The sequence below is a fragment of the Cupriavidus sp. GW821-FHT02F09 genome (genome assembly GCF_059421605.1).
This window is the reverse complement of record NZ_JBWKVH010000010.1, coordinates 1-113,105: the sequence shown is the minus strand read 5'-3', so window position 1 is coordinate 113,105 and position 113,105 is coordinate 1. Positions and strand designations below refer to the sequence as shown.

Here is a 113,105-nt window from a genome sequence, read left to right as displayed (position 1 = left end):
AGCCTGCTGGAACTGACCCGTAACGGCGCCGAGCCCTTGACGCTGGCGGACGGCAGCAAGCGCGGTTTCCTGGAAGATGGCGACGAAGTGGTCATGGCCGGCTGGTGCCAGGGCGACGGCTATCGCGTCGGCTTTGGCGAGGTGGCAGGGAAGATCCTGCCCGCGCTGTAAGCCGCATCACGCTCGTTTTGCCACGGGCCCCCGCCGCGCTACGCCGGGCGGGGGATAACCCGCTCACACTCCCTCCCGCTCTCATCCCCCCGTTTCCCTCCCGGCCTTGACAGGCATGGCTACGCCACCGCATGGCCGGCAGGCGCGCGCCGTTACAATTGACAACCTTCTTAACCTTCTTGCATCCCCTGTTGCCGCGCCTTTGTGCGAGAATTCGGCCCTGACAAAAAGGGCGAGTCAAAGTTCGGCATTCCTGCCAAAAATGATGTTTTGATTGTCCCGCGGCTGATGCCGATGGGTCGCCTGGGGTCAGTTTTGCGGGTTTTCGGTCGTTAACACCTATTTAACACCGATTTAATACCGACTCGCTGACGGGCAACGTCATTTGCCAGCAGGCAGCCATGTCCGCCACGGCAGCGGCCCCGGAGTCAGTGCAAAAAAAGTATTCAAGTAGCAATCGAGCGGAAAATCAGGGCAAACAGGCGGTATCTGCCCACAAAATTCGGCAACGGGCGTGATTCGTGATGTGTGCGAAACGCCTGCGTGTCTGCTGGCGCCGGCGTGCATCACCCGCGGGCCGGCAGCGACCCGCCTTTTCATCCACCCTACGCGAACGGCACGGCAATGGAATTTGGTATTCGCGCATGGGCGGCATGTGCAGCACAACTAGAAACGCAGCAAGCCTGGCAGGCCTGGAGCCGCGCGCCCTGGCTGCCCAAAGGCGACGCATTGCCCACGCTGGCCGCCATGGCCCCGATGCTGCGCCGCAGGATCACCGCGCTGGGCCGCGCTGCCTTGCATCCCGCCTATGCCTGCCAGCCGGGCGTGGACGGCATTCCCGTCATCTTTGCATCGCGCCACGGTGACACCCTGCGCCCGCTGCAAATGCTTGGCGACCTTGCCGACGGCGAGCCCTTGTCGCCCACAGCCTTCGGCCTGTCCGTGCATAACGCCATCGGCGCGCTGTATTCGATCGACCGGGGCGATCCGGGCAACCTGCAAGCCCTGGCCGCGGGCCGCGATACGGTGGAAGCGGCGGTGGTGGAAGCGTGCGGTTTGCTGGCCGACGGCGCCCCGGAAGTCTTGCTGGTGCATTACGAGGCGCCGCTGCCCGAGGCCTATGCCGTCTTCGCGGACGAACCGGAGTGCCTGTTCGGGTGGGCGTGGCGGGTCGGCATGCCGCAGGCGGGGCAACCGGTGCTCAGCCTTGAGGTGGTGGGGGAGACCCTGCCGGCCGGCGCCGGCGTGACGCTGCCGCATGGGCTGGAGGTGCTGCGCTTCATGCTCTCCGGCGACGCCGAGTTGCGCCACGCCGGCGAGCGTGCCGGCTGGAGGTGGCAACGACATGGTTGAGCGCCTGGACCGGGCCTGGCGCGTCTGCGCGACCGGGCTGTGCTTTTCCAGCTTCGGCGTCGGCGGGCTCGTGCTGCGGGTGCTGGTGTTCCCGTTGCTTGCCGTCTTGCTGTGGTCTTCGGCGCGCCGGCAGCGGGTCTGCAAGAACGTGGTGCATTACGCATTCCGGCTTTTCCTGTGGCTGATGCGCTCGGTCGGGGTGATCCGCTACGAGGTGCTGCATCCTGAGCGGCTGCGCCGCCAGGGCTTGCTGATCGTGGCCAACCATCCGTCGCTGATCGATGTCGTCTTTCTGATCGCGCTGACGCGCCAGGCCGATTGCGTGGTGCGCTCCGGCCTGGCCCGCAACCCGTTTACCCGTGGCCCGGTGCGCGCCACCGGTTACGTCTGCAATGACTCCGGCGCGGGCATGGTGGATGACTGCATTGCCTCGCTGCGCACGGGCAATAATCTCGTCATCTTCCCCGAGGGCACGCGCACGCCGTTGCATGGCCCGCTGCGCCTGCAACGGGGTGCGGCCAATGTCGCGGTGCGCGGCGGCTTTGCGCTGACGCCTGTGGTGATCCGGTGCGAGCCGCCCACGCTCACCAAGGGTGAGAAGTGGTACCGCGTGCCGGCCCGCAGGCCTCGTTACATCATTGACGTGCGAGAGGATGTCAGTGTCGCCCAGATGGTGCCGTCCGGACTGGACGACGCGCTGGCGGTACGGCACCTGACCCAATCGCTATCCGAGTTTTTTTCCAGGGAGGTCCGCCGTGAAGGCGCTTGAGCAAGAAATCAAGGAACTGATCATTTCATCGTTGTCGCTGGAGGATATCGGCGTGGACGATATCGACGCCGACGCACCGTTGTTCATCGAAGGGCTGGGCCTGGATTCGATCGATGCGCTCGAACTCGGGCTGGCGCTGCAAAAGCGCTACGGCGTGACCATGAACGGCGACAAGGAAGACATGCGTGCGCGCTTTGCCAGCGTGACAGCGCTGGCCACGTTCGTCGCATCTCAGCGTGCTGGCCAGGCTTCTGCCTGAACCCGCCCACGACACACCAAGGATCCACATACCACTTGCCAGGCCGGCAACCACGGCCGGTCATAGCCGAACAGGGGGAAGCCCATCATGACCCATGACGAAATCTTTGCGCGGGTGGCCGCGGTGCTCGAGGAAACCTTCGAGATCGACCCGGCCCGCATTCGTCCCGAAGCCCGTCTCTACGACGACCTGGACATCGACAGCATCGACGCGGTCGACCTGCTGGTGAAGCTCAAGCCGATGCTGAACAAGCCGATCAAGCCGGAGCAGTTCAAGGCCGTGCGCACCGTGCAGGACGTGGTGCAGGCGCTGGCCTTGCTGATCGACTCGCCCGCCACGGCCTGAGCGCGCATGCCCGTGCGCAAATTGCTGCTCGGCGTGTTGACGCTGTGCTATCCGGTGGCGATCTACTTTGGCCTGCAGCATTGGTCGCCGCGCGTGATGGCGCTGGCGCTGGTGGCACTGGCGCTGCTGCGCGCCCTGACCAGCCGCCAGGCCGGCTGGCGCCTGCTTGCCGTGGCCGCCGCCGTGCTGGCCGCGATCGTGGCCGCGTCCAATCACGCGCTGCCCCTCAAGCTGTATCCCGTGCTGGTCAATGCCGCGATGCTGGGCTTGTTCGGCTGGAGCCTGCGGCACCCGCCCAGCCTGGTGGAGCGGCTGGCGCGGCTGCGCGAGCCGGACTTGCCGCCGTCGGGCGTTGCGTACACGCGCCGCGTGACGCAAGCCTGGTGCGTGTTCTTCGTGTGCAACGGCACGGTAGCCGCACTGACCGCCGTGCTGGCCAGCGACCGCATCTGGGCGCTTTACAACGGCGGCATCGCCTACGGATTGATCGGCGCCATGTTCGCCGGCGAATGGCTGGTGCGCCAGCGTGTGATGGCAAGGGGGCGGCATGGCTGAGTGGCTGGGCGTAAGCGGGTTGATGGCGGCGCTGGCGCAGCGCTCGCACGTGGTCGCGCATGGCGCGGCCGGCGCGACCACTGCACCGGAGTTCGTGCGGCGCGTGGCCGCCTGGCGGCAAGCGTTTACCGCCGCGCCGGGGAAGTCCTGGGCGCTCTACATCGAATCGACCTCCGAGTTCGCGGCGGCGCTGTTCGGCGCCTGGCACGCGGGCAAGCACGTGGTGCTGCCCGGCGACACGCGCGCCGAAACGCTGGCGGCATTGCGCGAGCGCGCCGATCGCTGCGCCGGCGAGTTGCCCGATGGCCTGTGGCCGCAAGCATCGATCGAGCCGGCCAACGGCAGCATGGACTGGCCTGCGCTGGCGCCAAGCGACACGCTGGTGACGATGTTCACCTCGGGTTCCACCGGCGTGCCCGGCGCCATCGTCAAGCACCTGTCGCAGCTCGACGCGGAAGTGCAGGCGCTGCAGGCCGCGTTCGGCGCGGAGCTGCCGGCGCAGGTGAGGGTGCTGGCAACGGTGTCGCACCAGCATATCTACGGCCTGCTGTTCTGCGTGTTGTGGCCGCTCGCGGCGGCGCGCGCCATGCCGGCGGATCGTCTCGCGTTCCATGAGGAAATCGTGCGCGCTTGCGGTGATGCCCCGGCGCTGCTGGTCACCAGCCCGGCGCACCTGCGGCGCATGCCGCAAGCGCTCGACTGGTCTGCCGCCCGCGGCGTGCTGCGCGCCGTGTTCTCGTCCGGCGGGCCTTTGCCGCCGGAGGCCGCGACCGATGCGTTGCGCCATCTGGGACAAGCGCCCATCGAAGTGTTCGGGAGCTCGGAAACCGGCGGCATCGCCTGGCGGCAGCGTGCCCGCCACGAAGACCGCTGGACTCCGCTGCCGGGCGTGCAATGGCGCTTGCAGGATGGCTTCCTGGCGGTGCGCTCCGCGCACCTTCCGGACGACGGCTGGTTTCTGTGCGCGGACCATGTGCTGCCCGCCGCGGATGGCGGCTTCACCCTGGCGGGCCGCGCCGACCGCATCGTCAAGATCGAGGAAAAGCGCGTATCGCTGACCCAGGTCGAGCAGGCGCTGGCCGCGTCGCCGCTGGTGCGCGAGGCGCGCGTGGTGTTGCTGGAGCTGGATGTCGGCACGCGCCTTGGCGCCGTGGTGGTGCCCAGCGAGAGCGGCGCGGCCATGCTGGCCGGGCAGGGCCGCGCGGCCCTGCTTGCCGCGCTGCGCGCCCGCCTTGCGGATGCCGTGGACGCGGTGGCCTTGCCACGGCGCTGGAGCTTTGCCGAGGCGCTGCCCTGCAACGCGCAGGGCAAGACCACGCAAGCCATGCTGCGCGACGTGTTCCGCCGCGTGCTGCCGGCCGTGCGCTGGCAGGCCGCGGAGGATGCGCTGTCGGCCGCCGCCGAGCTGGAGGTCAGCGAGGACCTGGCCGTGTTCGACGGGCATTTCCCGGGCAGCCCCATCGTGCCGGGCGTGGCGCAGGTCGACTGGGTGATGGCGCTGGCGCCCGAGCGCCTGCCGGTGCCGCCGCGCGCGCGTTTTCGCCGGATGGAGATTCTGAAGTTCCAGGCCGTGATCACGCCCGGCACCCTGGTGCAAATGACGCTGGCGTGGCAGCCCGAGCGCGGCGCGCTGGCCTTTCGCCTGAGCTCGGCGCGCGGCCCGCACGCCAGCGGGCGCATCATCTTTGGAGAGGCGGATGTTTAAGCCCGTGGCGCTCGTCCCGGTCTACAACCACGAACGTGCCATCGGCGCGATGGTGCAGGCCATTCTCGCGCATCCGTTGCCGTGCCTGCTGGTGGACGACGGCAGCAGCCCGGCCTGCGAGCGTGTGCTGCGCGAGCTTGCCGCAAGCCATGCCGACCGGGTCCAGCTGATCCGCCTGGCGCAGAACCAGGGCAAGGGCGGGGCCATCATGGCGGGCTTCGAGGAGGCCGCGCGCATGGGATTTACGCATGCGCTGCAGATCGATGCCGACGGGCAGCATGATGCCGGCTGCATCCCCCAGTTCCTGGCGCTGGCGCAGGCCAGCCAGCACGCCATGATCTGCGGCTGCCCGGTCTACGACGAATCGGTGCCGCGCGTGCGGCTGCTGGCGCGCTACCTGACCCACGTCTGGGTCTGGATCAACACGCTGTCGTTCGCCGTGCGCGATTCGATGTGCGGCCTGCGCGTCTATCCTCTCGCACACGTGCTCCCGCTGGTGCGCCAGGTCAAGCTGGGCCGGCGCATGCAGTTCGATACCGAGGTGCTGGTGCACCTGGTCTGGCGCGGCGTGCGCATCGTCAACGTACCCACGCGCGTGACGTATCCCACCGACGGCGTTTCCCATTTCCAGGTCTGGCGCGACAACGTGCTGATCTCTTCCATGCATACACGGCTCTTCTTCGGCATGCTCAAGCGCTTGCCGGTACTGCTGTGGCGCAAGGTGCGGCCGGCATGAGCACGCCCCAAGCCACCCAAGGCACCCAAGCGACGCAACCCGGACGCATGGCCCGTCACTGGAGCCAGATCCGCGAATCCACTTGCGTATGGGGCGTGTGGAGCCTGTACTGGCTGTATCGCCTGTGCGGCCGCGTGCTGTTCCGCGCGGTGCTGTACCCGGTGGTGACCTACTACTGGCTTGCCAAGCCGCTGGCGCGCCATGCGTCGCTCGACTATCTGCGCCGCATCCAGGCCGCCACGGGCGCGGTCGGCCCGGCGGGCATGATGCCGGGGCTGCGCCATAGCCTGCGCCACCTGTTCTCGTTTGCCGACACGCTGCTGGACAAGCTGCTTGCCATCGGCGGCGGCTACCGCTACGGCGCGGTGCGGCGCGAAGGCGCCGAGGTGATGCTGGCGCAGATCGCCAGCGGGCAGGGCGGCATCATCGTGACCGCCCACATGGGCTGCCTGGAGCTGTGCCGGGTGCTGGCCAACCAGCGCGCCGGCCTGCGCCTGACGGTGCTGGTGCATACCGCGCACGCGGCGCAGTTCAACCGCATCCTGTCGCGGCTGGACCCGCGCTCCGGGCTGCAGCTGTTCCAGGTCGACGATATTTCGCCGGCCACCGCCTTGCTGCTGGCCGAGAAGGTCCGCGCGGGCGAGTTCGTGGCGATTGCGGGCGACCGGGTTCCGGTGCATGGCGGCCGCGCCGTGACGGTGCCGTTCCTGGGCGCGCCCGCGCGCTTTCCCGTGGGGCCTTATGTGCTGGCGGCGTTGCTGGAATGCCCGCTGTTCGCCATGGGCTGCGTGCGTTCGGGCAAGGGCCACCTGCTGCGTTTTACCGAACTGGCCCGCGAAGTGCACCTGCCGCGCGCGCGGCGCGACGCGATCCTGACCGAGCATGCGGCCGGCTATGCGCAATGGCTTTCGCAACTGCTGGTGGAGTCGCCCTACGACTGGTTCAACTTTTACGATTTCTGGGGGCAGGGCGGCGCCGTGCCGGACGCGGCGCGCGCCAGCGCAGCGCCCATTGAAAGCTGACCTGAATCCGGATATCGCGATACCCAACCTTATGCCCCAAGCCTCCCAGGACTTCAGCTTTGAGATCACGCTCAGCGCGGCCTTCCACGACCTCGACCCGATGAACGTGGTCTGGCACGGCAACTACGTGCGATATTTCGAGCAGGCGCGCTGCGCGCTGCTGGCGCGCTACCACTACGACTACCCCGCCATGCGAGACTCGGGCTATGCGTGGCCGGTGGTGGACATGCGCGTCAAGTATGTCGGGCCGCTTACCTATGGCCAGTCGTTCATCGTCCGCGCCACCATCGTCGAGTGGGAGAACCGGCTCAAGATCGAGTACGTGGTCCGCGATGCCGCCAGCGGCCGGCGCCTGACCAAGGGCTACACCATCCAGGTGGCGGTGGACATGGCCAATGGCGAGATGCAGTATGTCTGCCCGCCGGTCCTGCTGGCGTGCCTTGGCGTGCAAGACGGGGCGCAGCCGGAGCGCCAGGCATGATGCGCCGCCGCCTGTTGCGGGCGCTGTGCTGCGCCGTGCTGGCTGGCCCGGGCCTTGCCGCCGCGGCCGCGCCGGATTTGCTGGCCTCGGTGGCTGCGCGCTTGTCCGATGCCCCGGTCATCCACGGACGCTTCGAGCAGATCCGCCGCCTGTCCGGCTTTGCCAATCCGCTGGTCTCACGCGGCGACTTCGTGCTCGCGCGCGAGCGTGGCGTGGTGTGGAGCACGCGTGAGCCGTTTGCGTCCAGCCTGCTGGTCACGCCGGACCGGCTGGTCATGCGCGGTGCCGATGGCCGCGTGCAGCAACAGTTGCAGGCAGACGCCCAGCCCGCCATGCGGGTCGTGGGCGAATCGGTGATTGCCGTGCTGCGCGGCGACCTGCGCGCGTTGTCCACACGTTTCGAGGTGGCCGGCGAGCTGGTTGGCAAGAGCGGCTGGACGCTGACGCTGACGCCGACCGATGCCGGCATGCGGCGCGTATTCACCCGCATCGAGCTGGCCGGGGATCGCTTTGTGCGCAACGTGCGCCTGGAAGAAGGCAGCGGCGACAGCACCACCGTCAAGATGATCGACCCGAGTGCGGCCGCCAAACTCGGTGCGGATGAGGAGAAGCGCTTTGAGTAAGGCGGCAAAGGTGGCTAAGGCCGCCCCGGCCACTGGCAAGCCCGCGCACGGGCTCAGCACCCTGGAGCGGGTGCTGGCCGTGGCGTGGCTGTTGCTGGTGATCGCGCTGACGGCGCACCAGTTGCAGTTCTGGCGCGCCTCGCGGCTCGACACCGATGTGATGGCCTTGCTGCCCACCAGCCAGCGCACCGCCACCGCCGACCGCGTGCTGCGCCGGCTGGCCGACGGCGTCTCGCGCGAGATCGTGGTGCTGGTCGGCGCGCCCGACTGGGCCCGCGCCCGTGCCGCCGCCGATCGCTTCAGCACGGCCGCGAAACCGCAGGCGAGCTTGCTGCAGCCAGTGGACCGCATCGCCAGTTTCGACCTCGACGCCGCGCTGGCCTTCTACCGGCCTTACCGCGACCGCCTGCTTACCGACAGCCAGCGCGCCATGCTGCGCCAGGCGGATCCCGATGTACTGTCCCAGCAGGCGCTGACCCGGCTCTACCAGCTTTCCACCGGCCCGCGCCTGACCGACTGGGCGGCTGACCCGATCGGGCTCTGGCAGGACTGGTGGCTGTCGCGCGCGGCCATCACGCGCGTGCATGAGCGTGATGGCCGCGCGGCGCTCAGCGCCGAGGGCAAGGAGTGGGTGCTGCTGACGTATCGCATCACCAAGCCTGCGTTCTCGGTAAGCGGCAATACGGACTACGGCGATGTGCTGCGGCTGGGCGAGCGCGCCGCCGCGCAGGGCGACGACGGCGTGCACGTGGTGGCCGCCGGCATTCCCTTGCACGCGGAAGCCGCCGCATCCCAGGCCAACCTGGAGATGAACGTGATCGGCTGGGGCTCGCTGGCGGCGGTCTTGCTGCTGGTCTGGCTGGCCTTCCGTTCGCTGCGCCCGATCATCTTGGTGGGGCTGTCGCTGCTGATCGGCACGGCTGCCGCGGTGTCCGCCACCGCGCTGGTGTTTGACCGCGTCCACCTGATCACCCTGGTGTTCGGGGCCAGCCTGGTGGGCGTGGCCGAGGACTTCGGCATTCACTATTTCGTGTCGCGGCAGGCCAGCCCTGGCCTGTCGCCGCCGCAGGTGATGCGCAGGCTGCTGCCGGGCATGGCGCTGGCGCTGTCGACCAGCGTGGTGGCCTACCTGGCGCTGGGCATCGCGCCGTTCCCGGGGCTGCGGCAAATGGCGCTGTTCTCGGCCGTGGGGCTGGTGGCGGCTTTTCTGACCGTGGTGTTCTGGTTCCCGCTGCTCGATCGCGGCCAGCTGCGCCAGACGCGCCTGTCGAGTTGGCTGACCGCCAGCCTGGCCCGCTGGCCGCGCGTGGGCATGGATCGCGCTTCGATGCTGCTGCTGGGCGCCCTGGCCTTGTTCATCGTGCCGGGGCTATGGCAGGTCAAGGTGGCGGATGACGTGCGCCAGCTGCAAAGCTCGCCGCCGGCGCTGATCGAGGCGCAGCGCACCGCCGGGCGCTTGCTGGGCACACCTAGCCCCGCCCAGTTCCTGCTGGTGCGCGGCGACTCGCCGGACCAGGTGCTGGCGCGCGAGGAAGCGGTCAAGGCGGCGCTGGCGGGCGTGGTGGCGCGCGGCGAGCTGGAGGGCTTCCTGGCCATCTCCGATTGGGTGCCATCGGCGTCCCGCCAGCATGCCGATGCCACGCTGACGGACGGCCTGGAGGCCGCCGTGCGCGAGCGCGTGGCGCGCGCGGTGGGCGGCACCGTGGGCACGCCCAATGCCGCTGCGCCTGACCGCGTGCTGACGTTGCCGGCGTGGCTGGCGAGCCCGGTTTCCGAGACGTTGCGTCACCTCTGGCTGGATCGCGAGGGCCAGGGCTACGCCAGCGTCATGCTGCTGCGCGGGCTGGACAAGCCCACCACCATTGCGCTGATCGAGGCGGCGGCGGCCATGGTGCCGGGCGTCGAGTGGGTGGACCGCGTGGCCGACCTGTCCTCGCTGCTCAAGCATTACCGCGTGCTGATGACCTGGCTGCTGGGCGCCGGCGCGCTGGGCGTGGCGCTGTTGCTGGCATGGCGCTATGGCAGGGCCTCGTGGCGGGCGCTGGTGCCGACCTTGCTGGCGGGGGTATTCAGCGTGGCGCTGCTGGGCTGGCTGCATGTGCCGCTGCAGCTGTTCTCCGTGCTTGCGCTGGCGTTGCTGCTTGGCGTGGGCGTGGACTACGGCATCTTCCTGCTGGAGCATCCCGGCGATGGCGAGTCATGGACGGCGATCGTGCTTGGCGCGGCCAGCACGCTGCTGGCCTTTGGCCTGCTGGCGCTGTCGTCCACGCCGGCGCTGCATGCCTTTGGCATGACCATGCTGTCCGGCGTGGGGGCGGTATGGGTGCTGTCGCCATGGTTCCGGCCCCACGCGCCGCATGGGCATGCGCACTAGCTTCATGTTGAAGTCGCAGCAAGACAAATAGCAAGACAAATAAAACCAACAAGATCAACGAGTCAAACAGGGTTGCAAATGAATACCGAACAGGTGGATGTCCTTATCATCGGCGCCGGCCCGGCGGGCTCCGTGGCGGCGGGCCTTTTACGCAAGCGCGGCATTGATGTGCTGGTGATCGAGAAAGAGACCTTTCCGCGCTTCTCGATCGGGGAAAGCCTGCTGCCGCAGAGCATGGCCTACATCGAAGAGGCGGGCATGCTGCAGGCGGTGGTCGAAGCCGGCTTCCAGTACAAGAACGGCGCTGCCTTCGTGCGTGGCGACCGCTATACGGATTTCGATTTCCGCGACAAGTTCTCCGCCGGCTGGGGTACCACCTACCAGGTCCAGCGCGCGCGCTTCGACGACGTGCTGATCCGCGAGGCGCAGAAGCAGGGCGCCGAGGTCCGTTTCAAGCACCAGGTGAGCGCCGTCGACCTGGAGGGCGAGCAGCCTTGCGTCACCGTGCGCGACCCGGATGGCAAGGCGTACCAGGTGCGGGCGCGTTTCCTGCTGGATGCCTCGGGTTTCGGCCGCGTACTGCCGCGCCTGCTGGACCTGGAGTCGCCGTCGCACTTCCCCGTGCGCAGCGCCATCTTCACCCACGTGGAAGACCGCATCCCGCTGGGCACCTTCGATCGCAACAAGATCCGCGTCAGCGTGCATCCGGAGCATGTCGATGTCTGGTACTGGACCATTCCGTTCTCGGACGGCCGCTGCTCGCAGGGCGTGGTGGCGGAAAAGCGCTTCCTCGACCAGTACAAAGGGACCGAGACCGAGCGGCTGCAGGCGCTGGTGGGCGAGGAGCCCGGCCTTGCCAAGCTGTTGGCCAACGCCGGCTGGGACACCCCGGCCCGACAGATCGTCGGCTACTCGGCCAACGTGAAATCGCTGTGGGGCAAGGGCTATGCGTTGCTGGGCAATGCGGGCGAATTCCTCGACCCGGTGTTCTCGTCTGGCGTCACCATTGCCTTCAAGTCCGCCAGCCTGGCCACGGCCTGCCTGGCGCGCCAGTTGAATGGCGAGACGGTGGACTGGCAGGCCGACTACGGCCGCCCGCTCAAGGACGGCGTGGATTGCTTCCGCACCTTTGTGGAAGCGTGGTACGAAGGCCGCTTCCAGAAGCTGATTTTCCATCCCGATGCCACGCCGGAAATCCGCCGCATGATTTCGGCCATCCTGGCGGGCTATGCCTGGGACCGCACCAACCCGTTCGTCACCGAGTCGCGGCGCCGCCTTGGCGTGCTGGAGCAGCTTTGCGAAGCCTGATCGCCAGGCATCCCTCCATTGGCGCCGTGCCGGCGCGGATGCTGCTGGGTGTTGCCGCGTGTGCCTTGCTGTTAGCGGGCTGCGCCGGCCCGGGAGCGGGGGCAGGTTCCGCTTCGCCGCCTGCCTCGCCCACCCTGCCCGCCGAGCAGCAGCCCGTGCCGTTGCTGCGCCTGCCGCCGGCATCGCTGGGCCGCGAGCTGGCGCTGCAGCAGCAGATCACCGTGGTGTACCGCACCCCGCGCGGGGAGGAGCGCCGCGAGATCCAGGCCTTGCTGGAAGCCGATGCCACCCACACGCGGCTGGCCGCGCTGGCCGGCGGGCAGGTGCTGGCGCGGCTCGACTGGGATGGGCAGGACCTGCGCGTGGTGCGCTCGCCCTGGGCGCCGGCCGAGCTGGTGCCGGAGCGTATCCTGAGTGAAATGCAGTTGTCGTTGTGGCCGGTCGAGGCGATTGCCGCGGCCTTGCCGGCGGGCTGGCGCCTGGAGGTCGAGGCCGGCCGGCGCGTGCTGCGCGCGGGTGGCGAGGTGGTGGCGCAGGTGCGCTATCCGGACCCGCAAACGATCGAGTTCGAGCAATACCGCGATGGCTATCGGCTGACCATCCGCACCCTGCCGCCGGCAGGGCAAGGAGGGACGAAATGAATGTCTTTATTAATGCACTGGGCATGACCTGCGCGCTGGGCGACGGCGCGGATGCGGTGCGCGCGGCGCTCTGGCGCGGCGACGCCCCGCAGGGCGGCGAGGTGACCGAGCTTTACAGCCCGGGCCGCCCGCTGCAGCTCGGCACGGTCAACGCCGCGCTCAGCCTGCCGGACGACACGCCACAGGTGCACCGTACCCGCAACAATGCGCTGCTGTATCACGCCGCGCTCCAGTTCATTGCGCAGGCGCAGGCCGCCATTGCCCGGGTTGGCCCGGCGCGGGTGGCGGTGGTGCTGGGCACCAGTACCTCCGGCATTGCCGAGGGCGGCGTGGCCGTGCGCGCGCGCGCTGCCACCGGCGCGTGGCCGGAGGGTTTCCACTACGGGCAGCAGGAGCTGGGTTCGCCGGCGCAGTTCCTGGCCGGCGTGCTGGGCGTGACTGGCGTGGCCTACACGCTGTCCACCGCCTGCTCGTCGAGCGCCAAGGCGCTAGGGGCTGCCGCGCGCCTGCTGCGCAGCGGCATGGCGGACGTGGTGATCGCGGGCGGCGCGGACACCCTGTGCTCCTTCACCGTCGCCGGCTTCAGTGCACTGGATTCCGTCTCGGCGTCACGCTGCAACCCGCTGTCGGCCAACCGTTGCGGCATCAACCTGGGCGAAGGCGCCGGCTTGTTCCTGCTGTCCGCCGAGCCGGGGCCGGTGCGCCTGGCCGGCTGCGGCGAGACCTCCGACGCGCATCACATGTCGGCGCCGGACCCCAGCGGCGCCGGTGCCCGGGCCGCCATGCTGCAGGCGCTGGAGCGCGCCGGGCTTGCGCCTGCGGACATCGATTACCTTAACCTGCACGGCACCGCCACGCCGCAGAACGACGCCATGGAAGCGCTGGCATGCGCCGCGGTGTTCGGCGCCGATCTGCCGCTCAGCTCGACCAAGCCGATGACCGGGCACGCGCTCGGCGCGGCCGGTGCCATCGAGGCCGCGCTGATGTGGCTGACGCTGGTCGACAATCCGGACGGCCGCCTGCCCCCGCACTGGTGGGATGGCGTGCCCGATCCGGCCTTGCCGGCGCTGCGCGTGGTGGCCCCCGGCGAAACGCTGGGCCGCGCGCCGCGCTACGTGATGAGCAATTCCTTCGCTTTCGGCGGTAGCAACAGCGCCGTGATACTGGGAGCCGGCTGACCATGACCACGACGTCCCTTGCCGCGTTGCCGGCAATCGCCGAGGTGCTGCCGCACGCCGGCGGGATGCGCTTGCTGGATGAACTGTTGCGCGCCGATGAGGAACACGCGGCAGCGCGCACCACGGTGCGCGCCACCCAGCTGTTTGTCGATGAGTCCGGCATGCCGGGCTGGGTCGGCATCGAGTACATGGCGCAGACCATCGCCGCCTGGGCCGGCGCGCAGGACTGGCGCGCCGGGCGGGCGCCTGGCATCGGCTTCCTGCTCGGCTCACGGCGCTACGAATGCGATGTGCCGGCGTTCCCGGTGGGCAGCGTGCTGACCATACAAGTGCGCGCCGAGCTGGTCGGCGACAACGGGCTCGGCATGTTTGCCTGCTCGCTGTCGCTGGGCGAGCACGAAGTGGCGCGCGCCAACGTTTCCGTTTTCCAGCCTGCCGACGCGCAGGCTTTCTTGCAAGGACAACAACCATGACGAACCGAACCGTGCTCGTCACAGGGTCTTCGCGCGGCATTGGCCGCGCCATCGCGCTGCGCATGGCGCGCGAGGGCTACGATGTGGTGGTGCATTGCCGTGCCCGGCGCGATGAAGCCGAATCGGTGGCCGATGCGATCCGTGCCCTGGGCCGCACCGCGCGCGTGCTTTGTTTCGACGTCAGCCAGCGGGAACAGGCCGCGGCCGCGCTGCTGGCCGATATCGAAGCCCACGGTTGCTACTACGGCGTGGTCTGCAACGCGGGCATCGCGCGCGATGCGGCGTTCCCGGCCATGACCGGGGCAGAGTGGGACGAGGTGATCCACACCAACCTGGACGCCTTCTACAACGTGCTCAACCCGGTGGTGATGCCCATGGTGCAGCGGCGCAAGCCGGGCCGCATCGTCACGCTGTCCTCGGTGTCGGGGCTGGTGGGTAACCGGGGCCAGACCAACTACAGCGCGGCCAAGGCCGGCGTGATCGGCGCGACCAAGGCGCTGGCCATCGAGCTGGCCAAGCGCGCCATTACCGTCAATTGCGTGGCCCCTGGCCTGATCGATACGGAGATGGTGGAGGAACACGTGCTGGAGGAAGCCTTGCGCATGATCCCGGCACGCCGCACGGGTACCCCGGACGAGGTGGCCGCCACCGTGGCGTTCCTGATGTCCGCCGATGCGGGCTATATCACCCGGCAGGTGATTTCGGTCAACGGGGGGATGTTCGGATGAAGCGAGTCGTCATTACCGGAGCCGGCGCAGTCTGCTCGCTGGGCAACGACTGGGCGAGCGTGCGCGAGCGCCTGGCCAGCGGCCGCAACGCGGTCGTGCAGATGCCGGAGTGGGCCGTCTACAAGGGCCTCAACACGCAGCTTGCGGCACCTGTGCCGCCGTTCACGCTGCCGGCGCATTACACCCGCAAGGTCACGCGCGCCATGGGCCGCGTGGCGGTGATGTCGGTGCTGGCCAGCGAGGCCGCCTTGCGCGATGCGGGGCTGCTTGGCGATCCGCTGGTCGCGAGCGGCAAGCTTGGCATAGCCTATGGCTCGTCCACCGGCACGCCGTCGGCCGTGGCCGATTTTGGCCGCATGATGATGGATCGCACCACCGAGGACGTCAGCGCTACCACCTACATCCGCATGATGCCGCATACCACGGCGGTGAACATCGGCGTGTTCTTCGGCATTACCGGGCGCATCCTCACCACCTCCAGTGCCTGCACCTCGGGCAGCCAGGGCATCGGCTACGCTTACGAAACCATCCGCAGCGGCCGGCAGGTGGCCATGCTGGCGGGCGGCGCCGAGGAACTGGATCCCACCGAGGCCGCCGTGTTCGATACCCTGTTCGCCACCAGCACCTGCAACGATGCGCCGCATGGCACGCCGCGCCCGTTCGACAGCGAGCGCGACGGCCTGGTGCTGGGCGAGGGTGCCGGCACACTGGTGCTGGAGGAGCTGGAGCACGCGCTGGCGCGCGGCGCGCGCATCCTGGCCGAGATTGTCGGCTTTGGCACCAACAGCGACGGCGCCCACGTGACCCAGCCCAAGGCGGACACGATGGCGCAGGCCATGCGCCTGGCGCTGGAGGATGCCGGCCTGCCGGCCTCGGCGATCGGCTACGTCAATGCCCACGGCACTGCCACGGACCAGGGCGATATCGCCGAGTCCCATGCCACCCGCGAGGTGCTGGGTGACGCGGTGCCGGTGAGTTCGCTGAAAAGCTATATGGGCCATACGCTAGGCGCCTGCGGCGCGCTCGAGGCATGGATGACGGTCGAGATGATGCGCGACGGCTGGTTTGCGCCCACCATCAACCTGTCCAACCCAGACCCGCGCTGTGCCTGCCTTGACTACATCATGGGCGAGGGCAGGCGGCTCGACATCGATCATGCGATGAGCAACAATTTTGCCTTTGGCGGCATCAACACGTCGCTGGTGTTCCGCCGCTGGCGTTGATCTGCCAGTACTACCGCGCATTTTCCTCATCAATAAAATCAACAACACCAACAACACCAAGAAAGGAAGGTCAATGAAGCACGCTCTCTCCATCCTGGCCGCTACCGCCTCGGCCGCCATGCTGTTGTCCACGCCCGCCGCGGCGCGCGATACCAAGTACATGCTGCCGTTCCAGGAAGTGCTGGATATGTCGGAAGCCCAGGAAAAGCTCGATGGCTCGGTCAAGTTCTTCCTGGCGGGGCAGAAGAAGCCCAAGGTCCTTGAGACCAAGGAGAGCGATGTGTCCAACCGCAAGACCAACAGCTTCGGCAAGAGCGATGAAGACGCCTGCCGCTGGGCCGCGCTGTCCGCGCTGATCGCGTTCCAGGACAAGGCCAAGACGCTCGGCGCCAATGCCGTGGTCGACGTGGTGAGCTACTACAAGAAGGACTCGGTCGCCAGCCCGACCGAGTACGAATGCCATGCCGGCGCGGTGGTGGCCGGTGTGGCGCTCAAGGGCACGTACGCCAAGGTGGCGGGCAAGTAAGGCCGCGCGCCACGCCATGCCGGCCTCCCCGATCCACGTTCGCGTTGCGTCGGTAGCTGGCCTGGCGGGACAGGTTCCGCCCGCCAGGCAATGGCTGGGCGCGGACGAAGCGCGGCGCCTGGACGCCCTGCAGGCCGGCCAGCGCGCCGCCCAGTTCGTGGCTGGGCGCTGGATTGCGCGCCAATTGCTGGCGCAAGCTTACGGCGGCGGCTGGCAGGACTGGACGCTGAGCGCCGCGCCGGACAGCCCGCCGCAGGCCATTGGGCCTGTGTCCGCTTTTCTCTCCCTCTCCCATTCCGGCGACTACGCTGCCTGTGCCGTCGGGCTGGAACCGCTCGGCCTGGACATCGAGCGCGTGCTGCCGCGCAAGGGGCTGGACGCGCTGGTGCTCGCAGTCAGCAGCGAAGCCGAACGCGCCGCCTTGCCGGCATTGCGCCCGGGCGGCGATCCGGCGGCGCAACGCGAGGCCTTCTTCCAGCTCTGGACCTTGAAGGAAGCCTGGCTCAAGCGTGGCGGCGGGGGCTTGTTCCAGACCATGCTCGGGCAGGCGGTGGCGGTGTCGCCGGCGGCCAGCCTGGCCACCGCCAATGCTTGCAGCTGGCGCCACGGCGACGCTGTGCTGGCGATCCACGCCGCGCCCGCTATCTCGTTGTCGGATACCGTGCCTGCGGGCCTGCGCTACTGGTGCCTGGCGCCAGCGGCGGATGCGCCCTGAGCATCACGTCATCGAGGGCGCTATCCACGCCACTACCGGTACGTTCGGCCTGTGTCGGGGTAAGCCCGGATACCCGTCATTACCCCGCGGCGGGCAACACATCTCTTGGCAAGCCTTCGGTTAGACTTAGCCCTTGGTTTCGTCCTCCCGCCCATGCAGTCGGCTAATCGAGATACCAGTCTTGCAAGGAGAAGTCCCCCATGCATGCAGTTCCGTTGCTAGATAGCAGTGCCAACGATAGCGATAGCCCTACCGAAGTCCCGCTGCGCGACCTGCGCCGCGTCACCATTCATCCCGATCACTGGTATCCCCTGGCCTGGTCGCGCGAGGTCAAGCGCGGCAAGGCGCATGGCGTGCGCTTTGCCGGAGAGCCGATCGTGCTGGTGCGCACGGCGTCCGGCGCGGTGTTCGCGCTCGAGGATCGTTGCGCGCACCGGCAGGTGCCGCTGCACGCGGGCGTGGTCGAGGGCGAATCGATCCGTTGCTGCTATCACGGCTGGACCTATGATTGCACCGGCCGCTGCATCGACGTGCCTTACCTGGGCCGCGAGCGCTTGCCCAACGGCGTGCGCTCCTACCCCTGCCGCGAGGTGGAAGGGCTGATCTTCGTGTTCCCCGGCAGCGCGGTGCTGGCCGACGAAACCCCGTTGCCCAGCCTGGGCTCGGTGGCCAACAAGGCGTACAAGACGCGGCGTTTTGGCCGCGAGGTCAAATGCCATTACTCGTTCATGCACGAGAACCTGATGGACATGAACCATCAGTTCCTGCACCGGCGGCAGATGGGGCAGATGCGCGCCAGCTCGCTGGGCCGCCGGCGCGGCGACGGATGGGTCGAGGTGGACTACACCTTCGCTCGCGAGCAAGGCAAGCAGCCGGTGGGCGAAGCGCTGGTGTTCGGCGGCGGCAACAAGGGCAGCAAGGGCGGGCAAGGCGGCAAGGACGTGATGACGGTCCGCACCCTGTATCCCTACCAGACCCTGCAGATCCGCACTTCGGATGCCACGCTGGTGATGGACCTGTGGATCGTCTACGTGCCGCTCGACGCCGAGCAGCGCACCAACCGCACGTTCGGGCTGCTGTCGATCAAGAAGCCCGGCATTCCCGGCATACTGGATCTGGCCTGGCCGCTGCTGGTGTGGTTTACGGAGCGGATCTTCAAGGAGGACCGCTGGATTGTCGAGAGTGAGCAGGCGGCGCACGACGAGCAGGGCGCCGACTGGAACCAGGAGGTGTTCCCGGTCATCAACGAACTGCGCGACCTGCTGCGCGAATGCGGCATGCCGGAAGCGTCGGCCGGGAGTTGAGGGCGGTTTGGCGGCGAATTGACGACGAGCAGGCAGATGGCTATTGCGCGAACCGGCTGCGCTCGTCGCGCTCGAGCGCGGAGCAGGCCGTCCTGAGGATGGCCGAGAACCGCGTCAGCGCGGGCTCGATGCGGTACGCCGGCCCGGCAATGGAAATGCCGTAGCATTCTCCCGACAGCCGCACCGGCCAGGCCAGCGCGCCAACGTCGGGCAGCGACTCGCCCAGGTTGATGAAGCAGCCTTGCTCGGCGGACTTCTTCAGCTCGGCTTCCAGCTGCGCCGCGTTGGCTACCGTGCGTGGCGTGAAGCGCTCGAAGCTGAGCTGCGCGATCAGCGCGCTGCGCTCGTCCTCGGGCATGACGGACAGCAAGGCCTTGCCGATCGAGTTCGCATGGAGTTCTCGCCGCTCGCCTGCGGTGGCGATATAGCGGATCGCATGCGGGGATTCGAGCACGTCCAGGTACACCACCCACCGGCCTTCATGCAGCTTGCCGATCACCACGGTCTCGCCGGTGGCCGCACGCAGCTCGTTCATGGTGCCGTGCACCCGGTCCAGCACCGGGTCGTGCCGCGCGATCTGCTGCGCCATGGCCAGCAGGCGGCCCGTGGGGTAATAGCCTTGGCGGCGGCCGGTCTCGTACAGGTAACCCAGCGAAGTCAGGGTGCGGATCAGCGCCAGGCAGCTCGATGCCGGCACCGCCAGCAACCGGGCCAGCTCCGATAGCGACAGCGCGCGCCGCTCGCGCGCGAAGGTTTCGATGATCTCGAGCACGCGCAACGCCGTCTTCACGTTCATCGGCGGCGCTTTGTTGTCGTTGGCGGTCATGAGTGGGGCAGGCCCGGATTGGTCGGAAGAGAAGCACTTATCTTAGTCGATCGTTCCTGCCGAACACCCATTCCGGCGCACTAGAATATTTCTCAAGAAATATTTTGTTTAAATATTTATCTGTAGATTGTGTTTATGACGGTATACCGGAGCATCGTGGTACGGAATCCGTTACAGGGTATGGCTCTGCTGGACATGGTTATTTTCATGGGGATAAAATAACTTTCACAAACATGAAAAACAGCCGGGTATCACAGCCGCCCTCATGGGGTCGCGGCGTAGCCGGCATGGAGACTGCAATGACCCCCTCGTCGTCCTCACCGATCTACTTTGTCCGTGCCGAAGACGTGCCCGGCTACCACCCGGCCAATCACGTCGGCACGCTGAACCGCCGCATCATCGGCCGCGAGAACGTCGGCGCCACCCAGCTAGAAGTCATTCACGGCACCATCGAGCGCGGCAAAGGTGCCTTGCCGCACGCGCATCCCGGCATCGAGCAGGTCTGCTATGTGCTGGAGGGCAGGGCGCGCGCCGAGGTGAACGGGCAATCGCGCGAGCTTGGCCCCGGCGATTGCTGCTTCTTCCCGGCCGAGGCCATGCATGTGTTCACGGTAATCAGCGACGAGCCCGTGAAACTGCTGGTGATCTACGCCCCGCCTTACGAGGAATCCCCGGAGCGCGTGATCCGTCCCGCCTGAGGACTGCTGCCGAGTTCTGCTGAACGCCGCAGAACGCTGCCATTTCGCCTGGGTGCCCGCACCCGATACCCGATACGACGTTTGTTGTTCAAGCCTGGTAGGAGATTCCGATGACACTGTCTTCCCGACGCCGTTTGCTCGTTTGCGCCGCCATCTGGAGCGCCATGCCCGCATTGGCGTGGAGCAGCACCTATCCCACCAAGCCGATCCGCATGGTGGTGCCTTTTGCGCCGGGCGGCGCCTCCGACGTGGTGGCGCGGCTGGTGTCGCAGAAGCTGGCGGAGGCCTTGAAGCAGCCGGTGGTGGTTGAGAACCGCCCCGGCGCCAATGGCATCATCGGCACCGATATGGTCGCGCGTGCCGCCCCCGACGGCTATACGCTGCTGCTCAACACCGCTGGCGCGCAGACGCTCAGCCCCGTGCTGTACAAGGCAGGTTACGAGCCACTGAAGAGCTTTGCGCCGATCAGCCTGATCAGCAGCATCGGCTTTGTGATGGTGGTCCACCCGTCGGTGCCGGCCAAGACCGTGCAGGAGTTCGTCGGGCTGGCCCGCGCCAAGAGCCGTCCGCTGAGCTTGTCGGCCGGCAGCAGCATGATCGAGCTGATCGGGGAGACATTCAAATCCACCGCCGGCACCCCGGACGTGGTCAGTGTGTCGTACCGGGGCACCGGCCCGCAGATGCAGGCCGTGGTGGCGGGCGAGGTCGACATGACCATCGATCCCTTCAACTCGATGGCGATGATCCGGGCCGGCAGGCTGCGCCCGCTGGCCGTGCTGTCGCCCAAGCGCTCGCCGGCCCTGCCCGATGTGCCGACCATGCAGGAGGCCGGGATCCAGGGCATGAACTTCAATTCCTGGGCCGGGCTGCTGGCGCCGGCAGGCACGCCGAAGGAAATCGTCACGCGTCTGAACCAGGAAATCGTGCGGATCGTCGCGATGCCGGATATCAGGGAACGCCTTGCCGCCATCGACTATGAAGCCGTCGGCAGCACGCCCGAGCAGTTTGCCACCATCATTGCCGACGACGCTGCGCGCTGGGCCAAGCTCGTCAAGGACACGAACTACAAAGAGAAGACCGCGCGGTGAGGCGGCATGGTGCCCGCGGGCATCGCAACGACAAAGCTGACAAAGCTGACAAGGCTAATCCACGACAACGAGATAGCTAGCCAAAAAACAGGAGACAAGACTATGCCAAGCCTCATCACGCTGCTGCGCGCCGCGCTGCCATTGCTGAGCCTCGCCGCGGCGCCGTTCGTGGCGGCGGCCGACGCTTATCCCAGCAAGCCGATCCGCATGGTGGTGCCGTTCGCCGCCGGCAGCGGCACCGACGCGGTGGCCCGCATCACCGCCAAGGAACTCGGCGACGCGCTCAAGACCAATGTGGTGGTGGACAACCGCCCCGGTGCAAATGGCGCGATTGCCGCCGAGATCGTCGCGCAGGCCGCACCGGACGGCTACACGCTGTTCATGACCACCAACACGACCCATTCGGCCAATCCTTCGCTGATGAAGAAGCTGCCGTATGACCCGATCCGCGACTTCACGCCGGTGGCGCGCATGGGCAACCTGCCGTTCATGCTGGTGGTCAACCCGAAATTGCCGGTCAAGACCGTGGCGGACCTGATCGCCTACGCGCGCACGCATCCGGGCATGTCTTACGCCAGCGGCAACAGCACCGGCATCGTGTCGGGCGCCACGCTCGGGCGCATGGCCGGGCTGGACCTGCTGCACGTGCCGTACAAGAGCACGCCGCCGGCCATGACCGATGTGATCGCGGGGCAGGTGCCGATGATGTTTGTCGACGTGGCGGCCGGCATTGCCAACGTGAAGGCGGGCAAGCTGCGGGCACTGGCGGTGACCACCGCGCAGCGCAGCCGGCTGCTGCCGGAGCTGCCGCCCCTGGCCGACACGCCTGAGCTCAAAGGCTTCGATATTACGTCCTGGAATGGCGTGTTCGCGCCAGCGAAGGCGCCCGCGGAGGTGGTCGAGCGGCTCAACCGCGAGCTGTCGCGCATCGCCGCGAGCAAGGAAGTCGCCCCGCGCTTCGAGGCGCTGGGCTTTGAGGCATTCGGGCAATCGCCCAAGCAGTTCTCCGGCTTCGTGGCCGGCGAGCTGGTCAAGTGGACCAAGCTGGTCAAGGACGCAGGCATCCAGCCGGAATGAGGTAGGCATGAACTTTGAAAGAACCCCCGAGCAGCGCGCCATCGTCGAAGCGGTGACGCAGCTATGCAGTGACTTCGGCGCCGACTACTGGTCGGGGCTGGACGACGAAGGCAAGTTTCCCCATGCCTTCCACCAGGCCATGGCGCAGGCGGGCTGGCTCGGCATCGCGATGCCGGAAGCGTACGGTGGCGCCGGCCTGGGCATTACCGAGGCGGCGCTGATCATGCAGACGGTGTCGGCGTCCGGCGCGGGTTTTTCCGGCGCGTCGGCCATCCATATGAATGTGTTTGGACTCAACCCGGTGGTGGTGTTCGGCAACGACCGGCAGAAGGAGGCGGCGCTGGCGCCGCTGATCGCCGGGACCGAGAAGGCCTGCTTCGCCGTGACGGAACCCGACGCCGGGCTGGACACCACCCATCTCAAGACCCAGGCCGTGCTGTCGGCGGATGGCGCCAGCTATCGCGTGGACGGCCGCAAGATCTGGATCTCCACCGCGCAGGTGGCCGACCGCATGCTGCTGCTGGCCCGCACCACGCCGCTGGACAAGGTGGCCAAGCCGACGCAGGGCCTGAGCCTGTTCTACACGGCGCTGGACCGCAAGCACATCGAGGTGCGCGAGATCCACAAGATGGGGCGCGCCGCGGTGGACTCGAACATGCTCTTTATCGACGGGCTGACGGTGCCGGTGGCCGACCGCATCGGGGAAGAAGGGCGCGGGTTCGAGTACATCCTGCATGGCCTCAACCCCGAGCGCATCCTGATTGCCGCCGAAGCCGTCGGCCTTGGCCGTGTCGCACTGGAAGCGGCAACGCGCTATGCCAAGGAGCGCACCGTGTTCGGGCGCCCGATTGGCCAGAACCAGGGCATCCAGCATCCGCTGGCGCAAGCGTGGATGGCGCTGGAGGCCGCCGACATGATGGTGTGGAAGGCGGCCTGGCTGTACGACAACGGCAAGCCCTGCGGGGCCGAGGCCAATACCGCCAAGTACCTCGCGGCGGAGGCCGCGCACCAGGCCTGCCAGACCGCGGTCCTGACGTTGGGCGGCATGGGCTATGCGCGTGAGTACCAGGTGGAGCGTTACCTGCGCGAGTCGTATATCCCGCGCATTGCCCCGGTCAGCGCGCAGCTCATCATGTGCCATATCGCCGAGCGCGTGCTGGGTTTGCCGAAGTCGTATTGAACTCGCTCTTGATGCATTGCCCGCCAATCCGTGCGGCGGCGCTGCCATTCTTTCAGCGATGAAAATAATAAAAAACACGCGCCGCATGAAGATGCGGCGCGTTTTTTTTATCTTAGGAAGTCAGCTTGCGCTACAGCCGGCCCATGACCACCAGGATCACGACGATCAGCACGACCAGGCCTAGGCCGCCGCTGGGGTAGTAGCCCCATCCCGTGCTGTACGGCCACGTGGGCAGTGCGCCGACCAGCAGCAGGATAAGAAGGATAAGCAGGATCGTACCGATGGCCATGATTGGCTCCTTGACGGGTGGATCAGCGCGAGGCGCGCGCTATCTCGTTCGTGTTTTGGTTCGCATTCTGGGTCGTCGCTGATCTCGTTGTTAACTGTTGTTAACTGTTGTTTACTTGCCCAGTTCGTGACCGATGACGCCGCCTGCCACCGCACCGCCGATGGTGCCCGCGGTGCTGCCGTGCGACAGTTCATGACCCGCCACACCGCCAGCCACGGCGCCGGTAGCGGTACAACCGTTCAATCCGAACAGAAGCGCTGCGCTCGCGATGAGCGCGCTTGCCAGTCTCAACATAGTGGTCTCCTACGTGAATGATGCTGCTGACGGCGCTAACGGGCGCGCCTGCCATGCTTACAAGATAGCCGGGCACGCAGTCCGGCCCAGCGGGATGGCCTCTGATACGGATGTAGGAATTGGATGACGCCGCGAGCGCGGCGTCAGGAAAGGGGGTAACTGGGAAAAGGGCGGCAGAACGGCCGGCGGCGCGGGCAGCACACGTGCCCGGCAGCCATTCGGTCAGCGCAGGATCAACGCAGGCGCTTGATCAGCGAGGAGGTATCGGCACGGCCGCAGCCGTCTTGCTGCAGGTCGGCGTAGAACTGGTCTACCACGGCGGTGACCGGCAGGCTGGCGCCGTTGCGGCGCGCCTCGTCCAGGCACAGGCCCAGATCCTTGCGCATCCAGTCCACCGCGAAGCCGAAATCGAACTTGTCTTCGATCATGGTGGGGCCGCGGTTTTCCAGCTGCCAGGAGCCGGCGGCGCCCTTGCTGATCACATCCAGCACTACCTTCATGTCCAGTCCCGCGCGCTCGCCAAAGGCGATGGCTTCGGACAGGCCCTGCAGCAGGCCGGCGATGCAGATCTGGTTGACCATCTTGGCCAGCTGGCCCGCGCCGGAGCCACCAATGCGGGTGACGGCGCGCCCATAGGCGCCCAGCACTGCCTCGACGCGACCGAACACGGCCTCGTCGGCGCCGCACATGATGGTCAGGATGCCCTTTTGCGCGCCGACTTCGCCGCCCGAGACGGGCGCGTCGACAAAGTGCAGGCCCTGCTCATTAGCCGCGGCATACAATTCGCGCGCCACATTGGCGCTGGCGGTGGTGTGGTCCACGAACACGCAGCCTGCCGGTGCGTTGCTGTAGGCGCCGTCCTTGCCAGTGAGGACCGAGCGCAGGTCATCGTCGTTGCCCACGCAGGAGCAGACCACTTCGGCGTCTTGCGCGGCCAGCGCCGGCGTGGCGGCCGACTTGCCGCCGAACGCGGCGACCCACTGCTCGGCTTTGGCAGCCGTGCGGTTGTAGACGGTGACCTGATGGCCCTTGGCGGCCAGATGGCCCGCTATGTGATAGCCCATGACACCCAGGCCGATAAATGCAACGCGCATGACTTGAATACTCCGAAGCCCGCGTTGGCGGCGGGCGAGTGGTTGGGCAGGTGGGCAGCCCACCGAAGCCGGGAATGCTGCCATTCTTGCACTGCAACGTCAACAAGCGTTGCCGCGGGAAATTGTTGCGCGCACGCGCATGTCGAGGGCGGCGAGGCGCTCAACAAGCCTCAGCGCACGCTGCGCTCGCTCACCGCTGCGCTTGCCCGGCCCACCGCCCGCCTGCCCGGCACGGCTGCCAGCAAGGCCTGCGTGTACGGATGGCGGGGCGCGCCGAACAGCGTGGCGGTATCCGCTTCTTCCACCACGCGCCCGTCCTTCATGACCGCCACCCGGTCGCAGACCTGGGCCGCCACGCGCAAATCGTGCGTGATCAGGATCAGCGACAAGCCGGTGCGCGCGCGCAGTTCGTCAAGCAGCGCCAGCACCTGTGCCTGCACGGAGACATCCAGCGCGGACACCGGCTCGTCCGCCACCAGCACGTCGGGCGACAGGGCCAGCGCCCGGGCCAGGCCGATGCGCTGGCGCTGGCCGCCGGAGAACTCGTGCGGATAACGGTCGAGCGCGCTGGGATCCAGCCCTACCAGTTCGAACAGCTCGGCGGCGCGAAGGCGTGCCCGCAGCGGATGTTCTCCGTGGATCAGCGGCCCCTGCGCGACCAGCTCGCCCACGCGGCGGCGCGGGTTGAGCGATCCAAACGGGTCCTGGAACACCATCTGGATGCGCCGGGCGCGCTGCCGGCGCTGGCCCGAGCCGCTGGCCAGCAGATCGGCGCCATCGAGCCGCAGGCTGCCGCGATCCGGGTCGAGCAGGCCCACGAGGCAACGCGCAAGCGTGCTCTTGCCGGAGCCGCTCTCGCCCACGATGCCAAGCGCGCCGCCGCGCGGCAGCGCGAGCGATACCTGGTCGAGCGCCTGCACCTGGCGCCGTCCCCGGCCGAGCCAGCCGCCGCCGCGGTAGGTTTTGCCGATGCCGTCGATGGCGAGCAGCGTGTCACCCGTCTGCACGCGCGGCGGCGGTGGCTCCAGCGCGGGCACGGCGGCCAGAAGCGCTTGGGTGTAGGGATGTTGCGGCCGCGCCAGGATCTCGGCGGCCGGCCCGGTCTCCACCACCTCGCCTTGGCGCATGACCGCGATGCGGTCGGCAATCTCCGCCACCACGCCGAAGTCGTGTGTGATGAACAGCACCGCCGTGCCCTTGCGTTGCTGCAATTCGCGGATCAGCCGCAGGATCTGGGCCTGGGTGGTGACGTCGAGCGCGGTGGTGGGCTCATCGGCAATCAGCAAGCTGGGCTCGAGCGCCAGCGCCATGGCAATCATGGCGCGCTGGCGCTGCCCGCCGGACAGCTCATGCGGATAGGCGCCAGCGGCGGCAAGCGGCTGCGGGATCTGCACGTCTTCCAGCAGGCTGCGCACCTTGCGCGCGACTTCCGCCTTGGGCAACCGGGTGTGGGTGCGGAACACCTCGCCGATCTGGTCGCCGATGGTGCGTAGCGGATTGAGCGCCGTCATCGGTTCCTGGAAGATCATGCCGATGCGGGCGCCGCGTATGCGCCGCAGATCCGCCTCGGACAGCGTCGTCAGCTCGCGGCCTTCAAACAGGATGCGCCCGGCGCTGCGGCGCACGCCATCGGGCAGCAGCCCAAGCACGGCGCCGGCGGTCATGGACTTGCCGGAGCCGCTTTCGCCAACCACGCACAGGATTTCGCCCGGCGCCAGCGCCAGCGAGACGCCATCCAGCGCGAGCGGGCGGTCGGCGCCGGCGGGCAAGGCGACGCTGAGCGCGTCGATACTGAGAAGGAAGGGCAACGGTCCGCTCATGCGCGTTTCAGCCTGGGGTTGAGTGCGTCGTTCAGGCCCTGTCCCACCAGCGATACAGCCAGCACGGTGAGCAGGATGGCGACGCCGGGAATGGCCGAGACATACCACTGCGAACGCAGCACGCTGCGCCCGCCTCCGATCAGGTTGCCCCATGAGGCCACGTTCGGGTCCGACAGGTTGAGAAAGGCCAGCGCGCTTTCCAGCAGGATGGCCAGCGCCATCACCACGCTGGCGTACACCACCACCGGCGGCAGCGCGTTAGGCAGGATCTCGCGAAAGATGATCTGCAGGTCGCGCACGCCCAGCGCGCGGCAGGAGTGGACGAAGTCGCGGTTGCGCAGGGTCAGGAACTCGGCGCGCGTCAGCCGCGCGGTGGCAGGCCAGGACACCACCCCGATGGCCAGCGTCACAGTGGTGATGCCGGAGCCGAACACCGACACCAGCACCAGCAGCAGCAAGAAGCTGGGCAGCGTCTGGAAGCCTTCGGTCAGCCGCATCAGCAGGTTGTCGGCCCAGCCGCCGTAGTAGCCCGCGAACGCGCCGGTCAGGATGCCGATGGACACAGCAATCATCGTGGCCACGAAGCCGATCAGCAACGAGACGCGCGCGCCGTGAAAGATCTGGGCGGCGATGTCGCGCCCGGTCTGGTCGGTGCCTAGCCAGAAATGCGGATCCTCCAGCGGCCATTGCAACGGGCGGCCGGCAAGGGAAAGGGGATCGGCGGGAAACACGGCCGAGGCGCAGGCCGCCATGGCAATGACCGCCAGCAACACCAGCAGGCCGAAGGCCGCAGCCGGGTTGCGCAGGTAACGTCGGAGCAGCTTCATGCCTTGCGTTCGTGAAGGATGCGGGGGTCGAGCAGCGCATACAGCATGTCGACGATGAAATTGATGGCGATCACCAGCAGCGCGCTGACGAAGACGATGCCGAGCAGGGTGTTCAGGTCGCGCTGGACCACCGAGTCATAGGCCAGCCGGCCCAGCCCCGGCAGCGCGAACACGCTTTCGATCACCACCGAGCCCCCCAGCATGGTGCCGAACTGCAGCCCGGCCAGCGTGAGCAGCGGCAGCAGCGCGTTGCGCAGCACATGGCGCACCAGCACGGCATACTCGGACAGGCCCTTGGCGCGCGCGCTGCGCACGAAGTCCAGCGTGAGCACCTCCAGCATCGACGCGCGCATGATGCGCAGGTAGATAGCCAGGTAGATCAGCGCCAGGGTCACGGTGGGCAGTACCAGGTGCCAGGCGATGTCGGCCAGGCGTGCCAGGCCCGTGTAACCCGCGGCGACGTCCTGGTAGCCACCGGGCGGCAGCCACCCCAGGTGGATGGCGAGCACCACGATGCCCATCAGCCCGAACCAGAACGACGGCGTGGCATAGAACACCAGCCCGAGCATGGACACCAGCGTATCCGGCCAGCGATCCACCCGATGCGCCGCAGCCACGCCCAGCGCAATGCCGCACACGGCGGCCAGCACCTGCGCGCAGCCCATCAGCAGCAGCGTGACGGGCAGGCGCTCCAGGATGACGGTGGCCACCGGTTTGCCATAGATGGCGGAGTAGCCCAGGTCCAGATGCACCAGACGCCACAGGTAGCGGCCAAGCTGCACCGTGGTGGAGGCGTCGAGCCCGTAGAACTGCCGCAGCTGGCCGATGACGGCGGCATCCGCTCCCCCCATTTCGGCGACCAGGGCATCGACGGTGTCTCCCGGGGCGAATTGCAGCAGCAGGAACAGGCCGCACAGGATCAGCAGCAGCGAGGGCAGGCTGGCTGCCAGCCTGCGCAGGGCAAGTGACAAGATGCGCATGGCCGGCTCAGGCCGACAGCCAGGTGTCGTACCAGCTGCTGGACGGCCAGCGCGGCGTGTTGTGGTCGTTGTGCACGCGCTTGCTGGTGATCGAGTAGAACTCGCGCTCGGTCACCATCCAGACCGGCAGCTCGTCGTTGACCTCCTTGACCCACTCGGCATAGAGCGCCTTGCGCTTGGCCGGGTTGATCTCCGAGCCGGCGTCGTCGATCAGCTTGTCGACCTTGGCGGACTGCCAGCCGTACTGGTTGGTCCAGGGCGCGCCCTTGGGGCTGCCGGAGCGGTACCAGACGGTAGTCGAGACAGCGGGGTCGCCGCGGTACTGGTGCCAGCCGGTGGCAAGGTCGAAATTCCAGTCGCGGTACACGGTCGACAACGCACCGGCGATGTCGAGTTGCTGCACGGTGACCTTGATGCCCACCTGCGCCAGCGACTGCTGCACGTAAGTGGCGAACAGTGGCACGTCCTCGCCGTTCTGGATCGGCACCAGCTTGAGCGTGAAGCGGTTGCCGTCGGCGCCACGCTTGAAGCCGGCTTCGTCGAGCAGGGCTTCGGCGCGCTTGCGGTCGAACGGGTAGGGCTGCTTGCCACCCGGATAGAACGACGAGGTCGAGGGAATCGGGCCGGTGGCCGGCTTGGCGGTGCCGTACAGGAAGTTCTTGATGAAGAAGTCGACATCGATAGCGTGCGCGATGGCGCGGCGCACGCGCACGTCCGACAGCTCCTTGCGGCGCACGTTGAACTCCAGCGTGTTGTTGTAGGAGTTGGCCTCCAGCCCCTTGGTGGACACCTTGAAGCGCCCATCCTTCTTGAATCGCTCAAGATCCGCCAGGCCGACATGCGAATAGGTGGTCAGCTGCGCCTCGCCGGTTTCGAGCGCGGCAGCCGCGGCGGACTTGTCGGTGATGATGCGCCACACCACGCGGTCCAGGTACGGCGCGGTCTTGCGCCAATATGCGGCATTGCGCTCGGCGATCACGAACTGGCCCCGTTCGTACTGGGTGAAGCGAAACGGCCCCGTGCCAATCGGCGCGGTGTTGGCGGGGTTCTCCAGCACGTTGGTGCCTTCGAACTTGTGGCGCGGCACCACGTAGCCAAGGTCGCACAGCGCGCGCAGCAGCAGCTCGATCGGCATCGGGCGCGAATAGCGGAATACCGCGGTCTGTGCGTTGGGCGTATCGACGGCATCGAGGTACAGGTGCAGCGCGGTGCCGTAGTTCAGGTGCTTCTTCCACAGCGCCATCGCGTTGTACTGCACGTCGGCCGAGGTGAAGGGCTTGCCGTCATGCCAGGTCACGCCCTCGCGCAGCTTGAAGGTGATGGTCTTACCGTCCGGTGAGCTGCTCCAACTGGTGGCCAGCACGGGAGCGGGCTTGCCGCTGGCGTCCAAGTCCACCAGCGACTCGATGATCTTGCTGGACACCACGTAGACGCCAGTGGACGCGCGCAGCGCGGGGTTGAGGATGCGCTGCTCGCCGCCCAGCAGGACCGTCAGCACGCCGCCCTTGCGCGGCGTGTCGGCAGCCTGTGCCAGCAGCGTGCCCGGGAGGGAGGCGCCAGCGGCAAGGGCACCGGATTGAATCAGGAAGTCGCGTCGCGTCAGGGACATGGCAGGGGTTCCACAATAACCGAAGGAATGCAGGAAGCAGGGAGCACGAAGGCTGGACAGCCAGCGAGTGTAGGGGGCGCCGCTGCGCGAGGGAAACGCGCTTTTCGTCTATGCAAAGACGTTGGCTGCGCGGCGCGCTGCGCAGCCGGCGGGCGCGCGCGGCGCGCATATGCAAAGACGAAACGCGCAGTTGGGGATCGCGCCGTGCTCGCGTACGCTCGCCCATCGCTCGGTTATTCCAACGGAACCCCTCTCATGCCAAACCTGATCCCGCTGCTCGACCATGTCGTCGTCAATGTCCACGAAGGCCTGGACGACGCCGCCAGCCGCTATCGCCGCCTGGGTTTCCAACTGACGCCGCGCGGCCATCATTCGCTCGGGTCCAGCAACCACCTCGCGATTTTCGATACGGATTACCTGGAGCTGCTCGGCTTCGAAGCAGGCAAGGCGGTGACCGGCCGCGCGGACTTGCTGGCCGAGCCGGCTGGCCTGACCGGGCTCGTCTTCAAGAGCGCCGACTCCACCGGCCTGCACCGGGAGATCCTGGCGCGCGGGCTGGAAGTGGAAGGGCCGCCGCGTGAGTTCACGCGCCCGGTCGAGCTGCCCGGCGCCACCGGCGAAGCGCGCTTTCGCACGGTGCGGCTGGCCGCGCACCTGGTGCCAAACGGGCGCCTCTACTTCTGCCACCACTTCACGCCGGAACTGGTCTGGCGCGGGCACTGGCAGGCCCATCCCAACGGCGTGACCGGCGTGGCGCAATACGTGATCGCGGCCGCGGACCCGGCGCGCACCATCGGCCTGCTGTCGCGCTTGTTCGGCGCCGAGCACGTGGGCAGGGGTGCGCACGGCGAGCTGCTGCGCGCCGGCGGTGCGTCGGTGGTGGTGCTGACGCCGGAGGCGGCGGCGCGGCGCTTCGGCGCGAGCGTGCCACCGCTGATTGATGGCCGCGACCGCATGGTGGCGCTGGTGCTGCGCACCACAGCGCTGGCAACAGCGCGCGCCGCACTGGCGGCAGGCGAGATCCGCGGCGTCGAGGAGATTGACGGCCTGCTGGTGGTGCCGCCTGCCGAGGCGGCGGGCGTCACCCTTGCCTTTACTGAATAAGCGCGGACGGTATCCCGATGGATTTCACGGATTTCTACGCGCTGGACTACACCGGCGCCCGCGACAAGTTCCGCGCGGCGGCCGATGCCGTGGGCGCTGCGCTCAGCGTCTACCCGCACCCCCATGCAACCGGCCCGGCCGGCGAGCCGCTGGCCATTGACGTCGCGCACCTTGGCGACGCGCGCGCGCCGCGCCAGCTGGTGCTGATCAGCGGCACCCACGGGCAGGAAGGCTACGCCGGCTCGGCGGCCCAGGTAGCGTGGCTGGCGAGCGGGCCGGCCAGCCGGTTGCCGGCAGGCCTGGGCGTGCTGCTGGTGCACGGGCTGAACCCCTACGGTTTTGCGCATGGCACCCGCACCACCGAGAACAATGTCGACCTGAACCGCAACTTTGCCGCTCACTTGTTCGATGCGACGCAGCCGGTGCCGGCCAACCCCGGCTATGCGGAACTGCACGCCGACCTGATCCCGCAGGCATGGAGCTGGGATAGCATTGCCGCCGCGGATGCAGCGGCGCGCGCCTACGGGGCCACGCACGGTGCCGATGCCCTGTTCGACACGCGCGCTCGTGGGCAGTACAGCCATCCGGATGGCCTGGTGTTTGGTGGCCACCACCGGGAGTGGTCAAACCTGACGCTGGAGGCGATTGTGCGGGAGCACCTGGCGAGCGCCGAGCGGATCGGGCTGATCGACTGGCATACCGGCATCGGCGAGTACGGCGAGCCGTTCTTCCTGTGCTTCAACCCGGACGGCAGCGAGCAGCAGGCCCGCGCGGCCAGCTGGTGGGGCGAGCAACGCGTGCTTGGCGTGCGTCCGCATGGCCTGGCGCGTCCCGCTTACACCGGCCTGGTGTTTCACGGCATCGAGCGCTTCCTTGGTGGGCGGCCGCTGGTGGGGGCGGTGGTCGAGTTCGGTACCCGGGGCGCCAATATGGGCCATGCCCTGCGGCTGGACCAGTGGCTGCGGTTCAAGGCCGAGCGTGGCACGGCGCGTTATGCGCACTTGCGTGCCGACATGCTCGACGCCTTCATCCCGGTGGCCCAGCCGTGGCGCGACGCCACGGTACGGCATGGCGTTGCGATCACCCAGCAGGCGGTGGACGGGCTGGCCGCCTGGTAGGTCCGGCGCGGCTGGCTATTCGAAAGATACCTGGCCGGAACCGGTCCGGCTGACGGCGCGCTGGTGCGGCTTGCCGGCAACGATGATGTCGCCGGAGCCCGTCAGCGCCACGCTGGCCGCATCCGACGCGTAGCCGAGGATGCGGCCCGAGCCGCTGACCTGCGCGTCAAGCCTCTGCGCGCGCAAGGCGCTGGCATCCACCTCGCCGGAGCCGGAGATCGCGGCGCGCACGCTGCCCACGGTACCCTCGGCAACGATTGAGCCGGAACCGGACAGGCGCAGGTCGATGGATGCTTCGTGCAGGCCGGACGCACGCAGGGTGCCGGCGCCGGGAATGCTGACCGCCTGGAGCGAGGGCCCGGTAATGGCCACCTTGAGCGGTGCCGCGAGCACGACTGGCGCGCTCAGGCCGATCGTCAGCCTGCCGTTGTCCAGGCTGGTGAGCACCAGCGGCAGGATGTCCGCGGGCCCGGTGATGGAAACGGAGTACGCGAGCGCAACCGAGAACACCACATCGGCCGGGGCATTGAGCTGCACGCTGGAGAACGCGCCAACCATGCGCTGCTCGGTCTTCTCGGGGCCGCCTCCCTTAATGGCGTCATGGGAAGCCACTACCTGGCCATTGACGATGACGACACTGCTCCCGGACGTGCCCGAGGCAGAAATGCCGCTCTGGTTGATAACCACGGTGCTTGACTGAGCCAGCGCCGTGCCGGCAAGGCAGGCGGATGCCAGCCAGGCAGCGCAAAGCAGGTTGATATGGGTCATGGCGATCCTTCGGGCTGACGGGGCTCCTGGTGGAACGTGTACTTGTCCTTGCCGGCTCTCTTTGAATCATAGAGCGCTTCATCGGCTTTGATGAGCGCCTTGGTGAGCGTGTCGCCGCTGACCATGCGGGTGACGCCAATGCTGATGGTCACAGGGGGCTCCGATGGCGCATCCCGGATGCTGCGGCACAGCATGCCGATGCGGATTTCCGCCTCGGCGCGCGTCATCCCCTTGAGATAAATGCCGAATTCCTCTCCGCCCAGGCGCGCATACTGGCAGTCCCCCATCACCAGCTTGATCCCCGCGGCCACGTGCTTGAGCACTGCGTCGCCAATGTCGTGGCCGTAGCGGTCATTGACCGTCTTGAAGTCGTCGATGTCCACCATCGCCAGGTAGTGGTCTTGCTCCGCGGTGGCGCGCGGCACCAGGCTGCCAACGTTGAGCATGAAGGCCCGGCGGTTGGGAATCTCAGTCAGCGCGTCCACATAAGCCTGCTGCAGCAGGGTCTTCGCCATGACAAAGTTCTGCAGCTTCGCGCGCCGCAGCGTGATGAATGTGTACACCGTGATGCCGGTGAAATAGAGCGCGTAGCAGACGGCCAGGATGCCCTTGAGTTCCAGCAGGTCCTGCGCCGCCATCATGGGAAAGAGCAGGACCCAGGCCAGCGCGATGACGCCGAAAAACGCCCTGGGGCTCAGTGGCAGCGTGGAGGCGCAGAACAGCACGCTGGCCGCCACCAGCATGGACCAGATCGGACGGGTGTCGTCCGGCGTGCCGTCCAGCACCAGGCGGGCACCCACGCAGAAGGCCAGCACAAAGGCAAAGTTGAGGATCTGGAATTGTTGCGCGCGCCGCACGAAGGGCACGGCCGTGGTCAGCGCCGACAACAGGGCAAGGTGGAGGATCGAGTTGATCGTGAAACCCTGGCCTCCCTTGAAGCTGACCAGCAGATCGAACACGAGCCAGATCCCCACGCTGGCCGCGAAGGTCATGAGGCAAAAGCGCTGCAGCCTCTCGAATTCATGCTGGGCAAACTCCGCTTGCACCGGCGCCGGCACCGGCTTGTTCAGCAACTCTGACTCAACGGTGCGAAACATCATTCGACTTGCCTCTGGAAGGGTCGGATGGTGTGGGGCAGGGTAGTGCAATGAATCCAGCGGCAATCATACAAGGACTTGAAGTGTGCGGGCGCAGGTCGCAAGCGGGTTCACACGGGCGTTTGCACGCCCTGGCCGGGCACGGCGCGCAGCGCTCTTTTGTCGTCGCCGCCCTTGGTGGTGCGGCGCTCACACGCTTGCATGGCGGGGTTCCCTGTGTCGGGTCCCGATGCCTATGCTAGAGGTGGCGGTGGATCGCTTCGGCTGACGTGGCGGTTGACGCCGGAGTCGGGTATCCCGTGCAAAACAGCGCGGTGCCTGGCGCTCGCCAGTGCCGGAACATACGATCCGGCGCGGGCGGTTCGTACGATTCGAGCTGGCAGTCGAGTAGGAGGAAACATGAGAACGCTGGGCTTGCTGTTCGCCACCACGTTGGCGATGGCTTCGCCGCTGCACGCATACGCAGCGGGTTGCCAATACGACATGCAGTGCAAAGGGGAGCGGATCTGCCAGAAGGGCCAGTGCGTGTCTCCAGATGACGACGAACAGAGCGTCGACCAGCCCGCCAAGCCGCCAGTCTCTCGTATTGCTCCCGCGCCGACCCCCGCCGCCAGTCAGGTGCCTGCGTCCTCCCGCATGGCGAAGAGCGCGCCGCCGGCAACGCCCGTCCCGGGCGAGCCGCGCTTTTGCTGCACGGTAGCGGGCAGGCTCAAGCCATATAACAACGCCGCCTTCGATTCCGACACCATTGTCGGCGACGCCTGCCAGGGCATGACCAATTCGGGCAAGCCTGTGCCCGGCACCGCCTGCCAATGACCTAGCCAAGCGCGCTGTGCAAGCGCTGATTCAGACGCATCGGATCAGCGCTTTCTTGCTACGCGCGTAGGACGACGCAGCCGGGGAATCCCACTTCAGGCCGGTTGCCATTGAAACTTCGCCACACCAGTTCGCGCCACCCGCTCAAGGCGGGCACCGCAGTTGCTACTGGCGGACGTGACCGGCAAGGGTCACCTGAGCCGGGTTTATTCGGCTGGCTTGGCCGGCTCCACGACTGGCTCCACAATCGGCTCCGCGACCGCCTCCACCACGTCGGCCGGTGCCGCCAGCAGCGCAGTCTTGCGCGGCGCGTTTTCGACGGTTGCTTCCGGCAGCAGCTTGCCGCCTGGCAGGTAGGCCGCGACCCATCCCGTCATCGCCGCGCCCATGGTGGGCAGCCCGCTGCCGTACTCCGGCAGGAAATCCCGGCCCATCAGGCACCATTGAAACGGATCCTGGCCGCCGATCGTAGCGAAATGGCGTTGGACGTTGTCGGAAAAATCGGCGTTCGCGCCAAACACGATCTCGATCAGGCTGTGGGTGTAGGCGGCAATGTGCTGCGCCATCACGTCGGCCAGCTCGGGCCGGAACGTGGTGAAGCTGAACGGTTGCGCGGCCGCCTCGCGCAAGTAGTCGGTGCCTTCGGCAATCAGCGTCTTTGCCGTTTGCAGGTTCAGCGCGCCGATCTTCTGCGCCACCTGCGCCCAGGGGCTTGCCAGGCCAAAATCGATGACGGGGTAAGGCAGAGGCGCCTCGACGTGTTCAGCGTGAGATAGGGTAGCCATGAGCGTCTCCGATAGATCATGACGAGGCAACGCGTCCGAAGGGATTTCGCCGGTGGCAATCGTCACTTGCTGCGCCGCAGCATTGCGCTAGTCATCATAGGCGCAATCGTCAGGGTGTCAAGGCGCGCGACGGCAGGCGCCCACCCCGTCACATCAGGGCGGGGCGGGCAACCTGCGTTCCGGGATCCGGCTGCGGGGCGGCTTACTCTGGCTTGACGCCCGCTTCCCGGATCACCGCGGTCCACTTCGCCAGCTCGGACTTGATGCGGGCCTGGGTCTGCGCTGGCGTGGTCCAGGTGGCGATGGCGCCCTGCTTGAGCAGGGAGGCCTTCACGTCGGGCTCGGCCAGGATCTTCTTGAGCTCGGCGTTGAGCCGGTCCACCACTGGTGCCGGGGTGCCGGCCGGGGCCACGATGCCGAACATGGAGTTGACCTCGAAGTCCTTCAGGCCCGCTTCATTGGCAGTTGGCACGTCGGGCAGCGCCGCTACGCGCTCGCTGGTGGTAACGGCCAGCGCGCGGATCTTGCCACCCTTCACGTAGGACTGCGCCGCCGGCACGGTCTCGACCATGCTGAGCACCTGCCCGCCGATCAGGTCGGTCATGGCGGGGCCGCTGCCTTTGTAAGGCACGTGCAGCATGTCCACGCCGGCCATGCGCTTGAACATCTCGCCGGCCAGATGCTGGGGCGAGCCGTTGCCGGCGGAGGCAAAGGTGATCGCGCCAGGGGTGGTTTTTGCCAGCGCGATCAACTGCGGCAGGCTGTTGGCCTTGACGCTGGGATTGACCACGAACACAAGCGGCACGGTACCCACGATGGCCACCGGCGCAAAGCTCTTCTCGATGTCGTAGGAGACGCGGTTCTTGTACAGCGCCGCGTTGATCGCGTGGCTGGTTAAAGCACCCATCAGCAGGGTATAGCCGTCGGCCGGCGACTTGGCGACCAGCTCCGCGCCGATATTGCCGGCGGCGCCGGCCCGGTTGTCGACCACGACCTGCTGGCCCAACGCGGTGGACAGGTGCTGCGCCAGGGTGCGGCCGATGACGTCGGTGGCGCCACCCGGCGGGTAGGGCACGACCAGGCGGATCGGCTTGGTGGGATAGTCGGCGGCAGCGGCCAGGCCAGGCAAGGCGGCTGTGCCTGCCAGCATGGCGCCCGCTAGCGCGCAGAGAATCAGATGGCGCCTGGGCGCGGAAACGCGCGTTCGCGCGTGGCGTCGAATGCCGGTCATAGGGGAATCTCCTGCGCCGGGTTGGTATGGATGGGAAGGCACAGCAAGGCTGTGCGGCGCGGGACGCCCGGCTCGTCGCTACGGCAGAGTGTAGGGGGCGTCGCTTGATAGAAGAATCAGAAGTTTTCTATCGACTGATCTGAATCTTCAATTAAAGGTGCAGGGCTGAATTTTCCATTGCGGCTGAGTGGCAAGGCCAGATATGATGCCTGCCTCGATTATCAATAATATTATTGGAGATGTGCATGGCCGGCTCCCACGATTCCCGCAAGGACCCTTCCGCTTCGGCACAGGCCGGCCAGGACCCCTTCGAGCCAGCGCAAGACGCCGAGAGCGGCTTGGGCAAGGGCCTGACCAACTATGGCGACAAAGGCTTCTCGCTGTTCCTGCGCAAGGCCTTTATCAAGGGCGCGGGCTATACCGACGACGCGTTGTCGCGCCCGGTGATCGGTATCGTCAACACCAACAGCAGCTACAACCCCTGCCACGGCAACGCGCCGCAACTGGTGGAAGCCGTCAAGCGCGGCGTCATGCTGGCGGGCGGCCTGCCGGTGGACTTTCCCACCATCTCCGTGCATGAGAGCTTCTCGGCGCCTACCAGCATGTACCTGCGCAACCTCATGTCGATGGACACCGAGGAAATGATCCGCGCGCAGCCCATGGACGCCGTGGTGCTGATCGGAGGCTGCGACAAGACCGTGCCCGCGCAGTTGATGGGCGCGGCCTCGGCCGGCGTGCCGGCGATCCAGCTGGTCACCGGCTCCATGCTCACCGGCTCGCATCGCGGCGAGCGCGTGGGCGCCTGCACCGATTGCCGCCGCTACTGGGGCCGCTACCGCGCCGAGGAGATCGATGCGCCCGAGATTGCTGACGTGAATAACCAACTGGTTGCCAGCGTGGGCACCTGCTCGGTGATGGGCACGGCCAGCACCATGGCCTGCCTGACCGAAGCGCTCGGCATGATGGTGGCCGGCGGTGCGTCGGCCCCGGCGGTCACCGCCGACCGCGTGCGGGTGGCCGAGCGCACTGGCACCACTGCCGTGGCCATGGCCCGCTGCGGCCTGACGCCGGACCGCATCCTCACCGGCCGCGCGATCGAGAACGCCATCCGCGTGTTGCTGGCTATCGGTGGCTCCACCAACGGCATCGTGCACCTGACCGCCATCGCCGGGCGCCTGGGCATCGACATTGACCTGGCCGGGCTGGACCGCATGAGCCGCGAGACCCCCGTGCTGGTGGACCTGAAGCCCTCCGGCCAGCACTACATGGAAGACTTCCACGCGGCAGGCGGCATGCCCGCGCTGCTGCGCGAGCTGCGCCCGCTGCTGCACCTGGACACGCTGACGGTGTCGGGCCGCACGCTGGGCGAGGAGCTCGACGCCGCGCCCGCGCCGTTCGCGCAGGAGGTGATTCGCCCGTTCGACGCGCCGATCTATCCGGTGGGTGGCCTGGCCGTGCTGCGCGGCAACCTGGCTCCGGGCGGCGCCATCATCAAGCAATCCGCCGCCGATCCTGTGCTGATGGAGCATGAAGGACGCGCCGTGGTGTTCGAAGATGCCGAGGACATGGCGCTGCGCATCGACGACGACGCGCTGGACGTGAAAGCCGACGATATCCTGGTGCTCAAGCGCATCGGGCCGACCGGCGCGCCCGGCATGCCCGAGGCCGGCTATATGCCGATTCCCAGGAAGCTGGCGCGTGCCGGCGTGAAGGACATGGTGCGCATCTCGGACGGCCGGATGAGCGGGACCGCGGCTGGCACCATCGTGTTGCACGTGACGCCGGAAGCCGCCATCGGCGGCCCGCTGGCGCACGTGCGCAACGGCGACCGCATCCGCCTGTCGGTGGCGCGGCGCGAAATTTCCCTGCTGATCGACGACGCGGAACTGGCCCGCCGCGCGGCCGAACACGAAGTGGTGCGGCCTACCGCCGAGCGCGGCTATCGCAAGCTGTTCCTGGCCACGGTGACGCAGGCCGACCAGGGCGTGGACTTCGATTTCCTGCGTGCCGCGCGGACCAGCGAAACCGTGCCGCGCAAGTCCTGAGAGTCCTGTCATGGATCGACCAACCCGTGCAGGAACGCGCGCACAAGCGGCGCATAGCATGCAGGACGATACCGCCGGCGGTGCCCAAGCCATGCTGGCCGCCGCCGCGATCCTTGAGGAAGACATCGTCTTTGGCTTGCTAAGTCCGCGCGAGCGGCTGGTCGAAGACGACCTGATGGCGCGTTTCAACCTGAAGCGCCATGTGGTGCGCCAGCTGCTCGTCACGCTGGAAGGCATGGGCGTGGTCGAGCGCAAGCGCAACGTTGGCGCAGTGGTGCGCGCCTTTCCGGCGCGCGAGGTGATGGAGCTGTACGCACTGCGCGACGTGCTGGAAACGCACGCCGCCGGCCTGATCGCGCTGCCGGTGCCCGCGGTGCGGTTGCAGGCGCTGGTGGCCGTGCAGCAGGAGCACGACGTTGCGGTGGCCGCGGGCGATGCGCGTGCGGTGTTCCGCATCAACCAGCGCTTTCACCGGGAGTTGTTCGCCCTGGTCGACAATGCGGTGCTGCGGCAGGCCATCGAGGAATACGCGCGCCGCGCCCATCCGATCCGCTTTGGGTCGCTGGCTGCAGCGGGCTATCGCGAGCGTGCCAGACAGGAACACTGGGCCATGATCGAGGCCCTGCGCGAGGGCCGGCGCGAGGATCTTGTCGCGCTATGCCGTAGCCATCTGCTGCCCTCGCGCGACGCTTACCTCGCAGCAGAACGAGAGCGTGCCGGAGGGCCTGCTTAGTACATTAACATTACATTATTTGTCTCCCGGGCATGGTTAATGGAAATATTGGGGAAAATCAATACGCCAGTCGAGGGGAAACTTGAAATCCCTTTCCCAATCTTAACCGCGAGGGCTGGCATTTGCGCGTTGTGGCAGGAATATTAGCCAGCGGACCGTGCTAAAATCGGTCCCTTCTGAAGATTCTGAAGATTGTCGGCCTGCAAAAGAGATGTCAGCGCAACCGTGTAAGCCGCTTCCGGAGCGCTCGCCCAAAATAGGGCTAGGTGGTCTGATCCTGCTCCTGGCCCTGGGATCGGTCCTGCTGACCATGGCCAATGCGCTGTACTCCAGTTACCGCGTGCAGCGCGACCTGCTGATCCGGAATACGCTGGAAGCCAACCGTGTCTATGCGGCCAAGCTGGCTGAGTCCACGGGAGCCCATCTTGAAAGCACCATGCAGCAACTGGCATACAGCGCCAGTTTGCTAGCTGCGGCCATGGACAATCCGGCCCGTGTGAACGAGGAGGCCGAGCGCTTGCGCTTGCAGACCAGGAGCCTGAACTCGGTGGCCATCGTCCGCCAGGACGGCATGGTGCTATCCGTGTCGCCAGCGGCCTTGCGCCGGGCCGGACAGAGCGTGAGGTCCGATTGGGGGCACACGCTCCTGACCACCCGCACCCCGGCGATCAGCGAGCCCTTTACAACTTCCAGCGGGCGGCTGATTATCTTTATTTCCCATCCCATCATTAATGCGGAGGGGCGGCTGCTTGGTTATGTCGGGGGTACGATTTATCTGAATGCCAAGAACCTGCTGCATGAGATTCTCGATAGCCATTATTATCGGGATAGCTCTTATGTCTATGTGGTGGACCGTAAGGGCACCGTGATTTTTCACCCGGACGACACCCATGTTGGCAAGTCGATCTTCAAGAATTCGGTCGTGCTGGCGGTAACCAGCGGCGCAGCGGGCGCGCAGCAGATAATGAACCAGTACGGTGTCGAGATGCTTGCAGGCTATGCGCCGGTCGCGTCCACCGGGTGGGGCATCGTGGCGCAAAGATCCACGCAAGCCACGCTAGCCGATCTGAATGACCTGGTGCTGGTGACATTCGGCAACAGCATTCCCATCCTGCTTCTGTCGCTGGTCTTTATCTTGTGGTTTTCCCGCTGGATCTCGCGGCCGCTGGGGCAATTGGCCGATGATGCCCGGATGGGGACCACGCCCGACGGGATGGAGCGGATCGAGCGGATCCAGGCCAGGTATGTCGAAGCGGATCGTCTCAAGAAGGCGCTGCTGCGGGGCATGAGCCTGACCAGCAGCAAGCTGGACCGGCTCAACCATGAATCCATCACCGACGCACTGACGGGGCTGCGCAATCGGCGCGGGCTGGGCAATGCGCTCAGCCTGTACGCGCTTGGCGGGCAGTCCTTTGCCGTCATCACGCTCGACGTGGACCACTTCAAGTCGATCAATGACCGCTACGGGCACGATGTCGGTGACGAGGTGCTGGCGCATATCGCTAGCCTGATGCGGGCCGGCTCCCGGGGCGGCGACATGACATGCCGCAACGGCGGGGAGGAGTTCGTTATCTTGCTGCCCGGCACGACCGCGGACAATGCGTTCCTGATTGCGGAGCGTTTGCGCGAGGCTGTGGAAAAGACGCCTAACCCCACCGGTGGGGTCGTGACGGTTTCGCTTGGCGTCGCGCATTTTCCTTCTTCGGCGGAGGAGGTTGGCGAGGTGCTGAAAAAGTCGGATATCGCGCTCTATCAGGCCAAGCGCAACGGACGCAACAACACGGTCCGGTACCAGCCGGAACCGGCCGTCCAGGCGGATTCACCCTGATCGCGCTGGCAGCGCCGCCTGGCGCGATAACTTGCGCGAAGCACGGTGCCCCTCATTCGCGGGACGCAGACTCCGGAGCTGGCATCGGTTGCGCGGACAGCGCGCTGCGCAGTGGCGGACGCGCCAGGTTGGCCCGCCACGCGCGCTGGATCACTCGCGCTATCTGGTTGTAGGCTTGGCTGGAAATGACCTTCTCCTCGCGCATGGCCTCCAGCGAACGCTGGCCCTTGCGCAGGGCAAACAGCATCAGCAGGCGCTTCTCCAGCGCCACCGTGTAGCCGCCGAATTGCGCGCGCATCTCATCCAGGCCACCTCCGGCCGATTTGACGCGCTCCTCCAGCACGCCGTCCAGCAAGGTCGCCATGCGCGCGCCGAACACCGGCGTGAGCAGCGAGCGGTTGTACTGGCGCAGCCGCTCCAGCACCGTCTGGCGGCAGACCAGCAGCTCGAAGCGGTCGGCCAGCGCGTGGGCCAGCGGCCGGTCGATCGACAGGCGCTGGTGCAGGAAGAGCGCCACGCGGTAGCCGCGCTGGTAATCCAGGATATGCCGGGCGGCGCGGTTGTAGCCCAGGCGGCCATGCTCGCGCGCGGCGTCGATCATCAGCGTGGTGTTGCGCATCATGGCGTCGAGGTTGGCTACCGAGATCACACCGTCGCCGTACTCCGGGATCAGTTCGCGCTCGCGCGTGGCCAGCGTGACCAGGCCAATGGTGACGCGGTCGCGCTCGGATAGCGCGGCGTCGAAATCGAACTCCAGCGCGCCCAGCTCGATGTCGCGCCGGTAGCGCTGCGCCACCTCGCGCGCCGCCGCGGGAGGCAGGTCGAAGGTCTGCGCGATGTGGTTGAGCGTGGTTTCGACCTCCTCGGTGGAGAGCTGGATGGCCTGCTGCTGCAATGCCCGGTCCTGGGCGGTGAGCTGGTCCAGCCCGAGCCGGTGGATGAGCCCGCGCAGGGTGGTGCCGTTGAGCAGCAGGCTGACCAGCACGAATCCGGTGGCCAGGATGGCGATGAAGTGCCGTGCCTCGTACGGCAGCGCCTCGTTCTCCGCGATGCCCAGCGCCAGCACCAGCGTCACCGCGCCGCGCAGGCCGCCCCACGCAATGGCCAGCTTGTAGGCATTGCTGATCGGCGCGCTGACCTTCAGCCAGGAGAGCAGTGGCAGCAAGCCGAACAGCGTGAGCAGGCGCGCTCCCAGCGCGGCCACTACGAGTGCCAGCAGCAGCAAGCCGTGATGCACGGTCACCCCGGCCAGCAAGGACGGCACGCGCACCGCCGCCAGCAAGAACACGACGGCCCCCGTGATGCCGGCGTACTGCTCCCAGATCATGCGCATGTGGTTCCAGTTGCGCGGGCTCAGCCGGGTGGGCCCGAGCGCGCTCACCATCAGGCCGGCGCATACCACGGCCACCACCCCGGACACGCCGAGCAACTGGTCGGCGAGCAGGTAGAGCGGATAGGGCAGCGCCAGCGTCAGCGCGCCCTCGGCCATGGCCAGCCCGGCCAGGCGCGGCAGCAGGTCGGCCAGCAGGCGTCCGGCGATCGCGCCGCACACCACGCCGCCCACGAATGACCAGGCCAGTTCCCGCGCGCCAGCGGCCAGCGTGGCCTCGGCGCCATGGCCGGTCAGCATGGCCACCAGCACGCCGGCAATGGCAATGGCGGCGGCGTCGTTGAGCAGGCTCTCGCCTTCCACCAGCCGGATCAGCCGGCCGGGCGCGCCGACATCGCGGAAGATGGCGATCACGGCGGCCGGGTCGGTGGTGGCTACCACCGCGCCCAGCAGCAGGCACACCACCAGGCTGGCGCCGCTGACCAGCGTGGTGACCAGCCCGATCACGCCCGTGGCCACGATCACCGCGACGATGGCCAGCAGCAGGATCGGCGCGGCGTCCGGCAACATGCTGCGCACATCGGCGGTCAGCGCGGCGTGGAACAGCAAAGGCGGGAGGAAGATCCACAGATAGGCCTCGGGCGGGAGCGCCGGGTCGATCAGGGGATGGAGGAAATGCAAGGCGAACTGCGGGTAGGCGGCGTCGACGGCTACATAGCCCGCGCCGATAGCGATGCCGATGGCCGAGAGCAGCGTGGACTCAGGCAGTGCCAGCTTGGCGGCGGCGACCTGCACCACCGCCACGATGGCCAGCAGCGCGCCCGCCAGGATGAGCACGTCGACGACGATATTCAAGCGCGCCTCCGTTGCCGGGCGCGGGAGGGCCCGGGTTGTATTGTGTGTACTGTGGGCGACGACTGTGTCACTAAGGGATCCTTGCGCTTAGGTGGCTGCCGGCTCCGAACATACCGCGATATCGCGCGCGCTTTCAAGCCTTGTGCGCTTTGCCCACCGCTTTGCCCACCGCTTTTCGCGATCCCGTCCCCGCTCGCTCATGCCGGATCGGCAACACCGCCGTCGGCTTGGGCCAGGTGGGCGCGCAGCACGCCGACCAGCGCCGCCGCCGCGGGCGACAGGCTGCGGTTGCGTGCCGTCACCAGCCCGATCGAGCGCTCCGTCACCGGCGCGGTGAGCAAGCGCTCGACAATGCCGGCCTGGCGCACCGTGCCGGCCGCAATCTCAGGCAGCGCCGCCACGCCGAAGCCGCATTCGACCATGGCCGCGATGGTGGCCAGGTGCTCGGCCTCGAACACCGGCTGGAAGCGGATACGGTTCTGCAGGAAGGCCCATTCGGCGTACTGGCGCACGCTGCTGGGGTGCGTCATGGAAACATGGCCGGCGTCCACCGTATCGGCCCAGCGCACCGGCCCCTTGCCGTGGGCCAGCGGGTGCTCGCTGGGAATCAGCAACACGAAGCGGTCGGACATCATGGGGTCGTAGTGCAGGTCCGCCTGCTGCGGGTCGGCCGCGGTCAGCGCGAAATCCACCTCGCCCGCACGCACCAGGTCGAAGGCCGGGCCGGAGAGCGTATCGAAGACCTTGAGCGTGACCTTGGGATGCTCCCGCCGGTAGGCCATCAGCACGCGCGGCAGCAGGCGGGCGGCCAGCGAGGGCAGGGCGGCCACCGCAACATGGCCGCGCTCGGCGCTGGCAATGCCGCTCACGGCGTCGATGGCGTCCCGGAAGGCGGCCTGCAGGATCGCAGCCTGCTGCATGAAGACTTCGCCTGCCGCGGTCAGCCGCACGGTGCGGGTGGTGCGATCGAACAGCCGCACGCCGAGGGATTCCTCGATGCGCAGGATCTGGGTGGACAGCGCCGATTGTGACAGGTGCAACTGCCCCGCTGCCTGGCGGAAGTTCAGGGTGCGGCCAAGCACCAGGGTGGTCTCGACATCGCGCATCGACAGGTTGATTTTCACGGCATGGACGGCGGATTGATCTTGATTGTCGATCATTCTATCCAGAAAATCTGATTCATCAATCAAAGCGGCTTGTCTACACTCATGGTCAATCCCGCTGAACCCGGGCCATGACGTGGCGCAGGCGATGTTTTCGCCATATTTTCATGGCAAACACGGGTTCAGCCGCCCAACGACAACACCAGACAGTTCAAAGGAACGCCATGCCCGACGCCGCCCACTTTTCGCTAGCCGCACCTGGCACCGCACACGCCGTGGTGGTAGGCGGCGGCACCATGGGCGCCGACGTGGCCGTGGTGCTCACCCGTGCGCACTGCCGCACCACCGTCGTGGAGCCGGATGCGCCGCGCGCGCAGGCAGTCGCCGCAAGGGTAGCCGCCAATCTCGCCGCGATTGGCCCTGCGGCCGAGGTTGGCCTGGCGGGATTGACGGTAGCCGCAGGGCTCGACACGGTCGACTGGAGCACGGTCGACCTGGTGATCGAGTGCATCCCCGAGCGGCTCGACATCAAGCGTGCGCTGTTCGCCGACCTGGCCCAGCGTGCGCGCCCGGATGCCATCCTCGCCAGCAATAGCTCGAGTTTCCCGATCAGCGCCATCGGCGCGGGCCTGCCCACCCGCGAGCGCATGCTCGGCCTGCATTTCTTCATGCCCGCGCACCTGGTGCCGCTGGTGGAGGTGGTGCTGGGCGAGGGCAGCGCCGAGGCCGGCGCCGACGCCTTGATCGCTTTCATGCGGCGTTGCGGCATGGTGCCGGTCAAGGTGAAGAAGGACTTGCCGGGTTTCCTCGCCAACCGCCTGCAGCACGCGCTGTCGCGCGAAGCCTTCGACCTGATCGACCGCGGCATCGCCTCGCCCGAGGATGTGGATGCGGCGGTCCGCTTTGGCTTCGGCTTTCGTTTCCTGGCCGCCGGGCCGGTCATGCAGCGCGACCACGCTGGCATCGACGTGCACGCGGCGGCCGGGGCTACCATGTATCCCACGTTCAACAACGCGGCGGAGCCGGCCAGGTGTCTGACCGAGCGCGCGGCGGACGGCCGCCACGGCATGAAGAGCGGTGAAGGCTTTTACCAGTGGACGCCGCAGACCATCGCCGCGGAACGTGAGCGCTATGATCGGCTGCTGCGCGCGGGGCTCGACCTGATCGCGCCCGAGCTGCCCAAGATCGAACCCTGAACCTCGCCAGATCCACCAGATTTACTAAATCGATTAGATCGACCAGGTCGACCAGAGCGCACTATGAGTGAACACACCTTGCTGGCGGATTCGCCGCTGATCATTACCGTCGCGCCCAACGGCGCCTACAAGACCGCCAAGGACCACCAGGCCGTGCCGCTGACCGCGGCGGCACTGGCGGCGGACGCGCGGGCCTGCCTGGAAGCCGGCGCGGCCATGATGCACATGCACGTGCGCCAGCCCGACGGCCGTCATTCGCTGGATCCACAGATTTATCGCGAAGCGCTTGCCGTGGTGAAGAAAGAAGTGGGCGATGCCTTGCTGGTCCAGGTGACCAGCGAAGCCGCCGGCATCTACCGCGCGGCCGAGCAGATCGCCATGGTGCGCGAGCTGCGCCCGGAGGCAGTTTCCATCGGGCTGCGCGAGATCGCCGTGCCGGACATTGCCGAGGCCGAGCTGGCCGATTTCCTGGCCTGGCTGGCACGCGAGCGGGTGTTGACGCAGATCATCCTGTACGACGCAGCCGACGTGGCGCGCTGGCAAGCGCTGCGCGCGCGCGGGCTGGTGCCGCCGGGTGCGTGGTCGGTGCTGTTTGTGCTGGGCCGGTATTCGGCGGGGCAGGTATCGTCGCCGCGCGACCTGCTGCCGTTCCTGCAGGTCTATGACGGCGCGCTGCCGTGGGCAATCTGCGCCTTCGGGCGCGAGGAGAATGCCTGCGTGACCACGGCCGCTGCGTTTGGCGGGCACGTGCGGGTGGGCTTCGAGAACAACCTGAAGCTGCGCGACGGCAGCACCGCGCCAGGCAACGCGGCACTTGTCGGGCAGGCGGCCGAAGGCGCGCGCACGCTTGGGCGCCCGCTAGCTTCGGCCAACGAAGCCAGGCAAATCTACAGCGAGATCCGCTGATCGGCGGCGCTCGGCGCCGATGCTTATGCGCCGTCGCTGAACGAGTCGCGGGTGCCGTTGCGCGCGCCGTCGGTGAACGGGTCCCGCGTGCCGCTGCGTGCGCCGTCGGTGAACGGGTCGCGCGGGCCGAGCTTGTTGGCGCCCTGGGTGTAAATGTCTCGCGCCTGGCCGGTGGCCGCGCCATCGAGATACGGGTCCACGCTGCGCGGGGCGGCGCTGGCGAGGCTGGCGACACCGCCAAGGGTGGCGGCCAGCGCAGTGGCGAGCAGGGCTTGCTTGAGTGTACGCATTGTTTTTCTCCGAGGATTCGAGGGGCGGGCAATCTCTTTCGATCGACCGTGCTGGCAGTCTAAGAAACAGGCACCCACGACAACATGACCGGCACATGACAATGCTGTCATGCGGCGGGCGTTGCCTCGGCGGCACTCCTTGTCCGCCGCCACGTGATATCCACAAGTTCCAACGCCTTCGAAGTTCGCGCAATTTCTCCCCGTTGCGCCCCAACTTTTGCCAACTGGCGTGACTCGCTAATCCTGGCGGGTAGCAACTTGGCTCGGCACACCCAAACTGTGTCGAAAATGTGCCAAAAATCTCATAAGTTCTTAGTGATTGGCGAAAACGCGCAATCAAGCTATGCTTGCCCGATTGTCGGGCGTGCAGCACACCATCCGCGCGTCAAAGGCGGCTGCAGGGAGGCTGGGCAACGGGTCCGGCATGGCCAGTGGCCGCGGGCGCGGATACCATGGCCGAAAATGACGACCGAAGATGACATTAGGCCTGAAAAGGTCGTGAAACATGACGCTTTACCAGATCAAACCGAAGTTCCAGGCCCTTCTGCGGCCATTGGTGAAGCGCCTCGCCGCGCGCGGCGTCACCGCCAACCAGGTCACGCTGGCGGCGGCTGGCGGGTCACTGGTGGTGGGGGCGCTGGTGGCCGCGCTGGCCTGGCTGCCGGGCGTCTTCCTGCTGATGCCGCTATGGCTGTTCGTGCGCATGGCGCTCAACGCCATCGACGGCATGCTGGCCCGCGAGCACGGGCAGCAGAGCTTGCTGGGCGCCTATCTCAACGAACTTGGGGACATCGTCTCCGATATTGCGCTGATCCTGCCGTTCGCCCTCGTTGCGCCGTTTGGCGCTGGCGAGATCATGGTGTTCGCGCTGCTGGCCGTCATCGTCGAGTGCGCTGGCCTGATCGGGCCGCTGGCCGGTGCCAGCCGCCGCTACGACGGCCCCCTGGGCAAGAGCGATCGGGCCCTGGTACTTGGCGCGCTGGGCTTATGGGCCGGCCTCGGGCTGAGCCTGGCGCATGCCGCCCACTGGCTGTGGGTGCTGTTGTCGCTGCTGTCGTTGCTGACCATCGCCAACCGGGTGCGCCGCGGCATGGCCGAGGGCGAGCAGGCACGCCAGGCCCGTGCCCAGGCAGCCCCGCACGCCAAATCGTCTTCCCAACCCGTGGAGTGATACTACGTGGATAGTCAAACCGGCCGTACCGCTATTGAGTCACAGTTCGAAACCCACGATGGCCAGTCGCTGTTCTATCGCCACTGGCCTGCGGCGCCTGCCACAGGCCAGGCGCCGCAGGGCGCCGTAGTGCTGTTTCACCGCGGGCACGAGCATTCGGGCCGCATCGCCCACCTGGTGGACGAACTGGGCTTGCCCGGCCACGCCTTCTTCGCCTGGGACGCGCGCGGCCATGGCCGTTCGCCGGGCGAGCGCGGCTATAGCCCCAGCCTGGCCACGTCGGTGCGCGATATCCAGACGTTCATCGACCACATCGCCACCGAGCACGGCATTCCGGTAGAGCGCATTGCCGTGGTCGCGCAGAGCGTTGGCGCTGTCCTGGCGTCAACGTGGGTGCACGACTACGCGCCGCGGATCCGCGCCCTTGTGCTGGCTTCGCCGGCGTTCAAGGTCAAGCTCTACGTGCCGCTGGCGCGGCCGGGCCTCAAGCTCATGCACAAGCTGCGGGGCAAGTTCTTCGTCAACAGCTACGTCAAGGCCAGGTTTCTCACGCACGATCCCGACCGGGTCGCCAGTTACCAGCAAGATCCGCTGATTACGCGCCCGATTGCCGTCAATATCCTGCTGGATCTCTACGAGACGGCTGATCGCATCGTGGCCGATGCGGCCGCCATCACCGTGCCCACGCAGTTGCTGATCTCCGGCGCGGACTGGGTGGTGCATCGCGGCCCGCAGGATGCGTTCTATGAGCGGCTGGGCTCCAGCGTCAAGGAGCGCATCGTGCTGGACGGCTTCTACCACGACACCTTGGGCGAGCGCGACCGCGCGCAGGCCGTGGCGGCGGCGCGGCGCTTTATCGTGCGCGAATTCGAGACGCCATCGGCGCCGGTCTCCTTGCTGAACGCCGATCGCGGCGGCGCCTTCAAGGATGAGTCCGACCGGCTGGCGCAGCCGCTGTCCGCGGCCAGCCCGGCAGGCATTTACTGGGGCCTCACGCGCGCCGGCCTGAAGTTCGGCGGCCTGCTGTCCGACGGGGTGCGGCTCGGGCACAAGACCGGTTTCGATTCTGGCTCCACGCTCGACTACGTCTACTGCAACAAGGCGCAGGGGCGGTTTGGCGTCGGCTCGATGGTCGACCGCAACTACCTGGACGCGATTGGCTGGCGGGGCATCCGCCAGCGCAAGGTGAACATCGAGGAGCTGCTTGGCGTTGCCATCGGCAGCCTGCGCGCCGCCGGCGTGCCGGTGCGCATCGTCGATATCGCCGCGGGCCATGGCCGCTACGTGCTGGAGGCGCTGGCAGCCAAGGGCATCAACGGAGCGGCCGCGCAACAGGTGCAGAGCATCCTGCTGCGCGACTACAGCGATATCAACGTGCAACAGGGCCGCGCGCTGATCCGCAGCAAGGGCCTGTCCGATATTGCCCGCTTCGAGAAGGGCGACGCCTTCGACGGCGACGATCTCGCCGCGCTCGATCCGGCCCCCACGCTGGCCATCGTCTCAGGCCTGTATGAGCTGTTCGGCGACAACGGCATGGTGTCTCGTTCGCTTGGCGGCCTGTCGCGGGCGGTGGCGCCGGGCGGCTACCTGGTCTATACCGGGCAGCCCTGGCATCCGCAGCTCGAGTTCATTGCGCGGGCGCTCACCAGCCATCGCGCAGGCTCGGCCTGGGTGATGCGGCGCCGCTCGCAAGCGGAGATGGATGAACTGGTCCGGCAAGCCGGCTTCGAGAAGATCGCGCAGCGCATCGACCCGTGGGGCATCTTCACAGTCAGCCTGGCGCGCAGGGTCGCGTGATGCTGCGCCAGCAGGCCGAAGACGGGGCCGCGGACATGGCCGCAGGGGAGCCGGGCGCTGCCGAGGCTCGCCCCTGGGGCCTTGCCCTGGTCCTGCTGGCCGGCATGGGCGCCTTGTTTTTCTCGTCCTATGGGCTGGCCAACTGGCTGGCGAGCCAGCGTGCCGACGTCCCGTTCTTCTATTTTGAATGGGAGCGGCATATTCCCTTTGTGCCCTGGAGCATCGTGCCGTACTGGTCGATCGACCTGCTCTACGGCCTGTCCTTTTTCCTCTGGCGCACGCGTGCCGACCTGCTCGTCCATGCCAAGCGCTTGCTGGCGGCGCAACTGATCTCGGTTGCCTGCTTCATTGCCTTTCCGCTGCGATTCGCCTTTGATCGCCCGCAGGCCGACGGCGTGCCCGGCCACCTCTTCACGTTGCTGGGCGGCTTCGACAAGCCGTTCAACCAGGCGCCGTCACTGCACATCAGCCTGCTGGTGATCCTGTGGGTGGCCTATGCCGTGCACGCGCGCGGGGCCTGGCGCTGGCTGCTGCACGGCTGGACCGCGCTGATCGGTGTGTCGGTGCTGACCACGTACCAGCACCATGTCATCGACGTGCCCACCGGCTGGCTGGTGGGCTGGTTCTGCGTTTTCCTGTTTCCCTTCGGGATGGGGCAGGGCAATGCGGTGCCCGCTGCCCGCGTGCGAACGCGGCAACTGGCCGGGCGCTACGCAGTGGGCGCACTGTCCGTCGGGGCGGTAGCGCTGGCGTTGTTGCCCGCCTCGGCCCTGGCCGCCTTGCTGCTGGGCTGGTTGGCCCTGTCGCTGGCTTGCGTCGCGGCGATCTACCGGCAGGGCGTTCCGGCCATGTTCCAGAAGCGGCACGACGGCACCATGCCGATGGCCGCGCGCTGGGTGCTGGCGCCCTACCTGCTGGGCGCGCTGGCCAACTCACGCTGGTGGACGCGCCGCCAGCCCGGCGCCAGCCAGATTGTGCCCGGCCTCTGGGTCGGCCGCTTCCCCGGCGGCGCCGAATTGCGCCGCCTCGGGGCCGATGCCGTGCTCGACCTGACCGCCGAGTTGCCGCGGCTGGCGGATGCCGCCTGGTACCGCTGCGTGCCGGTGCTGGACCTGACGGTGCCCGCGCCGGCGCAACTGGACGAAGCGGTGGCCGTGCTTGAATCATGGCATCGCGATGGCCGCAAGGTGCTTGTATGCTGCGCGCTTGGTTATTCGCGCAGCGCGCTGGTGGCCGCCGCCTGGCTCGCGGGCCACGCCGGCGCGCGCGATGCCGGGCAGGCGCTGGCCCTGCTGCGCAAGGGGCGCCCGGCCGTGGTGCTGGGCCCGGATAGCGTGGCGGCGCTGTCGCAATTCATCCGCCGCCGGCAGGCGGCCGCACAGTCTTCTGGGGGAGCAGGCCATGTCCGTTCCGATGCATGACGACCATCACCTGGATGCTGCCGCCGGGCACTGGATGGCGCAGGCTGCGGTGGGTGGCCTCGATGGCGCCGGCCGCGTGCTCTGGGCCGGGTTGGTGCTGGCACTCATCAATCTGCTGCTGGCCGGTACCTTGTCGCCGGCGGGGCAGGTCTATCTGGTGCTTGGCATCGTGGCGGCGTTGCTCGGCGCTGTCCAGCTGTGGCTGCTGATCCGCGTGGCAATCGACCGCCGCTTGTTTGCGGCGCTTGCCGAAGCCTTGCGTATCGCCGATCCAGTCTCGACGCTGGCCTCGCTGGACCAGGCGCTGGGGCTGCTCGGATGGGCGGGTCCCGAGGCCGGCGGGCGATCCCTGGTGCAGCGCGCTCGCGGCGCTTTGCGCTTTCTCCACTGGGCCGCGGGACTCGCTGCCCTGCAATTGCTGGTGGCCTTGCTGCTACTGCTGCTGAGATAACACACGATGTGGATTTCCAGACTGGTGGCGCGCGCCATCATCCTGTTCGCGCGCTTGCTGACCGGTATGCAGGCGCGTTGGAACGGCTGCATGCCCGCCGCGGCGCAGCGTATCTATTTTGCCAATCACAGCAGCCACGGCGACTTCGTGCTGATCTGGGGCTGCCTGCCGCCGGAGCTGCGCTCGCTCACGCGGCCCGTGGCCGGCGCGGATTACTGGAACAAGTCGGCGTTGCGCCGCTTTATCGGCAAGGATGTATTCAACGCGCTGCTGATCGATCGCACCCGCAGCGAGCCGGGCAGCGATCCCGTGGCCCTGATGCAGCAGGCGGTGCGCAAAGGCGACTCGCTGATCCTGTTTCCCGAGGGCACGCGCAATACCACCGACGAACGGCTCCTGCCCTTCAAGAGCGGCATCTACCACCTGGCGAAGGTTTGCACAGAGATCGAGTTCGTGCCCGTGTGGATCGACAACCTCAACCGCGTGATGCCCAAGGGCGAGATCGTGCCGGTGCCGCTGCTGTGCACCGTGACTTTCGGCAAGCCGCTGACCCTGGGCGCGGAAGAAGCCAAGGATGATTTCCTGGCGCGCTGCCGGGACGGCCTGCTGACGCTGGCGCCCGCGCTGGACTAAGAACCCATGACCTTTCCTCACCTGACCATGATGCATGAGACCTGGCTGCTGTTTGGCGGCGTGCTGGGCGTACTCGTGCTGGCTTCCACGGTGACCGCGCTGCTGCGCTGGCGCGTGGCCGGGGGCGGCCCGCACGCGGTCATCGACAACCTTGCCGCGCGCGTATCGGCATGGTGGTGGATGATCGGCGTGCTAGGGGTAGCGTTCGTGATGGGGCGCACCGCCATCATCGTGTTGTTCTACCTGCTGTCGTTCTTCGCCTTGCGCGAGTTCATCACCATCACCACCACGCGGCGGGGGGACCATCGCGCCATCGTCGCCGCCTTCTTCGTCTTCCTGCCGTTGCAATACGTGCTGGTGTACACCGGCTGGTATGGGTTGTTTTCCATCTTCATCCCGGTCTACGCTTTCCTGATCCTGCCCATACTTTCAGCGCTGTCTGCGGAGACCACGCGCTTTCTCGAGCGTTGCGCGGGGGTGCAGTGGGCGGTGATGATCTGCGTGTTCTGCGTATCGCATGTGCCGGCGTTGCTGACCTTGCCGATTCCGGGCTTCGAGGATCGCAACCTGCTGTTGATCGCATTCCTGGTGATCGTGGTGCAGGGCAGCGACGTGCTGCAGTACGTGTGGGGCAAGCTGCTAGGCAAGACCAAGATCGCGCCGCTGCTGTCGCCGTCCAAGACCGTGGAAGGCTTTGTCGGCGGCGTGGCCAGCGCCACCGCGCTGGGCGCCTCGCTCTGGTGGATCACGCCGTACGGCTCGCCCTGGAAGGCGGGGCTGATCGCGCTGGTGATTGCCTTGATGGGCTTCCTGGGCGGGCTGGTGATGTCGGCCATCAAGCGCGACCGCAACATCAAGGACTGGGGCCAGATGATCCAGGGCCACGGCGGTATGCTGGACAGGCTGGATTCGGTGGTGTTCGCCGCGCCGATCTTCTTTCACATCACGCGGTACTGGTGGGTGCCCTGAGCGGGTCCATCGCCTTCGTCCTCATTTTTCTTTGAATTTTGCCGGCCCAGCCCGCGTGTTGGCCCGGCACGTTGTTTGTCATCATGTCTAGCAAGCGCATCGAGCATATCGTCATTGTCGGTTTTGGCTGCATCGGCCAGGCCATCCTGCCCTTGCTGGCGCAGGCGCACCCGGAAGCGGCGGTTACGGTTGTCGACCGGGCCATGGACGCCCACCGCCTGGCGCTGGCCCGGCAATACCGGGCCACGCCGCTGCATGCCACGGTAGCGCCGGACAACTTTGCGCGGGTGCTGAGTCCGCTGCTGGGGGCGCAAACCTGCCTGCTTAACCTGGCGCCCGCCGTGTGCAGCCGCGACCTGATCGCGCTGGCGCAGGCACACCATGCGCTCTACCTGGATAGCGGCATCGAACCATGGGACTACGAAGACGGCGCTGCCTCATCCCATCTGAGCAACTACGCTCTGCGCAGCGAGATGCTGGCATTTGCCCGCGGCCGCGAGCGGATGTCCACCGCGCTGGTTGCTCATGGCGCCAATCCCGGGCTGGTCTCGCTACTGGTCAAGGCGGCCTTGCTGAAACTCGCGCGGCACGCCGGCGTGCCGGACACCCCACCGCAGGGCCAGGCTGGCTGGGCCCGGCTCGCGCGCCGGCTCGACGTGCGCGTGATCCAGGTGGCGGAGCACGACAGCCAGTGCGCCCCGGGCTATCCGGCGCACGGCGAATTCGCCAATACCTGGTCGGCCGACGGCTTCATCACGGAATGCCTGCAGGACGCCGAACTGGGCTGGGGCAGCCACGAGCCCGCGCTGCCTGCCGGTGGCCGGCGCCATGGCTACGGCAGCGATGCGGCGATCGTGCTGGACCGGCCCGGGCACCGCACCCGTGTGCGCTCCTGGTCCGCGCTGCACGGTCCGTTCGATGCCTACCTGATCACGCACAACGAATCGATCTCGATTGCCGAGTATTTCAGCTGTGCCACGCCCGGCGAGCCGCATTACCGGCCCACGGCCTACTACGCCTACCGTCCCACCCGCGCCACGATGGCATCCATGCAGTGGCTGGGCGAGCGCGACGCCAGCCGCATTACCAGCCACCGCATCCTCAAGGACGAGATCGTCGATGGCGTGGATGAGCTTGGCGTGCTGCTGATGAGCGGGCGCCATGGTGCGGTGTGGCACGGCTCGCAGCTCGACATCCACCGGGCACGCGCGCTGGCGCCGCACAACTCCGCCACCAGCCTGCAGGTGGCCTCCAGCATCGTCGCCGGGATGCGCTGGGCGCAGGCCAATCCGGCGCGCGGTGTGACCGAGTCCGATGCCATGGATCACCACGCGGTGCTGGAGCACGCAGCCGGCTGGTGGGCGCCTCTCGTCACGCGCTTCACCGACTGGACGCCCAGGCCGGGCCGTCGCTCGCTGGCCTTCGACGAATTCCTCATTACCGCATCCGCGCCGGCGCCAACGCCGAGCGCCGCGGAGATCGCCCTGCCATGAAACGCATTGCCCAGACCCCGCGTGCCGACTGGCCGCAGCAGCTTGAGCGCATCGGTTTTCACTTCCACTCGCTCGACGAGCAAAACCTGCCGCGCCAGGTGGATCGCAACACGTTCTTCTACTGGCGCGAAGACGTCGCCTACGAGTTCGAGGCGCATGAGATCGAGGCGCTGTATGCCGCCGCGCTCGATCTGAACCAGCGCTGCCTGGAAGCCGTGCAGCACGTGATTGACCACAACCTGTTTGCGCGGCTCGCCATTGCCCCGGATTTTGCCGAGTTGATCCGCACCTCCTGGGACCGCGACGAGCCGACGCTGTTCGGCCGCTTCGACATGACCATGGATGCGCTTGGCGTACCCAAGATGTACGAGTTCAACGCCGATACGCCCACCTCGCTGATCGAATCGAGCCTGGCGCAATGGTTCTGGAAGGAGGCGGTGCGCCCGGATGCCGACCAGTTCAACGGCCTGCATGAAGCGCTGGTGTCGCGCTGGCAATGGCTGCGCCGCCACTATCGCGACGCCAAGGTCCTGCATTTTGCCTGCATGTTTGACAGCCAGGAGGATGTCTGCAATGTCGAGTACCTGATGGACACGGCGCTGCAGGCAGGGTGGTCGGTCAAGCTCACCGACCTGGAGCAGGTTGGCTCCGATGGGCGCGGCGGCTTCTACGACGGCGACGACCAGCCGATGGAGCTGGTCTTCAAGCTCTACCCGTGGGAATGGATGGCCACTTCCGACTATCGCACGGAGCTGGCGGGCAGTGCGGTGCGATGGGTGGAGCCACCCTGGAAGGCCGTGCTCTCCAACAAGGCCATCCTGCCGATCCTGTGGGACCTGTTCCCCGGCCATCCGAATCTGCTCGAGGCCTCGTTTCGCGAAGCCACCTTTGCCGGGCGTTCTTACGCCAGGAAGCCGTTCCTGTCGCGCGAGGGCGAGAGCGTGGCGCTGGTGACCCCGCAGGGGCGTTTCGAGAATCCCGGCGAGTACGGCGAGGAAGGCTTCATCTACCAGGCTTACGCGAGCGCGCAGCGCTTTGACGATCGCTACACCACGCTCGGCGTATGGCTGGTCGACGACGTGCCCAGTGGCCTGTGCGTGCGCGAGGAACTGGGACCGATCGCCAAGAACACCAGCTTCTTCGTCCCGCATTATTTTCAGCACGGCTAATCCGAAGAAAGGAGAAACGCAGCGCAATGGCCAAGAAGAAAGGCAAGAAGGGCGGCCAGCCGTCAAAGTACGGCAGCTCCTACCAGCCGCGGGCAAGCGGCTCCAGCCAGTCCGCATGGTCAGGCCAGCCCGCGCTCCGACGCAAGTCCCGCTCGCCGGCGCTGTGGCTGATCGGCGCTTGCGCGCTGGCGGCCGGCGTGGCGGTGATTGGCTCATGCAGCGACGATGGCGATGACGAAGCCGTAACCGTGCGGCGCGCAAGCTATGCCTCGCAAGCCGATTGCGTGGCCGACTGGAATGCGCCCGAGGATTGCGAGGGCGTGCCGCTCGACAACATCTACGCCTCCAGCCTGGCGGATACGGGTGGTAGCGACGGCAGCAGCGCCGGCACGAGCAGCGGTGGCCATGGCGGCGGCTACTACGGCGGATATCACGGCGGCATGGCCCGCTGGTACGGCCCGTACTACACCGAGTCCGGCACCGTCTACCACCCAGACGGCACGCAGACCCGGCGCGACATGTCGAGCGGCAACTCGCGGCCCATGGGTGTCTATGACAGCAACGGCAACCTGACCCGCGTGAGCCAGGCGCCGGGCACGCCGCATGCGACGATGGTCGAGGAGGCCACGCTGAGCCGCGGCAGTCTCGGGCGTGGCGCGAGCGGCGGCATGTCGATGCGCGCGGCCGCTGTCAGCCGGGCGCCTGCCGTGTCCTCGCGCGGCGGCTTTACCAGCCGCTTTGGCGGGTCTGGGCGCTCCGGCGGCGGCTAAGGCCGCATCGCACCCTTTCAGATTCGCTCCAAATCCGGTCCAACCCAACCCAACCAGGAATCCACATGACATTGCCCCTACAACCGGTCTACGCCTACCTGATCTATATTCTCTCGAGCTTCGCCATGCTGGGGCTGTTTCTGCTCGTATACACGCGGATCACGCCGCACCGCGAGTTCGAACTGATACGCCAGGGCAATGTGGCGGCGGCCTTGTCGCTGGGCGGCGCGGTGCTAGGGTTTTCGCTGACGCTCTCGGCCAGCATCCAGCACAATGCCGCCTTCTCGATGTTCGTGCTGTGGGGCTTTGGCGCCTTCGTGGTGCAGGTGCTGGCCTATGTGCTGGTGGCGCGGGCGCTGCGCGGCGTCAGCGAGGAAATCACCGCGGATAATCGCGGCATGGGTGCGCTGATGGGGGTGGTATCGCTGGCGGCCGGCATTGTCAATGCCGCCTGCCTGGCCTAGTGTCGCCGCTGCTTTGGCATGCGGGCGGGCGCCGAGAGACGGAGTGTGCACCTTGCGGTGCGTTGGCGGGATCGGAGGGAGTGCCAGGGGCCGCGCGGCAACTGGCATTAACGCTTAGGAAATGTCTGCGCCAGCAAAGACGCAAGACCCTGTAAAATCTTGCCTCACAGGCGGCTTGACCCGCTGGATTGCCCCCCCTTCCTCCGCTTTGCCGGCCATCTGTCCGGCGGCAAAGTCAATTACGAAAGTCATGTCAGAGTCTGATGAAGCCAAACTAGCCGCGGCGACGTGGGTCCGTGAGCAGATGGATCGCCACGGCCTCACGCTCGACGATTTACTCGAAGCGGGCTGTTTCGCTGTCCCCCCGGCTCCGCCGGCACCGGCTCAGGCAGTGCCAAGGGCCACGCTGGCCGTTGCGCCCCCGGCTGCTGCGCCGGCGGCAGCCCCCGACCCGGAAAAGCCAGCCCGGGCGCTTTACCGCAACGCCATGGGCCAGAGTTGGGACGGTACCGGCGAGCGTCCGGAGTGGCTACAGCGGGCAGTCAACGCGGGGCAGACGGTCGATTTCTTCCGGGTCGGATAAACGTCGGAAAAACATCCTCTTACTTCCCTGGCGGCTGCACCACCAGCGCGGTTACCGTCAGCGCGCCGTTGGCCCGGATCACGCTGAACCTCACCTGGTCGCCTTCCTTGACCTGACCCAGCAGGGCCGGGTCTTGCACGCGGAAGATCATCGTCATGGCGCCCATATCCAGGTTGGTGATGGGGCCATGCTTGATGGTCAGCTTGCCAGCCGCGGCATCTACCTTGCGGATTTCCCCATCGGTCATTGGCACAGCCTCGGCTTGCGCCGCGCTGGCCGGGGCGAGAGCATTGCCGGCATTGGTGGCGGCCTGGGCCGGCAAGGTGGCGAAGGCTGCCAGTAGCGGCAGCAGCGCGAGCAGGTTCTTGCTGGGGTTCATTTGCATTCCTTCCTGGTTGGCTGGTATTGCATACAGGGCGCGGTGTCGCCGCGCCGCGAAATCGCTTAGCGCACGCTGACCTTGCCGCGCATGCCGGCGTCATAGTGGCCGGGCTGCAGGCAGGCAAAGTCCACCCGGCCACTGCGCGTAAAGCGCCACACCATGTCGCCGCGCTGGCTGGCTTCGAGCGTGACGGCGTTCGGGTCGGCGTGTTCCATCTCGGGCATCTTCAGCATCTCGGCGTAGTGCGCCTTCAGGTCGGCTTCGGTGCCGAGCACCATCTCATGCCGTAGCTTGCCTTCGTTGCGCACCACGAAGCGGACGGTCTCGCCAGCTTTGACCTGGATATTGGCCGGGCTGAAGCGCATGTTGTCGGTCATGCTGACCTGGATAGTGCGGCTCACGCTGGCCGCGTCGCCAGGCTCGCCAATAGCGCTGGCGGCGCTGGCGGCCTCGCCGGCATGATGGCCGCCGTGGTTGCCGGCGGCGATGGCGCCGGCGCACGGGAGGGCGAGGGCAACGGCACTGGCCACCGCCATCCAGGCGGTAGCGGCGCGGGATTTCCTGTTTCGCATGTTGTCTTTCCTTTTTCTGGCTGGCGTGGTCATTGGCTGGCGCCTGGCGTGCCGGCGTATTCGAAGGCAACCGTGCCTTTGGGATGGCGATACCAGCCGGGGTCGCGGTAGTCGTTGCGGCCAAGTCCGGCGCGCACCTTGAGCACCGTGAACATGCCGCCCATTTCGATCGGCCCGAATGGTCCCTGTCCTGTCATCATCGGCAAGGTGTTGTCCGGCAACGGCATCTCCATGCCGCCCATGTCCGCCATGCCTGCCTCGCCCATCGCCATGTACTCCGGTACCAGCGCGTTCATCCGCTTGGCCAGGTCCTTTTGCTTGACGCCGATCATGGTCGGCAGCTGATGGCCCATCGCGTTCATGGTGTGGTGGGACTTGTGGCAGTGGAAGGCCCAGTCGCCGGGGTTGTCGGCGATGAATTCGATGGCGCGCATCTGTCCCACCGCCACGTCGGTGGTCACCTCCGGCCAGCGCGCGGACGGGGGCACCCAGCCACCGTCCGTGCCGCTCACCTCGAAGCGGTGCCCGTGCAGGTGGATCGGGTGGTTGGTCATGGTCAGGTTGCCAAAGCGTATCCGCACGCGATCGCCCAGGCGTACCGGCAGGCTGTCGATGCCCGGGAACACGCGGCTGTTCCAAGTCCACATATTGAAATCCGTCATCTCGGCCACGCGCGGCGTGTAGGAGCCGGGGTCGATGTCGTAGGCCGAGATCAGGAACACAAAATCGCGATCGACCCGCATCTGCGCCGGGTCTTTCGGATGCACCACAAGGAAACCCATCATGCCCATTGCCATCTGCACCATCTCGTCGGAATGCGGGTGGTACATGAAGGTGCCGGCGTGCTTCATCTCGAACTCGTAGACAAAGGTCTTGCCGGGCGGGATATGCGGCTGTGAGAGGCCGCCGACACCGTCCATGCCCGCCGGCAGGATGATGCCGTGCCAGTGCACGGTGGTGTGTTCCGGCAGCTTGTTGGTGACGAAAATCCGCACCTTGTCGCCTTCCACGCACTCGATGGTGGGGCCGGGGCTCTGGCCGTTGTAGCCCCACAGGTGCGCCTTCATGCCGGGCGCGAACTCGCGCTCGACGGGCTCCGCCACCAGGTGGAACTCCTTCCAGCCTTGGCGCATGCGCCAGGGCAGGGTCCAGCCGTTGAGGGTCACTACCGGGTTGTACGGGCGGCCAGTGGCAGGCGCCAGCGGCGGCTGGGTGGCGGGGCTGGCTTGCAGCGCGGCCTCGGGCAGCACCGCGGCGCCGGCGCGCGTCACCAGCGCCGCGCCGAGCATGGTGGCGCCGGAGCCATGCAGGAATTGTCTTCGGGTAACCATGGTCATTGTCCTTTGGGCGTGGCGGGCGAGGCCGGGGTGGGGGATGCAGGCGCAGGCAATGCGCTGCCGTCCGGCAGCCGTCCGCCGAGCGCGCCTTGCAGCTCGGTTTCGGCCACCCAGTATTCGCGCAGCGCATCGAGATAGCCGTTGACGGCGCCGACCTGCTCGCGCGCGTCGGCCAGCAGCTCGAACACGCTGACCAGCATGCCGTTGTAGCGCAGCATGCCTTCGTCGGAGATGCGCTTGCGCAGCGGCACTACCTCGTCGCGGTAATGCCGGGCGATGTCGTAGCGCGCCTGATAGCTGGCGTAGGTCTCGCGCACTTCCGAGCGGGCATTGATGGCACGCTCGGCGAGCCGGCTGGCGGCCTGCATGTAGACCGCTTCGGCACGCGCCACGCGGGCGCCGCCCCAGTCAAACAGCGGGATCTCGATATCGATGCCGTAGCCGGTCTCGCGCGGCTTGCCGGTTTCCGAGTTGTGCAGGTAGCTCACGTCCAGCACGCTGATAAAGCGCGTAGCGCGGGTCAGTCCAAGCGAGCGCGCCAGGCTATCCAGTTGCAGCTTGCCGGCTTGCAGGTCGAGGCGGCTGGCAATGGCATAGCCCTCCAGGTCCGCCACGGCGGGACGCCCCTTCGGCAAGTCCGGCAGGCGTTCGGGGAGCCGGTATTGCGCGCCGGTGCCCCACAGGCCAAGCCGGCGCGTGAGCTGCTCGCGCGCGGCCAGTGCCTGCTGCCGGGTGCGGGCCAGCTGGGTCGCGGCCTCGGCGTAAAAGGCCTGCTCACGCGCGTGATCGAGCGCGCTGACGTTGCCTGCACGCGCCAGGTCGCGGGCGAACAGCGCGCCTGTTTCGGCGGCGTTCTTGACCTGCTCCGCATAGCGCGCCGATTGCTCCGCGGCCACCGCGTTGACGAAGGCCTTGCGCGTTTCCAGCGCCTGGCGCAGCAAAGTGTCGGCCACGGCGAGCCGGGTTTGGGTAAAGCGGTCCTGCTCGATGCGGGCCGCCAGCGGAAGCACCAGCAGGTTCATCAGGCCGACAGAGATGGCGCGGTCGATCTTGAGGTCGTCGCCCTGGCGCGTGCGGCTGAAGGAGAATCCCGGATTGGGCAGGCGCGTTGCCTGGACATACTCGGCCTCGGAAATGCCCAGGTCCGCAAAGGCCGCCTGCAGGCCGGCATTGTTGAGCAGCGCGATCTGCACGGCGCTGTCGGCGTCGAGCGGCTGCGCCAGCAAGGCCTGGGTGCGCTCGTAGACGGCGGCGCGGTCCTGGTCGGAGCGGACCCAGATGGCCTCCTTGCCGAGGCGCTCGCGCGCGGCGGTGGCCGCGGTGCCGAAGCCACCATCGGCGGAAAATCCGGCGCAGCCGGCCAGCAGCAGGGCGCAGGCCGCCGCGGCCAGTCCCGGCCGGATTGGCAATGGGAAAGACATGTGGCCTCCTTAGTGGTGGTGGCCGTGGCCGGCGGCAGCGGGCTTGGCCGCTGGTGTCGACGCGGGCATGGACATGGGCGCATTGGCGCCCGTTGCGTCCTTGCCCGCCATCGGCGTGACCTGCGCGTTGGACTCGCGCCATGGGGCGATGGCTTGCGCCTGGAATGGCACGTAGCCCGCCAGCACGTTCGGTGCCGGCAGCGGCGGCACGGATGCGCGCGGATCGAGTGGATCGGCGGCGGGTGCGCTGGACTGGGCCGACGACAAGGTCGGCCCGAGCACCAGGCAAGCCGCCGCAAGAATGCGGACGAAATGCATGACAACCTCAGTGTTCGTGGGATGCGCGAATGACGGCGCGGGGTAAGACGAACGGGGGGCGAGCGTGCGCTGGACGCACCTCGGGTGTCAGCAGCGTGCGGCGGGCGGGCGGTCGGAGGGGGCGGGGAGGAAGCCGGCGTAGGCGGCCAGGGCGGCTACCGGTGCGGCGTGGCCATGGCTGGCCAGGGCGAGCTCAGGCAGGATGGTGGGCATGATGGCCCCGAGCGCGCAGGCCGAGCAGGCGCTGCAGGCGCCACTGGCGCCATGGCTGGCGTGGTGATCCTGATGGTCTTGATGGGCTGGCTGGCCAGTCATGCCGGTCATGCCAGATTCACTGACCATCTCGTCCCGCTGCTGGGCCGGGTCCGCCGCGTCATGGCAATGCGCGCCGGCATGGCTGCCAAGGGCGGTTTCCGCCTGCGACTTCATGGCCGCATGGCGTAACATCATCGATTCCACGGCCGGCGAATCGGCCGGCAGTACGACGGATGGCACCTGCGCCGAAGGCCACGATTGCACAGATTGCGCCGCGCTGCAGACCATCATGACTGCCGCCGCGACACCCTGTGCGGGCAGCGCGATCATGGCAAGGCATAACAGGAAGTAGCTAAGGACGCGTTTCATCGGGGCAGGGGAATGAGCAGCCGATATTGTACCTGCATCGAAAGGTGCGGTAGCGTGACGCCAACATGACAATGCTGACATCTTCGGCTGCGGCGGTGCTTCCTCGTATAGCGTGTCGGTCTAGCGGGGCCGGCTGATGGCCCGGAGTGAATAACTATGCGCATATTGATTGTCGAAGACGAGCCCAAGGCAGGTGACTACCTGCGCAAGGGCCTGAGCGAATCCGGTTTCGTGGTGGACCTGGCGCGCGATGGCGTGGACGGCCTGGCCCACGCACGCGGGCAGGAGTACGACCTCATCGTGCTGGATGTGATGCTGCCGGGCATGGATGGCTGGCAGGTGCTCCAGGAACTGCGGCGCGAGCGCGATACGCCGGTCCTGTTCCTCACCGCGCGCGACGAGCTTTCCGACCGGCTCAAGGGCCTGGAGCTGGGCGCGGACGACTACATGGTCAAGCCCTTCGCCTTCGCCGAGCTGGTTATGCGCATCCGCACCATCCTGCGGCGCGGCCCGCTGCGTGAAAGCGAGCTGATCGAAGTAGCGGACCTGCAGATCGATACCGTCAAGCGCCGCGTCACGCGCGACGGCCAGAAGCTGGAACTGACCTCCAAGGAGTTCGCGCTGCTGCAACTGCTGGCGCGCCGCAGCGGCGAAGTGCTGTCGCGTTCGCTGATTGCCTCCCACGTCTGGGACATGAATTTCGACAGCAACACCAATGTGGTCGATGTCTCCATCCGCCGGCTGCGTGCCAAGGTCGATGACCCATTTCCCGCCAAGCTGATCCACACGCGCCGGGGCATGGGCTACGTGCTGGAAGAGGAAGCCCGGTGAGCCGGTCCATGTCAGGGGCCGCCGCTTGATCCGCGCCGTACTCCGCCTGCCGGCATCGCTCACGGCACGGCTGGCGCTGGCCTACGGCGCTGCCACTGTGGCCATCCTGGTGGCCGTTGGCACCTACCTGGCGAGCGCGCTTGCCGCCCAGTTGCAGGATCGCGACGAGAGCGAACTGGTCAGCGAAGTGCTGCTGGTGCGCCATCTGCTGCGCGAGGTGGGCTCGGAGGCGGAGATTCGCGCCGACACGCATCGCTTCGCCGATCTCGCGCTGGGCCATGAAGGATTGATCCTGCTGGTGCGCGGCAGCGGCGGCGAGCCGCTGGTCACCCTGAACCCACGCCATGAGCCGGTGCCGGCATTGCCGGTGCTGCCGGCGGCCACACCGCCCGACAAATCCCAGCTGCATACTTGGTATCCCCGCAATGGCGTCGCCTCGCGCGGCATCTCCGCGCTCGGGCAGTTGGGGGATTCCGAGCGCGCGGTCGAGATCGTGGTGCTGCGTGATGCCGGGTATCGCGTGGCGCTGATGAAGGCCTACCAGACGCAGATGCTGTGGGCAACGCTATGCGGCGCGGCGGTCGCGGCGGGGCTGGGATACCTGCTGGCCAGGCGCGGCCTGCGCCCGCTCAGGCGCATGGCGCAGGACGCTTCCGCCGTCACCATGAGCCGGCTCGCCACGCGGCTCGATGCCGGCCAGGCGCCCACCGAGGTGCGCGCGCTTGTCGCCGCGCTGAACGATATGCTGGCACGGCTGGAAGATGGCTTCCATCGGCTCTCCGAATTCTCTGCCGACCTGGCGCACGATTTTCGTACGCCCATCAGCAACCTGATCGGCCAGACCCAGGTCACGCTGGGCCATAGCCGCCCGGTGCAGGAGTACGAGAACCTGCTGGAATCCAACCTGGAAGAATACGAGCGGCTGGCCCGCATGATCGAGAACATGCTGTTCCTTGCGCGCGCGGATCATGCCCAGGTGGCCATGAAGGTGCGAGAGCTGGACGCGCGCGCGGAGCTGGACAAGGTTGCCGAGTACTACGAAGCCGTGGCGGCGGACCGCGACATCAAGGTGCAACTTGCAGGCCAGGGCGCCGTGCGCGCTGACCAGACGCTGCTGCGCCGCGCGGTGACCAACCTCGTCGACAACGCCTTGCGGCACGCGCCCGCGGGCAGCGCCGTGGACATCCGGGTCGTGGCGGACACCGCCGCTACCCGGATCCAGGTGAGCAACGGGGGCACCGGCATTGCCGCCGAGGCGCTGCCGCATGTGTTCGGGCGTTTTTACCGAGGCGATCCCGCGCGCAGCAATTCGGCGGGTTCGACCGGGCTTGGGCTGGCCATCGTGGATACGATCATGCGGCTGCATGGGGGCAGCGTGAGCATGCGCAGCCGGCCCGGCGAGACGGTGGCGGAGCTGAAGTTTCCGATGCAACATGCCCGGTCCGCGGCAGACCCGGCGGGTAGAGGTTAAGAGCCCGCTTGCTGCCACGCATTGCCACACATGTGAACGCGTCACCATGCCATGGCGCAGCGGTGCTTGATGGCAGGAGCGGCGTGCCACTCCTGCTGCCGCCAGGATTAGCCGTTGGGCAATGCCGGTGGCGCCGGCAAGCTGCCAGCCAGGCGTTCGCTGCCTGCGTCATCTTCCACGCCAGCCTCATCCTTGTCGCGCCGATGCGCCAGCCGGTACAGCACCGGCAGCACCAGCAGGGTCAGCGCGGTGGAAGACAGGATGCCACCTATCACCACCGTGGCGAGCGGACGCTGTACCTCGGCCCCGGTCCCGGTGGCAATCGCCATCGGGATAAAGCCCAGCGATGCCACCAGCGCGGTCATCAGCACGGGACGCAGCCGGGTCAGCGCGCCGGTATGGATGGCATCATCGAGCGGCTTGCCTTCTTCGCGCAGGCTGCGGATGAAGGACAGCATCACCAGTCCGTTGAGCACCGCCACGCCGGACAATGCGATAAAGCCCACCGCCGCCGAGATCGACAGCGGAATGCCCCGCAGCCACAGCGCCAGGATGCCGCCAGTGAGCGCAAAGGGGATGCCGGTGAAGACCAGCAGGCCATCGCGCACATTGCCGAACATGGCAAACAGCAGCACGAACACCATCAGCAGCGCCACGGGCACCACGATCTGCAGCCGCGTGGCGGCCGATTGCAACTGCTCGAAGGTGCCACCCCAGGTGACCCAATAGCCCGCCGGGACCTTGACCTGACGATCCAGCGACGCCATCGCCTCGGGCACGAAGGTACCCACGTCGCGCCCGCGCACGTTGGCGCTGACCACGATGCGGCGCTTGCCGTTCTCGCGCGAGACCTGGTTGGGCCCCGGGGCCAGCGTTAGTGTGGCCACTTCGCCCAGCGGGATATAGCTGGCGGCTGCCGTATTTCCCTTCGGCAAGGGAATCGGCAGCCGGCGCAGCGCCTCCACATCGCCACGGATGCCTTCCGGCAGGCGTACGCCGATATTGAAGCGGCGGTCGCCCTGGAAGAAGATGCCGGCGTCCTTGCCGCCCACGGCAATGGCCACGGTGTCCTGCACGTCGATCATGTTGAGGCCGTAGCGGGCCGCGCGGGCGCGGTCCACGTCCACCGTCAGCATTGGCAGGCCGCTGGTCTGCTCGACCTTGACCTCGGTTGCGCCGGGCACGGCCCGCAGCACGGTGGCGACCTTTTGCGCGGTGTCCTCCAGCACGGCGTTGTCGTCACCGAAGATCTTCACGGCCACGTCGCTGCGCACCCCGGAGATCAGCTCGTTGAAGCGCAGCTGGATCGGCTGCGAGAACTCGTACTTGTTGCCGGGGATGGTTGCCAGTTCGGCCTCCATTTCCGCCAGCAGCTGCTCGCGCGTCTTGGACGGATCGGGCCACTTCGCCCGAGGCCTGAGCATGATGTAGCCATCCGAGGCGTTGGGCGGCATCGGGTCCGAGGCGATCTCGGCAGTGCCGGTGCGAGCGAAGACGCGCTCGATTTCGGGGAATTTCTCTTTGAGGCGCGTCTCGATCTGCTGCTGCATGGCGAGCGACTGGGTGAGGCTGGTGCCGGGAATGCGCAGCGCCTGCACGGCGAAATCCCCTTCGTTCAGATTGGGGATGAACTCGCTGCCCAGCCGCGTCGCCACCAGGCCGCTCAACAGCACCGCCACCGCGGCAAGGGTCAGCACCACCGGTGTGTTGGCGATGGTCTTGCCGAGCATGGGCGCGTAGGCGCGCTTGGCCCACAGCATCAGGCGGTTTTCCTTCTCGGCCACCTTGTCGCCGATAAACAGCGCCACGGCCGCCGGCACGAAGGTGACCGACAGGATCATCGCGCCGATCAGCGCCAGCACCACGGTCATCGCCATGGGGTGGAACATCTTGCCTTCCACGCCGGTCAGCGCAAAGATCGGGATGTACACGATCATGATGATGAGCTGGCCGAAGATCAGCGGGCGGCGTGCTTCCCGCGAGGCCGCAAAGACCTCGTGGAAGCGCTCGCTGCGGGTGAGCGGGCGGCCGTGCTGTTGCTGGGCATGGGCGAGGCGCCGCACGCAGTTCTCCACGATCACCACGGCGCCGTCGATGATGATGCCGAAGTCCAGCGCGCCCAGGCTCATCAGGTTGGCGCTGATCTTGTAGGTCACCATGCCGGTGAAGGTAAACAGCATGGACAGCGGGATGACCAGCGCGGTGATGATGGCGGCGCGCAGGTTGCCGAGGAACAGGAAGAGGATCACGATCACCAGGATCGCGCCCTCGACCAGGTTCTTCTTGACGGTGGCGATGGCGCGGTCCACCAGCACGGTGCGGTCGTACACGGTGACGGCCTTGACGCCGGCGGGCAGCGAGCGGTTGATGGCGGCCATGCGCTGGTCCACCGCTTGCGACACGGCACGGCTGTTCTCGCCGATCAGCATGAAGACGGTGCCCAGCACCACTTCGCGCCCGTTGTCGGTGGCCGCGCCGGTGCGCAGTTCGCGGCCGATGCCCACGTCCGCCAGGTCGCGGATGCGGATGGGCTGGCCCTGCGCGCTGCCCACGATGATCTCGCGGATATCGTCGACGGACCTGACCTGCCCCGGCGCGCGCACCAGGTATTGCTCGCCGCGCCGCTCGATATAGCCGGCGCCCACGTTGGCGTTGTTCTTCTCCAGCGCCACCACCACGTCCTGCAGGCTCAGGCCGTAGGAGGCCATCCGTTCCGGGCTGGGCGCCACCAGGTACTCCTTGGCGAAGCCGCCGATGGAGTTGATCTCGGTGACGCCGGGCACCGTGCGCAGCTGCGGCTTGATGACCCAGTCCTGGATCTCGCGCAGGTCGGTAGGCGTGTAGGGCGTGCCATCGGCCTTCCTGGCGCCGTCCTCGACTTCCACCGTCCACAGGTAGATCTCGCCGAGCCCGGTGGAGATCGGGCCCATCTGTGGCGCAACGCCTGTGGGCAGGTTCTGCGCGGCTTCCTGGATACGCTGGTTGACCAGCTGGCGCGCGAAGTAGATATCGGTGCCGTCCTTGAAGATCACTGTCACCTGCGACAAGCCATAGCGCGACAGCGAGCGGGTTTGCTCCAGGCCCGGCAGGCCGGACATCGCGGTCTCGATCGGGTAGGTAACGCGCTGCTCGGTTTCCAGCGGCGAATAGCCTGGCGCGGAGGTGTTGACCTGTACCTGCACGTTGGTGATGTCGGGCACGGCGTCGATGGGCAGCCGGCTGTAGTTGTAGATGCCGAGCGCCGCCATGGCGACCACCGCCAGCAGCACCAGCCACCGCTGCTCGATGGCAAAGCGGATCAGTCTTTCAAACATGAGGGATTCTCCGCTTAGTGGCTATGTTCGGCGCCGGCCTTGCCAAGCTCGGCCTTGATCACGAAGCTGTTGCCTGCCACGTATTGCGTGCCGGCTTTCAGGCCTTCGGTGATCTCCACCAGCTTGCCGTCGCTGCGGCCGGTCTTGACCGGCTGCGCCTGGAAGCCGCCTGGAACGACAGCGAATACCACCTGCTGATCGCCGTTGCTTTGCAGGGCTTCGGCCTCGATCGCCACCGGCACCTCGGCGCTGGAGTCGGTCACGCCCACGGTGACGAACAGGCCGGGACGCCAGGCCGTCTTGGGGTTGGGCAGCGTGACGCGGGCGGTGGCGGTGCGCGTTTGCTGGCCCAGCAGCGAGCCGACATACGAGACCGTGCCTTCTGCCTTGCCGTCGAAGGCGGTGGAGGCGATCTTCACCTTCTCGCCAACCCGCACGCGATCCAGGTCTTTGGGCGCGATCACGAACTCGGCCCATACCGTGCTGAGGTCGGAGATGACGAACACGTTGGCGTCGGCCGCCACAGCTTCGCCCAGCGCCAGGTGCTTTTCGACCACGGTGCCGTCGAAGGGCGCGCGCAGCTCGAAACGGTTGAGCGACCTGGCGCTGCCTGCGTTGCCGCTGGCACCGATGGCGGTTAGCTTTTGCATGGCGTTTTGCGTGGCGATGCGGGCTTCCTGCAGCGCGGTGCGCGCGGCCAGGTAGTCCTGCTCGGCGGAGATCTTGTCCTCCCACAGCTTCTTCTCGCGCTGGAAGGTGGATTCGGCCAGCTCCAGGCGTTTTTGCGCGGCCAGCAGTTCGCTGCGCTGGTCGGACAGCGCGGTGCTAGCCAGCACCGCCAGCAAATCGCCTTTCTTCACCTGTTGCCCCAGGTTGGCGGACACGCCTTCCACCACGCCGGCTACGCGCGGCACCACGTGGGCCGTGCGGTCCTCGTTGAAGCGGATCTCGCCGGGGAAGGATGCCGTGCCCTCGATGTGCGCTGGTCCTGCCGTGCGCAGCGTGAGCCCGGCCGCCTGGACCTGCGCCGGGGTCATCTCGATGTGGCCTTCTTTTTCTTGCGTGTCGTGGTGCTCCCCGTCGGTGTGCCGGGCGGCGTCGCCGTGCGCCGCGCTGGCCGGCCCGCCGTGATGCTCGCCGTCGCCGTGGGCCGCGTCTTCGCTATGCGCGCCTGCTGCGTGGGCAGCTTCGGTCGTGGCGTCGGCGCTGCCGCGCCCAGTGAAGATCAATCCCGCGGCTGCGATGGCGCCGCCCGCCAGGATGATGGCGATGCTCGTTTTTTGCTTGTTGCTGATTGCCATGATGGAATTCCTTTGGTGCTAGCGGCCAAGAATGCGGTCGATGGTGGTGGCTGCCTGATAGGCATTGGCGACCACGCCGAGATAGCGGATGCGCGCCTGGAACCAGGTGCGCTGCGCATCGAGCACGTCGAGGAAGTTGAATTTGCCGGCTTCGAAGCCGCGCGTGGCGGCCTCATAGGCCTGCTGGGCGGCCGGTAGCACGGTGCCCTTTAGCGAGTCGGCCGAGCTCCGCGATACGCTCAGTTGGCGCGTGGCCTGCTGCAGCGCATTGGCGAGCCGCACCTGCGTGGCGCGGTACTCGTCGGCCGCTTTGTCGGCCTGGCGCAGCGCGGCGTAGAGATTGCCCTGGTTGCGGTCGAACAGCGGCAGCGGCAGCGACACGCCCAGCACGGGCATGGTGCCGCGGTCTGAGCCGTTGTCGCGCTTGCTGCCCAGGCTGACGGTCAGGTCGGGGTACTGGCGGCTGCGCTCCACGCCGATGATGGCCTGCCTGCGTTCCAGTTCCAGCCGCTGGCTTGCCAGTTCCGGCGCGCTGTCCAGCGCTTGGGCGAGGCTGGCGCCGTCGGGCCGCGCGGGCAGGGTGTCCAGGTTGCCGGCGGCTTCCTGGAAGCGGGCTTCGCTGCTGCCCCAAAGGCCGGCCAGGGACTGGCGTGCCATCGCGAGTGCCGCCTCGGCGTCGGCGACCTCGAGTTCCGCATTGGCCTGCTCCACGCGCGCCTTGCTCTCTTCTAGTGGCGCGATCTTGCCGGCGGCTACGCGGCGGATTGCCGCCTGTGCGCCCTTGGCGGCGATCTCGGCCGAGCCACGCGCCAGCTTGACGCGCTCCTGCGCGATGACCACCGCGAAGAAGCCGCCAACCACGGCCGCGCGCAGGTCGGTGCGCGTTGCGCCCAGTTGCGATTGGGCCAGCTCGCGCGCCTTCTGCGCGGCGCCGATGCGCGCGGCGCGCTTGCCGCCGAGCTCGATCGGCAGGTTGACTTGGGCCGTGGTGGTGCGGGTGTCGCGGCGGTTGTCCTCGAGGAGCACCGCGACTTCCGGGTTGGGGATGGTGCGGGCCTGCATGATGCCGCCGTCGGCGGCATCGAGCTCATGGCTGGCGGCCGAGAGCGTGAAGTTGCGCCCGGCCGCGAGGGCGAGCGCATCGTCCAGCGTGAGCGTGCCGACGGGCTCGGGGATCTGTTGCGCCGCTTGCGCGGCGGGCAATGGGGTCGTCGCCGCGTTCTGGGCGAACGCGGCAGGGCTGAGCAAAGCTGCCGCCAGCCCGAGCGGCATCACAAGTGTTCTCATCGAATTTCACCGGGAAGAAGCCAGGGAAGTTCGGCGAGACGAGAGTCTGGAGGTAAAGGGAGTCGTCTCGCCGTTTAGGCGGCGAGCGGCCACTGCGGGCGGTCGGGGGTGGCGCCGGGCGCAGACAGGTAGGACGCGGCTAGCGCCCGGTAGCTGATGGCTACGCCGTGGTGCGAGGCGCTCGTGGCCATGTCCGGCAAGACCAGCTGGGCGCTGGCAAAGTGGCACACGGCGCAGTCCAGGTCGGGCAGCTTGATGTTGTCCTTGCCGCTCTTGCTGTCGCTGCTGTCGTTGCTGCCGTGCTGGCTGAGCTTGCCCTGATGGGCGTGGCTATGGTGGCCAAAATGCCAGTTGGCGCTGGCCGTGGCGGTGTCGTTGCCCTGTTGCGTGCTTTCGTGATTGCAATACGCCGCAGCCCCGGCCCAGGCGAACTGGAGGGGCAGCATGATGGCGAAAAGCAGGATCAGGAAACGGCGCATGCGGCGGATTATATAGGCAGCAAGCATGACCCTTGCGCGACTATGGCTTAAACCGTGGCGCAAAGGTGACCTCAGGCGCCCGCACCGGCCGATGTGCAGACAGCACTTGACCCTGTAGTCGCTTCAGGGTCTTAAATGGGCGGTAAGCAAAAACAAGCAGGGAAAACCGCCATGCCTAGCGCAACGCCAGACCAAGCTTCGCTCCGTGACCCATCTTGCTGCGGTCATGGGCATTCTGATGCACACGAACACGCGCATAAGCACGATCAAGCACACCAGCACAACCATGGCCACGATCACGATCGCGGCCACCAGCACGCTCAGGCGGGCGGCGCCGCTTGCTGTGGCAGCGCCAGCGTGGCGCCGCCGATTGCCGTAGCCGTTCCTGTCGGCGCCGCCGCGGCCAGCTATCGCATCGACGCGATGGATTGCCCCACGGAAGAGACCCTGATCCGCAACAAGCTGGGCAGCATGGCCGGCGTGGCCGCGCTGCAGTTCAACCTGATGCAGCGCGTGCTGACGGTGCACCATACGCTGGACTCCCTGGAGCCGGTGGTGCGGGCCATCGAGAGCCTCGGCATGAAGGCCGAGCCGCTGTCGGAGCAGGCCGCGGCGCTGCCGCCGCAAGCCGCCAGGCCGTGGTGGCCGCTGGCGTTCGCCGGCGTGGCCGCGCTCGGCGCGGAGGCTGTGCAGTGGCTGCAAGTGCCCGGCCAGGAATGGCTGGCGCCCCTGCTGGCGTTGGTGGCTGTGGCAATAGCCGGGCTGGGCGTCTACAAGAAGGGCTGGATTGCGCTGTCCAATGGCAACCTGAACATCAACGCATTGATGAGCATCGCTGTCACTGGCGCCATGCTGATCCGGCAGTGGCCGGAAGCGGCCATGGTGATGGTGCTGTTCGCGCTGGCCGAGCGCATCGAGGCGGCGTCGCTGGACCGTGCCCGCAATGCCGTGCGCGGCCTGATGGCAATGGCGCCGGAGCAGGCCACGGTGCAGCAGCCCGACGGCAGCTGGCTGCCCGTGGAGGCTAGCGCGGTGGCCATCGGCGCCTTGGTGCGCCTGCGCCCTGGCGAACGCGTAGCGCTCGACGGGCGGGTGCTGCGTGGCCAGTCCACGCTGGACCAGGCACCGATCACCGGCGAGAGCGTGCCGGTCGACAAGACCGTCGGCGATGCACTTTTCGCCGGCACCATCAACCAAGCTGGCGAACTGGAGTACGAAGTCACCGCGCCGGCCAGCGGCTCCACGCTGGCGCGCATCATCCACGCGGTGGAGGCGGCGCAGGGCAGCCGCGCGCCCACGCAGCGCTTTGTCGACCGCTTTGCCCGCATCTACACGCCGCTGGTGTTCCTTGGCGCGGTGCTGGTGGCCGTGGTGCCGCCGCTGGTGATGGACGGCGACTGGAGCGCATGGATCTACAAGGCGCTGGTGCTGCTGGTGATTGCCTGCCCGTGCGCGCTGGTGATCTCCACGCCGGTAACGATCGTCAGCGGCCTTGCGGCCGCGGCGCGGCGCGGCATCCTGATCAAGGGGGGCGTCTACCTGGAGCAGGGCAAGGATCTGAAATGGCTGGCGCTGGACAAGACCGGCACCATCACCCACGGCAAGCCGGCCCAGACCGATTTCCAGCCCCTGGGCGCAACCGCCGCGGCAGGTGCGGCGGCGAGCGATGCGGCGCGCCTGATGGCGGCTAGCCTGGCTGCCCGGTCCGACCATCCGGTGTCGATGGCCGTGGCCAATGCCGCGCGTGCGCATGGCATCGTGCCGCTGGAAGTGCAGGACTTTGCGGCGCTGCCCGGGTACGGGGTCAGCGGCAGCGTGAACGGGCGCAGCTACTATCTGGGGAACCATCGCCTGATCCACGACCGCGGGCTGTGCTCGCCGGAGCTGGAGGCTACGCTGGAAGCGCTGGAGCGGCAGGGAAAGACGGTTGTGCTGCTGGGCGCGGATCACGGCGTCGAGGCGCTGTTCGGCGTGGCGGATACGGTCAAGGACAGCAGCCGCGAGGCGGTGGCTGAGCTGCACGCGCTGGGCGTCAGGACGCTGATGCTGTCGGGCGACAACCCGCATACCGCGCAAGCGATCGCAGCGCAGGTGCAGATCGACGAGGCACGCGGCAATCAGCTGCCGCAGGACAAGGCGGACGCCATCGCTGCGCTGAGCGTGAAGGGGGCAGAAGGGGCGCCGGGTAATGGTAGCAATGGTAGCAAGCGCGTCGTGGTGGGCATGGTGGGTGACGGCGTCAATGATGCGCCCGCGCTGGCCCGTGCCGATATCGGCTTCGCCATGGGCGCGGCCGGGACCGATACGGCGATCGAGACCGCCGACGTGGCGCTGATGGATGACGACCTGCGCAAGATCCCCGCCTTTATCCGGCTGTCGCGGCAGACTTCGACGATCCTGAAGCAGAACATTGCCCTGGCGCTTGGCATCAAGGCGATTTTCCTGGCCCTCACGGTCATGGGCCTGGGCACCATGTGGATGGCGGTGTTCGCCGATATGGGGGCGAGCTTGCTGGTGGTCTTCAACGGCCTGAGGCTGGCGGGGAGGGACCGTAGCTGAACGTTGTCGAGGGTCCGCCGGGGCCTTCGCCAACGGGCCGAAGCGAGGCTGAGGCACACGCGCACGCAAGCGGTGCACGCATGAACGCATCGTCAATGGCCGGTTGCCGGCCGTTGACGATCGTTGATGGTACTGACTGTGTTTTGATGCGGACGGGCGCGGGCGACAAGCCGTCCCGGCCAGATGCCTACGGCTGCAGGATCAGCTCGCCGCTTCTTCCCTCGATCGCGCCCCACGTCACCGGCAGTTGCGGCAGGGCGCTGCGATCGATATGCCGGTAGAGCGTGGCCATCGACACCAGTTCATGCCCCTGCGCGCGCCAGCCATCCAGCAGGCGGTTGAACACCGGCGCAAGCTTGCCGCCCTCGAGTTCGGTGTGCAGGGTGAACACGTGGTCGCGCCCGTCTTCGCTCAGGCGCAGCACGGCGTGGTGGACGTTGTCTTCCGTCATGTCGCCCACGCCGATCAGTTCGTCCAGCGTCGGCAGCGTGGTCGGCATCTGCACGTGGCGGCATGCCACACCATCGACCGTGGGGATATACGGACCGGTGCCGCGGCCATCGGACGCGTACACCATGCCCCAGTCGTCGATCTGGCGGAAGGCCTCATCGTTCATTTGCCAACCGGCCGCGCCATGGGTGGGCGGTGCTTCGCCGAATATCTCGACGAAGCGGTCGAATGCACTTTGCATCTGGCGCCGGGTCCAGGCCGCATCGCGCTCGCGCACGTTGTCCTGCCAGTAGACGTGGTCCCAGGTGTGGATGCCGCACTCGTGCCCCGCCGCACGCGCCGCGCGCATCTCGGCCGCGCCCTTGCGGCCGATATCGGGACCGGGCAGCAGCACGCCGTACATCAGCGTGCGCAAGCCATAGTTCGACACCACCGAGGTACGCGACACCTTCTTCAGGAAGCCGGGACGGAACACGCGCCGCAGCGCCCAGCCGGTATGGTCGGGGCCAAGGCTGAACAGAAAGGTGGCCTCGGCCCGCACGCGGGCCAGCATGGCGAGCAGCGCCGGCACGCCTTCGCGGGTGCCGCGCAGCGTGTCGACGTCGACCTTCAGGGCGATACGGGCCATCGGGTGCGTGCGCTCAGTTGGCCGAATCGACCAGGGTACGCGCCTCGATCACCTTGCTGCGGTAAGCCTCGAAGATGGCGCGCAGCGCGTCTTCCATGCTGACCTCGGGCTTCCAGCCGAGCTCTTCCACGGTGTTGTCGATCTTCGGCACGCGGTTCTGCACGTCCTGGTAGCCCTTGCCGTAGAAGTCGCCCGAGGAGGTTTCCACGATCTGGGTCTTCTTGGCTTCTTCCGCGTACTCGGCGTAGTCGCCGGCCATCTTCAGCATCATCTCGGCCAACTCGCGCACGGAGTGGATGTTGCGCGGGTTGCCGATGTTGTAGATCTTGCCGGTGGCGATGCCGTTCGGGTTCTCGATGATGCGCATCAGGGCGCTGATGCCGTCGGTGACATCGGCAAAGGCACGCTTTTGCGCGCCGCCGTCCACCAGCTTGATCGGCTCGCCGCGCACGATGTGGCCGAGGAACTGGGTGACCACGCGCGAGGAGCCTTCCTTCGATTCGAAGATCGAGTCCAGGCCGGCACCGATCCAGTTGAACGGGCGGAACAGGGTGTAGTTCAGGCCTTGCTCCATGCCGTAGGCGTGGATCACGCGGTCCATCAGCTGCTTGGAGCAGGCATAGATCCAGCGCGGCTTGTTGATCGGGCCGCAGATCAGCTCGGACGTCTCGGGATCGAACTCGTCGTCATGGCACATGCCGTACACCTCGGAGGTGGACGGGAACACCAGGTGCTTGCCGTACTTCACGGCGGCGCGCACGATCGGCAGGTTGGCTTCGAAGTCGAGTTCGAACACGCGCAGCGGCTGGCGCACGTAGGTGGCGGGCGTGGCGATGGCCACCAGCGGCAGCACCACGTCGCACTTGCGGATGTTGTACTCGATCCACTCCTTGTTGATGGTGATGTCACCTTCAAAGAAGTGCATGCGCGGATGGTCGATCAGGTCGCCAAGGCGATCGCTGGACATGTCCATGCCGTAGACTTCCCACGACGTGGTTTCGAGAATGCGGCGCGTCAGGTGGTGGCCGATGAAGCCGTTGACGCCAAGAATCAGGACCTTTTTCATCGGTTTTCCTCTTTGGACAATGCGGTAAGAAATGTGGAAAGCGCGGCAGCCGAGACGGGCGCGGGTTGGGCGCCATCGTCCAGCAGTTCGCGTACAAGGATCAGGCCGCCATCGCCGCACACGCCGACGATCTGCCCGTCGATCACGTGCAAGCCCGGGCGGGCGGCGCTGGTGGACTGCAATGGGGCTGCTCCGGCTGCGCTGCCGGCATGCGGCAGGCGCGCCTGCGCCACCACGAAGCGGCGCGAGCCGACATCGGTGAAGGCGCCGGGATAGGGCGGTGCGACTGCGCGGATCAGGTTGTAGACCTGCGCGGCCGGTTGCTGCCAGTCGATGCGGCCGTCCTCCGGCTTGCGCCCGGAGAAGTAGCTGCCTTCGGCAAGGCGGTTGGGCAGCGGCGTGATGTTGCCGGCCATCATGGCGGGCAGGGCGCGCCACAGCGTTTGCTCGGCGGCCACGGTCACTTTCTCGAAGACCTCGCCGGCGGTGTCATCGGGCAGGATCGGCACTGACGTCTGGTCGACGATGAAGCCGGCATCCGGCTTGGCTTCCATCGCATGCAGCGTGGCGCCGGTCTCGCTTTCTCCGTGCAGCACCGCCCAGTTCACCGGCACGCGGCCGCGATACTTGGGCAGCAGCGAGCCGTGCATATTGAACGCGCCTTGCGGCGCCAGCGCCAGCACTGCCGCGGGAATCATCGCGCGGTAGTAGAAGGAGAAGATCACTTCGGGGCGCGCCGCGGCCACTGCGGCAGCCAGCGCCGGATCGGCCGGGTCTTCGCCGTAGGTGACGGGCAAGCCGAGTTCGGCTGCGGTATCGGCAACGCGGCGGAACCAGATGTTCTCATCCGGGCGGTCGCGGTGCGTGACGACCAGCGCCACTTCCACGCCACGCGCGTGCAGCACGCGCAGGCAGCGGTCGCCGACGTTGTGATAAGCGAAGACTACTGCGCGCACGGGACCTCCGTCGCCTTTTGCTGTTCCGGCGTGCCTTCCAGCACCGCCTGGATGCGGTAGCGCGGACGGTTGCGCACTTCCTGGTAGATGCGGCCGATGTACTCGCCCAGCAGGCCGATGCCGAACAGCATGATGCCAACCAGGAAGAAGTTGAAGGCGAGCAGGGTGAACACACCCTGCACTTCCGCGCCAAGCACGAAGCGCCGAACCAGCAGCACCGCCACCAGGCCCGCCGATGCCAGCGACAGCAAGGTGCCGATGGCGGAGAACCACTGCAGCGGCACGATGGAGAAGCCGGTTACCAGGTCGAAGTTCAGCCGGATGAGCTGGAACAGCGAATACTTGGATTCGCCGGCGTGGCGTTCCTCGTGCTCGACCACGATCTCCACCGGATTGGAGGAGAAGGTATAGGCCAGCGCGGGGATAAAGGTATTGACCTCACGGCAGGCATTGATGGTGTCGACGACATTGCGGTCGTAGGCACGCAGCATGCAGCCCTGGTCGGTCATCTTGATGCGCGTGATGCGCTCGCGCAGCCGGTTCATGGCCCGGGACGCAATGCGGCGGAACGCCGTGTCGTTGCGCTCGCGGCGGATGGTGCCAACGTAGTCATGGCCTTCGCGCATGGTTGCCACCAGCCGCGGGATTTCCTCCGGCGGGTTTTGCAGGTCGGCATCCAGCGTGATCACGATCTGGCCGCGGGTGTGCTCGAAGCCGGCCAGGATGGCCATATGCTGGCCAAAGTTACCGTTGAACAGCACGACGCGCGTGGTGTCCGGGCGCTTGTGAAACTGGCTGGCCAGGATCTGTGCCGAACGGTCGCGACTGCCGTCGTTGACGAAGATGATCTCGTAGTTGCAGCCGAGCCCGTCCATCGCCGGGTAGAGCCGGTCGAACAGAGCTTGCAGGCCATCTTCCTCGTTATAGACGGGAATGACGACGGAGACTTCGACAGGGCTCATTTGAAGAGGCGTTTGCATGTTTCACTAAGAGTTGCGCATACCCGCTCCACGTCGGCGGCTTGCATGGCGGGGAACATCGGCAGCGTGACGATGCCCCGTCCGATGCGCTCGGCGTGCGGCAGCATGCCTTCGCGCCAGCCCAGGGAGCGGTAATAAGAAAACAGGTGCACGGCGGGATAGTGCACGCCGGTGCCGACGCCTTGCTCGCGCATGGCCTCCATCACCGCGGTGCGCCCGCCTTCGATGCGTTCGGCCGGCAGCACCACCTGGAACATATGCCAGTTGGTGGTGGCCAGCTCGCCGTCACGCGGCAGCGGCAGCTCGATGCCGAGTTCGGCCAGGCCGCTGCCGGCGGCGCAGCGGTAGTACGCCTCGGCCAGTTCGGCGCGGCGTGCCGTGATGGCGTCAAGTTGCGCCAGTTGCGACAGGCCGATGGCGGCGTTGACATCGGTCAGGTTGAATTTGCCGCCGGGCTCTTCCACGTCCATCCCGTCCATGCCGGTACGGATCACGCCTTGCAGGCGCAGGCGTTCGGCACGTTCGGCTTCTTCGGGCGAGTTCATCACCAGGCAGCCGCCTTCGACGCTGGTGATGTTCTTGTTGGCCTGGAAGCTGAAGCTGACCAGGTCGCCGAAGGCGCCGATGCGCTGGCCGCGCCAGCGCGAGTCGATGGCCTGCGCGGCATCCTCGATCACGCGCAGGTTGTGCTTCTTTGCGATGGCGTAGAGGCGGTCCATATCCACCGGCAGGCCCGACAGGTAGACCGGCATGATGGCGCGGGTACGGGGCGTGATGGCGGCTTCCACGGCATCGAGATCGATATTGCGCGTGCGCGGATCGATGTCGACGAAGACGGGCTTGGCGCCCACCGTGATCACGACATTGGCAGTGGCAACCCAGGTGATCGGGGTGGTGATGACTTCGTCGCCGGGGCCGATATTGGCCACGCGCAGCGCGATTTCCATCGTCGCTGAGCCATTGGCGAAGGTGCGCACCGGGCGGCCCCCGAACAGCTCGGACAGGGCGGCCTCGAAGGCGTGCATCTTGGGGCCGGAGGTGATCCAGCCCGAGGCCAGCACCTTGCCCACCTCGGCGATGGCAGCGGCGTCAATATTCGGCTTGACGAAGGGCAGGAAGGCTTGCGCAGCGGAAGCGGTCATGGCAATCAGGCTCTTGTGTCTTGTGTCTTGTGGCGATGGTGCGGTGATCAGGAACGCGCGATGAGAAACACGCCAGCGAGGATCAGCAGGATGCCCGCTACGCGCAGGGGGCCGATCATTTCACCGAACAGCCACCAGGCTGCCAGGGCGTTCACGACGTAACCGAGCGACAGCATCGGGTAAGCGATCGATACATCGACCCGCGACAGCCCGACGATCCACACGCCGACGCTGACTACGTACAGTGTCAGGCCAGCCAGTACCGGCCACTGCGTCAGCACGCGAAACGCCGTGGCAAACAGCGTCGCGCGCTCGATGGTGATTGCGCCCACGGCGTTGGTGCCGGCTTTGAGCAGCAACTGCGCGCACGCATTAAGCAGCACGCCGGTGAAGATAAAAGCGAAGGTAGAGAGCGTCATGGCGCGCGGTTCGGTTCTTGCTGCGGGGCCGCCGGCGCCTGGCCGGGAGGCGGGAAGTTGGTGACCGCGACGCGGCGCTTGTCTTGCCCGATCTTGTACATCGGCACCTTGCTCTCTTGCAGCATCTTGTAGGTGGCAGCCGACATGATGCCCACGGCGTGCTGACCATCCTGCCATTTTGCAATAAAGGCATCCAGCGTGGGGAGCCATTTCTGCGGCTCCTGCTTGGTGCCGAACTCCAGTTCGTCCGGCCATTCCACCATGATGGTGGTGCGGCGCAGGTAGTACGGCAGCGTGTGGTCCAGCATGCGCACGCCGTAGATCGGCATGTCATCCGTCAGCACGGCGTTGATGGCGGGCACCATGTCCACGCCCGAAGTCTGCCGTCCCATGACCTCGTGGCCCAGCAGCGCCACCGTGAAGCTGGTGAACAAGCCGAGCGAGTAAACGGTGATGCTGACCATCAGGCCCTTGCTCGCCAGCAGCTTGCGCGCGAGGAACACGGCGCCGAGCATCAGCACGAAGGCGGCGCCGACCCAGACCGCGAACAAGCGGTACAGCTCGTTGGGCGTGTTGTCGGAATTCAGCGTGGCCACCACCGGGCTGGCCAGCAAGCCGATTGCCGCAATGACCAGCATGCCGTTGAGCTGCCGCTTCCAGCTGCGCTCATCGATGTGCTGCAGCGCCACGGCTGCCAGCATGCCAAGCGCCGGGAAGATCGGCACGATGTAGCCGGGCAGCTTCGAGCCGGACAGGCTGAAGAAGACAAAGATGGCAATGGCCCACACGGCCAGCAACAGCGCCGGCTGGAATGGCCGTGCCGGCGCCACGCGTGCCGCCGCGCCCTCGCCACGGACCACTTGCCACATGCGCGGCGCCAGGCCCAGCCAGGGGATGAAGCCCGCCACCAGCAACGGCACGAAGTACCACAGCGGGCCTTTGCGCGAGTGTACCGTCGAGGTATAGCGCTGCCAGTGCTCGTGGATAAAGAAGAAATTCAGGAATTCGGGGTTGCGCTCAGACACCAGCCAGAACCAGGGCACCGTGACGATCAGCATCAGCGCGATGCCGGTGATCAGGTGCAGGCGGCGCCACAGTCCGAAGTCGCGCGAGATCAGGGTGTAGATGACCAGCACGAGACCGGGCAGGGCAATGCCTACCAGCCCCTTGGTCAGGATCGCCACGCCCATCGCTATCCAGCAGGCCCACATCCAGTACCGCCGCGCGGCCGGCGTAGCAGCCGGGTGCTGCGCGAGCAGCATGAAGGCCAGCACGCAGGCCATGGCGCCGGACAGCGTCATGTCCAGCGAGTTGAAGTGCGAGGCCACGCTCCACATCGGCGCGGCGGCCAGCACCAGCCCGGTCAGGAAGGCGGCCCGGAAGCCATACCAGCGGTGGGCGGCGAGCATCGAGACCACAAGGCCGACCATGCCGGACAGCGCCACGCACAGCCGGGCCTGCCAGTCGCCTACGCCGAACACAGTGTAGGACAGCGCCGTCACCCACATATGGAAGGGCGGCTTCTCGAAGTACTTGAGTGCGTTGTAGCGGATGGTTACCCAGTCGCCGGTAGAGAACATCTCGCGCGCGATCTCGGCATAGCGGCCTTCATCGGAGCGCAGCAGGTGGCGAGCGTCGAGCGTGCCGAACCAGACCAGGAGAATAAACAGGCAAACCAGGACGATGGTGGTCGTGGGCAAGCCGGCAGATTGCGAAACACCTTGTGCGGTGCTTCGCGAGGTGTCTCGCGAGGTCACGGAACTACGCATACGTCTCCTGGAAAGGGATCGGGTGACCGCCCTGGCTTGCGCACATGACGACCGGTTCTCGGGCTTGCGGGGTGTGGCGATCCGCGCGCTGGCGGACCGGGTGGCTTGTCCCGCCTGCTGCCACACAATCATTGCATTGGCTCGCGATGGCGCGGCCACTTGCACGATGATCAAAGCTTGGTATACCGTCTTGGCCCCGCTAAAAAAGCGGAGTCAGGCTGTTACCGCAGCGCGCTGCCAGACTGTTTGACGGTTTCGGACTGCCCGGGCACCGGGCGAAAACATCACAACGCAGCAGCGACGGCTTTGGTAGACAAAAGAAGCAAGCGATCGTGCCCGTTTCCACGCGCCTTCTGCTTCGTCCGTCCTTATAGCCGTTACCTCATGGCCAACCGTCGTTGCCAAGTGGCGCGGCGCGCAATGTTAGCACGACCGCCGCAACCCACCGTCGCGCGCGGGGCCGGCGCACGCGGGACGGCCCGGGTAGCACGCGCGGCTTAGCTGGAAAGTGTATTAATCGGCATGTTTCTGGCGCGACGCAAGCGCAGCGAGACGCCGATCAGCAGAATGCCGCAAACCACCGCCCAGGCTCCGATCATCCACAGCACCGCCAGCGCGCCGGCAAGGGGTTGCCACAGCAGCAGGAAAGCGAACACGATGCTCACCAGCCCGGCCAGGATCAGCCACCATTCATTGGGAATGTCCTTGCGCAGGCGGATCGCCGCGACAATTTGCAGCACCCCTGTGGCAAGCGTCCAGGCGGCGATATATAACAGCAGGGAAAACGCCGTGACCACGGGGCTGAACCAGGTCAGCAAGCCCACGCCCAGGCCAAGCAGGCCTTGCAGTGCAAGGATGCCGCGGTCGCTAGCCTCGCGCTGGCTACCCGAGATGGCCATCAGCAGCGCGCTGACGCCGTCGGCGGCGGCAAAGGCGCCAAACAAGAGCACAAGTGCAGCCAGTGTGGCAATAGGTGCGAAAAACGCACAAATCCCGAAAAGAACGGCGAGAATGCCGCGCAAGGCCACGACCCACCAAAGCTTGGCGTAATACTGAAGCATAGGAACTCCCTGGCAAGCTGCCCGCATGGGCCGGCAGCGACGGTGACCGACTAAGATTGCCGACACGCGCGGGCAAAAAAGCGCTAGTTTCTAGCCAGCGCGAGCTACAACGTCTGGCTGGCCTTGCGTGTGGGACACCGGGTCGGAACGAGCGGGGGCGCGAAATCATTCTAGACAGGATTCATGTGAGGACAAAGGCGCAACGGTTTAGGGCTGCTTCCATTGCCAGCGCGGTGCTGCTGGCCGTGGGCGGCCTTGCGCAGGCTCAGACAGTGGCGGTGGCCGCTGCCACGCCTGAGCAGGCGCCGGCGCGGGCGCTCGCCCCGCTGTGCGACGCGCCATGGTTCCGCTCCGGCTCGCGGGTGCAGATGGAAGGCGATGGCGCCATGCCCATGTCGATCACCATGACCTTGCGCCGGGCGACCAAGAACCAGACTGGATGCCGGGCGCAGCTCGAGGTGCGCTCCAAGTCGGCGCTGTCTGCCCTGATGGGGCCGCCGGTCATCATGGACCAGGTCCACATGGTCAATATCGACCGCCGCTCCGACTCTGCCAAGAGCAGTATCGAGAGCGAGCATGCCGTCATCAATGCACAAGGGCGCTATGCCCGCATGTACGGCGAAGCCGCCTTCAGGGGCCAGGGCGTGTTCAGCTACGCGGGCATGGATATCCACGAGGGCGGCACCCTGGAGGGCGAGGCGTTCGAGTCCAGCGTCTCGCTGCAGATCTATCCGGTGGGCGCGGACGAGGTCGTGGGAAGCATGCGGGCGCTATATGCCTCGATCAGCGTCGGATCCCGCCACGTGGGCAAGCGCCAGATGATCGATACCGTGCTGGGCCGCAAGGAGTGCATGCCGATCACCTACGAGAAGCGGACTTCGCTGGGGCCGCTGATGGTGGGGGAGGAGGTGGTGCAGGTGGAGCCCACGCTGATGCACGTAACCGACTGGTATTGCCCCGCCGAGGCATTCGTGCTGCGCACCGAGATTCGCCAGCAGGACAAGGTGCAACGGATCGACGTCACGGGGATGGATCTGGATACGACTTCGCCCTGACGCTTTCCCCGCCTGCTAAAGCGGATTCTCCGGCAGCACACAGCAGAAAGCCCGCCAGTTTGAATTGGCGGGCTTTCTGCTGTCAGGGCGCCGGGTACCAGCGCGGCGCCCCTTACCGATCAGTTCGCGGCTGCGGCCGATGCGGCGGGCTTCTTGCTCTTGCTCTTCTTGCTCTTCTTGGTCGACTTCTTGGCCGGCGGCGCGGAGGCGTCGGTCAGGTCCGTGCGGGTGCTCTTGTTCGCGCCCTGGGAATACGGGTCGAACTTGTCACCGGACTTGGCACCCTGGCTATACGGGTCGAACTTATCGCCCGACTTGGCGCCCTGGCTATACGGGTCGAATTGCTTCTTCCCGGTCGATTGCGCCTGGGCAGCCACGGAGACGGCGCCAATGCACAGCGCGATGGCTGTCGCGACGAACTTGTTCATGTTTTCTCCTGGTAAATGCCGCCTTCCGGCGGTTCGAATACACGGAAACTGACGGCTAAGGCCGCCACGCCGATTGCGTGGGATACCGTTGCCGCGTTGTCCGCTGGTCCCCAGTGTCGCCAACATTTCGCCTGGCTGTCAACATACGCTGTATTGTGAAATGCACGCTTTGTATCGTCCTATGGAAAGCCGCTATTGCCTTTATCGCCAAGACTTGCTTGACGCTTGACGATCTATGTGCCTAATCGCACACTTTCCGTTTGCGTTAGGTGAGAAAAAGCCCCCGCAGGCCTGATGGCCTGCGGGGGCTTTGATTTTGGCGGATCGCCGGGCTTCGAAGGCCGTTATTCGGTCGCGACATCCGAAGGATGCTTCCACGCATCCCGGACTTCCGGACTCGGTGCCAGCGCAAGGTTGATGCTGCGGGCGCCGATTGGCTGCTGGAACCATTGCTTTTGCAGGGCGATCACCTGCGGGCCGGCGAATACCGATGCCAGGGTCTGGTCCACCAGTTGCTTCCACTCCGGATCGGCCTTGGACATCATCAGCGCATTCTGCTCGATCGACAGAGCGGGACCCACGATCACGAACTGCGAAGGGTCCTTGGCGCGGGCGCGCAGTCCCGACAGCAGTACATCGTCCATCACGAATGCCTGCGCACGTCCGGATTCGAGCAGCAGGAAGGATTCGCCATGATCCTTCGCGTAGATGTCATGGAAACCATACTGGCCCTTCAGGCGGCGCACATGGCGATCGCCCGTGGAGCCGGCGCTGGTCACCACGTTCTTGCCGCGCAGGTCCTCGAAGGATTTGATGCCCGAATCCGCGCGCACCAGCATGCGGACCGTGGAAATGTAATGCGAGACGCTGAAGGCGACCTGCTTCTGGCGCTCCAGGGAGTTCGTGTTGGGCGCGCAGTCGAGATCGACCAGGCCATTGACCACGGCGGGGATCCGGTTCTGCGGGGTGAGCGGCATCCAGCGCACCTTGATCGTTTTCAGCCCGAGCTTCACGCGCGCGGCCTCCGCGGCGCGCAGGCACAGGTCCACCGCGTAGCCTGCGGGCTCGCCCTTGTCGTTGGCGAAGGAAAAGGGCAGCGCCGATTCACGGTAGCCCAGCACGATGGTGCCGGTGTTGCGGATCTTGTCCAGCACCGGGCTTTGAGCCTGGGCGGCGTGTGGGGCGGAAATCGAGAGGGCGGCGGCAGCGACGAACGCTAGCTTTGCCAGCAGGCGGGAGGCACGGAACGTGCCGGCACTGGCGAATGTGGCAAACGAGAACATATGTCGAATATTTCAAAAATGGCGAGGCTACGCCCGTGGCCCGCTTCGGCAAAGTACATCTTTGTCATAAGCAAATATCGGCCCGGAGAGCCGCCTGGGCAAAGGCGCCCGGTCGGAAAGCGCACTACGCCGGCGGGTGGCGCCGAGCGCGCGGCCGCGCAGGCAGTCACAAAAATTCACGGTGGCTGGGTTGCGGTTTGATTGATGTGCGCGGTACGCTACCGGGTTCGCTGCATCTGTGACGTGCAGTGATCACGATCGTGAAGGGAATCATGAAGATTTCGCGCAAGAGAATCGCGCTTGGCACCGCCGCGCTGGCGATTGCCGCTGGTGTGGCCGTGCAAATGGTCTGGCACCCGTTCGGACGCGCCTGGAAGGGGCAGCCCCGCCAGCTTGAACTCGATTTCAGCCGCCCCGATGCGCTGGTCGACAGCGAAAGCCTGTCCAGCCTGCCGCGCGATATGCTCCGCGTGCCGCTGCTGCGCGATGTGCTCACCGAAGATTTCGTCAATTATTACGAAGACAACGAAGGCCGCCTGTCTGCCTCGGGCGCGTTGCGTCGCATTGCCTTCGAGCACGACCTGGACTGGGGCGATGCGTTGCTCAAGCGCGTGTTCGACGAACCGGGCCGGCTCATGGCCTGGCGCGGCGCCGATGGCACCTTGCGCTACTGGGCGTTGTCGATGGAGCGCAACGGGCTGGCCAAGGTGCTGCAGACACTTGGCACGATCGCCCCGGCTGACACGCAGCTGAGCCGTGCCGGTGAGGTCGGCGGCACGCCGCTGTATGCGTTGCGGATCGGCCCGGCGCGCAGCCTGCTGCTGGCGGGCAAGGGCGATCGCCTGGTAGTGCTGTCGGAAGCCGGCATGCTGCTGGACGCGGAAGGTAAGCCCATCGGCGCCCGCGCCAAGGCGGTGGCCGCCTGGCTGTCCGACGATGCCGGCGCGCGCGAGACCCCGCTGCAATCGTTCGCGCTCGACGCCGCCAAGGGCCCGCTCAAGGGCCATCGCGTGCTGGTTGGCGCGAATTACCTCTCGTTTGGCTACCAGGCATTCTTCCCGGGCATCGAAGCGCTGCGTTTCGATTTTGCCGGCGCCGACTCTAAGTCCGACTCTAAGTCCGATTCCAATTCCGATTCCAAGGCCGGCGCCGATGATGCCGCCTGGCACAGCGCGGTGCTGGTCGATGGCGCGCGCCTGCCGGGCAAGTGGAACACGGCCGAACTCTGGAAGGCCTTGCCGGCCGACCCCGCGGCGTGCGCCACGCTGCCGGTGGACTGGCAGGCCGCAGGCAAGATGCTGCAGAAGGTCAGCGGCGGCAAGGATGAACTGGCTGCGCAGGTGGCCCAGGCCTTCGACGGGCCGGCTGCCGTGTGCTTGTATAGCAAGTCGGCGCTGGTGGCGCCGTTGTTCATGGCCCGGGTCAAGTCGTCCGATGCCGCTACCGCGCTGCGTCCGGTGCTGGCGAGCCTGTTCGAGCAAGTGATCGGCGCCTATGAACCCAATGCCGGCGCAGAAAAGGGCGCCTATGCGCGCCTGCCGGTGCAGAGCCGCCAGGGCGCGGGCGGCGCGGTGTTGTGGTCGCGCGCGGTCAGCTCGCCCTACGGCACGCGTGAGGGCAAGGGGGCGCCGTTCGCGGCGCAGCTTTCGGCGGGCGCCTATTTCCCCGTGACGCTGGCACTGGCTGGCAACACGGTGCTGTTTTCGCCTGACGGCGCGTTGGTGGATGACGCGCTGGCGGTGCAGGGCAAGCGCTTCCCCGCGGTGGCCGACACCATGCAGCGCGGCCAGCAGGCTCGTACCGTGCTCAGTTTCACCCCGTCGACGCTGGCGCCGCTGGTGCGGCGCGAAGCCACCAAGGCGTTGCCCGCGGACCAGGAAGCCCTGTTCCTGAACGCGGCGCGCGCTCACCTGTTCCCTAAGCTGAAGACCCTTGCGGCCTACCCGGCGGTCTCGCTTGTGCTGCCCGATAGCTTGCCTTCGGGGCGTGCGTGGGTGTCGGTGACCTGGCAGCAGGCAGGCACGCCGCCGCGCGGCGTGCTGGCCGCGGCCCCGTCGATAGCGCCGATAGCACCGGCACCGCAAGAGGCCGCGCAGTGATAGCTGTGAGCCGAGGCCGCCGCTCGATGCTGGCGGCGCTGGCGCTTGCCTTGCCCCTGGCTGGCGGCGGTCGGGCCTGGGCCTTGTCGGGCCTGGCGTCGGACACGCCAGACGCGGATGCGCTCGATGCCGCGCAATCCGCGGCGTTTCGTGCCTGGTTCGTGCGCATCGTCGGCGAGCAGCTGCGCCAGGGCCCGACCCCACGCTGGTACCAGCGCGATTGTGCGGGCCTGGTGCGCTTTGCCGTGGGCGAGGCGCTCAAGGTGCATGACGCGCGCTGGCTGCGCGCCAACGGCATGCAAGGCAGCACCTCGGCCCGCCAGTTGCCGCCGGAGCTTAGCCTGAGCCCGAGCCAGCGCACGCTTGGCCAGCGCTGGACCCGCGCCGACGGCAGCACCGGGGCTTATGCCTCCGCCCTGGCCCTGGTGCAGGGCAATAGCCGCTTTGTCGCCAGGAACGTCAACCTGGCGCAGCCTGGCGACCTGCTTTTCTACGACCAGGGTGATGAACAGCACCTGATGATCTGGATGGGCCAGTACCTGGCCTATCACACCGGCACCGTGACCCGTACCGATAACGGCCTGCGTGCCGTCACCCTTTCCCGCTTGATGCAATGGAACGATTCGCGCTGGCAGCCGCAGGACGGCAATCCCAATTTCATCGGCGTATTCCGTTTCGCCTTTTTGTCGAGGTAAAGACGATGCTTGTCGTCATGACGCGCGCAAGCGCGCTTCTGCGTTCCTCCATCCCCCGCATGCTGCTGGCGCTTGCCTTGCTGGCAGGCACCCAGGCGGCAGGCGCCGCCGAGCGGCCGAGCGCCACGCTCGACACGGTGCCGTCAAGCGGCTATAGCGCCTTCCAAGGGCAGCCGTTCTTCCTGCTGTCGGACGCCAGCTACGGCAGCGACCAGACGGCGCAGGTGCGCCTGGAAGCCCCGGGCCGCGAATACAAGAGCGAGCTGCAGCGCTACGGCGGCGCCGACATCCTCGTGTACCGGGTCGCCGATCCGATCGCCTTCTTGAAGGCACAAAAGAACCTGCACCGGATCGACGTCAAGGCGAACTACCGCGGCGAAGGGCTGGCCAATACCTTGTCCTACCTGTGGGATAGCTGGTACAAGCAGGCGCGCCGCGCATGGCAACGCGTGCTGTCGTTCGCGACCCGCAGCAAGGCGGTGGAGGACGCGCCGCAGTTCAGCATGGGTGACCAGATTGCCCAGCCGACCCGCTTCGAGAACAACCCGCAGTACGAGCCGCTCAAGGGCTATGACGTGGTCGAGCGCTTCCGCTACCCGATCTGGGACGCCAAGGAAATCGCGCCGCCCAAGGACGTCAAGCTGGAAGGCAGCAGCAGCGAATTCCTGCCGCGAGACGCGGGCAACGTGATGGTGCCGCTGGGCAAGCTCAAGCCGGGCCTGTACATCGTCGAAGGCATCATCGGCACCTACCGCGCCCATACCTTGCTGTTTGTGTCCGATACCGTGGCCATTACCAAGAGCACCGGCAACGGTATGCTGGTCTGGGCCGCGCAGCGCAAGAGCGGCCGCCCGGTTGCCGGCGCCAGCCTGGCCTGGACCGATGGTCTCGGCGTGCTCCAAAGCGCCACCACTGGCGCTGACGGTGCGGCAGATCTGGCCCACGCCAGCCCGGAGCGCAGCTACCTGCTGGGCGTGGATCCGGCCGGCGGCGCGTTTATCTCGGAAAACTTCTACTACGACAGCGAGATCTACAACACCAAGCTGTACGCCTTCACCGACCGGCCGCTGTACCGTCCCGGCGACGAAGTCCGGGTCAAGTTCATTGGCCGCAATTTCCGCAATGCCACCGAATCCGGCCCCGCTGCGCCCGGTGATATCAAGCTGGAGGTGCTGGACCCCAACGGCGCGCCGCTGGCCTCGGTCGCTACCGCGCTGGCCGCTGACAACGGCGCCGACGCGCGCTTCACGCTGCCCGCCAATGCCCTGGCCGGCGGCTATACGCTGCGCTTCGACTACGGTGGCAACACCTACGGCGGCGCCTTCCGTGTGGCCGAGTACATCAAGCCGCATTTCGACGTGAATCTTGCGTTGGACAAGGCCGACTATGCCACCGGCGAGGCGGTCAAGGGCAAGATCCAGCTGCGCTATCCCGACGGCAAGCCGGTCAAGGACGCCAAGCTGTCCGTCAGCCTGCGCGCGCAGCAGGTGACGATGGTGGAGGGCGAGCTGCTATATGCCGGCCTGTTCCCGGTCAAGCTGGAGCAGCAGGAACTGACCACCGACGGCAGTGGCAATGCCGCGCTGGTGCTGCCTGCCGCCAAGGATCCGAGCCGTTACGTGGTGACGGTGTTCGCCAACGACGGCGCGGCCTATCGGGTCAAGGTCACGCGCGAACTGCTGATCGCGCGTGGCGCCACGCCATACAAGCTGACAGCGCCGGCCAACTTCACCAACCCGGGCCAGAGCGTGACCTTCCAGTTGCAGGCGCTGGCCGCAGGCGGGCAGGCCTCGGCGCAGGCGCCGGCCAAGTGGGAACTGGTGCGCCTGGAGTCCCGCACCCGCAGCGAAGGCGCGCTGAGCCCCGCCGCCAACGGCACTGTGTCGTTCCCGGTCAAGTTCGACCAGCCGGGCTCGTACACGCTCTCCGTCAAGGACGGCGCGGGCAATCTGCTGGCCGCCGCTAGCCACTGGGTGGCCGGCGAGGGCCTGCAGACCGTGCCGGGCAATATCGAGATCGTGTTCGACCGGGACCGCTACCGCATCGGCGACACGGCCGAAGCGCTGGTGACGTTCCCGCTCGCCGTCGAGGATGCCTTGCTGACGCTCGAGCGCGACCGGGTGGAGCGGCGCGGCCTGCTGTCCAAGGGTGGCGACTGGCTGTCGCTGGAGAAGGTCACCGACAAGCAATGGCGGGCGCGGATCAAGGTGGGTAACGATTTCAGCCCCAATATGACGTTCTCCGTGCTGTACGTGAAGGACGGCGACTACGTGTTCCAGAACGCCGGCATTGCCGTGGTACAGCCCACGATCGAGCTGGTGGTCAAGAGCGACAAGCCTGTCTATGCCCCCGGCGAGACCGTCACGCTGGACCTCACCAGCGCCTTCAATGGCAAGCCCGTGCCGGCGAATCTCACCGTCAGCGTGGTGGACGAGATGGTCTACGTGCTGCAGCCTGAAATCGCCCCGAGCATCGTCGACTTCTTCTACCATCCGCGCCGCAACAGCGTGCGCACCACTTCCAGCCTGAACTTCATCGGCTACGACCTCGCCGTGTCGGGCCAGCCCGGCGCCGGTGGCCCTGAGCGAGGCCGCTATAACGAGCGTGGCGTGAAGGTGCTGGAGCGCCCACGCCGTGACGAGAAAGACACTGCCGCGTGGGAGGCCAACCTGCGTACCAGCGCAGACGGCCGCGCGCGCATGAGCTTCACCATGCCTGACTCCCTGACCCGCTGGCGCATCACGGTGCGAGCGATGTCTGCCGACGGCATGGTAGGGCAGCGCACCGCCAGCATCCGGTCCGACAAGGGCCTGTATCTCAAATGGACCGGGCCGCAACGCTACCGCGCCGAGGACGCGCCGCGCATCGACATGGTGGCCTTCAACCAGGGTGAGCAGGAGGTGGCCGCGGACCTCGTGGTGATCGGCGCCGGCCTGAACATCAACCAGAGCGTGACGCTCAAGCGTGGCGCTAACTACGTGCGCCTGCCGGTTGCGCAGGGCGCTCTGCAGGGTGGCGTGGTCAATGCGGAGATCAAGCTGCAGGGCAAAGTGCTGGACCGCCTGCAGACCACGCTCACGGTCGAGCCCACCGGCTGGCTCTCGCAGCGCGAGCTGACGCTGCCGCTGGCAGGTGCCAATGCCGCGTTCAAGCTGCCGGCGGATGCGCAGGACATACGCCTGCGCTTCGTCGATGGCGCTGCCAGCCAGTTTGCCCGCGTGGCGGACGACCTGCTGGCCTATCCCTATGGCTGCACGGAGCAGACCGCCAGCCGGCTGATTCCGCTGGCATTGGCCCAGCGCAGCCTGGCCGCCACCGGCGCGGACACGGGTGGTGGCACCCAGGGCATCGACGCGCTGCTGCGCACCCAGCGCCAGCGCCTGGCGCTGCTGGCTGGGGTCAATGGCCAGTTTGGGTGGTGGGGCGATACGGTGGGCAATAGCGCGCTGCTGACGGCGTATGCCTATTACGCCGACTGGCTGGCAACGCGCGCCGTCGGCATCAGCCTGCCGCCCGATCACTGGAAGCGCACGCTGGAAGCTTACAAGCAGGCCATGAAGGAGCCGCTGCTGCACCGTGCGCTCGCGCTGTGGTTCATCAACGAGATGGGCTTGCCGGTGGCCACGCAGCTCGGTGGCGTGGCCGGCGAGCTCGCTCGCCCCGGCGCCGACGCGCCTGGCGCGGCCGTGGGCGAAAGCCTGGTGTTTGCCGCACCGGATTCGCCGCAAGGCCGCCGCGTGGCGACCGTGCTGGCCGCGCAGCTCTACAAGCAGATCGGCCAGCCGATGCCGGAAGGCCTGGCCAGCGCCGCCGAGGCCGCGCGTCTGACGTTGGCGAGCGATCCTTCGCCGCTGGTGCAGAGCCTGCTGCTGATGGCGGGCAAGGGCGCGGCCACTTCCGACGTGCAGGCGCTGCTGGCCCGCGCCGGCGCTGCCTCACCGACGATTGACCGGGCCGTGACGCTGGTGTGGCTCAACAAGGCCCTTGGCGGCGGGCTGGGCCGCGGGCTGGCCGGCGAGGGCGATCCCGCGCTGCGCGTGCCGCAGGGCAACTGGAAGGCTACGCGCAGCCCGCTCGGCCTGCCGGAATGGCGCTGGAGCGGGGCGCAACTGCCTGAGACGCTCGCGCTTACCGTGCCGCAGAACATGGATGCGGCTTCGCAGTCGTTCAACACCAATGCCGTGGTGTCCTACCGCAGCCGTGCCCAGGAAGCCTCGCGCCTGCCGATCGGCATCGAGCGCAAGCTCTATCGCCTGGTGCCCACGAGCGATGGCGCAGCGAAGGACGGCAAGCCAGCCGAAGCCGCCGCGGCGGGTACGGCCGGCCTGAGCTTCTCGGCCAAGCCGGTCAAGCCGGGCGACAAGCTCGACAGCAACACGCTCTACGTCGATGAAATCGTGCTGAGCCCGCGCCAGGGCACCTATCGCTACGGGCTGGTCGAAGCACCGCTGCCGCCCGGCGGCGAGGTCGAGGGCACGACGTGGGGCCTGCGGATCGACGGCTTGCCCGATCCAGACAATAAGGTCACCGGCCTGCAGCCGTTCCAGCGCGCCGTGACATACGAGATGGGCATGCTGTCGTATCACCAGCCGGTAGTCTCGCTAGAGCGCCCGGTGGTGCTGCGCCAGCTGGTGCGCTTTTCGCTGCCAGGCAAGTTCAACCTGCCCCCGGTGCGCTACTTCCGCATGTACCAGCCAGATGCCAAGGCCCTGCAAGGCGACGGCAAGACGGCGGGTTTCCCCTTGACGGTGGAGTGAGGCGGGCATGAACGGCGCAGCGCGCATGGCCGCCGGCCGTGCCTGGTGGCGACGGCTTGCGGTGCTGGCCGCCGTGGGTGCGGCGTGCGCCGGGCCGGTGCTGGCTGCCACGCTCGCGCCCGCCGAGCCCCTGCGCTTCGCGCGGCTCGGGGGAGCGGACGCGCAATTGTTCGCCCTCGACGGCAACGCCGCCGCGCCCGCTGCCACGCCATTGCCTGCCAGCTTGCAGACCCCATTGGGCAGCGTGTGGAAGCTGTTCGTCTATGGCTACCTGGTCGGCCGCGACAAGCCATCCGATGACTACACCTGCCGTGGTGGTGACCCGGAGGAGGTTTACTGCTGCACGCCCGGCCAGAGCATCGACCGCGAGCGTGCGCTGATTCAATCCTGCGGACGCTATTTCGAGCCGCGGCGGCTGGGTTTGTCCGCTGCCGACTGGCGCCGTTTCTGGAAGGAGGCCGGCGCACCCGCGTGGCTGCAGGACATGCGGGCGATGCAGCCCGCTCGCAACGTGGCCGTTGCCGATCTGCTCGCCGGGCTGCATGCCGTGCCCCCCGCCGCGCAACAGGCAGCCGCCGCGACGCTGGTATCGGTACTGACGGTGGGGCGCGGCGAAGGCACGCTGGCCAACTATGGCAGCCTGCTGCGCGCCAAGACGTGGACCATGCCGGACCCGGCGCGGCCGGGCGCATCCATCGGCGGCGCGGCCGGCTGGCTTGCCGATGGCAGCCCGGTCTGGCTGGGCGGCCCCGGCGCCAGTGCCAATGTGCTGCGCCGTGCGGCGCCCCGCCTGCAGCCGTTGCTGGCCACCGTGCCGGTGCCTGATGATGGCGCCTGCGTGCTGGTCGATATGTTCGAGCGCTATGCGCTGCGCGATCTGCAAGCCGCCGGTACCGGTACCGGCAATGGCACCGGCGCAAGTCGCCAGGCCGTGGCGGATGGCCCGCTCAACGGCACCTATCGCGCCGAGTTTGCCAATGGCAACACCCTGCGCGTGGAGAGCCGTGGCGAACTGATGCTGCTGCGCAAGCCCGGCGCCGCGCCGCGCGTAGTGGGCCGTTTCGGTCTCAATGACTACGTGGCGCGGGTGGTCGAGCGCGAGGGCGACACCACCGAGCCCGAGGCCGCCCGCGCCCTGGCGGTGGCCGCGCGCAGCTACCTGATCCAGCAAGCCACGCGTGAGCAAGGCTGCTTTCATATTGCAGATAGCAGCCGCACCCAGCGTGTGCTGCCACGTGCACCTACCGCCGCGGCGCGGCGTGCCGCTGATGTGACCGATGCGCTGGTGTTGTCCGGCGTGGCCGTGCGTTATCACCACGACGCGAGCGGCCAGGGGCGCATGGCCTGGCTGGAGGCCCGGCGCGCGGCCGGGCAGGGGCAGTCGTTCGATGCCATCCTGGCCCGCTGGTGGCCTCAGGCCACGCTCACCTCGTTCCAGAGCCCCGTGGCCGGCGATTGCCTGGCGGTGGCCAATGCGCGGCAGTGGCTGGCGCAGCGCGCGCCGCACTGGGAGCGCCGGCTGGCGGCGGAGCCGGGCTATGAAACGCCGCCGCTGCCCGCAGTGTGCGAAGTGCGCGAAGGCCGCCCTTATGCCGATGCGCGTCGCAACCGGCTCTATATCCACCGGCTGGCCAGCGAGGACGACCGCATTGCGCTGGCTCATGAATATCTCCATCTTGCATTTGCCCGCCACCCGCGCGGGCAGGACGAAGGCTTTGTCGAAGCCATGGCACGCAAGCTGGTACGTACGCAAAACCCATCATGAATCTCACCCGTAATCTGTCCTGCAACTGGCGCCACGGCGTGCTGGCCCTGGCCTGTGCCGCGGCGCCGCTGGTGGCCGCGGCCGAGCCGGTTGCCGATCTGGACGGCCCGGTGGGCGGCTGGCGCCACGGCGGCTTGTCCAACGAGCTCGAGCGCTATACCGCCGCTTATCCCAAGCCGCCGGTGGACCGGGGCACGCAGAAGTACCGCACGCTGATCGAGGGGCGCCTGCGCAAGGTCGGCAAGGAGGGCCGCAAGCCGCCCACGCTGGTGGTCAACGGCACGGCCATGCCGCTGTATGCCGACGAGCAGGGGCGCTTCGCGCGGCCGTGGGCGTTTGGCCGGGGCTCCAACAGTGTGGAGATCGTGTCCGCTGATGGCGCCTCGCGCCAGCGCTTGCAGTTCTACGAGGCCGACGCGACCAAGATCCAGGCCAAGCTGCGCGCGGTGTTGACCTGGGACGATCCCAAGGCCGAGGTCGACCTGCATGTGATTTCACCTGACGGTGGCCATGCCTTCTTTGCCAGGCCCTTGCTGCCGGAAGGGGGCGGCCTGGACGTGGATAGCGTGGACGGTGCGGGGCCGGAGATTTTCTCGAGCGCGGCGCCGCGTCCCGGGGTGTGGTTGTTCTATGTGAACTACTGGGGCAATTTCAACGCCGACGGCTACAACTTCGAGAAAGGCAAGAACGATCGCGACCTGATTACCGCCAAGCTCACGCTGATCTACAACGAGAACACGCTCAATGAAAAGCGTGAGACGCTCGTGGTGCCGCTGCGCAAGCTGGGCGAACTGGCGCTGATGAAGTCGGTGCGCTTCTGATCCGACACATCGATCAGGCACACTGATAGCCAGACCGACGCCTAGCCAGAAAGCAGTCGCAAAGAACGCAGGAAGGAACCGTGGATATGCAGCACTCGCCGAAACTAGCCTTGATCAGCCTGACCCTGCCGGCATTGTTGCTGGCCGGCGCCGCGCGAGCCGACGATGCCATCGAGTTCACCACGCCGCGCAATGGCTGGCGCAACTCGGCCGGTGATGCTTCGGCCTATACGCAGGAAGTGCATTACCCGGCGGTGGCGGTCTCCACGCGAGCCGGGCAAGCCGCCAGCGCCATGATTGCCGGGCGCATCCGCGCGGCGCCGAAGTCCGAGGCGGATGCCGCGAGCGCCGCGTCTAGCCCCGCACCCGGCGGGCGCGGGCGGCGCGGTGGCGGCTCGGTTGCCACCCTGGTGGTCAACGGCGTGGCGATGCCGCAGCGGGTTGAGGAGGATGGCCGCTTCTCACGGCCCTACGCCTTCTCGGGCGGCAGCAACAGCGTGGAGATCCGCAGTGCGCAGGGCGCCAGCAAGCGCGTGCAGTTCTACGACGGCTACCAGGGCAAGACCCGTCCGCGCCTGCGCGTGGTGCTGTCCTGGGACAGCGATCAGACCGACCTGGACCTGCATGTGGTGGCGCCCGACGGCCAGCACACCTTCTATGCGAATCGCGTGGCCAGCAACGGCGGCGCGCTCGATGTCGACGTCACCACCGGCTATGGCCCGGAGATCTATTCGATTGCCGCGCCGCCACCCGGCACCTACCTGGTCTATGTGAACTACTACGGCAGCGGCGCCGGTCCCGAAGCCATTACCGTGGCGCAAGTAGCGCTGATCACCGATGAAAACACGCCCAACGAAAAGCAGCAGGTGTTCCGCGTGCCGATGCGCAAGCCCGGCGAACTGACGCTGATCAAGTCCTTCGTCATGAAGTGAGCACCGCGCCGAAACTCTCCAGCACCCCAGCGTCCCGGCACCTCCGGGATCACCCCGGCAGCCCAATCTCCCACAATCCCCATGCAGCAGCAGAAGATCCTGTTCCTCAGTGTTTCCGCCGGCGCCGGCCACATGCGCGCCGCTGAAGCACTGCGTCTTACCGCCGAAGCCGAATTCCCCGGCGTGCAGACGCTTCACCTGGACGTGATGGAATACGTCCCGGCCACGTTTCGCAAGCTCTACACCGACTTCTACATCAAGCTGGTAAACAGCTATCCGGCCCTCTGGGGCATGCTGTACCAGCACACTTCCGAGGCCGACCCGGCAGCGCCGATGCAAAAGCTGCGGCGCGCCGCCGAGCGGCTGAGCACGCGCGCGCTGCGCCGTGCGATCGACGAGTTCGCCCCGGATGCCATCGTCTGCACGCACTTCCTGCCCGCCGAGATCCTGATGCATGAGGTGCGCCGGCAGCGGCTGGCGGTGCCCGTGTGGGTGCAGGTGACGGACTTTGATCTGCACGGCATGTGGGTGATTCCCCATATGACGGGTTACTTTGCCGCCAGCGAGGAAATCGCGTTTCGCATGCGGGCCAGCCGGATCGAGGCTGGCCGCATCCATACCACAGGGATTCCGGTGGTGCCGGCGTTTTCCCATCCGCAGGATCGCCAGGCCTGCGCACAGCATTTCGGGCTCGATCCGGCAAGGCGCACCATCATGCTGATGGGGGGTGGGGCAGGCCTTGGCGGCCTTGATGAAGTGGCCGGCGCGCTGATGCGGCTGGAGCACGATTTCCAGCTGATCGTGCTTGCCGGGCGCAACGAGACCGCGCTGGCGCGGCTCAAGACCCTCGCCGCCGCACACTCCGGGCGGCTCTTTCCCTTCGGCTTTACCAATGAGGTGGAGCGTCTGATGGCGTGCTCCGATCTGGTCATCACCAAGCCCGGCGGCCTGACCACGTCCGAATGCCTGGCGATGGGCGTGCCGATGGTGGTCAATGCGCCGATTCCCGGGCAGGAAGAGCGCAATGCCGATTACCTGCTGGAGCAAGGCGCCGCGCTCAAGGCGGTCGACCTGGTATCGCTCGAATACCGGGTGCGCCTCTTGCTGGCGGAGCCGGCGCGGCTCGACCAGATGCGTGCGCGGGCTAGCGCGCTGGGGCAACCGGCGGCGGCGCGCCGCGTGCTGGAAACCGTGCTCGGGCAATTGGCGCGGTGCGGCCAGCTAGCCGGCCACGGCGGCGCGGCTGCGACGGCGGCGCGTTGAGATGCGCGCGCTGAACCTGTCTTCTTCCACCCGGCACGCGGGCCAGTCCTATCCGTCGCGCCATCCGATGGTGCTGGTGCTGACCGTGGCGTGGACCCTGCTGCTGGCCTATTTCTTCGCTAACGTGGAGATCCAGATCGAGGGCGCCGCGGGCTGGGCGGCCAACCTGCCCACCTGGCGCATCGAGCATCACTGGCTGCTGGATATTTTCTGGGGCGGGCGCCCGATGACGGGGTATCACGCGTGGGTATTCCCCTGCGTGGCGCTGTTCTTCCATTTTTCACTGGTGTTCGGCGGGCGCTGGAACTGGCGCGCCGAGGCGCGCGTGATCGCCTGCATCATGGTGTTCTGGATCAGCGAGGATTTTCTCTGGTTCGTGCTGAACCCGGCATTCGGGCTGGCGCGCTTTGCGCCGAGTTTCGTGCCCTGGCACATCCACTGGTGGGCCGGCGCGCCTACCGATTATTGGGTTTCGCTGGGCGTGGCGGCGGCGTTGCTCTGGCTGTCATGCAGGGGGCCGGTGGGGAATCGTTACAGTTTTTAGGCAAATGCAGTCAATATGCTGTTTGGTGCATATGTTGCGGCGCAATGTGTGACCAATACAACGCTTCTCGCCATTTTGCGGCGGTGCATCGTGGCCCGTTTTGGCGCCATCCTGTTTCCTGGGAGTAGAATCCGGCCCTTGTGTACTTTGTAGCATTCTTATAACAAATGAGCCCCCGTCCTTCGCGCATGGCGTGCATTGACGCTCTCAAGGCGATCAGTTCACAGCTGATCGTGCTGCACCATCTTGCCTTCTATGGCCCCATGTCCGATGCGGCCCACGTGCTGGCGCCCGGTCTGCTCGACTGGTTTTCGCAGTACGCGCGCATCGCCGTGCAGGTGTTCCTCGTCATCAGCGGCTTCCTGGCGGCGCGCAGCGTGGCGCCCGGCGGGCATTTGATGGTGCCGCGCCCCTTGCAGGCAATCTGGCGCCGATATCAGAAGCTGGTGGTGCCCTATACCGCGGCTATCTTGATTGCCATTGCCGGTGCCGCCATCGCGCGCACCTGGATGCATCACGACTCCATTCCCGGTGCCCCCGGCCTGCACCAGTTCCTGGCGCATGTGCTGCTGCTGCACAACGTGCTGGACTTCGATGCCTTGTCTGCCGGCGTCTGGTATGTGGCCATCGACCTGCAGTTGTTCGCCTTGTTGATGGTGGCGTTGTGGGCAGCCCGCCGCTGCGAGCAATGGTTTGACGTGGGCGGCAGCCCGATGGGCCCGCTGGCGGTGGCCGGGCTGGTGCTGGCTTCACTGTTCTGGTTCAACCGTGATGCCACATGGGATATCTGGGCGATTTACTTCTTCGGCGCCTACGGCTTGGGCACGCTGGCCTTCTGGGCATCCGAGCCTGAGCGTTCGCCGGTGGCACTGCTGGTGTTGTGCACCGTGGTGCTGGCAGCGCTGGTCGTGGATTTCCGGCTGCGCATCGCGGTGGCGCTGGCCATCGCGCTCCTGCTCGGCACGGCGCGCCGTGGCGGTTGGCTTGAGCACTGGCCGCAGGCCCAGTTCCTGGCATTTTTCGGGCGTATTTCCTACTCGGTGTTCCTGGTGCATTTCCCGATTTGCCTGGTGGTGAATGCCCTGGTCTTCCATCTGGCTCCGCACCAGCCCCTCCTCAATGCGCTCGGCATGGTGCTGGCCTGGCTGCTCAGCAACGCCGCGGGGGCATTGTTCCATCGCTACGTGGAGAGCGGTGCGCCGTTGCGCGCATTGCGCCTGGCGCTGTGGCCCGCTGCCCACGAGCCGGTCCAGCGGCAGGAGGCGGGGCAGCAACGGTCAACCTGACCGACCGATAGCCCCGATAGTCCCGATAGTCCCGATAGTCCCGATAGCGCTTTCGGTTTATCCGAAGGCATAGCCAGCGGCACCCGGCCCCAGCGGCCCGGTGCCGCTTTTGCATGGTGCCTATGCACCAGGACTGGTGCTGGCCGAGGCGCTTGCGCACAGGCACGGTGCGCAAGCGGCATCGTGCGGCGTGCAACACAAGGTAAAAACGAGCATTGGGATATGGCACGAAGGTTGCCTACTATGGAATCGTAAACCTGACCGTTTGGTCAGGATTCTTGTTCCGAGGCTGCCATGTCCGATCATATTGTCCTGACCTCGCACGCGCGCCGCGACAAGCCGGCCGAGCCAATCCACTGGGGGGCCGCCACGGCAGCGGAGCGCGGCCCCGTGATCGCAAGCCTGACCAATCCGGCTCAGCGCAATGTGATCGGCACCCATTCCGGCGCATACGCGGTTTACCGCGCGCTGGCGGTGGCCTCCGGCAAGCTGCAGCGAGACCACCGCGCTGATCTCACCGATACCTCGCCGGCCGAGGTCATCGGGCCTCACCCGCAGTGGAGCGATCCGGACAAGATCGTCTCGATGGATCCCTGGGGCCACCTGGTTTCCAGCGCCTTCGGCGACCGGATCGCCGCGGGCATCGACATCCGTCCCTCGATCGCCATTACGCGTGCCCACATCAATATGCCGGAACTGATGGGCGCCATTGCGGCCGGCCGGCTCACACCCGACGGGCAGATCCTTCATGCCAATGGCGACGTGCGGGTCACCAAAGCCGCGATCGATCCGGTCTGGTACCTGCCGGGGCTGGCGCGCCGCTTCGAGATCAAGGAGAGCATGCTGCGCCGCAGCCTGTTCGAGCAGACCAGCGGCATGTTTCCGGAACTGGTCACGCGCCCCGACCTGAAAGTGTTCCTGCCGCCGATCGGCGGCATGACCCTGTACTTCTTCGGCGATGTCAGCCAGCTTGGCAAGCCCGAGACCAAGGTGGCCTGCCGCGTGCACGACGAGTGCAACGGCTCGGACGTGTTCGGCTCCGACATATGTACCTGCCGGCCGTACCTGGCCCACGGCATCGAGGTGTGCATCGAGATGGCGCAGCAGGGCGGTGTGGGGCTGGTGGTCTATAACCGGAAGGAAGGCCGGGCGCTGGGCGAGGTGACCAAGTTCCTGGTCTACAACGCCCGCAAGCGCCAGGTTGGCGGCGACCGGGCCGAGACTTATTTCGCACGCACGGAATGTATCGCCGGCGTGCAGGACATGCGCTTCCAGGAACTCATGCCCGACGTGTTCCACTGGCTCGGCATCAGGCGTATCGACCGCTGGGCTTCGATGAGCAATATGAAGCACGGGGCGCTGACCGCTCAGGGTATCGAGGTGGTCGAGCAGGTCGCGATTCCCGATGCACTGATCCCGGCCGATGCCCGCGTGGAAATCGACGCCAAGGTGGCGGCTGGCTACTTCACGAGCTATACCCCGCCCGACGCGGAAGAACTTGCGCTGGCCAAGGGTAGAGGACTGCACGAATGAACGAGATACCCGAAGCGGGTGGCGTGCGCGGCGCCGCGAATCCCTTCATCAACGGCGAGGATGATGCCGGTGGCTGGGCCAGTCCCGTGCCGCCGGGCCATCCGGCCGCCGCGTTGCTCACCGGCCAGGCGGTACGCACCCGCTGCGCTGCCGTGACGGATCATGTGGCAGCCGGCGCGTCCGAGCTGTTTACCTGGCATCCGGAGCGGATCCCGGCAGTGGCCGATTACGTGGCGGCCACCATCCGCCAGCGCTATCCCGACCTCAACGTGCCGTACCACAGCCGCTGGCGTCATTTCGAGAGCGGCGGCCCTGGCGAGAAGCTGGACCGCTGGCAGATCCTGTGCGAACGCGGCGGGCTCTCCGGCGAGGCCGACCGTGAGGAGCGCGCCCGCATCGGCATCGACCTGGTGATTCCCAGCGTATTGCTGGATGCCGGCGCAGGCCCGGACTGGCGCTATCGCGATCCTGCCAGCGACCTGTCGCTGACGCGCTCCGAAGGGCTCGGCGTGGCCAGCTTCGACCTGTTCGCGCGCGGCGGCTTCTCCGCCCAGCCGGGGCAGCCGCTGCGCTCCGATGCCGAGCGCCTGATGCGTATCGATGCGTCTTCCATCGCAACCGCGTTCCAGGTGGCCCAGCACAACCCGCTGGTGGGCCTGGATGGACGCGCCGGGCTGTTGCGCCGTCTTGGCGAGGTGGCGCAAGCCACGCCAGCGGTCTTTGGTTCGCCGGCGCGGCTGGGCAACCTGTTCGACTACATCAAGGCGCATGCCAGCTCTGGGCGGATCGAGGCCGGCTTCGTGCTTACCACGCTGCTGGTGGCGCTGGGGCCGGTATGGCCCGGGCGCGTGAGCCTGGAAGGCGTGTCGCTGGGCGACTGCTGGCACCACCCGGCCTGTACTGATGGCCTGGTGCCTTTTCACAAGCTGACCCAGTGGCTCACCTACTCGCTGCTGGAACCGCTGGAAGATGCCGGCCTGACCGTGACCGGGCTGGAGGTCCTGACGGGCTTGCCCGAATACCGCAACGGCGGGCTGCTGTTCGACTTCGAGCTGATGGTGCCGCGCGACCCTGGCTTCACTGCCGTGGCGCACACGGTGGATGAGCCGGTTATCGTGGAATGGCGCGCGCTCACGGTGACGGGACTCGACCTCGTGGCCGCGTCCGTGCGCGAGGCGCTCGGGTTGTCGGCAGAGTCGTTCCCGCTGGCCCGCGTGCTGGAGGGCGGCACCTGGGCCGCGGGGCGGCGCATTGCCGCCAAGCGCAGGCCAGGTGGCCCGCCGCCTTTCGCCATCAACAGCGACGGCACGGTGTTCTAGCGGGTTTGCCAGACCCGCGCCACAGCAAACAGCAAACAGCAAACAGCAAACAGCAAACAGCAAACAGCATGAGCAACCAGCAAGTGCTATCCGCTACCGCCCTCCAGGAGCGCATCATGACCGACCTCTCCGCCGTACCGCCCGCCACTGCGTCCGTGATGGTAGTGGATCATCCGCTCGTGCAGCACAAGGTCACGCTGGTCCGCAGCGAAGACACCACCACCGACAATTTCCGCCGGCTGGTGCGCGAGATCAGCCAGCTGCTGACCTACGAGGCGACCCGCGACCTGGCGATGGAGACCATCGCCATCAAGACGCCGATCGCGCCCATGCAGTCGCCGGTGCTCTCGGGCAAGAAGCTGTGCCTGGTGTCGATCCTGCGGGCCGGCAATGGTTTCCTGGATGGCATGCTGGACTTGCTGCCGGCCGCGCGGGTCGGGCATATCGGCCTGTACCGCGACCCGGAAACGCTGGAGCCGATCGAGTACTACTTCAAGATGCCGGAAGACATCCATGAGCGGCTGGTGATCGTGGTCGACCCGATGCTGGCTACCGGCAACTCCGCCATCGCCGCGCTCAACCGCTTGAAGGAAGCCGGCGTGAGCACGCTCAAGTACGTGTGCCTGATCGCTTCGCGGCAGGGTTTGAAGGCCTTGCGAGCGGCGCACCCCGACGTTGCCATCGTCACCGCGGCCATTGACGAGGAACTCAACGAGCACGGCTACATCGTGCCAGGCCTGGGCGACGCCGGCGACCGCCTCTACGGCACCAAGTAATGGGAGCGCCGGCTACGGCGCCACCGCCATGCTTTCCGCCGCCGCGGGAAGTGGCGGGGGGGCGCATCCGCCAGGAGAACGAGGCGCTGATCTTGCGCGCGGCCGAATACGTGTTCGCCCGGGCCGGGTTTGCCGGCGCGACCATGAACGAGATCGCCACGCGCGCCGGCGTGCCGAAGTCCAACCTGCATTACTACTTCCGCACCAAGCAGGCGCTATATCGGGCCGTGCTGGCGCATACGCTCGCGCTGTGGCTGTCCGAGACCGACATCATCGGCGCGGAGCAGCGGCCCCAGGTGGCACTGGAGCAGTACATCCGCGCCAAGATGCGGCTGTCTGCCAGCCATCCGGATGCCTCGCGCGTGTTTGCCAACGAATTGCTGCACGGTGCGCCGGAGATCCGCGACGTGCTCAGCGGTGCGCTGCGCGCGCTGGTGGCGCGCAAGGCCGGCGTGATCCGGGAATGGATCGCGCGCGGCGAGATGGCCAGCGTCGATCCGCAGCACCTGTTTTTCACAATCTGGGCCGCCACCCAGACCTATGCCGATTTTGAGTCGCAAGTTTGCGCCGTGCTTGGGGTGAGCCACCTGGGCCAGCGCGATTATGAACAGGCCACCGACCACCTGGTGCGGCTTTTGCTGCGCGGTTGCGGGCTGGAACCGGCTGGCCTGGCCGTGGAGTTATCGTCAACAAGGGGAGAGAGCCATGAGTTTTGAGGGTAAGCGCAGGTCCTGGTTGAAATTCGCGGCGGCTGCCGCCAGCGTGGCCGCACTCGGTGGCGTCGTGCCGGCGCAGGCGCAGGCCAAGCTGAAGGTGGCGGCGGTATACACCGTGCCCGTCGAGCAGCAATGGGTGTCGCGCATTCACAAGGCGCTCAACGAGGCCAAGGCGCGCGGCGAGATCGACTATGTGTTCTCGGAAAGCGTGTCCAACGCCGACTATGAGCGCGTGCTGCGCCAGTACGCGGAGCAGGGCTCGTCGCTGATCCTGGGCGAATCGTTCGCCGTCGAGGCGGCCGCGCGCAAGGTGGCCAAGGACTATCCCAAGACTGCGTTCCTGATGGGCTCTTCCGGCAAGCCGCAGGCGCCTAACTTCTCGGTGTTCGACAACTACATCCAGGAGCCGTCCTACCTCACTGGCATGATCGCCGGCGGCATGACCAAGACCAACCATATCGGCATGGTGGGTGGCTACGCCATCCCCGAGGTCAACCGGCTGATGCACGCCTTCATGGAAGGCGCGCGCGAGGTCAATCCCAAGGTCAAGTTCACGGTCAGCTTCATCGGCTCGTGGTTCGATCCGCCCAAGGCCAAGGAAGCGGCCTTCGCCATGATCGACAAGGGCGCCGACGTGCTCTACGCCGAACGCTTTGGCGTATCCGACGCCGCAAAGGAAAAGGGCAAGCTGGCGATCGGCAATGTCATCAACACGCAGCCGCAGTATCCCGCTACCGTGGTGGCCTCGGCGCTGTGGAACATGGAGCCCACCGTGGGCGCCGCGCTCGGCAAGGTCAAGGCCGGCCAGTTCAAGAGCGAGGACTACGGCCCTTATTCGCTGATGAAGTTCAAGGGCGCGGAGCTGGCGCCGCTGGGCACGTTCGACGGCAAGGTGCCCGGTGACGTGATAACCAAGGTCAAGGCGAAAGAGAGGGCGATCCTCGATGGCAAGTTCGCGGTGAAGGTGGTGGAAACGGAGCCGAAGTCGTCGCAGTGAGGTGGCCAGAGCCACTTGAAGTGCCCGGCTGCGTTTGCTCCCCTCGCCCTCGTTTTGGGCTAGGGGAGCAAACCGTCGACGCTTTTAAACGCCATCATCAGCCATCCATGTCCACCCCTATCCTGCGCCTTGCTGGCATTACCAAGCGTTTCGGCCCGCTTGTGGCCAACGACGATATCTCGCTGGAGTTGCAGCGCGGGGAGGTGCTGGCCTTGCTGGGCGAGAACGGCGCCGGCAAGAGCACGCTGGTCAGCATCCTGTTCGGGCACTACGTTGCCGACGCTGGTACGGTGGAGCTGGACGGCCAGCCGTTGCCGCCCGGCCAGCCGCGTGCGGCACTGGCGGCCGGCATCGGCATGGTGCACCAGCATTTCACGCTAGCCGACAATCTTTCGGTGCTGGACAACATCATGCTCGGCACCCAGCCGCTGTGGCAATGGCGCCTGGAACGGCACGCCGCGCGCGGCAAGGTGCTGGCCCTGGCTGAGCGCTTCGGCCTGGCGGTGCGCCCACAGGCAAGGGTCGGCGAGCTGTCGGTGGGAGAGCGTCAGCGCGTGGAGATCGTGAAGGCGTTGTATCGCGGCGCCCGCGTGCTGATTCTCGATGAGCCGACTGCCGTCTTGACGCCGCACGAGGCCGAGACGCTGTTCTCCACGCTGGCGCAACTGATCGCCGAAGGATTATCAGTGATTTTTATCAGCCACAAGCTTGACGAGGTGCTGCGTGTTTCCGACCGCATCGCGGTACTGCGCGGCGGCAAGCTGGTCGCGCAGTGCGCAGCGGCGCAGACCACCAAGGCTGAACTGGCGGAGTTGATGGTCGGCCGCGTGGTAGCGATGCCGGAACGCGCGGCGCGGCCGAGTGTCGAGGATGGCGCCAATGGCAACGCGGCGCCACCCGTGTTCGCGCTGGAGCACGTAGGCGCGCGCGCTGCCAACGGGCGCGCGCTGCTGCGCGAGGTCAGCCTGCAGGTGCGTGCCGGCGAGATCGTCGGCATTGCCGGTGTCTCAGGCAACGGACAGGCCGCATTGGCGGAGCTGGCCAGCGGTACGCTGGAGGCTAGTGAGGGGCGTGTCACCTTGGCAGGCAAGCCGATGCCCGCAAAGCCCCGCGCATGGATTGGGGCCGGCGTGGCACGCGTGCCGGAGGATCGCCATGCGATCGGCGTGGTGGGCGATCTTGCCGTGTGGGAGAACGCCGTTAGTGAACAACTCAGCGAGCCGCGCTTTTCGCGCTGGGGTGTCATCCGGCGCGCCGCCGCGCAGCGCTTCGCGCGGGACCTGGTCGCGCGTTTCGATGTGCGCACCGCCGGCATCGATGTGCCGGCGCGAACCATGTCGGGCGGCAATATGCAAAAGCTGATCCTGGGCCGGGCGCTCTCGGTGCGCGGCGAAGGCAGCGCGCCAAGGCTGGTGGTGGCCAGCCAGCCAACCTGGGGACTCGATATCGGCGCGGTGGCCTATGTGCGCGCCCGCCTGCTCGAGGCTGCGCGCGAAGGCGCTGCCGTACTGCTGATCTCGGAGGACCTGGATGAGCTGCACGCGCTGGCCGATCGCATCGCTGTGATGCATGCCGGACACCTGACCGAAGCCCGGCCTACGGCGGCGTGGACGCTGGGCGAGCTCGGCCTGGCCATGGCCGGCTCGGGCGGTGGCCAGCACGCGCAAGCGGGCAAAGAGGAGGTGCTCCATGCGGCTTGAGGCCCGAACCGGCGTTTCGCGCGTGGCCATGCTGGCGGCGCCCATCGTCGCCATCCTTGCCACGCTGCTGATCTGCGCCTTGCTGGTGCGCTGGGCCGGCGCACCGGTGGGACGTGCCTATGCGCTGCTGCTGGAAGGCGGCTTCGGCTCGCGTTTTGCGTGGTCGGAAACGCTCACGCGTGCCACGCCGCTGATCCTGACCGGTTTGTCGGTGGCGGTGGCCTTTCGTGCGCGGCTGTTCAATATCGGTGCGGAAGGGCAACTCTATCTCGGTGCGCTGGCCGCCGTGGCGGTTGGCGGTCAGGTCGATGGCGCGGTTGCGCCCTGGGCGCAGCAACTGCCCATGGGCTTGCTCTTTGTCCTGATGGTGGTGGCGGGCATGCTGGCCGGCGCCATGTTGTTGCTTGGGGCCGCGTGGCTCAAGACCCGGCTCGGTGTGGATGAGGTGGTCACGACCCTGCTGGCCAATTTCATCGTGCTGCTGTTTGTCTCGATGATGCTCGATGGCCCGATGAAAGACGCCACCGCGATGGGCTGGCCGCAATCGGTGGCGCTGGTGCCGGAGCTTGAGCTGGCCAAGCTGGTGGAACGCTCGCGCGTGCACAGCGGTTTGTTGCTGGCTTGCGCGCTGGCCGTGATTCTGTGGGCGGTCAACCGCTTCACGGTGTTTGGCCTGCAGATGCGGGCGGTAGGCGCAAATGCACGGGCCGCGGCCTTCGCCGGCATGCCGGTGCGCAGGGTGACGATGTGGGCCGCGTTGTTGTCCGGCGGGCTTGCGGGGCTGGCGGGCGTGGTGGAGGTGGCCGGGCGCACCAGCTACCTCACGCTCGATATTTCTCCCGGCTATGGCTATGCGGGCGTGGTTATCGCCATGCTGGCGGGGCTGCATCCGCTTGGCGTGGTGGCGGCGTCGGTGTTCGTGGCCGGGGTGTTGGTGGGGGCGGATGGCATGAGCCGCGCGGTGGGCGTGCCCAACAGCATTGCCGACGTGATCGTGGCGGTGGCGCTGCTCGCGATGCTGGTGGCGACCATGCTGACACGCTACCGCATCCGCTTCGATGCCCCGGGTAAGGTGGCCTGATGGAACTGCTCGATATCGTGGCCTCGGCGCCCTTCTGGATCGCGGTACTGCGCGTGGCTACGCCGCTGATCTTCGGCACGCTGGGCGTGCTGCTGTGTGAGCGTGCCGGCGTACTCAACCTTGGCATCGAGGGCATCATGGTGGCTGGCGCTTTCGGTGGCTGGCTGGCCGTCTATCACGGTGCGCCGCTATGGGGCGGGGTGGCGGTGGCAGCCGGTGTCGGGCTGGCCTTCGGGCTGCTGCATGGCTGGCTGACCGTGAGTCTGGCGCTGTCCCAGCATGTGGCTGGGCTGGGCGTGACCATGCTGGCCACCAGCCTGTCCTACTATGCCTACCGGCTCGGCTTTGCCTCGGTGTCCGCGCCGCCCACCATCACGCCCTTTGCCCCGATGCACTGGATCGGCGGCATTCCGCTGATCGGCGGTATGTTGAGCCCAGTGTTTGGCGAGGAGACCGCATTGACGCTGCTGGCGCTGGGGCTGGTGCCGGTGGTGGCCTGGCTGCTCTACCGGACGCCGCTCGGGCTGGCCGTACGCATGGTCGGCGAGAATCCCGCCGCGGCGCAGGGGCAGGGGATTCGCGTAGGCGCGATGCGTATCGGTGCGATCATGGCGGGCTCCGCCCTGATGGCCGTGGGCGGCGCGTTCCTCACGCTATCCGCGTTCAACGCATTCTTCTTTAACATGATCAACGGCCGGGGCTGGATCTGCGTGGCGCTGGTGGTGTTTGCTTCGTGGCGGCCGGGCCGCGCGCTGGCCGGCGCCTTGCTGTTCGCCGCCTTCGACGCGCTGCAGCTGCGCCTGCAGCAAAGCGGCGCCAGCCTGCCCGGCTTGCCGCCGCTGCCTTACCAGCTTTACTTGATGTTGCCGTATATGCTGTCGATCCTCGCGCTGGTGCTGGTGGCGCGCCGCGCCGCCTACCCACAGGCGCTGATGAAGCCCTATCGCAAGGGTGAACGCTGATTCCAGGCAAGCAATCATAATGACAAGGCCCGCACCATGCTCGACCTGATCCTACGCAACTGCACGCTCCCCGATGGCCGCGCCGGCATCGACATCGGCATCCTGGGCGATCGCATCAAGGCGGTGGAACCGGCGCTCAAGGCGCCTGCCGCTGCCGAGGTCGATGCTGCGGGGCAACTGGTGACGCCGCCATTTGTCGATGCGCATTTCCACATGGACTCGACGCTGTCCTACGGCTTGCCGCGCATCAACCAGTCCGGCACGTTGCTCGAAGGCATCGCGCTATGGGGCGAGCTCAAGCCGCTGCTGACGCAGGACGCCATCGTCGAGCGCGCGCTGGCCTATTGCGACTGGGCGGTGGCCAAGGGCCTGCTGGCGATCCGTTCGCACGTCGATGTGTGCGACCCGCGCCTGCTTGCCACCGAGGCGCTGCTGCATGTGCGCGAGAAGGTCCGGCCTTACCTTGACCTGCAACTGGTGGCCTTTCCGCAGGACGGCGTGCTGCGCGCGCCGGGCGCGCTCGACAATCTCAAGCGGGCGCTCGGCATGGGCGTGGACGTGGTGGGCGGCATCCCGCATTTCGAGCGAACCATGGCTGATGGCGCCGAGTCCGTGCGCATCCTGTGCGAGCTGGCCTGCGAGCGGGGCTTGCGGGTGGACATGCACTGCGACGAGAGCGACGATCCGATGTCCCGTCATATCGAGACGCTGGCCTGCCAGGCCGTGCGCCTTGGCTTGCAGGGCAGGGTGACGGGCTCGCACCTGACCTCGATGCATTCGATGGACAACTACTACGTCTCCAAGCTGATCCCGCTGATTCGGGAGTCGGGCGTGGCGGCCATCGCCAACCCGCTGATCAACATCACACTGCAGGGCCGGCACGATAGCTATCCGAAGCGGCGAGGCATGACCCGTGTGCCGGAGCTGCTGGCCGCCGGCGTGCCGGTGGCGTTCGGCCACGATTGCGTGATGGACCCGTGGTACAGCCTGGGCTCGGGCGACATGCTGGAGGTGGCGCATATGGGGCTTCACGTGGCCCAGATGACCGGGCAGGACGCCATGCGCGCGTGCTTTGCTGCCGTCACCGAAACGCCGGCGCGCATCCTCGGCCTGGAAGGCTATGGCATCACGCCGGGCTGCCGGGCCGACCTGGTGCTGCTGCAGGCACGCGATGCGGTCGAGGCGATCCGGCTGCGCGCCACCCGCCTGCTGGTGTTGCGGGCCGGCAAGGTGGTGGCGAGCACGCGTCCCGCCACGGCCACCTTGCACCTGGATGGCAGGCCTGGGCACGTCTGTTTTCAGCCTTGATCGCGGCCTCCAAAGAAATTTCAGGGCAGGAGTTGACAGCAGATTCCGTGTTCTGCATAATGTCGTTCTTCGCGGCGCTGCGGCAAAGCAGCAAAACGAAGCCCAGATGGCGAAATTGGTAGACGCACTAGGTTCAGGTCCTAGCGGTGGCAACACTGTGGAGGTTCGAGTCCTCTTCTGGGCACCAAGACTCGATGAAAAAGGCCGTTGCTTATGCAGCGGCCTTTTTCTTTTGTGCCGCGCTTTCATGCGGTTGCTAGCCAGGCGGCATCCGGCACATTTCAGGGCGCCGCCGCCCATGGCGGCCTATTCTTCGCGCTCCACGCACGCCACTTGGTCTCGCCCCCATCCGCGATGGGACGGCGGCCGGCATAAAACATCGCCGACCTGCGGGGCTTCGAGCCCGGGTGGGCGTACGTCGATGCCAGCATGCCGAACCGTCTTATGCCTCGTCGTCCTTGCGTGCTGGTGGCATCGGCCGGAAGGGGAATAGCTGCTGGCGCACGAAGCCGTCCGGCATGTAGTCGCCGACTACGCCGTATTTTTCGGGGAAACGCTTGCCGGATTTCACCGCGGTGCCAAACAGGTAGTCGAGAAAGGCATAGTGCGCCGAGTAGTTCTTGTCGATCGCCTCGTCATCCGACGCATGGTGCCAGTGATGGAAATCCGGCGTGACCACCAGGTAGCGCAGCGGGCCCCACGGCAGGTGGACATTGGCGTGGTTGAACACCGCCTGGAAGCCGACGATGATGATGTACGCGTCGATGACGCCCTTGTTGAAGCCCAGCACGTAGAGCGGCGCCAGCACCAGCACGCGCGTGAACACCAGTTCCAGCATGTGCTGGCGCGAGCCTGCGAGCCAGTCCATGGTCTTGGTGCTGTGGTGCACGGCGTGGAATTTCCACAGGAAGGGCACCTCGTGATACGCGCGGTGGGTCCAGTACTGCGCCAGGTCGGCCGCGAGTATGCACAGCAGCAGTTGCAGCACGAAGGGAATGCCACCCACGAACGCATGCACGCTGTCGCGCACCAGCCAGCCGAACAAGCGGAAGATCAGGAAGTTGACCGTCAACAGGATCAGGCCAACGATGAAGTGGTTGACCGCGAAGTGCACCAGGTCGGTCTGCCATTCGCGCCGGAATACGGCCTGCCCGCGATAGAGCGGGAACATCTTTTCGATTACTACGAAGATCAGCGTCGAGCCGAGCAGGTCGAGGATGAACCAGTCCAGGCCGATGTACGGCGTGTGGTCCGGGAAGTCGCCCACGGCTACGCGTGAGCCGCCCAGCGCCACCGCCAACGCTACCAGTGCGAATGCCGCGGCGTTCAGGCTGCGCTTGCGGCCCAGCACCAGGTTGCTCAGCGACATGCCGCCGGACACCAGCAGCGCGGCAAACAGCACGTGACGCAACACGTCGACCGAATACTTGTGGCGTAGCTCGGGCGTGGTCAAGTATTGCGGGAAATGGAAGGCAATCACGCCCAGCAGGCTCAGCCCGCCCAGGGCCAGCGCAAGGATGGCGGTGATCATGCCGCGCCCGGCTTCGAGCTCGCCGCTGCTGCCCAGCAGTTCGCGGGTCTCGCGCAGGACGTTGTGCACCGGGGCGATCGGCAATTTGCCGGCGGCGCCGTTCTGTTTCATTTTTGAAGCATCGGGCTCGCCAGGATTGCCAGGCCTGTCAATGGGGTCGTTGGTCATCAGGATCTTCCGCTGTTCCGTTGTTTCGCTTCTTCTTGTGCTGCTACGGCAGGCTCGCCGGGCTTTCGTCCTGCGTCCCGGCGGCCAGCCGCGATCCTAGCGGAGCGCCCCCGGTTTGCATAGCGATGTGGCGAGCGGGCGGAACGTGCCGGCCGCTCGCCAGGCAGCCCTGTACGGCGCCGCACGCAAGGCGCGCCCAGCCCCTAACGCTTGCGCCTTGTTTGACCTATGCTCAAAAGCAGAGTCGACATGGTTCATTTCAGCCAGGGGTTGCAGTCATGGCCAGGAGTGTGTCATCTGCGAGCGCGACGCAGGGTGGTGCAGGCACCGCAGGGACCAGGCTTTGCACATACGCTGCCCATCCCCATCCTTGCCGGCTTTGTTGCTGCTCGATCCTTGCTATGTTGGTGGCCTCCCTGGCGCAGGCCGAAGAGCGTCCCTCCGGCAGCAACGCTGGCCTCGGCTGGGATCAGCTCGAACCCGATTCAGTTGCGCAACTTGCCAGCGAATCCCAGTCGCCGGTGGCGCCGGCCAGCGGTGGCGATGTGCAGGCACCGCTGGTCGCGTCGATCGGCAAGTGGTCCTCCTGGGGCGGCAGTACTTCAACTGCATCGGCTCCGCCCAGCGCGGACAACGATGCCCCCGGGCTTTCGGCGGCCTTGCGCGATCCGGTTTATGCCGAACCCGTCAGCCGGCCGCGACACGCCGAGTTCTTCCTGCGGCTGGACGATGCCACTTCGGCCACCGGGCTTGTTGGCGGCCGGATGCAAAGCATGGCGCTCGCGCTGGATACCGTATTGCCTCGCAGCGGCGGCCTGACGATACAGCCGCGCTTGCAACTCGCCTATCAGCCCGGCCTCGATAAGAACGCAACCGGTTTTCTCTCCGGACAGCCGGCGGACGCAAGCGCCGCGGAGGTGGTGGTGCGGGTCTACCGGACGCAGCCAACCCGGCTGACCGGCGTCGGCGGGGTCTACCCCTTCGTCGAGGCGGATCTTTGGCAGGACCGCAAGCAGGTGATCAATATCAATGGCACCCGCATCGATCCCGACATGTTGCGTGGGCTGCTTTCCGTCAACCTTGGCGCGCACGGCAGCACGAACGGGGGCGTCAAGCTCTGGGTCAAGCTGAAAGCCGGGCGCAATCCTGGGGGCACGCTGGGCGCGCGCTATCGCTGGTAGCCAGGGCGGGCGGGCAAGAAGGGGCTTGCATTTTTCTCTCACTGCGCTAGAATGCCGTCTTCGCGTGCGGCTGTAGCTCAGTTGGATAGAGTACTTGGCTACGAACCAAGGGGTCGTGGGTTCGAATCCTGCCAGCCGCAC

At 66.9% G+C, this 113,105-nt stretch carries 103 protein-coding genes and 2 tRNA genes (1 of these 105 running past the window's edge); 69 read left to right on the top strand and 36 right to left on the bottom strand.

The window, feature by feature from the left end:
• The 21 genes from fahA to AC07XB_RS14050 all read left to right on the top strand — a co-directional run.
• Positions 1–171, top strand: the 3' portion of a protein-coding gene (gene fahA / locus AC07XB_RS14150) for a fumarylacetoacetase (protein WP_492373678.1). The gene continues 1,092 nt to the left of window position 1, outside the view; only the last 171 of its 1,263 coding nucleotides appear in the window; the start codon falls outside the window, past its left edge; its stop codon occupies positions 169–171.
• A gap of 624 nt (positions 172–795) precedes the next feature.
• Positions 796–1,524, top strand: coding sequence for a beta-ketoacyl synthase chain length factor (locus tag AC07XB_RS14145; protein WP_492373677.1), 729 nt, complete (start codon positions 796–798; stop codon positions 1,522–1,524).
• Complete coding sequence (locus AC07XB_RS14140) at positions 1,517–2,293, top strand: lysophospholipid acyltransferase family protein (RefSeq protein WP_492373676.1); 777 nt, start codon at positions 1,517–1,519, stop codon at positions 2,291–2,293. Before AC07XB_RS14145 ends, AC07XB_RS14140 begins: the two co-directional genes overlap by 8 nt.
• Positions 2,280–2,552: a phosphopantetheine-binding protein gene (locus AC07XB_RS14135; RefSeq protein ID WP_150986626.1), complete on the top strand. Its 273-nt coding sequence runs from the start codon at positions 2,280–2,282 to the stop codon at positions 2,550–2,552. Before AC07XB_RS14140 ends, AC07XB_RS14135 begins: the two co-directional genes overlap by 14 nt.
• 87 nt (positions 2,553–2,639) lie before the next feature.
• Positions 2,640–2,897, top strand: coding sequence for an acyl carrier protein (locus tag AC07XB_RS14130; RefSeq protein ID WP_043355719.1), 258 nt, complete (start codon positions 2,640–2,642; stop codon positions 2,895–2,897).
• 6 nt (positions 2,898–2,903) lie between these two features.
• Positions 2,904–3,452 carry a COG4648 family protein gene (locus AC07XB_RS14125; protein ID WP_043355718.1) on the top strand — a complete coding sequence of 183 codons (549 nt, stop codon included), beginning with the start codon at positions 2,904–2,906 and terminating at the stop codon, positions 3,450–3,452.
• Complete coding sequence (locus AC07XB_RS14120) at positions 3,445–5,157, top strand: ApeI family dehydratase (RefSeq protein ID WP_492828245.1); 1,713 nt, start codon at positions 3,445–3,447, stop codon at positions 5,155–5,157. The genes AC07XB_RS14125 and AC07XB_RS14120 overlap by 8 nt, the downstream gene beginning before the upstream one ends.
• Positions 5,150–5,893 carry a glycosyltransferase family 2 protein gene (locus tag AC07XB_RS14115; RefSeq protein WP_492828247.1) on the top strand — a complete coding sequence of 248 codons (744 nt, stop codon included), beginning with the start codon at positions 5,150–5,152 and terminating at the stop codon, positions 5,891–5,893. Before AC07XB_RS14120 ends, AC07XB_RS14115 begins: the two co-directional genes overlap by 8 nt.
• Positions 5,890–6,915: a lysophospholipid acyltransferase family protein gene (locus tag AC07XB_RS14110; RefSeq protein WP_492828249.1), complete on the top strand. Its 1,026-nt coding sequence runs from the start codon at positions 5,890–5,892 to the stop codon at positions 6,913–6,915. The genes AC07XB_RS14115 and AC07XB_RS14110 overlap by 4 nt, the downstream gene beginning before the upstream one ends.
• Before the next feature lie 31 nt (positions 6,916–6,946).
• The gene (locus AC07XB_RS14105) at positions 6,947–7,396 is read left to right on the top strand and encodes an acyl-CoA thioesterase (RefSeq protein WP_416052876.1); all 450 of its coding nucleotides are present in this window, start codon (positions 6,947–6,949) and stop codon (positions 7,394–7,396) included.
• Positions 7,393–8,019, top strand: coding sequence for a LolA family protein (locus tag AC07XB_RS14100; RefSeq protein ID WP_492828251.1), 627 nt, complete (start codon positions 7,393–7,395; stop codon positions 8,017–8,019). The genes AC07XB_RS14105 and AC07XB_RS14100 overlap by 4 nt, the downstream gene beginning before the upstream one ends.
• A complete protein-coding gene (locus AC07XB_RS14095) occupies positions 8,012–10,393 on the top strand; it encodes an MMPL family transporter (protein WP_492828253.1) in 2,382 nt (793 codons plus the stop codon). The genes AC07XB_RS14100 and AC07XB_RS14095 overlap by 8 nt, the downstream gene beginning before the upstream one ends.
• Before the next feature lie 78 nt (positions 10,394–10,471).
• The gene (locus AC07XB_RS14090) at positions 10,472–11,701 is read left to right on the top strand and encodes an NAD(P)/FAD-dependent oxidoreductase (RefSeq protein ID WP_492828255.1); all 1,230 of its coding nucleotides are present in this window, start codon (positions 10,472–10,474) and stop codon (positions 11,699–11,701) included.
• Positions 11,689–12,342: a DUF3261 domain-containing protein gene (locus tag AC07XB_RS14085; protein WP_492373669.1), complete on the top strand. Its 654-nt coding sequence runs from the start codon at positions 11,689–11,691 to the stop codon at positions 12,340–12,342. The genes AC07XB_RS14090 and AC07XB_RS14085 overlap by 13 nt, the downstream gene beginning before the upstream one ends.
• A complete protein-coding gene (locus AC07XB_RS14080; protein ID WP_492373668.1) occupies positions 12,339–13,520 on the top strand; it encodes a beta-ketoacyl-ACP synthase in 1,182 nt (393 codons plus the stop codon). The genes AC07XB_RS14085 and AC07XB_RS14080 overlap by 4 nt, the downstream gene beginning before the upstream one ends.
• 2 nt (positions 13,521–13,522) lie before the next feature.
• Positions 13,523–13,993, top strand: coding sequence for a hotdog family protein (locus AC07XB_RS14075; protein WP_492373667.1), 471 nt, complete (start codon positions 13,523–13,525; stop codon positions 13,991–13,993).
• Positions 13,990–14,721, top strand: coding sequence for a 3-oxoacyl-ACP reductase FabG (gene fabG / locus AC07XB_RS14070; protein ID WP_492373666.1), 732 nt, complete (start codon positions 13,990–13,992; stop codon positions 14,719–14,721). The genes AC07XB_RS14075 and fabG overlap by 4 nt, the downstream gene beginning before the upstream one ends.
• The gene (locus AC07XB_RS14065; protein ID WP_492373665.1) at positions 14,718–15,944 is read left to right on the top strand and encodes a beta-ketoacyl-ACP synthase; all 1,227 of its coding nucleotides are present in this window, start codon (positions 14,718–14,720) and stop codon (positions 15,942–15,944) included. The genes fabG and AC07XB_RS14065 overlap by 4 nt, the downstream gene beginning before the upstream one ends.
• 73 nt (positions 15,945–16,017) lie before the next feature.
• Positions 16,018–16,470 (top strand): excinuclease ATPase subunit, encoded by a 453-nt coding sequence (locus AC07XB_RS14060; protein ID WP_492828257.1) that lies wholly within the window; start codon positions 16,018–16,020, stop codon positions 16,468–16,470.
• A gap of 16 nt (positions 16,471–16,486) precedes the next feature.
• A complete protein-coding gene (locus tag AC07XB_RS14055) occupies positions 16,487–17,185 on the top strand; it encodes a 4'-phosphopantetheinyl transferase family protein (protein ID WP_492828259.1) in 699 nt (232 codons plus the stop codon).
• Positions 17,186–17,385: 200 nt separating this feature from the next.
• Positions 17,386–18,489: a Rieske 2Fe-2S domain-containing protein gene (locus AC07XB_RS14050; protein ID WP_459376378.1), complete on the top strand. Its 1,104-nt coding sequence runs from the start codon at positions 17,386–17,388 to the stop codon at positions 18,487–18,489.
• Positions 18,490–18,529: 40 nt separating this feature from the next.
• Here AC07XB_RS14050 and AC07XB_RS14045 read toward each other — a convergent pair whose 3' ends face one another.
• Positions 18,530–19,285, bottom strand: a complete 756-nt coding sequence (locus AC07XB_RS14045; RefSeq protein WP_492373689.1) for an IclR family transcriptional regulator — start codon at positions 19,283–19,285, stop codon at positions 18,530–18,532.
• A 329-nt stretch (positions 19,286–19,614) separates the two neighbouring features.
• Here AC07XB_RS14045 and AC07XB_RS14040 point away from each other — a divergent pair, with 329 nt between their 5' ends.
• From AC07XB_RS14040 to AC07XB_RS14025, 4 genes are all read left to right on the top strand, one after another.
• Positions 19,615–20,013, top strand: a complete 399-nt coding sequence (locus tag AC07XB_RS14040) for a cupin domain-containing protein (RefSeq protein WP_043355682.1) — start codon at positions 19,615–19,617, stop codon at positions 20,011–20,013.
• A 110-nt stretch (positions 20,014–20,123) separates the two neighbouring features.
• Positions 20,124–21,101, top strand: a complete 978-nt coding sequence (locus AC07XB_RS14035; RefSeq protein ID WP_492373662.1) for a Bug family tripartite tricarboxylate transporter substrate binding protein — start codon at positions 20,124–20,126, stop codon at positions 21,099–21,101.
• A gap of 102 nt (positions 21,102–21,203) precedes the next feature.
• Positions 21,204–22,178 (top strand): Bug family tripartite tricarboxylate transporter substrate binding protein, encoded by a 975-nt coding sequence (locus AC07XB_RS14030; RefSeq protein WP_492373661.1) that lies wholly within the window; start codon positions 21,204–21,206, stop codon positions 22,176–22,178.
• A 7-nt stretch (positions 22,179–22,185) separates the two neighbouring features.
• On the top strand, positions 22,186–23,358 hold the full coding sequence (locus tag AC07XB_RS14025; protein ID WP_416052856.1) for an acyl-CoA dehydrogenase family protein: 1,173 nt from the start codon (positions 22,186–22,188) through the stop codon (positions 23,356–23,358).
• A 130-nt stretch (positions 23,359–23,488) separates the two neighbouring features.
• Here the strand turns inward: AC07XB_RS14025 and AC07XB_RS14020 are convergent, their stop codons facing one another.
• The 7 genes from AC07XB_RS14020 to AC07XB_RS13990 form a co-directional block, all read right to left on the bottom strand.
• Positions 23,489–23,647: a DUF3309 family protein gene (locus tag AC07XB_RS14020; protein ID WP_150986605.1), complete on the bottom strand. Its 159-nt coding sequence runs from the start codon at positions 23,645–23,647 to the stop codon at positions 23,489–23,491.
• Between the two features lie 111 nt (positions 23,648–23,758).
• Positions 23,759–23,941 carry a glycine zipper 2TM domain-containing protein gene (locus AC07XB_RS14015; protein ID WP_150986604.1) on the bottom strand — a complete coding sequence of 61 codons (183 nt, stop codon included), beginning with the start codon at positions 23,939–23,941 and terminating at the stop codon, positions 23,759–23,761.
• A gap of 233 nt (positions 23,942–24,174) precedes the next feature.
• Positions 24,175–25,119 carry an NAD(P)-dependent oxidoreductase gene (locus AC07XB_RS14010; protein ID WP_492828261.1) on the bottom strand — a complete coding sequence of 315 codons (945 nt, stop codon included), beginning with the start codon at positions 25,117–25,119 and terminating at the stop codon, positions 24,175–24,177.
• Between the two features lie 86 nt (positions 25,120–25,205).
• A complete protein-coding gene (locus AC07XB_RS14005; RefSeq protein WP_492810622.1) occupies positions 25,206–26,855 on the bottom strand; it encodes an ABC transporter ATP-binding protein in 1,650 nt (549 codons plus the stop codon).
• Positions 26,852–27,682, bottom strand: a complete 831-nt coding sequence (locus AC07XB_RS14000) for an ABC transporter permease (protein ID WP_492828263.1) — start codon at positions 27,680–27,682, stop codon at positions 26,852–26,854. The genes AC07XB_RS14005 and AC07XB_RS14000 overlap by 4 nt, the downstream gene beginning before the upstream one ends.
• A complete protein-coding gene (locus tag AC07XB_RS13995; protein ID WP_492828265.1) occupies positions 27,679–28,662 on the bottom strand; it encodes an ABC transporter permease in 984 nt (327 codons plus the stop codon). Before AC07XB_RS13995 ends, AC07XB_RS14000 begins: the two co-directional genes overlap by 4 nt.
• Positions 28,663–28,669: 7 nt before the next feature.
• Positions 28,670–30,271, bottom strand: a complete 1,602-nt coding sequence (locus AC07XB_RS13990; protein WP_309403549.1) for an ABC transporter substrate-binding protein — start codon at positions 30,269–30,271, stop codon at positions 28,670–28,672.
• A gap of 255 nt (positions 30,272–30,526) precedes the next feature.
• Between AC07XB_RS13990 and AC07XB_RS13985 the strand changes: the two genes are divergently transcribed.
• Positions 30,527–31,375, top strand: coding sequence for a VOC family protein (locus AC07XB_RS13985; protein WP_492810619.1), 849 nt, complete (start codon positions 30,527–30,529; stop codon positions 31,373–31,375).
• Between the two features lie 17 nt (positions 31,376–31,392).
• On the top strand, positions 31,393–32,493 hold the full coding sequence (locus tag AC07XB_RS13980; protein WP_492373654.1) for a M14 family metallopeptidase: 1,101 nt from the start codon (positions 31,393–31,395) through the stop codon (positions 32,491–32,493).
• Between the two features lie 15 nt (positions 32,494–32,508).
• Here the strand turns inward: AC07XB_RS13980 and AC07XB_RS13975 are convergent, their stop codons facing one another.
• On the bottom strand, positions 32,509–33,261 hold the full coding sequence (locus tag AC07XB_RS13975; RefSeq protein WP_492373653.1) for a GIN domain-containing protein: 753 nt from the start codon (positions 33,259–33,261) through the stop codon (positions 32,509–32,511).
• Entirely contained in the window at positions 33,258–34,361 is a 1,104-nt protein-coding gene (locus AC07XB_RS13970) for a GGDEF domain-containing protein (RefSeq protein ID WP_492828267.1), read from the bottom strand. Before AC07XB_RS13970 ends, AC07XB_RS13975 begins: the two co-directional genes overlap by 4 nt.
• Positions 34,362–34,757: 396 nt before the next feature.
• Here AC07XB_RS13970 and AC07XB_RS13965 point away from each other — a divergent pair, with 396 nt between their 5' ends.
• A complete protein-coding gene (locus AC07XB_RS13965; RefSeq protein WP_492373651.1) occupies positions 34,758–35,174 on the top strand; it encodes a hypothetical protein in 417 nt (138 codons plus the stop codon).
• Positions 35,175–35,380: 206 nt separating this feature from the next.
• Here the strand turns inward: AC07XB_RS13965 and AC07XB_RS13960 are convergent, their stop codons facing one another.
• Positions 35,381–35,959 (bottom strand): phasin family protein, encoded by a 579-nt coding sequence (locus AC07XB_RS13960; protein WP_492810616.1) that lies wholly within the window; start codon positions 35,957–35,959, stop codon positions 35,381–35,383.
• Between the two features lie 202 nt (positions 35,960–36,161).
• Positions 36,162–37,190 (bottom strand): Bug family tripartite tricarboxylate transporter substrate binding protein, encoded by a 1,029-nt coding sequence (locus AC07XB_RS13955; RefSeq protein WP_492373649.1) that lies wholly within the window; start codon positions 37,188–37,190, stop codon positions 36,162–36,164.
• A 245-nt stretch (positions 37,191–37,435) separates the two neighbouring features.
• Here AC07XB_RS13955 and AC07XB_RS13950 point away from each other — a divergent pair, with 245 nt between their 5' ends.
• The 3 genes from AC07XB_RS13950 to AC07XB_RS13940 all read left to right on the top strand — a co-directional run bounded on the left by AC07XB_RS13950 (position 37,436) and on the right by AC07XB_RS13940 (position 41,796).
• Positions 37,436–39,235: an IlvD/Edd family dehydratase gene (locus AC07XB_RS13950; RefSeq protein WP_492373648.1), complete on the top strand. Its 1,800-nt coding sequence runs from the start codon at positions 37,436–37,438 to the stop codon at positions 39,233–39,235.
• A gap of 58 nt (positions 39,236–39,293) precedes the next feature.
• Positions 39,294–39,968 (top strand): GntR family transcriptional regulator, encoded by a 675-nt coding sequence (locus tag AC07XB_RS13945; RefSeq protein WP_492373647.1) that lies wholly within the window; start codon positions 39,294–39,296, stop codon positions 39,966–39,968.
• A gap of 256 nt (positions 39,969–40,224) precedes the next feature.
• On the top strand, positions 40,225–41,796 hold the full coding sequence (locus tag AC07XB_RS13940; RefSeq protein WP_492373688.1) for a sensor domain-containing diguanylate cyclase: 1,572 nt from the start codon (positions 40,225–40,227) through the stop codon (positions 41,794–41,796).
• 52 nt (positions 41,797–41,848) lie between these two features.
• Here the strand turns inward: AC07XB_RS13940 and AC07XB_RS13935 are convergent, their stop codons facing one another.
• Positions 41,849–43,981, bottom strand: a complete 2,133-nt coding sequence (locus AC07XB_RS13935) for a cation:proton antiporter (protein WP_492828269.1) — start codon at positions 43,979–43,981, stop codon at positions 41,849–41,851.
• A 197-nt stretch (positions 43,982–44,178) separates the two neighbouring features.
• Positions 44,179–45,105, bottom strand: coding sequence for a LysR family transcriptional regulator (locus AC07XB_RS13930; protein WP_492373687.1), 927 nt, complete (start codon positions 45,103–45,105; stop codon positions 44,179–44,181).
• Positions 45,106–45,308: 203 nt separating this feature from the next.
• Between AC07XB_RS13930 and AC07XB_RS13925 the strand changes: the two genes are divergently transcribed.
• The gene (locus AC07XB_RS13925; protein ID WP_492373645.1) at positions 45,309–46,280 is read left to right on the top strand and encodes a 3-hydroxyacyl-CoA dehydrogenase family protein; all 972 of its coding nucleotides are present in this window, start codon (positions 45,309–45,311) and stop codon (positions 46,278–46,280) included.
• A gap of 63 nt (positions 46,281–46,343) precedes the next feature.
• Positions 46,344–47,186 (top strand): beta-keto acid cleavage family enzyme, encoded by an 843-nt coding sequence (locus AC07XB_RS13920; protein WP_492828271.1) that lies wholly within the window; start codon positions 46,344–46,346, stop codon positions 47,184–47,186.
• Between the two features lie 23 nt (positions 47,187–47,209).
• Here the strand turns inward: AC07XB_RS13920 and AC07XB_RS13915 are convergent, their stop codons facing one another.
• Positions 47,210–47,476, bottom strand: coding sequence for a hypothetical protein (locus tag AC07XB_RS13915; protein WP_253929871.1), 267 nt, complete (start codon positions 47,474–47,476; stop codon positions 47,210–47,212).
• Between the two features lie 505 nt (positions 47,477–47,981).
• Between AC07XB_RS13915 and AC07XB_RS13910 the strand changes: the two genes are divergently transcribed.
• The 11 genes from AC07XB_RS13910 (at position 47,982) to AC07XB_RS13860 (ending at position 58,397) form a co-directional block, all read left to right on the top strand.
• Positions 47,982–48,647 (top strand): CDP-alcohol phosphatidyltransferase family protein, encoded by a 666-nt coding sequence (locus AC07XB_RS13910; protein ID WP_492828273.1) that lies wholly within the window; start codon positions 47,982–47,984, stop codon positions 48,645–48,647.
• 6 nt (positions 48,648–48,653) lie between these two features.
• On the top strand, positions 48,654–50,444 hold the full coding sequence (locus AC07XB_RS13905; RefSeq protein ID WP_492373643.1) for a bifunctional alpha/beta hydrolase/class I SAM-dependent methyltransferase: 1,791 nt from the start codon (positions 48,654–48,656) through the stop codon (positions 50,442–50,444).
• Entirely contained in the window at positions 50,444–51,865 is a 1,422-nt protein-coding gene (locus tag AC07XB_RS13900) for a phosphatase PAP2/dual specificity phosphatase family protein (protein ID WP_492373686.1), read from the top strand. Before AC07XB_RS13905 ends, AC07XB_RS13900 begins: the two co-directional genes overlap by 1 nt.
• On the top strand, positions 51,846–52,316 hold the full coding sequence (locus AC07XB_RS13895) for a hypothetical protein (protein WP_492373642.1): 471 nt from the start codon (positions 51,846–51,848) through the stop codon (positions 52,314–52,316). The genes AC07XB_RS13900 and AC07XB_RS13895 overlap by 20 nt, the downstream gene beginning before the upstream one ends.
• Before the next feature lie 6 nt (positions 52,317–52,322).
• Positions 52,323–52,949: a lysophospholipid acyltransferase family protein gene (locus AC07XB_RS13890; RefSeq protein WP_416052836.1), complete on the top strand. Its 627-nt coding sequence runs from the start codon at positions 52,323–52,325 to the stop codon at positions 52,947–52,949.
• A 6-nt stretch (positions 52,950–52,955) separates the two neighbouring features.
• Positions 52,956–53,918 carry a phosphatidate cytidylyltransferase gene (locus AC07XB_RS13885; RefSeq protein ID WP_492373641.1) on the top strand — a complete coding sequence of 321 codons (963 nt, stop codon included), beginning with the start codon at positions 52,956–52,958 and terminating at the stop codon, positions 53,916–53,918.
• Between the two features lie 83 nt (positions 53,919–54,001).
• Positions 54,002–55,411, top strand: coding sequence for a saccharopine dehydrogenase NADP-binding domain-containing protein (locus tag AC07XB_RS13880; RefSeq protein WP_492828276.1), 1,410 nt, complete (start codon positions 54,002–54,004; stop codon positions 55,409–55,411).
• Positions 55,408–56,580: a glutathionylspermidine synthase family protein gene (locus tag AC07XB_RS13875; protein WP_492810601.1), complete on the top strand. Its 1,173-nt coding sequence runs from the start codon at positions 55,408–55,410 to the stop codon at positions 56,578–56,580. Before AC07XB_RS13880 ends, AC07XB_RS13875 begins: the two co-directional genes overlap by 4 nt.
• A 26-nt stretch (positions 56,581–56,606) precedes the next feature.
• Positions 56,607–57,350, top strand: coding sequence for a hypothetical protein (locus AC07XB_RS13870; RefSeq protein WP_492828278.1), 744 nt, complete (start codon positions 56,607–56,609; stop codon positions 57,348–57,350).
• 65 nt (positions 57,351–57,415) lie between these two features.
• The gene (locus AC07XB_RS13865) at positions 57,416–57,814 is read left to right on the top strand and encodes a DUF350 domain-containing protein (protein ID WP_441637696.1); all 399 of its coding nucleotides are present in this window, start codon (positions 57,416–57,418) and stop codon (positions 57,812–57,814) included.
• A gap of 250 nt (positions 57,815–58,064) precedes the next feature.
• On the top strand, positions 58,065–58,397 hold the full coding sequence (locus AC07XB_RS13860) for an H-NS family nucleoid-associated regulatory protein (protein WP_492373637.1): 333 nt from the start codon (positions 58,065–58,067) through the stop codon (positions 58,395–58,397).
• A gap of 19 nt (positions 58,398–58,416) precedes the next feature.
• On the opposite strand, the gene AC07XB_RS13855 is transcribed toward AC07XB_RS13860, so the two are convergent.
• From AC07XB_RS13855 to AC07XB_RS13830, 6 genes are all read right to left on the bottom strand, one after another.
• Entirely contained in the window at positions 58,417–58,776 is a 360-nt protein-coding gene (locus AC07XB_RS13855) for a copper-binding protein (RefSeq protein ID WP_492373636.1), read from the bottom strand.
• A 65-nt stretch (positions 58,777–58,841) separates the two neighbouring features.
• On the bottom strand, positions 58,842–59,351 hold the full coding sequence (locus AC07XB_RS13850) for a cupredoxin domain-containing protein (protein WP_492828280.1): 510 nt from the start codon (positions 59,349–59,351) through the stop codon (positions 58,842–58,844).
• Between the two features lie 29 nt (positions 59,352–59,380).
• Positions 59,381–60,682 (bottom strand): multicopper oxidase family protein, encoded by a 1,302-nt coding sequence (locus AC07XB_RS13845; protein WP_183034553.1) that lies wholly within the window; start codon positions 60,680–60,682, stop codon positions 59,381–59,383.
• 2 nt (positions 60,683–60,684) lie between these two features.
• On the bottom strand, positions 60,685–62,109 hold the full coding sequence (locus AC07XB_RS13840) for a TolC family protein (RefSeq protein WP_492828282.1): 1,425 nt from the start codon (positions 62,107–62,109) through the stop codon (positions 60,685–60,687).
• Between the two features lie 9 nt (positions 62,110–62,118).
• The gene (locus AC07XB_RS13835) at positions 62,119–62,427 is read right to left on the bottom strand and encodes a hypothetical protein (protein WP_150986579.1); all 309 of its coding nucleotides are present in this window, start codon (positions 62,425–62,427) and stop codon (positions 62,119–62,121) included.
• 87 nt (positions 62,428–62,514) lie between these two features.
• Entirely contained in the window at positions 62,515–63,051 is a 537-nt protein-coding gene (locus AC07XB_RS13830) for a hypothetical protein (protein WP_492810591.1), read from the bottom strand.
• A 156-nt stretch (positions 63,052–63,207) separates the two neighbouring features.
• Here AC07XB_RS13830 and AC07XB_RS13825 point away from each other — a divergent pair, with 156 nt between their 5' ends.
• A complete protein-coding gene (locus AC07XB_RS13825; RefSeq protein ID WP_492374689.1) occupies positions 63,208–63,882 on the top strand; it encodes a heavy metal response regulator transcription factor in 675 nt (224 codons plus the stop codon).
• A gap of 25 nt (positions 63,883–63,907) precedes the next feature.
• Complete coding sequence (locus tag AC07XB_RS13820) at positions 63,908–65,353, top strand: heavy metal sensor histidine kinase (RefSeq protein WP_492374690.1); 1,446 nt, start codon at positions 63,908–63,910, stop codon at positions 65,351–65,353.
• 107 nt (positions 65,354–65,460) lie between these two features.
• Here the strand turns inward: AC07XB_RS13820 and AC07XB_RS13815 are convergent, their stop codons facing one another.
• The 4 genes from AC07XB_RS13815 to czcI all read right to left on the bottom strand — a co-directional run bounded on the left by AC07XB_RS13815 (position 65,461) and on the right by czcI (position 71,761).
• Positions 65,461–68,667, bottom strand: coding sequence for a CusA/CzcA family heavy metal efflux RND transporter (locus AC07XB_RS13815; protein WP_492828284.1), 3,207 nt, complete (start codon positions 68,665–68,667; stop codon positions 65,461–65,463).
• A 14-nt stretch (positions 68,668–68,681) separates the two neighbouring features.
• Positions 68,682–69,968: an efflux RND transporter periplasmic adaptor subunit gene (locus AC07XB_RS13810; protein ID WP_492374692.1), complete on the bottom strand. Its 1,287-nt coding sequence runs from the start codon at positions 69,966–69,968 to the stop codon at positions 68,682–68,684.
• Positions 69,969–69,986: 18 nt separating this feature from the next.
• Positions 69,987–71,255: a TolC family protein gene (locus AC07XB_RS13805; protein WP_492828286.1), complete on the bottom strand. Its 1,269-nt coding sequence runs from the start codon at positions 71,253–71,255 to the stop codon at positions 69,987–69,989.
• 74 nt (positions 71,256–71,329) lie between these two features.
• Positions 71,330–71,761: a cation efflux protein, CzcI family gene (czcI, locus tag AC07XB_RS13800; RefSeq protein WP_492828288.1), complete on the bottom strand. Its 432-nt coding sequence runs from the start codon at positions 71,759–71,761 to the stop codon at positions 71,330–71,332.
• Positions 71,762–71,905: 144 nt separating this feature from the next.
• On the opposite strand from czcI, the gene AC07XB_RS13795 reads away from it, so the two are divergent.
• A complete protein-coding gene (locus tag AC07XB_RS13795; RefSeq protein ID WP_492828290.1) occupies positions 71,906–74,293 on the top strand; it encodes a heavy metal translocating P-type ATPase in 2,388 nt (795 codons plus the stop codon).
• Positions 74,294–74,480: 187 nt separating this feature from the next.
• Here the strand turns inward: AC07XB_RS13795 and AC07XB_RS13790 are convergent, their stop codons facing one another.
• The 8 genes from AC07XB_RS13790 to AC07XB_RS13755 form a co-directional block, all read right to left on the bottom strand.
• Positions 74,481–75,371 (bottom strand): polysaccharide deacetylase family protein, encoded by an 891-nt coding sequence (locus tag AC07XB_RS13790; protein ID WP_492374696.1) that lies wholly within the window; start codon positions 75,369–75,371, stop codon positions 74,481–74,483.
• Between the two features lie 13 nt (positions 75,372–75,384).
• Positions 75,385–76,437: a bifunctional UDP-4-keto-pentose/UDP-xylose synthase gene (locus AC07XB_RS13785; RefSeq protein WP_052495092.1), complete on the bottom strand. Its 1,053-nt coding sequence runs from the start codon at positions 76,435–76,437 to the stop codon at positions 75,385–75,387.
• Positions 76,434–77,393 (bottom strand): formyltransferase, encoded by a 960-nt coding sequence (locus AC07XB_RS13780; RefSeq protein ID WP_492828292.1) that lies wholly within the window; start codon positions 77,391–77,393, stop codon positions 76,434–76,436. Before AC07XB_RS13780 ends, AC07XB_RS13785 begins: the two co-directional genes overlap by 4 nt.
• Positions 77,381–78,373, bottom strand: coding sequence for a glycosyltransferase (locus AC07XB_RS13775; protein ID WP_459376337.1), 993 nt, complete (start codon positions 78,371–78,373; stop codon positions 77,381–77,383). The genes AC07XB_RS13780 and AC07XB_RS13775 overlap by 13 nt, the downstream gene beginning before the upstream one ends.
• On the bottom strand, positions 78,352–79,515 hold the full coding sequence (locus AC07XB_RS13770) for a DegT/DnrJ/EryC1/StrS family aminotransferase (protein WP_492374698.1): 1,164 nt from the start codon (positions 79,513–79,515) through the stop codon (positions 78,352–78,354). Before AC07XB_RS13770 ends, AC07XB_RS13775 begins: the two co-directional genes overlap by 22 nt.
• Before the next feature lie 47 nt (positions 79,516–79,562).
• Positions 79,563–79,934, bottom strand: a complete 372-nt coding sequence (locus AC07XB_RS13765; RefSeq protein WP_043355625.1) for a DMT family transporter — start codon at positions 79,932–79,934, stop codon at positions 79,563–79,565.
• The gene (locus tag AC07XB_RS13760) at positions 79,931–81,703 is read right to left on the bottom strand and encodes a glycosyltransferase family 39 protein (RefSeq protein ID WP_492828294.1); all 1,773 of its coding nucleotides are present in this window, start codon (positions 81,701–81,703) and stop codon (positions 79,931–79,933) included. Before AC07XB_RS13760 ends, AC07XB_RS13765 begins: the two co-directional genes overlap by 4 nt.
• Positions 81,704–82,200: 497 nt before the next feature.
• The gene (locus AC07XB_RS13755; RefSeq protein ID WP_492810575.1) at positions 82,201–82,764 is read right to left on the bottom strand and encodes an HdeD family acid-resistance protein; all 564 of its coding nucleotides are present in this window, start codon (positions 82,762–82,764) and stop codon (positions 82,201–82,203) included.
• A gap of 233 nt (positions 82,765–82,997) precedes the next feature.
• On the opposite strand from AC07XB_RS13755, the gene AC07XB_RS13750 reads away from it, so the two are divergent.
• Positions 82,998–83,819 (top strand): hypothetical protein, encoded by an 822-nt coding sequence (locus tag AC07XB_RS13750; protein ID WP_492374712.1) that lies wholly within the window; start codon positions 82,998–83,000, stop codon positions 83,817–83,819.
• 119 nt (positions 83,820–83,938) lie between these two features.
• Here AC07XB_RS13750 and AC07XB_RS13745 read toward each other — a convergent pair whose 3' ends face one another.
• Together AC07XB_RS13745 and AC07XB_RS13740 are read right to left on the bottom strand one after the other, a co-directional pair.
• Positions 83,939–84,247, bottom strand: a complete 309-nt coding sequence (locus tag AC07XB_RS13745) for a hypothetical protein (RefSeq protein WP_043355619.1) — start codon at positions 84,245–84,247, stop codon at positions 83,939–83,941.
• 344 nt (positions 84,248–84,591) lie between these two features.
• The gene (locus AC07XB_RS13740; RefSeq protein ID WP_416052814.1) at positions 84,592–85,530 is read right to left on the bottom strand and encodes an amino acid ABC transporter substrate-binding protein; all 939 of its coding nucleotides are present in this window, start codon (positions 85,528–85,530) and stop codon (positions 84,592–84,594) included.
• Positions 85,531–85,802: 272 nt separating this feature from the next.
• Between AC07XB_RS13740 and AC07XB_RS13735 the strand changes: the two genes are divergently transcribed.
• The 19 genes from AC07XB_RS13735 to AC07XB_RS13645 all read left to right on the top strand — a co-directional run bounded on the left by AC07XB_RS13735 (position 85,803) and on the right by AC07XB_RS13645 (position 110,271).
• On the top strand, positions 85,803–87,629 hold the full coding sequence (locus AC07XB_RS13735) for a DUF2138 family protein (protein WP_492828297.1): 1,827 nt from the start codon (positions 85,803–85,805) through the stop codon (positions 87,627–87,629).
• Between the two features lie 26 nt (positions 87,630–87,655).
• Positions 87,656–88,324, top strand: a complete 669-nt coding sequence (locus AC07XB_RS13730) for a DUF1175 domain-containing protein (protein WP_492828316.1) — start codon at positions 87,656–87,658, stop codon at positions 88,322–88,324.
• Between the two features lie 5 nt (positions 88,325–88,329).
• Complete coding sequence (locus tag AC07XB_RS13725) at positions 88,330–93,081, top strand: alpha-2-macroglobulin family protein (RefSeq protein WP_492828299.1); 4,752 nt, start codon at positions 88,330–88,332, stop codon at positions 93,079–93,081.
• Between the two features lie 7 nt (positions 93,082–93,088).
• Positions 93,089–94,846 carry a DUF2300 domain-containing protein gene (locus AC07XB_RS13720; protein ID WP_492828301.1) on the top strand — a complete coding sequence of 586 codons (1,758 nt, stop codon included), beginning with the start codon at positions 93,089–93,091 and terminating at the stop codon, positions 94,844–94,846.
• On the top strand, positions 94,843–95,667 hold the full coding sequence (locus tag AC07XB_RS13715; RefSeq protein ID WP_492810565.1) for a YfaP family protein: 825 nt from the start codon (positions 94,843–94,845) through the stop codon (positions 95,665–95,667). Before AC07XB_RS13720 ends, AC07XB_RS13715 begins: the two co-directional genes overlap by 4 nt.
• A gap of 86 nt (positions 95,668–95,753) precedes the next feature.
• Complete coding sequence (locus AC07XB_RS13710) at positions 95,754–96,599, top strand: YfaP family protein (RefSeq protein ID WP_183037100.1); 846 nt, start codon at positions 95,754–95,756, stop codon at positions 96,597–96,599.
• Positions 96,600–96,680: 81 nt separating this feature from the next.
• Positions 96,681–97,862 carry an MGDG synthase family glycosyltransferase gene (locus tag AC07XB_RS13705; protein ID WP_492374705.1) on the top strand — a complete coding sequence of 394 codons (1,182 nt, stop codon included), beginning with the start codon at positions 96,681–96,683 and terminating at the stop codon, positions 97,860–97,862.
• Between the two features lie 67 nt (positions 97,863–97,929).
• Positions 97,930–98,406, top strand: a complete 477-nt coding sequence (locus AC07XB_RS13700) for a hypothetical protein (protein ID WP_183037099.1) — start codon at positions 97,930–97,932, stop codon at positions 98,404–98,406.
• 167 nt (positions 98,407–98,573) lie between these two features.
• A complete protein-coding gene (locus AC07XB_RS13695) occupies positions 98,574–99,692 on the top strand; it encodes an acyltransferase family protein (protein WP_492374706.1) in 1,119 nt (372 codons plus the stop codon).
• A gap of 294 nt (positions 99,693–99,986) precedes the next feature.
• A complete protein-coding gene (locus tag AC07XB_RS13690; protein ID WP_492810561.1) occupies positions 99,987–101,225 on the top strand; it encodes a GTP cyclohydrolase II in 1,239 nt (412 codons plus the stop codon).
• Positions 101,222–102,544, top strand: a complete 1,323-nt coding sequence (locus AC07XB_RS13685) for a URC4/urg3 family protein (protein WP_492374707.1) — start codon at positions 101,222–101,224, stop codon at positions 102,542–102,544. The genes AC07XB_RS13690 and AC07XB_RS13685 overlap by 4 nt, the downstream gene beginning before the upstream one ends.
• A 116-nt stretch (positions 102,545–102,660) precedes the next feature.
• On the top strand, positions 102,661–103,320 hold the full coding sequence (upp, locus tag AC07XB_RS13680) for a uracil phosphoribosyltransferase (RefSeq protein ID WP_174427839.1): 660 nt from the start codon (positions 102,661–102,663) through the stop codon (positions 103,318–103,320).
• Positions 103,320–104,036, top strand: coding sequence for a TetR/AcrR family transcriptional regulator (locus AC07XB_RS13675; RefSeq protein WP_043355603.1), 717 nt, complete (start codon positions 103,320–103,322; stop codon positions 104,034–104,036). Before upp ends, AC07XB_RS13675 begins: the two co-directional genes overlap by 1 nt.
• On the top strand, positions 104,026–105,033 hold the full coding sequence (locus tag AC07XB_RS13670) for a BMP family protein (RefSeq protein ID WP_492828303.1): 1,008 nt from the start codon (positions 104,026–104,028) through the stop codon (positions 105,031–105,033). Before AC07XB_RS13675 ends, AC07XB_RS13670 begins: the two co-directional genes overlap by 11 nt.
• Before the next feature lie 107 nt (positions 105,034–105,140).
• Positions 105,141–106,733, top strand: a complete 1,593-nt coding sequence (locus AC07XB_RS13665; protein WP_492828305.1) for an ABC transporter ATP-binding protein — start codon at positions 105,141–105,143, stop codon at positions 106,731–106,733.
• Positions 106,723–107,814, top strand: coding sequence for an ABC transporter permease (locus AC07XB_RS13660; RefSeq protein WP_492810554.1), 1,092 nt, complete (start codon positions 106,723–106,725; stop codon positions 107,812–107,814). Before AC07XB_RS13665 ends, AC07XB_RS13660 begins: the two co-directional genes overlap by 11 nt.
• The gene (locus AC07XB_RS13655; RefSeq protein WP_492828318.1) at positions 107,811–108,776 is read left to right on the top strand and encodes an ABC transporter permease; all 966 of its coding nucleotides are present in this window, start codon (positions 107,811–107,813) and stop codon (positions 108,774–108,776) included. Before AC07XB_RS13660 ends, AC07XB_RS13655 begins: the two co-directional genes overlap by 4 nt.
• 36 nt (positions 108,777–108,812) lie before the next feature.
• The gene (locus tag AC07XB_RS13650) at positions 108,813–110,084 is read left to right on the top strand and encodes an amidohydrolase family protein (RefSeq protein ID WP_492374711.1); all 1,272 of its coding nucleotides are present in this window, start codon (positions 108,813–108,815) and stop codon (positions 110,082–110,084) included.
• A gap of 100 nt (positions 110,085–110,184) precedes the next feature.
• Positions 110,185–110,271 (top strand) — tRNA-Leu (locus AC07XB_RS13645).
• Positions 110,272–110,526: 255 nt separating this feature from the next.
• Here AC07XB_RS13645 and AC07XB_RS13640 read toward each other — a convergent pair.
• On the bottom strand, positions 110,527–111,615 hold the full coding sequence (locus AC07XB_RS13640; RefSeq protein WP_492374716.1) for a sterol desaturase family protein: 1,089 nt from the start codon (positions 111,613–111,615) through the stop codon (positions 110,527–110,529).
• Positions 111,616–112,184: 569 nt separating this feature from the next.
• Between AC07XB_RS13640 and AC07XB_RS13635 the strand changes: the two genes are divergently transcribed.
• Together AC07XB_RS13635 and AC07XB_RS13630 are read left to right on the top strand one after the other, a co-directional pair.
• Positions 112,185–112,964: a hypothetical protein gene (locus AC07XB_RS13635; RefSeq protein ID WP_492828307.1), complete on the top strand. Its 780-nt coding sequence runs from the start codon at positions 112,185–112,187 to the stop codon at positions 112,962–112,964.
• 66 nt (positions 112,965–113,030) lie between these two features.
• Positions 113,031–113,104, top strand: a tRNA-Arg gene (locus AC07XB_RS13630).
• Position 113,105 lies beyond the last annotated feature (1 nt).

What these genes read in the sequence shown, in the direction of transcription:
- AC07XB_RS13965 (WP_492373651.1), top strand. Translation starts at nt 34,758, where the DNA reads ATGAGAACGCTGGGCTTGCTGTTCGCCACCACGTTGGCGATGGCTTCG.
- AC07XB_RS13810 (WP_492374692.1), bottom strand. Translation starts at nt 69,968, where the DNA reads ATGGCAATCAGCAACAAGCAAAAAACGAGCATCGCCATCATCCTGGCG.
- AC07XB_RS13900 (WP_492373686.1), top strand. Translation starts at nt 50,444, where the DNA reads ATGCTGCGCCAGCAGGCCGAAGACGGGGCCGCGGACATGGCCGCAGGG.
- AC07XB_RS13920 (WP_492828271.1), top strand. Translation starts at nt 46,344, where the DNA reads ATGAGTGAACACACCTTGCTGGCGGATTCGCCGCTGATCATTACCGTC.
- AC07XB_RS13760 (WP_492828294.1), bottom strand. Translation starts at nt 81,703, where the DNA reads ATGCGTAGTTCCGTGACCTCGCGAGACACCTCGCGAAGCACCGCACAA.
- AC07XB_RS13995 (WP_492828265.1), bottom strand. Translation starts at nt 28,662, where the DNA reads ATGCGCATCTTGTCACTTGCCCTGCGCAGGCTGGCAGCCAGCCTGCCC.
- AC07XB_RS14100 (WP_492828251.1), top strand. Translation starts at nt 7,393, where the DNA reads ATGATGCGCCGCCGCCTGTTGCGGGCGCTGTGCTGCGCCGTGCTGGCT.
- AC07XB_RS14120 (WP_492828245.1), top strand. Translation starts at nt 3,445, where the DNA reads ATGGCTGAGTGGCTGGGCGTAAGCGGGTTGATGGCGGCGCTGGCGCAG.
- AC07XB_RS14145 (WP_492373677.1), top strand. Translation starts at nt 796, where the DNA reads ATGGAATTTGGTATTCGCGCATGGGCGGCATGTGCAGCACAACTAGAA.
- AC07XB_RS13865 (WP_441637696.1), top strand. Translation starts at nt 57,416, where the DNA reads ATGACATTGCCCCTACAACCGGTCTACGCCTACCTGATCTATATTCTC.
- AC07XB_RS13635 (WP_492828307.1), top strand. Translation starts at nt 112,185, where the DNA reads ATGTTGGTGGCCTCCCTGGCGCAGGCCGAAGAGCGTCCCTCCGGCAGC.
- AC07XB_RS14005 (WP_492810622.1), bottom strand. Translation starts at nt 26,855, where the DNA reads ATGAGCGGACCGTTGCCCTTCCTTCTCAGTATCGACGCGCTCAGCGTC.
- czcI (WP_492828288.1), bottom strand. Translation starts at nt 71,761, where the DNA reads ATGCTTGCTGCCTATATAATCCGCCGCATGCGCCGTTTCCTGATCCTG.
- AC07XB_RS14105 (WP_416052876.1), top strand. Translation starts at nt 6,947, where the DNA reads ATGCCCCAAGCCTCCCAGGACTTCAGCTTTGAGATCACGCTCAGCGCG.
- AC07XB_RS14130 (WP_043355719.1), top strand. Translation starts at nt 2,640, where the DNA reads ATGACCCATGACGAAATCTTTGCGCGGGTGGCCGCGGTGCTCGAGGAA.
- AC07XB_RS13740 (WP_416052814.1), bottom strand. Translation starts at nt 85,530, where the DNA reads ATGTTCTCGTTTGCCACATTCGCCAGTGCCGGCACGTTCCGTGCCTCC.
- AC07XB_RS13665 (WP_492828305.1), top strand. Translation starts at nt 105,141, where the DNA reads ATGTCCACCCCTATCCTGCGCCTTGCTGGCATTACCAAGCGTTTCGGC.
- AC07XB_RS13945 (WP_492373647.1), top strand. Translation starts at nt 39,294, where the DNA reads ATGCAGGACGATACCGCCGGCGGTGCCCAAGCCATGCTGGCCGCCGCC.
- AC07XB_RS13775 (WP_459376337.1), bottom strand. Translation starts at nt 78,373, where the DNA reads ATGCAAACGCCTCTTCAAATGAGCCCTGTCGAAGTCTCCGTCGTCATT.
- AC07XB_RS13970 (WP_492828267.1), bottom strand. Translation starts at nt 34,361, where the DNA reads ATGATGTTTCGCACCGTTGAGTCAGAGTTGCTGAACAAGCCGGTGCCG.
- AC07XB_RS13690 (WP_492810561.1), top strand. Translation starts at nt 99,987, where the DNA reads ATGTCCGATCATATTGTCCTGACCTCGCACGCGCGCCGCGACAAGCCG.
- AC07XB_RS13710 (WP_183037100.1), top strand. Translation starts at nt 95,754, where the DNA reads ATGCAGCACTCGCCGAAACTAGCCTTGATCAGCCTGACCCTGCCGGCA.
- AC07XB_RS13695 (WP_492374706.1), top strand. Translation starts at nt 98,574, where the DNA reads ATGAGCCCCCGTCCTTCGCGCATGGCGTGCATTGACGCTCTCAAGGCG.
- AC07XB_RS13885 (WP_492373641.1), top strand. Translation starts at nt 52,956, where the DNA reads ATGACCTTTCCTCACCTGACCATGATGCATGAGACCTGGCTGCTGTTT.
- AC07XB_RS13840 (WP_492828282.1), bottom strand. Translation starts at nt 62,109, where the DNA reads ATGTCTTTCCCATTGCCAATCCGGCCGGGACTGGCCGCGGCGGCCTGC.
- AC07XB_RS13830 (WP_492810591.1), bottom strand. Translation starts at nt 63,051, where the DNA reads ATGAAACGCGTCCTTAGCTACTTCCTGTTATGCCTTGCCATGATCGCG.
- AC07XB_RS14090 (WP_492828255.1), top strand. Translation starts at nt 10,472, where the DNA reads ATGAATACCGAACAGGTGGATGTCCTTATCATCGGCGCCGGCCCGGCG.
- AC07XB_RS14010 (WP_492828261.1), bottom strand. Translation starts at nt 25,119, where the DNA reads ATGGCAGCATTCCCGGCTTCGGTGGGCTGCCCACCTGCCCAACCACTC.
- AC07XB_RS13755 (WP_492810575.1), bottom strand. Translation starts at nt 82,764, where the DNA reads ATGCTTCAGTATTACGCCAAGCTTTGGTGGGTCGTGGCCTTGCGCGGC.
- upp (WP_174427839.1), top strand. Translation starts at nt 102,661, where the DNA reads ATGACCGACCTCTCCGCCGTACCGCCCGCCACTGCGTCCGTGATGGTA.
- AC07XB_RS13960 (WP_492810616.1), bottom strand. Translation starts at nt 35,959, where the DNA reads ATGGCTACCCTATCTCACGCTGAACACGTCGAGGCGCCTCTGCCTTAC.
- AC07XB_RS13715 (WP_492810565.1), top strand. Translation starts at nt 94,843, where the DNA reads ATGAATCTCACCCGTAATCTGTCCTGCAACTGGCGCCACGGCGTGCTG.
- AC07XB_RS14030 (WP_492373661.1), top strand. Translation starts at nt 21,204, where the DNA reads ATGCCAAGCCTCATCACGCTGCTGCGCGCCGCGCTGCCATTGCTGAGC.
- AC07XB_RS14140 (WP_492373676.1), top strand. Translation starts at nt 1,517, where the DNA reads ATGGTTGAGCGCCTGGACCGGGCCTGGCGCGTCTGCGCGACCGGGCTG.
- AC07XB_RS13835 (WP_150986579.1), bottom strand. Translation starts at nt 62,427, where the DNA reads ATGCATTTCGTCCGCATTCTTGCGGCGGCTTGCCTGGTGCTCGGGCCG.
- AC07XB_RS13765 (WP_043355625.1), bottom strand. Translation starts at nt 79,934, where the DNA reads ATGACGCTCTCTACCTTCGCTTTTATCTTCACCGGCGTGCTGCTTAAT.
- AC07XB_RS13815 (WP_492828284.1), bottom strand. Translation starts at nt 68,667, where the DNA reads ATGTTTGAAAGACTGATCCGCTTTGCCATCGAGCAGCGGTGGCTGGTG.
- AC07XB_RS13975 (WP_492373653.1), bottom strand. Translation starts at nt 33,261, where the DNA reads ATGACCCATATCAACCTGCTTTGCGCTGCCTGGCTGGCATCCGCCTGC.
- AC07XB_RS14065 (WP_492373665.1), top strand. Translation starts at nt 14,718, where the DNA reads ATGAAGCGAGTCGTCATTACCGGAGCCGGCGCAGTCTGCTCGCTGGGC.
- AC07XB_RS13805 (WP_492828286.1), bottom strand. Translation starts at nt 71,255, where the DNA reads ATGAGAACACTTGTGATGCCGCTCGGGCTGGCGGCAGCTTTGCTCAGC.
- AC07XB_RS13860 (WP_492373637.1), top strand. Translation starts at nt 58,065, where the DNA reads ATGTCAGAGTCTGATGAAGCCAAACTAGCCGCGGCGACGTGGGTCCGT.
- AC07XB_RS13670 (WP_492828303.1), top strand. Translation starts at nt 104,026, where the DNA reads ATGAGTTTTGAGGGTAAGCGCAGGTCCTGGTTGAAATTCGCGGCGGCT.
- AC07XB_RS14020 (WP_150986605.1), bottom strand. Translation starts at nt 23,647, where the DNA reads ATGGCCATCGGTACGATCCTGCTTATCCTTCTTATCCTGCTGCTGGTC.
- AC07XB_RS13950 (WP_492373648.1), top strand. Translation starts at nt 37,436, where the DNA reads ATGGCCGGCTCCCACGATTCCCGCAAGGACCCTTCCGCTTCGGCACAG.
- AC07XB_RS13660 (WP_492810554.1), top strand. Translation starts at nt 106,723, where the DNA reads ATGCGGCTTGAGGCCCGAACCGGCGTTTCGCGCGTGGCCATGCTGGCG.
- AC07XB_RS14025 (WP_416052856.1), top strand. Translation starts at nt 22,186, where the DNA reads ATGAACTTTGAAAGAACCCCCGAGCAGCGCGCCATCGTCGAAGCGGTG.
- AC07XB_RS14045 (WP_492373689.1), bottom strand. Translation starts at nt 19,285, where the DNA reads ATGAACGTGAAGACGGCGTTGCGCGTGCTCGAGATCATCGAAACCTTC.
- AC07XB_RS13675 (WP_043355603.1), top strand. Translation starts at nt 103,320, where the DNA reads ATGGGAGCGCCGGCTACGGCGCCACCGCCATGCTTTCCGCCGCCGCGG.
- AC07XB_RS13825 (WP_492374689.1), top strand. Translation starts at nt 63,208, where the DNA reads ATGCGCATATTGATTGTCGAAGACGAGCCCAAGGCAGGTGACTACCTG.
- AC07XB_RS13980 (WP_492373654.1), top strand. Translation starts at nt 31,393, where the DNA reads ATGGATTTCACGGATTTCTACGCGCTGGACTACACCGGCGCCCGCGAC.
- AC07XB_RS13735 (WP_492828297.1), top strand. Translation starts at nt 85,803, where the DNA reads ATGAAGATTTCGCGCAAGAGAATCGCGCTTGGCACCGCCGCGCTGGCG.
- AC07XB_RS14000 (WP_492828263.1), bottom strand. Translation starts at nt 27,682, where the DNA reads ATGAAGCTGCTCCGACGTTACCTGCGCAACCCGGCTGCGGCCTTCGGC.
- AC07XB_RS13895 (WP_492373642.1), top strand. Translation starts at nt 51,846, where the DNA reads ATGTCCGTTCCGATGCATGACGACCATCACCTGGATGCTGCCGCCGGG.
- AC07XB_RS13725 (WP_492828299.1), top strand. Translation starts at nt 88,330, where the DNA reads ATGCTTGTCGTCATGACGCGCGCAAGCGCGCTTCTGCGTTCCTCCATC.
- AC07XB_RS13745 (WP_043355619.1), bottom strand. Translation starts at nt 84,247, where the DNA reads ATGAACAAGTTCGTCGCGACAGCCATCGCGCTGTGCATTGGCGCCGTC.
- fabG (WP_492373666.1), top strand. Translation starts at nt 13,990, where the DNA reads ATGACGAACCGAACCGTGCTCGTCACAGGGTCTTCGCGCGGCATTGGC.
- AC07XB_RS13880 (WP_492828276.1), top strand. Translation starts at nt 54,002, where the DNA reads ATGTCTAGCAAGCGCATCGAGCATATCGTCATTGTCGGTTTTGGCTGC.
- AC07XB_RS14055 (WP_492828259.1), top strand. Translation starts at nt 16,487, where the DNA reads ATGCCGGCCTCCCCGATCCACGTTCGCGTTGCGTCGGTAGCTGGCCTG.
- AC07XB_RS13855 (WP_492373636.1), bottom strand. Translation starts at nt 58,776, where the DNA reads ATGAACCCCAGCAAGAACCTGCTCGCGCTGCTGCCGCTACTGGCAGCC.
- AC07XB_RS14080 (WP_492373668.1), top strand. Translation starts at nt 12,339, where the DNA reads ATGAATGTCTTTATTAATGCACTGGGCATGACCTGCGCGCTGGGCGAC.
- AC07XB_RS13870 (WP_492828278.1), top strand. Translation starts at nt 56,607, where the DNA reads ATGGCCAAGAAGAAAGGCAAGAAGGGCGGCCAGCCGTCAAAGTACGGC.
- AC07XB_RS13915 (WP_253929871.1), bottom strand. Translation starts at nt 47,476, where the DNA reads ATGCGTACACTCAAGCAAGCCCTGCTCGCCACTGCGCTGGCCGCCACC.
- AC07XB_RS13785 (WP_052495092.1), bottom strand. Translation starts at nt 76,437, where the DNA reads ATGAAAAAGGTCCTGATTCTTGGCGTCAACGGCTTCATCGGCCACCAC.
- AC07XB_RS13890 (WP_416052836.1), top strand. Translation starts at nt 52,323, where the DNA reads ATGTGGATTTCCAGACTGGTGGCGCGCGCCATCATCCTGTTCGCGCGC.
- AC07XB_RS13650 (WP_492374711.1), top strand. Translation starts at nt 108,813, where the DNA reads ATGCTCGACCTGATCCTACGCAACTGCACGCTCCCCGATGGCCGCGCC.
- AC07XB_RS14115 (WP_492828247.1), top strand. Translation starts at nt 5,150, where the DNA reads ATGTTTAAGCCCGTGGCGCTCGTCCCGGTCTACAACCACGAACGTGCC.
- AC07XB_RS13850 (WP_492828280.1), bottom strand. Translation starts at nt 59,351, where the DNA reads ATGCGAAACAGGAAATCCCGCGCCGCTACCGCCTGGATGGCGGTGGCC.
- AC07XB_RS14035 (WP_492373662.1), top strand. Translation starts at nt 20,124, where the DNA reads ATGACACTGTCTTCCCGACGCCGTTTGCTCGTTTGCGCCGCCATCTGG.
- AC07XB_RS13955 (WP_492373649.1), bottom strand. Translation starts at nt 37,190, where the DNA reads ATGACCGGCATTCGACGCCACGCGCGAACGCGCGTTTCCGCGCCCAGG.
- AC07XB_RS13700 (WP_183037099.1), top strand. Translation starts at nt 97,930, where the DNA reads ATGGTGCTGGTGCTGACCGTGGCGTGGACCCTGCTGCTGGCCTATTTC.
- AC07XB_RS13925 (WP_492373645.1), top strand. Translation starts at nt 45,309, where the DNA reads ATGCCCGACGCCGCCCACTTTTCGCTAGCCGCACCTGGCACCGCACAC.
- AC07XB_RS13640 (WP_492374716.1), bottom strand. Translation starts at nt 111,615, where the DNA reads ATGATCACCGCCATCCTTGCGCTGGCCCTGGGCGGGCTGAGCCTGCTG.
- AC07XB_RS13910 (WP_492828273.1), top strand. Translation starts at nt 47,982, where the DNA reads ATGACGCTTTACCAGATCAAACCGAAGTTCCAGGCCCTTCTGCGGCCA.
- AC07XB_RS13875 (WP_492810601.1), top strand. Translation starts at nt 55,408, where the DNA reads ATGAAACGCATTGCCCAGACCCCGCGTGCCGACTGGCCGCAGCAGCTT.
- AC07XB_RS13730 (WP_492828316.1), top strand. Translation starts at nt 87,656, where the DNA reads ATGCTGGCGGCGCTGGCGCTTGCCTTGCCCCTGGCTGGCGGCGGTCGG.
- AC07XB_RS14075 (WP_492373667.1), top strand. Translation starts at nt 13,523, where the DNA reads ATGACCACGACGTCCCTTGCCGCGTTGCCGGCAATCGCCGAGGTGCTG.
- AC07XB_RS13985 (WP_492810619.1), top strand. Translation starts at nt 30,527, where the DNA reads ATGCCAAACCTGATCCCGCTGCTCGACCATGTCGTCGTCAATGTCCAC.
- AC07XB_RS14110 (WP_492828249.1), top strand. Translation starts at nt 5,890, where the DNA reads ATGAGCACGCCCCAAGCCACCCAAGGCACCCAAGCGACGCAACCCGGA.
- AC07XB_RS13795 (WP_492828290.1), top strand. Translation starts at nt 71,906, where the DNA reads ATGCCTAGCGCAACGCCAGACCAAGCTTCGCTCCGTGACCCATCTTGC.
- AC07XB_RS13770 (WP_492374698.1), bottom strand. Translation starts at nt 79,515, where the DNA reads ATGACCGCTTCCGCTGCGCAAGCCTTCCTGCCCTTCGTCAAGCCGAAT.
- AC07XB_RS14040 (WP_043355682.1), top strand. Translation starts at nt 19,615, where the DNA reads ATGACCCCCTCGTCGTCCTCACCGATCTACTTTGTCCGTGCCGAAGAC.
- AC07XB_RS13845 (WP_183034553.1), bottom strand. Translation starts at nt 60,682, where the DNA reads ATGGTTACCCGAAGACAATTCCTGCATGGCTCCGGCGCCACCATGCTC.
- AC07XB_RS14060 (WP_492828257.1), top strand. Translation starts at nt 16,018, where the DNA reads ATGAAGCACGCTCTCTCCATCCTGGCCGCTACCGCCTCGGCCGCCATG.
- AC07XB_RS13790 (WP_492374696.1), bottom strand. Translation starts at nt 75,371, where the DNA reads ATGGCCCGTATCGCCCTGAAGGTCGACGTCGACACGCTGCGCGGCACC.
- AC07XB_RS13990 (WP_309403549.1), bottom strand. Translation starts at nt 30,271, where the DNA reads ATGTCCCTGACGCGACGCGACTTCCTGATTCAATCCGGTGCCCTTGCC.
- AC07XB_RS14015 (WP_150986604.1), bottom strand. Translation starts at nt 23,941, where the DNA reads ATGTTGAGACTGGCAAGCGCGCTCATCGCGAGCGCAGCGCTTCTGTTC.
- AC07XB_RS13705 (WP_492374705.1), top strand. Translation starts at nt 96,681, where the DNA reads ATGCAGCAGCAGAAGATCCTGTTCCTCAGTGTTTCCGCCGGCGCCGGC.
- AC07XB_RS13720 (WP_492828301.1), top strand. Translation starts at nt 93,089, where the DNA reads ATGAACGGCGCAGCGCGCATGGCCGCCGGCCGTGCCTGGTGGCGACGG.
- AC07XB_RS14125 (WP_043355718.1), top strand. Translation starts at nt 2,904, where the DNA reads ATGCCCGTGCGCAAATTGCTGCTCGGCGTGTTGACGCTGTGCTATCCG.
- AC07XB_RS14050 (WP_459376378.1), top strand. Translation starts at nt 17,386, where the DNA reads ATGCATGCAGTTCCGTTGCTAGATAGCAGTGCCAACGATAGCGATAGC.
- AC07XB_RS13685 (WP_492374707.1), top strand. Translation starts at nt 101,222, where the DNA reads ATGAACGAGATACCCGAAGCGGGTGGCGTGCGCGGCGCCGCGAATCCC.